The organism is Capnocytophaga sputigena, assembly GCF_002302495.1.
Lineage (GTDB): Bacteria > Bacteroidota > Bacteroidia > Flavobacteriales > Flavobacteriaceae > Capnocytophaga > Capnocytophaga sputigena.
The window spans coordinates 288,358-403,700 of record NZ_CP022379.1 but is presented as its reverse complement, the minus strand read 5'-3'; the positions used below and the strand labels follow the sequence as shown (position 1 = coordinate 403,700).

At 35.7% G+C, this 115,343-nt stretch carries 117 protein-coding genes and 5 tRNA genes (2 of these 122 only partly in view); 83 read left to right on the top strand and 39 right to left on the bottom strand.

Annotation, left to right across the window (positions count from 1 at the left end; translation table 11 throughout):
* From dapB to CGC57_RS01955, 4 genes are all read left to right on the top strand, one after another.
* Nucleotides 1-501, top strand: partial view of a 4-hydroxy-tetrahydrodipicolinate reductase gene (gene dapB, locus CGC57_RS01970; protein ID WP_095897748.1) — the 3' portion only. The gene continues 204 nt to the left of window position 1, outside the view; 501 of the gene's 705 nt are visible here — the last part of the coding sequence; its start codon lies off the left edge, out of view; its stop codon occupies nt 499-501.
* 176 nt (nt 502-677) lie between these two features.
* Nucleotides 678-1,502, top strand: a complete 825-nt coding sequence (locus CGC57_RS01965; protein WP_095899442.1) for an HAD family hydrolase — start codon at nt 678-680, stop codon at nt 1,500-1,502.
* Nucleotides 1,503-1,504: 2 nt separating this feature from the next.
* Entirely contained in the window at nt 1,505-3,058 is a 1,554-nt protein-coding gene (gene lepB, locus CGC57_RS01960; protein ID WP_095897747.1) for a signal peptidase I, read from the top strand.
* Nucleotides 3,059-3,682 (top strand): WbqC family protein, encoded by a 624-nt coding sequence (locus CGC57_RS01955; protein WP_095897746.1) that lies wholly within the window; start codon nt 3,059-3,061, stop codon nt 3,680-3,682. It abuts the gene before it with no gap.
* Between the two features lie 415 nt (nt 3,683-4,097).
* On the opposite strand, the gene bshC is transcribed toward CGC57_RS01955, so the two are convergent.
* Both bshC and CGC57_RS01945 read right to left on the bottom strand, forming a co-directional pair.
* On the bottom strand, nt 4,098-5,699 hold the full coding sequence (bshC, locus tag CGC57_RS01950) for a bacillithiol biosynthesis cysteine-adding enzyme BshC (RefSeq protein ID WP_095897745.1): 1,602 nt from the start codon (nt 5,697-5,699) through the stop codon (nt 4,098-4,100).
* 15 nt (nt 5,700-5,714) lie between these two features.
* Complete coding sequence (locus CGC57_RS01945) at nt 5,715-6,017, bottom strand: hypothetical protein (RefSeq protein WP_002681550.1); 303 nt, start codon at nt 6,015-6,017, stop codon at nt 5,715-5,717.
* Nucleotides 6,018-6,146: 129 nt separating this feature from the next.
* On the opposite strand from CGC57_RS01945, the gene CGC57_RS01940 reads away from it, so the two are divergent.
* On the top strand, nt 6,147-6,872 hold the full coding sequence (locus tag CGC57_RS01940; RefSeq protein WP_095897744.1) for a 16S rRNA (uracil(1498)-N(3))-methyltransferase: 726 nt from the start codon (nt 6,147-6,149) through the stop codon (nt 6,870-6,872).
* Nucleotides 6,873-6,874: 2 nt separating this feature from the next.
* Here the strand turns inward: CGC57_RS01940 and CGC57_RS01935 are convergent, their stop codons facing one another.
* The 4 genes from CGC57_RS01935 to CGC57_RS01920 form a co-directional block, all read right to left on the bottom strand.
* Nucleotides 6,875-7,633 carry a Mur ligase gene (locus tag CGC57_RS01935; RefSeq protein ID WP_095897743.1) on the bottom strand — a complete coding sequence of 253 codons (759 nt, stop codon included), beginning with the start codon at nt 7,631-7,633 and terminating at the stop codon, nt 6,875-6,877.
* 59 nt (nt 7,634-7,692) lie between these two features.
* Nucleotides 7,693-7,772 (bottom strand) — tRNA-Leu (locus CGC57_RS01930).
* A gap of 88 nt (nt 7,773-7,860) precedes the next feature.
* Nucleotides 7,861-8,775 (bottom strand): bifunctional metallophosphatase/5'-nucleotidase, encoded by a 915-nt coding sequence (locus tag CGC57_RS01925; RefSeq protein ID WP_095897742.1) that lies wholly within the window; start codon nt 8,773-8,775, stop codon nt 7,861-7,863.
* A gap of 6 nt (nt 8,776-8,781) precedes the next feature.
* The gene (locus tag CGC57_RS01920; protein WP_095897741.1) at nt 8,782-9,567 is read right to left on the bottom strand and encodes a 5'-nucleotidase C-terminal domain-containing protein; all 786 of its coding nucleotides are present in this window, start codon (nt 9,565-9,567) and stop codon (nt 8,782-8,784) included.
* Nucleotides 9,568-9,631: 64 nt separating this feature from the next.
* Here CGC57_RS01920 and CGC57_RS01915 point away from each other — a divergent pair, with 64 nt between their 5' ends.
* Together CGC57_RS01915 and dapA are read left to right on the top strand one after the other, a co-directional pair.
* Nucleotides 9,632-10,150 (top strand): DUF6913 domain-containing protein, encoded by a 519-nt coding sequence (locus tag CGC57_RS01915; protein ID WP_375712059.1) that lies wholly within the window; start codon nt 9,632-9,634, stop codon nt 10,148-10,150.
* A gap of 6 nt (nt 10,151-10,156) precedes the next feature.
* Complete coding sequence (gene dapA, locus CGC57_RS01910) at nt 10,157-11,029, top strand: 4-hydroxy-tetrahydrodipicolinate synthase (protein WP_095897739.1); 873 nt, start codon at nt 10,157-10,159, stop codon at nt 11,027-11,029.
* Here dapA and CGC57_RS01905 read toward each other — a convergent pair.
* The 9 genes from CGC57_RS01905 to CGC57_RS01865 form a co-directional block, all read right to left on the bottom strand.
* Nucleotides 11,026-12,717: a L,D-transpeptidase family protein gene (locus tag CGC57_RS01905; protein WP_095897738.1), complete on the bottom strand. Its 1,692-nt coding sequence runs from the start codon at nt 12,715-12,717 to the stop codon at nt 11,026-11,028. The two genes, dapA and CGC57_RS01905, sit on opposite strands and share 4 nt — an antisense overlap.
* 132 nt (nt 12,718-12,849) lie before the next feature.
* Complete coding sequence (bioA, locus tag CGC57_RS01900) at nt 12,850-14,127, bottom strand: adenosylmethionine--8-amino-7-oxononanoate transaminase (protein WP_095897737.1); 1,278 nt, start codon at nt 14,125-14,127, stop codon at nt 12,850-12,852.
* A complete protein-coding gene (locus CGC57_RS01895) occupies nt 14,124-14,753 on the bottom strand; it encodes an endonuclease III domain-containing protein (protein WP_095897736.1) in 630 nt (209 codons plus the stop codon). Before CGC57_RS01895 ends, bioA begins: the two co-directional genes overlap by 4 nt.
* 5 nt (nt 14,754-14,758) lie before the next feature.
* A complete protein-coding gene (locus CGC57_RS01890) occupies nt 14,759-15,760 on the bottom strand; it encodes a vWA domain-containing protein (RefSeq protein WP_095897735.1) in 1,002 nt (333 codons plus the stop codon).
* A 1-nt stretch (nt 15,761) separates the two neighbouring features.
* Complete coding sequence (locus tag CGC57_RS01885; RefSeq protein ID WP_095897734.1) at nt 15,762-17,402, bottom strand: hypothetical protein; 1,641 nt, start codon at nt 17,400-17,402, stop codon at nt 15,762-15,764.
* A gap of 26 nt (nt 17,403-17,428) precedes the next feature.
* Nucleotides 17,429-18,295 (bottom strand): DUF58 domain-containing protein, encoded by an 867-nt coding sequence (locus CGC57_RS01880; protein ID WP_095897733.1) that lies wholly within the window; start codon nt 18,293-18,295, stop codon nt 17,429-17,431.
* A gap of 28 nt (nt 18,296-18,323) precedes the next feature.
* The gene (locus CGC57_RS01875) at nt 18,324-18,959 is read right to left on the bottom strand and encodes a plasmid pRiA4b ORF-3 family protein (protein WP_232034016.1); all 636 of its coding nucleotides are present in this window, start codon (nt 18,957-18,959) and stop codon (nt 18,324-18,326) included.
* A gap of 83 nt (nt 18,960-19,042) precedes the next feature.
* On the bottom strand, nt 19,043-20,044 hold the full coding sequence (locus CGC57_RS01870) for an AAA family ATPase (protein WP_095897732.1): 1,002 nt from the start codon (nt 20,042-20,044) through the stop codon (nt 19,043-19,045).
* A 163-nt stretch (nt 20,045-20,207) separates the two neighbouring features.
* Nucleotides 20,208-22,547, bottom strand: coding sequence for a beta-N-acetylhexosaminidase (locus CGC57_RS01865; RefSeq protein WP_095897731.1), 2,340 nt, complete (start codon nt 22,545-22,547; stop codon nt 20,208-20,210).
* Nucleotides 22,548-22,675: 128 nt separating this feature from the next.
* Between CGC57_RS01865 and pdhA the strand changes: the two genes are divergently transcribed.
* Complete coding sequence (gene pdhA, locus CGC57_RS01860) at nt 22,676-23,674, top strand: pyruvate dehydrogenase (acetyl-transferring) E1 component subunit alpha (RefSeq protein ID WP_095897730.1); 999 nt, start codon at nt 22,676-22,678, stop codon at nt 23,672-23,674.
* Between the two features lie 35 nt (nt 23,675-23,709).
* Complete coding sequence (locus tag CGC57_RS01855) at nt 23,710-25,326, top strand: pyruvate dehydrogenase complex dihydrolipoamide acetyltransferase (protein WP_095897729.1); 1,617 nt, start codon at nt 23,710-23,712, stop codon at nt 25,324-25,326.
* Nucleotides 25,327-25,393: 67 nt separating this feature from the next.
* On the opposite strand, the gene lipA is transcribed toward CGC57_RS01855, so the two are convergent.
* The 3 genes from lipA to CGC57_RS01840 all read right to left on the bottom strand — a co-directional run bounded on the left by lipA (nt 25,394) and on the right by CGC57_RS01840 (nt 29,324).
* A complete protein-coding gene (gene lipA, locus CGC57_RS01850) occupies nt 25,394-26,284 on the bottom strand; it encodes a lipoyl synthase (RefSeq protein ID WP_095897728.1) in 891 nt (296 codons plus the stop codon).
* 125 nt (nt 26,285-26,409) lie between these two features.
* Nucleotides 26,410-27,126: a DNA repair protein RecO gene (gene recO, locus CGC57_RS01845; RefSeq protein ID WP_095897727.1), complete on the bottom strand. Its 717-nt coding sequence runs from the start codon at nt 27,124-27,126 to the stop codon at nt 26,410-26,412.
* A 5-nt stretch (nt 27,127-27,131) separates the two neighbouring features.
* Nucleotides 27,132-29,324 carry an FUSC family protein gene (locus CGC57_RS01840; protein WP_095899441.1) on the bottom strand — a complete coding sequence of 731 codons (2,193 nt, stop codon included), beginning with the start codon at nt 29,322-29,324 and terminating at the stop codon, nt 27,132-27,134.
* Nucleotides 29,325-29,360: 36 nt separating this feature from the next.
* On the opposite strand from CGC57_RS01840, the gene CGC57_RS01835 reads away from it, so the two are divergent.
* Nucleotides 29,361-29,918, top strand: a complete 558-nt coding sequence (locus CGC57_RS01835; RefSeq protein ID WP_095897726.1) for an L-threonylcarbamoyladenylate synthase — start codon at nt 29,361-29,363, stop codon at nt 29,916-29,918.
* A gap of 9 nt (nt 29,919-29,927) precedes the next feature.
* Here the strand turns inward: CGC57_RS01835 and CGC57_RS01830 are convergent, their stop codons facing one another.
* Nucleotides 29,928-30,980, bottom strand: coding sequence for an efflux RND transporter periplasmic adaptor subunit (locus CGC57_RS01830; RefSeq protein WP_095897725.1), 1,053 nt, complete (start codon nt 30,978-30,980; stop codon nt 29,928-29,930).
* A 93-nt stretch (nt 30,981-31,073) separates the two neighbouring features.
* A complete protein-coding gene (locus tag CGC57_RS01825) occupies nt 31,074-31,871 on the bottom strand; it encodes an SAM hydrolase/SAM-dependent halogenase family protein (RefSeq protein WP_095897724.1) in 798 nt (265 codons plus the stop codon).
* Between the two features lie 164 nt (nt 31,872-32,035).
* Here CGC57_RS01825 and CGC57_RS01820 point away from each other — a divergent pair, with 164 nt between their 5' ends.
* Nucleotides 32,036-33,691, top strand: coding sequence for a ribonucleoside-diphosphate reductase subunit alpha (locus CGC57_RS01820; protein WP_095897723.1), 1,656 nt, complete (start codon nt 32,036-32,038; stop codon nt 33,689-33,691).
* Between the two features lie 62 nt (nt 33,692-33,753).
* On the opposite strand, the gene CGC57_RS01815 is transcribed toward CGC57_RS01820, so the two are convergent.
* Entirely contained in the window at nt 33,754-36,174 is a 2,421-nt protein-coding gene (locus CGC57_RS01815; RefSeq protein ID WP_172595611.1) for a glycoside hydrolase family 95 protein, read from the bottom strand.
* Nucleotides 36,175-36,190: 16 nt separating this feature from the next.
* The gene (locus CGC57_RS01810; protein ID WP_095897722.1) at nt 36,191-37,171 is read right to left on the bottom strand and encodes a DUF8428 domain-containing protein; all 981 of its coding nucleotides are present in this window, start codon (nt 37,169-37,171) and stop codon (nt 36,191-36,193) included.
* A 130-nt stretch (nt 37,172-37,301) separates the two neighbouring features.
* On the opposite strand from CGC57_RS01810, the gene CGC57_RS01805 reads away from it, so the two are divergent.
* Complete coding sequence (locus CGC57_RS01805) at nt 37,302-37,646, top strand: CidA/LrgA family protein (RefSeq protein ID WP_095897721.1); 345 nt, start codon at nt 37,302-37,304, stop codon at nt 37,644-37,646.
* Nucleotide 37,647: 1 nt separating this feature from the next.
* Nucleotides 37,648-38,340 (top strand): LrgB family protein, encoded by a 693-nt coding sequence (locus CGC57_RS01800; RefSeq protein ID WP_095897720.1) that lies wholly within the window; start codon nt 37,648-37,650, stop codon nt 38,338-38,340.
* On the opposite strand, the gene CGC57_RS01795 is transcribed toward CGC57_RS01800, so the two are convergent.
* The 4 genes from CGC57_RS01795 to recG all read right to left on the bottom strand — a co-directional run bounded on the left by CGC57_RS01795 (nt 38,315) and on the right by recG (nt 41,838).
* Nucleotides 38,315-38,749, bottom strand: coding sequence for a hypothetical protein (locus CGC57_RS01795; RefSeq protein WP_095897719.1), 435 nt, complete (start codon nt 38,747-38,749; stop codon nt 38,315-38,317). The genes CGC57_RS01800 and CGC57_RS01795 overlap by 26 nt on opposite strands.
* Nucleotides 38,750-39,039: 290 nt before the next feature.
* Nucleotides 39,040-39,297 carry an Imm74 family immunity protein gene (locus CGC57_RS01785; RefSeq protein ID WP_232034015.1) on the bottom strand — a complete coding sequence of 86 codons (258 nt, stop codon included), beginning with the start codon at nt 39,295-39,297 and terminating at the stop codon, nt 39,040-39,042.
* On the bottom strand, nt 39,275-39,622 hold the full coding sequence (locus CGC57_RS01780) for an immunity 22 family protein (RefSeq protein WP_095897717.1): 348 nt from the start codon (nt 39,620-39,622) through the stop codon (nt 39,275-39,277). Before CGC57_RS01780 ends, CGC57_RS01785 begins: the two co-directional genes overlap by 23 nt.
* 101 nt (nt 39,623-39,723) lie before the next feature.
* Nucleotides 39,724-41,838, bottom strand: coding sequence for an ATP-dependent DNA helicase RecG (gene recG, locus CGC57_RS01775; RefSeq protein WP_095897716.1), 2,115 nt, complete (start codon nt 41,836-41,838; stop codon nt 39,724-39,726).
* A 110-nt stretch (nt 41,839-41,948) separates the two neighbouring features.
* Between recG and alaS the strand changes: the two genes are divergently transcribed.
* The 4 genes from alaS (at nt 41,949) to mscL (ending at nt 47,154) form a co-directional block, all read left to right on the top strand.
* Nucleotides 41,949-44,582: an alanine--tRNA ligase gene (gene alaS / locus CGC57_RS01770; RefSeq protein ID WP_095897715.1), complete on the top strand. Its 2,634-nt coding sequence runs from the start codon at nt 41,949-41,951 to the stop codon at nt 44,580-44,582.
* Entirely contained in the window at nt 44,582-45,148 is a 567-nt protein-coding gene (locus CGC57_RS01765; protein ID WP_095897714.1) for an acyl carrier protein phosphodiesterase, read from the top strand. The genes alaS and CGC57_RS01765 overlap by 1 nt, the downstream gene beginning before the upstream one ends.
* Before the next feature lie 105 nt (nt 45,149-45,253).
* Entirely contained in the window at nt 45,254-46,618 is a 1,365-nt protein-coding gene (hemN, locus tag CGC57_RS01760; protein WP_095897713.1) for an oxygen-independent coproporphyrinogen III oxidase, read from the top strand.
* 161 nt (nt 46,619-46,779) lie between these two features.
* Nucleotides 46,780-47,154 carry a large conductance mechanosensitive channel protein MscL gene (gene mscL / locus CGC57_RS01755; RefSeq protein WP_095897712.1) on the top strand — a complete coding sequence of 125 codons (375 nt, stop codon included), beginning with the start codon at nt 46,780-46,782 and terminating at the stop codon, nt 47,152-47,154.
* Nucleotides 47,155-47,218: 64 nt separating this feature from the next.
* On the opposite strand, the gene CGC57_RS01750 is transcribed toward mscL, so the two are convergent.
* The 4 genes from CGC57_RS01750 to murB form a co-directional block, all read right to left on the bottom strand.
* On the bottom strand, nt 47,219-48,247 hold the full coding sequence (locus CGC57_RS01750) for a quinone-dependent dihydroorotate dehydrogenase (RefSeq protein ID WP_002681188.1): 1,029 nt from the start codon (nt 48,245-48,247) through the stop codon (nt 47,219-47,221).
* A gap of 23 nt (nt 48,248-48,270) precedes the next feature.
* Nucleotides 48,271-49,743, bottom strand: a complete 1,473-nt coding sequence (gene cysS, locus CGC57_RS01745) for a cysteine--tRNA ligase (RefSeq protein ID WP_002681156.1) — start codon at nt 49,741-49,743, stop codon at nt 48,271-48,273.
* A 63-nt stretch (nt 49,744-49,806) separates the two neighbouring features.
* Nucleotides 49,807-50,757: a glycosyltransferase family 2 protein gene (locus tag CGC57_RS01740; protein ID WP_002681174.1), complete on the bottom strand. Its 951-nt coding sequence runs from the start codon at nt 50,755-50,757 to the stop codon at nt 49,807-49,809.
* On the bottom strand, nt 50,757-51,740 hold the full coding sequence (gene murB / locus CGC57_RS01735) for a UDP-N-acetylmuramate dehydrogenase (RefSeq protein ID WP_002681216.1): 984 nt from the start codon (nt 51,738-51,740) through the stop codon (nt 50,757-50,759). Before murB ends, CGC57_RS01740 begins: the two co-directional genes overlap by 1 nt.
* 311 nt (nt 51,741-52,051) lie before the next feature.
* Between murB and CGC57_RS01730 the strand changes: the two genes are divergently transcribed.
* The 9 genes from CGC57_RS01730 (at nt 52,052) to CGC57_RS01690 (ending at nt 60,400) form a co-directional block, all read left to right on the top strand.
* Nucleotides 52,052-53,128, top strand: a complete 1,077-nt coding sequence (locus tag CGC57_RS01730; protein ID WP_095897711.1) for an AI-2E family transporter — start codon at nt 52,052-52,054, stop codon at nt 53,126-53,128.
* A gap of 153 nt (nt 53,129-53,281) precedes the next feature.
* Nucleotides 53,282-54,793 (top strand): DKNYY domain-containing protein, encoded by a 1,512-nt coding sequence (locus CGC57_RS01725; RefSeq protein WP_306303983.1) that lies wholly within the window; start codon nt 53,282-53,284, stop codon nt 54,791-54,793.
* 99 nt (nt 54,794-54,892) lie between these two features.
* On the top strand, nt 54,893-56,290 hold the full coding sequence (gene lpdA, locus CGC57_RS01720; protein WP_095897709.1) for a dihydrolipoyl dehydrogenase: 1,398 nt from the start codon (nt 54,893-54,895) through the stop codon (nt 56,288-56,290).
* A 540-nt stretch (nt 56,291-56,830) separates the two neighbouring features.
* Nucleotides 56,831-56,914, top strand: a tRNA-Ser gene (locus CGC57_RS01715).
* A 30-nt stretch (nt 56,915-56,944) separates the two neighbouring features.
* A tRNA-Pro gene (locus CGC57_RS01710) sits at nt 56,945-57,019 on the top strand.
* Nucleotides 57,020-57,083: 64 nt separating this feature from the next.
* A tRNA-Arg gene (locus CGC57_RS01705) sits at nt 57,084-57,157 on the top strand.
* Nucleotides 57,158-57,323: 166 nt separating this feature from the next.
* Entirely contained in the window at nt 57,324-58,256 is a 933-nt protein-coding gene (locus tag CGC57_RS01700; RefSeq protein ID WP_172595637.1) for a phospholipase A, read from the top strand.
* Nucleotides 58,257-58,396: 140 nt separating this feature from the next.
* Entirely contained in the window at nt 58,397-59,014 is a 618-nt protein-coding gene (locus CGC57_RS01695) for a TetR/AcrR family transcriptional regulator (protein WP_095897707.1), read from the top strand.
* 39 nt (nt 59,015-59,053) lie between these two features.
* Nucleotides 59,054-60,400: a TolC family protein gene (locus CGC57_RS01690; protein WP_095897706.1), complete on the top strand. Its 1,347-nt coding sequence runs from the start codon at nt 59,054-59,056 to the stop codon at nt 60,398-60,400.
* A 75-nt stretch (nt 60,401-60,475) separates the two neighbouring features.
* Here the strand turns inward: CGC57_RS01690 and CGC57_RS01685 are convergent, their stop codons facing one another.
* Genes CGC57_RS01685 through CGC57_RS01675 form a run of 3 tightly spaced genes read right to left on the bottom strand, consistent with a single transcriptional unit; the run spans nt 60,476 to nt 62,604 of the window.
* Nucleotides 60,476-60,919: a retropepsin-like aspartic protease gene (locus tag CGC57_RS01685; RefSeq protein ID WP_095897705.1), complete on the bottom strand. Its 444-nt coding sequence runs from the start codon at nt 60,917-60,919 to the stop codon at nt 60,476-60,478.
* Nucleotides 60,904-61,977, bottom strand: a complete 1,074-nt coding sequence (locus CGC57_RS01680) for a mannose-1-phosphate guanylyltransferase (RefSeq protein WP_095897704.1) — start codon at nt 61,975-61,977, stop codon at nt 60,904-60,906. The genes CGC57_RS01685 and CGC57_RS01680 overlap by 16 nt, the downstream gene beginning before the upstream one ends.
* A 27-nt stretch (nt 61,978-62,004) precedes the next feature.
* The gene (locus CGC57_RS01675) at nt 62,005-62,604 is read right to left on the bottom strand and encodes a SprT-like domain-containing protein (RefSeq protein WP_095897703.1); all 600 of its coding nucleotides are present in this window, start codon (nt 62,602-62,604) and stop codon (nt 62,005-62,007) included.
* 257 nt (nt 62,605-62,861) lie between these two features.
* Here CGC57_RS01675 and CGC57_RS01670 point away from each other — a divergent pair, with 257 nt between their 5' ends.
* Nucleotides 62,862-63,227, top strand: a complete 366-nt coding sequence (locus CGC57_RS01670) for a hypothetical protein (RefSeq protein WP_232747263.1) — start codon at nt 62,862-62,864, stop codon at nt 63,225-63,227.
* Between the two features lie 40 nt (nt 63,228-63,267).
* Here the strand turns inward: CGC57_RS01670 and CGC57_RS01665 are convergent, their stop codons facing one another.
* Nucleotides 63,268-64,242, bottom strand: coding sequence for a deoxyhypusine synthase family protein (locus tag CGC57_RS01665; protein WP_002681113.1), 975 nt, complete (start codon nt 64,240-64,242; stop codon nt 63,268-63,270).
* A 222-nt stretch (nt 64,243-64,464) separates the two neighbouring features.
* Here CGC57_RS01665 and rho point away from each other — a divergent pair, with 222 nt between their 5' ends.
* The 6 genes from rho (at nt 64,465) to CGC57_RS01635 (ending at nt 71,687) form a co-directional block, all read left to right on the top strand.
* Nucleotides 64,465-66,114, top strand: a complete 1,650-nt coding sequence (gene rho / locus CGC57_RS01660) for a transcription termination factor Rho (RefSeq protein ID WP_095897701.1) — start codon at nt 64,465-64,467, stop codon at nt 66,112-66,114.
* 157 nt (nt 66,115-66,271) lie between these two features.
* Nucleotides 66,272-66,356: transfer RNA gene (locus CGC57_RS01655), tRNA-Ser, on the top strand.
* A gap of 490 nt (nt 66,357-66,846) precedes the next feature.
* Nucleotides 66,847-68,055, top strand: coding sequence for a DNA cytosine methyltransferase (locus CGC57_RS01650; protein WP_095897700.1), 1,209 nt, complete (start codon nt 66,847-66,849; stop codon nt 68,053-68,055).
* A complete protein-coding gene (locus tag CGC57_RS01645) occupies nt 68,052-70,334 on the top strand; it encodes an ATP-binding protein (RefSeq protein WP_095897699.1) in 2,283 nt (760 codons plus the stop codon). Before CGC57_RS01650 ends, CGC57_RS01645 begins: the two co-directional genes overlap by 4 nt.
* Before the next feature lie 2 nt (nt 70,335-70,336).
* Nucleotides 70,337-71,047: a hypothetical protein gene (locus CGC57_RS01640; protein WP_095897698.1), complete on the top strand. Its 711-nt coding sequence runs from the start codon at nt 70,337-70,339 to the stop codon at nt 71,045-71,047.
* Nucleotides 71,037-71,687, top strand: a complete 651-nt coding sequence (locus CGC57_RS01635; protein WP_095897697.1) for a hypothetical protein — start codon at nt 71,037-71,039, stop codon at nt 71,685-71,687. Before CGC57_RS01640 ends, CGC57_RS01635 begins: the two co-directional genes overlap by 11 nt.
* A 77-nt stretch (nt 71,688-71,764) precedes the next feature.
* Here CGC57_RS01635 and CGC57_RS01630 read toward each other — a convergent pair whose 3' ends face one another.
* Both CGC57_RS01630 and CGC57_RS01625 read right to left on the bottom strand, forming a co-directional pair.
* Entirely contained in the window at nt 71,765-72,529 is a 765-nt protein-coding gene (locus CGC57_RS01630) for a hypothetical protein (RefSeq protein WP_095897696.1), read from the bottom strand.
* The gene (locus CGC57_RS01625) at nt 72,526-72,951 is read right to left on the bottom strand and encodes a hypothetical protein (RefSeq protein WP_095897695.1); all 426 of its coding nucleotides are present in this window, start codon (nt 72,949-72,951) and stop codon (nt 72,526-72,528) included. The genes CGC57_RS01630 and CGC57_RS01625 overlap by 4 nt, the downstream gene beginning before the upstream one ends.
* A gap of 99 nt (nt 72,952-73,050) precedes the next feature.
* Here CGC57_RS01625 and bshA point away from each other — a divergent pair, with 99 nt between their 5' ends.
* The 21 genes from bshA to CGC57_RS01520 all read left to right on the top strand — a co-directional run bounded on the left by bshA (nt 73,051) and on the right by CGC57_RS01520 (nt 93,365).
* Nucleotides 73,051-74,175, top strand: coding sequence for an N-acetyl-alpha-D-glucosaminyl L-malate synthase BshA (bshA, locus tag CGC57_RS01620; RefSeq protein ID WP_095897694.1), 1,125 nt, complete (start codon nt 73,051-73,053; stop codon nt 74,173-74,175).
* Nucleotides 74,176-74,181: 6 nt separating this feature from the next.
* Nucleotides 74,182-75,096, top strand: a complete 915-nt coding sequence (locus tag CGC57_RS01615; protein ID WP_095897693.1) for an NTF2 fold immunity protein — start codon at nt 74,182-74,184, stop codon at nt 75,094-75,096.
* Between the two features lie 2 nt (nt 75,097-75,098).
* A complete protein-coding gene (locus CGC57_RS01610; protein ID WP_002679090.1) occupies nt 75,099-75,662 on the top strand; it encodes a DUF1697 domain-containing protein in 564 nt (187 codons plus the stop codon).
* Nucleotides 75,659-75,994, top strand: a complete 336-nt coding sequence (locus tag CGC57_RS01605) for a hypothetical protein (RefSeq protein ID WP_002679204.1) — start codon at nt 75,659-75,661, stop codon at nt 75,992-75,994. The genes CGC57_RS01610 and CGC57_RS01605 overlap by 4 nt, the downstream gene beginning before the upstream one ends.
* An 18-nt stretch (nt 75,995-76,012) precedes the next feature.
* Nucleotides 76,013-76,741 (top strand): class I SAM-dependent methyltransferase, encoded by a 729-nt coding sequence (locus CGC57_RS01600; RefSeq protein ID WP_095897692.1) that lies wholly within the window; start codon nt 76,013-76,015, stop codon nt 76,739-76,741.
* Complete coding sequence (locus CGC57_RS01595; RefSeq protein ID WP_002678940.1) at nt 76,738-77,181, top strand: hypothetical protein; 444 nt, start codon at nt 76,738-76,740, stop codon at nt 77,179-77,181. The genes CGC57_RS01600 and CGC57_RS01595 overlap by 4 nt, the downstream gene beginning before the upstream one ends.
* The gene (locus CGC57_RS01590; RefSeq protein WP_002679157.1) at nt 77,182-78,114 is read left to right on the top strand and encodes a leucine-rich repeat domain-containing protein; all 933 of its coding nucleotides are present in this window, start codon (nt 77,182-77,184) and stop codon (nt 78,112-78,114) included.
* Nucleotides 78,111-78,659 carry a hypothetical protein gene (locus CGC57_RS01585; RefSeq protein ID WP_002679053.1) on the top strand — a complete coding sequence of 183 codons (549 nt, stop codon included), beginning with the start codon at nt 78,111-78,113 and terminating at the stop codon, nt 78,657-78,659. Before CGC57_RS01590 ends, CGC57_RS01585 begins: the two co-directional genes overlap by 4 nt.
* Before the next feature lie 122 nt (nt 78,660-78,781).
* Nucleotides 78,782-79,123 (top strand): 30S ribosomal protein S6, encoded by a 342-nt coding sequence (gene rpsF / locus CGC57_RS01580; protein ID WP_002679068.1) that lies wholly within the window; start codon nt 78,782-78,784, stop codon nt 79,121-79,123.
* Between the two features lie 4 nt (nt 79,124-79,127).
* Entirely contained in the window at nt 79,128-79,406 is a 279-nt protein-coding gene (gene rpsR / locus CGC57_RS01575; RefSeq protein WP_002671374.1) for a 30S ribosomal protein S18, read from the top strand.
* Between the two features lie 18 nt (nt 79,407-79,424).
* Nucleotides 79,425-79,952 (top strand): 50S ribosomal protein L9, encoded by a 528-nt coding sequence (gene rplI, locus CGC57_RS01570; RefSeq protein ID WP_002679071.1) that lies wholly within the window; start codon nt 79,425-79,427, stop codon nt 79,950-79,952.
* A 155-nt stretch (nt 79,953-80,107) separates the two neighbouring features.
* Nucleotides 80,108-82,858 carry a hypothetical protein gene (locus CGC57_RS01565; RefSeq protein ID WP_095897691.1) on the top strand — a complete coding sequence of 917 codons (2,751 nt, stop codon included), beginning with the start codon at nt 80,108-80,110 and terminating at the stop codon, nt 82,856-82,858.
* 21 nt (nt 82,859-82,879) lie between these two features.
* Entirely contained in the window at nt 82,880-83,446 is a 567-nt protein-coding gene (locus CGC57_RS01560) for an NfeD family protein (protein ID WP_002679085.1), read from the top strand.
* A gap of 54 nt (nt 83,447-83,500) precedes the next feature.
* On the top strand, nt 83,501-86,176 hold the full coding sequence (locus CGC57_RS01555) for an AsmA family protein (RefSeq protein ID WP_095897690.1): 2,676 nt from the start codon (nt 83,501-83,503) through the stop codon (nt 86,174-86,176).
* Between the two features lie 23 nt (nt 86,177-86,199).
* Nucleotides 86,200-86,946, top strand: a complete 747-nt coding sequence (gene gpmA, locus CGC57_RS01550) for a 2,3-diphosphoglycerate-dependent phosphoglycerate mutase (RefSeq protein WP_002679206.1) — start codon at nt 86,200-86,202, stop codon at nt 86,944-86,946.
* Between the two features lie 449 nt (nt 86,947-87,395).
* The gene (locus CGC57_RS01545) at nt 87,396-88,787 is read left to right on the top strand and encodes a type III PLP-dependent enzyme domain-containing protein (RefSeq protein WP_009751043.1); all 1,392 of its coding nucleotides are present in this window, start codon (nt 87,396-87,398) and stop codon (nt 88,785-88,787) included.
* Between the two features lie 84 nt (nt 88,788-88,871).
* Nucleotides 88,872-89,819 carry a DUF4421 family protein gene (locus tag CGC57_RS01540; RefSeq protein WP_095897689.1) on the top strand — a complete coding sequence of 316 codons (948 nt, stop codon included), beginning with the start codon at nt 88,872-88,874 and terminating at the stop codon, nt 89,817-89,819.
* Nucleotides 89,820-89,991: 172 nt separating this feature from the next.
* Entirely contained in the window at nt 89,992-91,248 is a 1,257-nt protein-coding gene (locus CGC57_RS01535) for a tetratricopeptide repeat protein (protein ID WP_040361137.1), read from the top strand.
* A 94-nt stretch (nt 91,249-91,342) separates the two neighbouring features.
* The gene (gene truA, locus CGC57_RS01530; RefSeq protein ID WP_002678982.1) at nt 91,343-92,095 is read left to right on the top strand and encodes a tRNA pseudouridine(38-40) synthase TruA; all 753 of its coding nucleotides are present in this window, start codon (nt 91,343-91,345) and stop codon (nt 92,093-92,095) included.
* A gap of 61 nt (nt 92,096-92,156) precedes the next feature.
* A complete protein-coding gene (locus tag CGC57_RS01525) occupies nt 92,157-92,681 on the top strand; it encodes a tetratricopeptide repeat protein (RefSeq protein WP_002678966.1) in 525 nt (174 codons plus the stop codon).
* Between the two features lie 111 nt (nt 92,682-92,792).
* Nucleotides 92,793-93,365, top strand: coding sequence for a DUF3109 family protein (locus CGC57_RS01520; protein WP_095897688.1), 573 nt, complete (start codon nt 92,793-92,795; stop codon nt 93,363-93,365).
* Nucleotides 93,366-93,751: 386 nt separating this feature from the next.
* Here CGC57_RS01520 and CGC57_RS01515 read toward each other — a convergent pair whose 3' ends face one another.
* The 3 genes from CGC57_RS01515 to CGC57_RS01505 form a co-directional block, all read right to left on the bottom strand.
* Complete coding sequence (locus tag CGC57_RS01515) at nt 93,752-93,973, bottom strand: hypothetical protein (protein ID WP_157909302.1); 222 nt, start codon at nt 93,971-93,973, stop codon at nt 93,752-93,754.
* Between the two features lie 143 nt (nt 93,974-94,116).
* On the bottom strand, nt 94,117-94,593 hold the full coding sequence (locus CGC57_RS01510; RefSeq protein WP_095897686.1) for a hypothetical protein: 477 nt from the start codon (nt 94,591-94,593) through the stop codon (nt 94,117-94,119).
* Nucleotides 94,593-94,928 (bottom strand): helix-turn-helix domain-containing protein, encoded by a 336-nt coding sequence (locus tag CGC57_RS01505; RefSeq protein ID WP_095897685.1) that lies wholly within the window; start codon nt 94,926-94,928, stop codon nt 94,593-94,595. Before CGC57_RS01505 ends, CGC57_RS01510 begins: the two co-directional genes overlap by 1 nt.
* A 210-nt stretch (nt 94,929-95,138) precedes the next feature.
* On the opposite strand from CGC57_RS01505, the gene CGC57_RS01500 reads away from it, so the two are divergent.
* The 29 genes from CGC57_RS01500 to CGC57_RS01370 all read left to right on the top strand — a co-directional run.
* Nucleotides 95,139-95,369 carry a hypothetical protein gene (locus tag CGC57_RS01500; protein ID WP_095897684.1) on the top strand — a complete coding sequence of 77 codons (231 nt, stop codon included), beginning with the start codon at nt 95,139-95,141 and terminating at the stop codon, nt 95,367-95,369.
* Nucleotides 95,366-95,593: a hypothetical protein gene (locus CGC57_RS01495; RefSeq protein ID WP_095897683.1), complete on the top strand. Its 228-nt coding sequence runs from the start codon at nt 95,366-95,368 to the stop codon at nt 95,591-95,593. Before CGC57_RS01500 ends, CGC57_RS01495 begins: the two co-directional genes overlap by 4 nt.
* Before the next feature lie 57 nt (nt 95,594-95,650).
* Nucleotides 95,651-95,932 (top strand): hypothetical protein, encoded by a 282-nt coding sequence (locus tag CGC57_RS01490; RefSeq protein ID WP_157909301.1) that lies wholly within the window; start codon nt 95,651-95,653, stop codon nt 95,930-95,932.
* Between the two features lie 112 nt (nt 95,933-96,044).
* Nucleotides 96,045-98,900, top strand: a complete 2,856-nt coding sequence (locus CGC57_RS01485) for a primase-helicase family protein (RefSeq protein WP_095897681.1) — start codon at nt 96,045-96,047, stop codon at nt 98,898-98,900.
* A gap of 3 nt (nt 98,901-98,903) precedes the next feature.
* The gene (locus CGC57_RS01480; protein WP_095897680.1) at nt 98,904-99,893 is read left to right on the top strand and encodes a DNA cytosine methyltransferase; all 990 of its coding nucleotides are present in this window, start codon (nt 98,904-98,906) and stop codon (nt 99,891-99,893) included.
* A complete protein-coding gene (locus CGC57_RS01475) occupies nt 99,890-100,132 on the top strand; it encodes a hypothetical protein (RefSeq protein ID WP_095897679.1) in 243 nt (80 codons plus the stop codon). The genes CGC57_RS01480 and CGC57_RS01475 overlap by 4 nt, the downstream gene beginning before the upstream one ends.
* Nucleotides 100,129-100,377, top strand: a complete 249-nt coding sequence (locus tag CGC57_RS01470) for a hypothetical protein (protein WP_095897678.1) — start codon at nt 100,129-100,131, stop codon at nt 100,375-100,377. Before CGC57_RS01475 ends, CGC57_RS01470 begins: the two co-directional genes overlap by 4 nt.
* A 173-nt stretch (nt 100,378-100,550) precedes the next feature.
* Nucleotides 100,551-102,629, top strand: coding sequence for a hypothetical protein (locus CGC57_RS01465; RefSeq protein ID WP_095897677.1), 2,079 nt, complete (start codon nt 100,551-100,553; stop codon nt 102,627-102,629).
* A 12-nt stretch (nt 102,630-102,641) separates the two neighbouring features.
* Nucleotides 102,642-103,421: a hypothetical protein gene (locus tag CGC57_RS01460; protein ID WP_095897676.1), complete on the top strand. Its 780-nt coding sequence runs from the start codon at nt 102,642-102,644 to the stop codon at nt 103,419-103,421.
* Entirely contained in the window at nt 103,421-103,795 is a 375-nt protein-coding gene (locus tag CGC57_RS01455) for a hypothetical protein (protein ID WP_095897675.1), read from the top strand. Before CGC57_RS01460 ends, CGC57_RS01455 begins: the two co-directional genes overlap by 1 nt.
* A gap of 2 nt (nt 103,796-103,797) precedes the next feature.
* A complete protein-coding gene (locus CGC57_RS01450) occupies nt 103,798-104,337 on the top strand; it encodes a hypothetical protein (RefSeq protein WP_095897674.1) in 540 nt (179 codons plus the stop codon).
* Nucleotides 104,338-104,370: 33 nt separating this feature from the next.
* Nucleotides 104,371-104,829 carry a hypothetical protein gene (locus CGC57_RS01445; protein WP_095897673.1) on the top strand — a complete coding sequence of 153 codons (459 nt, stop codon included), beginning with the start codon at nt 104,371-104,373 and terminating at the stop codon, nt 104,827-104,829.
* A 31-nt stretch (nt 104,830-104,860) separates the two neighbouring features.
* The gene (locus CGC57_RS01440) at nt 104,861-105,448 is read left to right on the top strand and encodes a hypothetical protein (RefSeq protein ID WP_095897672.1); all 588 of its coding nucleotides are present in this window, start codon (nt 104,861-104,863) and stop codon (nt 105,446-105,448) included.
* A gap of 86 nt (nt 105,449-105,534) precedes the next feature.
* Nucleotides 105,535-105,906, top strand: a complete 372-nt coding sequence (locus tag CGC57_RS01435) for a hypothetical protein (protein ID WP_095897671.1) — start codon at nt 105,535-105,537, stop codon at nt 105,904-105,906.
* Nucleotides 105,907-105,911: 5 nt separating this feature from the next.
* Nucleotides 105,912-106,217 (top strand): hypothetical protein, encoded by a 306-nt coding sequence (locus CGC57_RS01430; protein ID WP_095899438.1) that lies wholly within the window; start codon nt 105,912-105,914, stop codon nt 106,215-106,217.
* A 7-nt stretch (nt 106,218-106,224) separates the two neighbouring features.
* Complete coding sequence (locus CGC57_RS01425) at nt 106,225-107,112, top strand: hypothetical protein (RefSeq protein WP_095897670.1); 888 nt, start codon at nt 106,225-106,227, stop codon at nt 107,110-107,112.
* The gene (locus tag CGC57_RS12850) at nt 107,090-107,239 is read left to right on the top strand and encodes a hypothetical protein (RefSeq protein ID WP_157909300.1); all 150 of its coding nucleotides are present in this window, start codon (nt 107,090-107,092) and stop codon (nt 107,237-107,239) included. The genes CGC57_RS01425 and CGC57_RS12850 overlap by 23 nt, the downstream gene beginning before the upstream one ends.
* A gap of 28 nt (nt 107,240-107,267) precedes the next feature.
* Nucleotides 107,268-107,765 (top strand): hypothetical protein, encoded by a 498-nt coding sequence (locus CGC57_RS01420; RefSeq protein WP_157909299.1) that lies wholly within the window; start codon nt 107,268-107,270, stop codon nt 107,763-107,765.
* Nucleotides 107,766-107,777: 12 nt separating this feature from the next.
* Nucleotides 107,778-108,290 (top strand): hypothetical protein, encoded by a 513-nt coding sequence (locus tag CGC57_RS01415; protein WP_095897668.1) that lies wholly within the window; start codon nt 107,778-107,780, stop codon nt 108,288-108,290.
* A gap of 4 nt (nt 108,291-108,294) precedes the next feature.
* On the top strand, nt 108,295-108,852 hold the full coding sequence (locus CGC57_RS01410) for a carboxypeptidase-like regulatory domain-containing protein (protein ID WP_095897667.1): 558 nt from the start codon (nt 108,295-108,297) through the stop codon (nt 108,850-108,852).
* Nucleotide 108,853: 1 nt separating this feature from the next.
* Nucleotides 108,854-109,228, top strand: a complete 375-nt coding sequence (locus CGC57_RS01405; protein WP_095897666.1) for a hypothetical protein — start codon at nt 108,854-108,856, stop codon at nt 109,226-109,228.
* A gap of 14 nt (nt 109,229-109,242) precedes the next feature.
* The gene (locus CGC57_RS01400) at nt 109,243-110,241 is read left to right on the top strand and encodes a hypothetical protein (protein ID WP_095897665.1); all 999 of its coding nucleotides are present in this window, start codon (nt 109,243-109,245) and stop codon (nt 110,239-110,241) included.
* A gap of 1 nt (nt 110,242) precedes the next feature.
* Complete coding sequence (locus CGC57_RS01395; protein ID WP_095897664.1) at nt 110,243-110,545, top strand: phage holin family protein; 303 nt, start codon at nt 110,243-110,245, stop codon at nt 110,543-110,545.
* A 12-nt stretch (nt 110,546-110,557) separates the two neighbouring features.
* A complete protein-coding gene (locus CGC57_RS01390) occupies nt 110,558-111,055 on the top strand; it encodes a hypothetical protein (RefSeq protein WP_157909298.1) in 498 nt (165 codons plus the stop codon).
* Nucleotides 111,056-111,061: 6 nt separating this feature from the next.
* Nucleotides 111,062-111,643: a hypothetical protein gene (locus CGC57_RS01385; protein ID WP_095897662.1), complete on the top strand. Its 582-nt coding sequence runs from the start codon at nt 111,062-111,064 to the stop codon at nt 111,641-111,643.
* A gap of 53 nt (nt 111,644-111,696) precedes the next feature.
* Nucleotides 111,697-112,164 carry a hypothetical protein gene (locus CGC57_RS01380; RefSeq protein WP_095897661.1) on the top strand — a complete coding sequence of 156 codons (468 nt, stop codon included), beginning with the start codon at nt 111,697-111,699 and terminating at the stop codon, nt 112,162-112,164.
* Between the two features lie 72 nt (nt 112,165-112,236).
* On the top strand, nt 112,237-112,377 hold the full coding sequence (locus CGC57_RS12845) for a hypothetical protein (protein ID WP_157909297.1): 141 nt from the start codon (nt 112,237-112,239) through the stop codon (nt 112,375-112,377).
* On the top strand, nt 112,367-112,579 hold the full coding sequence (locus tag CGC57_RS01375) for a hypothetical protein (RefSeq protein ID WP_095897660.1): 213 nt from the start codon (nt 112,367-112,369) through the stop codon (nt 112,577-112,579). Before CGC57_RS12845 ends, CGC57_RS01375 begins: the two co-directional genes overlap by 11 nt.
* Nucleotides 112,579-115,343: the 5' portion of a zincin-like metallopeptidase domain-containing protein gene (locus CGC57_RS01370; RefSeq protein ID WP_198537260.1), read on the top strand. Its footprint extends 2,302 nt past the window's final position; 2,765 of the gene's 5,067 nt are visible here — the first part of the coding sequence; it begins with the start codon at nt 112,579-112,581; the stop codon falls past the right edge of the window. Before CGC57_RS01375 ends, CGC57_RS01370 begins: the two co-directional genes overlap by 1 nt.

Sequence of the window (115,343 nt, the reverse complement as noted above, 5' to 3'; positions counted from 1 at the left end):
GTAGCAGGTACTACAGGGTGGTTATCCCAATATAATGAGGCAGTTACATTGTGTGAGGCACAACAAACTGCTTTTTTGTATGCGTCTAATTTCAGTATAGGGGTGAATGTGTTTTTTGCTCTCAATAAAACTTTAGCTAAACTAATGTCAGGACTTAAGGAGTATGAGGTAGCTATTGAGGAAATTCACCATACCCAAAAACTCGATGCTCCTAGTGGTACAGCAATTACTTTGGCTGAAGGTATCATCGCAGAGACAGATAAAACTGGCTGGCATTTAGATACCGCTGGGGAAAACGAAATTCCTATCGTAGCCAAACGCATTGATAATACTCCTGGTACTCACATCATCACTTATAGCAGTGAGGTGGATACTATAGAAATTAAACATACGGCTCACAATCGTAATGGTTTTGCTCTTGGTGCTGTGCTGGCAGCTGAATGGATCGTAGGAAAGCAAGGCGTCTTTGAAATGAGTGATGTACTTGGAATAAGTAATTGATAAAGATGATTATAGAGTATAATTACTCAATACTTTAATATTCTATAACTAAAAACCTTATAAAAATAAAATAACTTTAATAGAAGAACTCAATAATTTTTTAGAATAAACCAGTTTTCTTTGAGAAAATGGTATTATCTTTGCAACCTAAAAACTCAGAACTTTTAACTAAAAGAATGTATAAAATTATCTTTTCGGATATTGATGGCACTCTCTTAAGTGGTTTGCGAACATTATCTCAAGCTACTATTACAGAGGTGAAGCGACTCAATGAGAAACTCCCTTTTATTTTGGTGTCATCACGTATGCCCAAACAAATGTACCACTTACAAAAAGATTTAGGTATTATGGGGTTACCTCTTATTGCTTATAATGGTGGGTTGGTACTCAATGGAGAAAAAGTGTTGCACTCTGCAGCTATCTCTCTCCAGATATTAGAAGAACTTGTTACCCTAAATGAACAAGAGTTTTCATCACAAATACATATTAGTTTCTATTATAATGATGAGTGGTACGTACCTCAATACGACCAATGGGCAGAACGAGAAGAACGAAATACATTAGTAACTCCTATAGTGCGTTCTAATCGCGAAGTGCTTACTCAATGGGAACAAGCGGGACATGGAGCTCATAAACTAATGTTGATGGGAGAAGAATCTCTTATAGACCAAATGTTTCAGTTATTGAATGAAAAGTATGCTCACACAATGCAAATTTATCGTGCAAAAGAAACTTATATAGAAGTATCGGATATAAGTATTTCTAAACTCACAGGTGTGAAGGTAGTTTTAGATGAAATATATCATTTGCCACTAAGTGAAGCAATTGCTTTTGGCGATAACTACAACGATTTAGAAATGCTAAAAGGAGTAGGTTGTGGGGTCGCAGTGGATAATGCACGAGAAGAAGTAAAAGCAGTTGCCAAACATATAACACTACATCATACTAAAGATGGGGTAGCGGCTTTCTTAAAACAATTAATAATTAATAATAACAATTAAAGATGGTATATTTATACATTTTAATTATTGCACAGCTCATCAATGGGCTATTTTTTTGGAAAGGTTATGAAAAAGCAGGTTACAAAGCGTGGCAAGCCTTTGTACCTTTTTATAATACTGTCATTTTTTTGCGTATCATTTCACGTCCGTGGTGGTGGGTCTTCTTGTTGTACTTACCTGTAATAGGCAATATTATGGTAGTAGTGATGACCTACGAATGGTTACACGTGTTTAACTATCGCAAAAAACGCTATACCTTGCTTTCGATAGTTACTTTAGGCTTGTTTGCTGCCTACATAACTTATTTGCCCTCTACACAATATGTAGGTAAGGATGTAGAGGTAATCAAGAAAAATGTATCGTCGTGGGTAAGTGCTGTACTCTTTGCTGTGGTAGCAGCTTCAGGTATTCACACCTATTTCATACAACCTTATATGATTCCTACTTCTTCTTTAGAGAAAACACTTTTAGTAGGTGATTTTCTTTTTGTAAGTAAATTTCATTATGGAGTGCGTGTACCTATGACGCCTTTATCATTACCTATGGTACATGATTCTATTCCTGTAATAGGTACAAAATCATACATCAAAACACCACAATTACCTTATTTGCGTTTGCCTGCTTTGCAAAAAGTACAACGAAATGATATTACTGTATTCAACTGGCCTACTGATACAGTAAGATACTTCCGCGATAATTCGGGTATTCACGTTGATAAACCTATTGATAAGAAATCAAATTATGTGAAACGCACGGTAGCTATCCCAGGTGATGTACTTGAGATAAAAGATGGTGATGTATGGATCAATGGCAAAAAAGAAATTTACCCTGTACGTGCTAAACTACAAACATCGTATATAGTGGTGACACAGCCTAATTTGTTTAACTCTATAGAAGAAGTTTGGAGTGCTATGTACCAACAATTTGGTGTGACCGATCGTGCTTATCCTATCAATAACGACACCTATATTTTTTCTTCTCTTACTGACGATGTGGCAAAAGCATTAGCTGCTAATCCTAATATTGTATCTGTAACTCGCAATGTGAATAAGGCTGGAGTGTACAACAAGGCTATCTTCCCTCATAGTCCTGCATTCCCTTGGAATGAGGATAATTACGGTCCCATTACCATCCCTGCTAAAGGAAAAAGTGTAACACTTACTATTGAGAATTTACCTTTGTATAAACGCATTATCAGCGTGTATGAACACAACCAATTGGAAGTAAAAGGTAATGAGATTTATATCAACGGACAAAAAGCTGATAGCTATACCTTTAAACAAGACTATTATTGGATGATGGGTGACAATCGCCATAATTCCGAAGATAGCCGTTTTTGGGGCTTTGTACCTGAAGATCACGTATTAGGAAAACCAGTACTCGTTTGGATGAGTTTAGACCAAAACGCTTCAGGCTTTAAGAAAATACGTTGGAATCGTCTGTTCACCACTGTGAATGGTAATGGAGAACCCGTATCGTATCGTTATATTGTGTTTGCTTTGCTCGGTTTGTGGTTAGCTTATAGTTTGCTGAAAAAGAAAAAAGAAAAAGAATAAATGGTAACACAAGTATTATTGCACCCCACTTATTTTCCTTCAATAGCTCAATTTCATTTGATATTGAATAACCCTTGTGTGTTAGAAGTTTCAGATAACTATCAGAAGCAAACTTTGCGCAATAGGGCTTATATTTATGGTGCGAATGGTAAACAAGCTCTTAATTTACCTATCAAACACGTAGGAGGGGATACTGGCAGACAGCTGTTTAAAGATGTAAAGGTAGAAAATAATTTTCCTTGGCAACGATTGCATTGGAAGAGCTTAGAAACTGCCTATCGCACTTCTCCCTACTTTGAGTACTACGAAGATGATTTGGCACGTATTTTTGAAAAAAAATATACTTACCTACTTGATGTTAATCTTGATACAATAGAAACTATTTTAGCGTGCCTCTTCGTACATATCAATTTTGATAAGACAAAAGGGTATGAAGCCGAGCCTCAAGAAGTAAAAGACTATCGCTTTTTAAGTAGCGCTAAAAAAGAATACCCTATAACAATGCCTCCCTATCATCAAATATTCTCAGATAAATATGGTTTTATTCCTAACTTATCAATATTGGATTTATTGTTTCACGAAGGACCTAATACCCAAGAGTATTTGACAAAGGTGATTGTTTAGTGTAATAAAGTGTCTAACTACACGTTGATAAATGTATAATTATACATTTTTTAATTGTAAGTTTTGAAAGGTTATTATTGCTATTGCTAGTCATTATGTTGATAGTCAATTAGTTGTGAGGATATTTGAATAAAGTAAAGAGTTTGGCACGGAATTTTCTATTTACTAAGTAGGAAAATGCTAAATTAAACATTATCACATTAATATTGTGATCCTCATTAAAACAAATCTTATGTAAAAAACTTTATTACTGAATAGTAATAACATTTTTCTAAATTAGAAAAATTTTCTTCATTTTGGAGTTAGTAGTAGTATTTATATGCATTGTGAAAAAGGCTCTCTAAGAAATTAGGGAGCTTTTTTTATGCCTATTTATAACAAAAAAAGACGCTCTTTAGCGTCTTTTTTTGTATCGTTAGTATTGTATGACTACAAATCTAAAATCAAAGGGATTGAAGTCTTTTACTAATTCAGGGATGAATTCCTTACCTTTCAGCAAATAGAAATCGGTGAAGTTAGCAAAGCGTTCTTGTAAGATGTTATTAGGGAATAGTTCGCTTTGCAAAATAGTAGTGCGCTCTAATTCCTCACTAAACTTCCTTTTTTGGGCTTTTAAAAGTCGTTTTTCAAGTTTTTCTAAACCTTTTAACTGTCGGACTTCTTGGGCTTTTACGGCATTCTTAAAGGTAATGTCAGTACGTTCAGCTAATTGGTATAGATGAGTGAATTGCTTTTGGAGTAATTCCTTTTCAGGGGTAAAATCTATAGGAAATTCACTGAGTTGTCGTACTTTTTTATTCTTTAACTCTTCTGGTTTTAAGAATAAATCGTTTAGAGAAAGCTGTAGTTTTTCAATTTTTTCAGCTTGTCGTTGTGAAACGAGCATTGCCGAATTGCGCAACATCAGTATGGGGAAGGGTACTTTTTCCTTATTAAAAAATCCTTTTAATTCTAACCAATAAGCTATTTCTCCACCACCACCTATATAAGCCAAATTAGGCAATATCACCTCTTGATACAAAGGGCGCAAGATAACGTTAGGAGAAAATCGTTCAGGATAGGTATTGAGTTCTTCTAAAATAGCTTCTTTAGAGAAGCGAATATTTGTATCGTGTACTTCAAAACCTTCGGTGGTACGTATGATGCGGTGTCTGCTGTTAGGGGTGAGGTAGAACATATTTACCTCACGTGGGTTTACTTGCACAGGATAAGTACTATTCACCTTTTGTAAAGCCTCAATACTTTTAGTTACTTCACGATGAGCAACACTGTGTAACAAATCATTGCTTATATAGGGGATAAATTCCTTTTTTAAAGCTTTGTCGTTACCATCGATTACCACCACTCCATAATCTTCAAATAGGGCATTTACTAAATAGCGAGTAGCTTCAGCTAAATTATTGTTTTTTAGATAACTATCGCGGAAGAGAGCTCGCAATTCATCAGCATTTTTACCCAATCCTATTGCTCTATCAAACGTTTGAAATACCGCTTCGAGTGTATTGGTGGAAAAGTTGCCCGTTGCTCCTGTTTGGTCGCTATTCCAACAGATGGTGCGATTGCTGAGGTGAAAATGGTTGATTTCCTCAAAATCGTGGTCTTCTGTAGCCATCCAATACACAGGAACAAAATGTTTATTGGGGTACTTTTCAGTGAGCTGTCTAACAGTATTAATTACTGAAATTATCTTGAAAATAAAATAAAGATGCCCTGTAAAAAGACTCAACTGATGTCCTGTAGTAACTGTGAACGTATTACTTTGAGCTAAAAGTTCTATATTTTTGAGTACTTTAGGGGTCGTTTTTAGCTCGGCGTATTGTGCTTTTAAGCTACTTACTAAAACATTGCGTTTTTCTTGACTAAAATCAGCTTCTTTTTCAGTTATTTGCTTTTCAAATTCTGTTATTGAAGAAAAGTGATTGTAGAAAGGGCGTAGTTTTTCTTGCTCATCTATATAATCGGTGATGAGCGTAGAGAAAAACCGAATATTGGAGTAAGGAATATAAGCGGAAATCATACGCTTGGAGTATTTTTATTCGTCGTCTAATGAAGAATCGTCGGGGATGTCTAAACCGCCTACCCCTATTTCATCGTCATTATTGTTCATAAAGTCGTCGTCCTCGTCGAAGTTTTCCATTGTATCGGCTAAACGAGTACTTACTTTCACTAAATAGATAGTGTCCTCGGTGCGTACTTCTAAGGCATCAACGGTCTCATTTTTGGCGTTTTTAAAACGAATTACATCTGCATCAGTATACCCATCAGGGTATTTTTCTACTAACATAGAGAGAATCTCATTGGTTAGTTTGTTGTAGTCTACTATTACGCGTTTCATATTAATATTACTTTTCACGGGGCGAAAGTAAGTTAAATTTTATAATTACAAAATAAAAAACGTATTTTTTTTTAATTTGTAGTATCTTTGCCCTCGAAAAATGCTTATGATTTCTAAGAAAATTAAACTATGAGTATACAATTATTTTATCACCCAGCACTGCAATTAGATAGTACAAATTGCTTTTTTGATAAGGAAGAAAGTCAGCATATAGTAAAGGTATTGCGCAAAAAAGTAGGTGATGTGTTACATATTACTAATGGTAAGGGACAACTTTTTGAAGCACAATTAGATTTTGCGTCTCCTAAACAATGCGAAGTAAGAATACTGAAATGCACTACCCAATCACCGCGTTCTTATTATTTACACTTGGTAGTAGCTCCTACCAAAATGAATGAACGTTATGAATGGTTTTTAGAGAAAGCTACTGAAATAGGGGTAGATGAAATTACACCTATTATTTGTGAACATTCTGAGCGTACGACTATTAAAGTAGAGCGTTTTGAGAAGATACTTCTTTCGGCGATGAAACAATCGCTGCAATGTTATTTGCCTAAACTCAATGCTCCTATTGCATCAACTCAGTTTTTTAAAGTGATAAAGACAGATACTTCAGCTAAATATATAGCCCATTGTTACGAAAATGAGAAGCGGTTGTTCTCACGAACACTCACTCCGTTCCCTGAGCGTATCACAGTACTAATAGGTCCTGAAGGTGATTTCTCAACAACTGAACTCAACACCGCTTTACAACAGGCGTTTGTGCCTATATCATTGGGTGATACGCGTTTGCGTACCGAAACAGCAGCCGTAGTAGCTTGCCATACAGTAGCCGTGCTTAATGAACTCCAATAGGATTAGAAACTCACCATAGCTTCGTAGAAATCAGTTTCATCAATGCCCATATTTTGGCATACCCATTTAGCAGCCTCAATGTAGCTTATTTGGGTAGCCGAAGCATCGCCTAAGGGCAATTCTCCTTCGAGAGTAATAAGAAAAGTTTCGCCATTGTGCGTTTCAAATAGAGGGGTGCGGTATTCCATTTTACGTATCGCCCTCTCGTTGTTTTCTACAAGTGTTTTGAGAGCTTCATCTTCTTCGTTGTAAATAAGTATACCTCCTTTAGTAATCGATTCTATAAAGTTGTGATATTCTTCTACTTTTTCATTATTGATATCACTGATGAGGGCAATGGTAGGATGTAGCGCGGCACTGTTGTCTCCTCCTTCAAAAAGAACAAATTCGGTATCTACAAAATGTACTTGTTTGCCATTAATAGGAGTTTCTAAACAATAACTCAAAGGTTGGTTATAAAAATCCATAGTGTGTAGCACACGTGCCAAACACTCTTTCTTACCCTTATCACCACTGAGTACTACACGGGTTTTATTTTTGAAATATTCATATAGAAAAGCATTAGGTGATATAGGTGAAAGCCCTAAGTTTTGAGCCAATAACAAATCGGGGTGAGTAGGTGATAGGTGAGGATCAGCAATTACATAATGAATTTCAGAAGACAATTCTTCTGGTAAGGTAGTGATGTGATGCCGTTCATTTAGAGCCATCATCAAGGGGCGCAAGTGAGTGCTGGGGGCTACTATAAAATGGATATTCATTGTATTGAAAGTTAATTGTTATAAAAAAAGCTATCCTATTAGGATAGCTTTTTTTGTTGTACCTGAGGAGGGAATCGAACCCTCACTCCGAAGAACACGAGTTTGAGTCGTGCGCGTCTACCAATTCCGCCACTCAGGCTTGCTTTTTAAATCGGGTGCAAAGGTACATAAGTTTTTTGAATATGCAAAAAAAAGCCTAACTTTTTTGCTAAATATTTTTTAACTTATTAAACTTCAATGCTAACAGATTTATTTTTCACCAGCTTTTCATCTTCAAAAAAGAAATCAATACGCCCTAAATTGATACCATAGCATCCTACTTGGTTTACTAAAGTTGTTTTTTCACGGCGATTGGTTACCAAAGTAGGTTTTGGCAAGAAAGTGTGTGTATGTCCGCCAATAATCAAATCGATATACGATGTTTGTGCTGCCACTTTTAGGTCGCACACCTTATTAGGATTATCTTTGTATTCATAGCCTATGTGTGAAAGGCAGATAATGAGGTCACAATGTTCCTCGTTATGCAATTTGCGTTCCATATCTTGCGCAACTTCTATAGGGTTGAGATATACAGTTTCGCCGTACATCTGTTTATTAACTAAGCCTTCTAGTTCTACTCCTATACCAAAAACACCTATTTTAATACCATTAAGATGATAAATTTTATAAGGGAGTGTATGTCCATTTAAAATGGTATTGCTAAAATCATAATTAGAGATGATAAAATCGAATTTAGCGTGAGGTAATTGCGCATAGAGACCTTCGAGAGCATTGTCAAAATCGTGATTGCCAAGAGTTGCCGCGTCGTATTTGAGCATTGACATCAGTTTGAACTCTAATTCACCTCCGTAGAAGTTGAAATAAGGAGTACCTTGAAAAATATCACCCGCATCAAACAGGAGAGTATAAGGGTTTTCTTGGCGTATTTGGTCTATGAGGACAGCCCTGCGTGCTACCCCTCCTTTGTTAGGACTAAAGGGGTCGGTAGCAGGTAGTGGGTCGATATGACTGTGCACATCGTTAGTGTGCAAGATAGTAATTTGTTTGGTATTAGCGGATTTCATTGATAAGGAACCTAATCCTCCCATCCCTACCAATAGAGAGGAAGCGCCTATATGTTTTAAAAAAGTTCTTCTTTCCATAATATATTAAGGTTTATATTCAAAACGATGGTCTTCAGTAGCGTTTAAAACATCTATTTTCTTGAAGTAATCAATAAGTACGTTGCGGAGTTTATAGCCTATTTTATCAGCGTCTAAAGCACCTTTAAAAAAGTACATTTCATCGCCTCCATTGTATAGGTAATCGGAAGTGACAACTACATAAGTTTTGTTAGGGTCAAAAGGTTGTCCATTAATGGTGAAGTGCGTGATTTTACCATCCTTAGTGATTTGTAACGACACTTGTTTAGAAAGAGGGTGGGGGAGATGGTGTTGTATGAGGTAATCGGCGAGTTCTTTTACTTTAGTTCCTGGCATAGTGAGTACAATTACCTCATTTTCAAAAGGCATCAGGTTGAATGCTGATTCCATTGTGATGGTGCCTTTAGGCAAATCGGAGCGGATACCTCCCCAGTTGAGCATCACAAAATCAACCTCCTTGCCGGTGCGTTTTTTGTATGCCTCGGATACCATTTCAAAGGTAGCATCAGCCATAAAATTGCTAATTCCAGTGTTAAGCAAGGTGGTTTTTCTATCCTTTACTAAATCGCGAGCATTTTCGGCTAAAACTGTAGACATTTCCGCTTTGATACGCTCTCTATACGGGCTTATAAAGTTATCTATATCAGTTTTTTGAGATATAGATTCAGTAATAGGAATATTTTTGCCACGTTCTTTTGTAACAGTGTATTTAGCAGGGGTACAAGAAGCTAAAAAAACGAATGTTACAAATAATACAAAAAAATAATGCTTCATTATGTCAAACTTTCTCATAAATATGTTTTTAATTTAAAAATTATTTTTACCTTTGCAATCACACGCAAAATTACAATATATTTTGGACATTATAAAAAATTTTTATCTAAAAAATAAAATTCGCAAGAATTTTAAAGCCTTAGAAAAATATAACAAAAGGTTAGACAGCGACTTAGTGAAAGTAGGCTGTATTGTGGATATGGATGCAGTGAAGGAAGTAAACCCATTGTTAGAACTGATGAAACACTATTCCATACGTCCTGAAAACTATATTGTTTTAGGATACAAGCGCAATTCGGAAGAGACTCATACTAATGGAGTACCTTTTTTAGTAGATAAAGAAATTAATTGGCAAGGAAAGATAAGAAATTATCACGCTGATCGTTTGGCAGAACAAGAATACGATTTGCTCATTAATTACTTTAATGAGCCTAAATTGCCCTTACTCTTACTTTCCTCATCTATTAGAGCTAAACTGCGAATAGGCTTTCAAGGAATTGATATGCAATACAACGATATTACTATTGCTTGTAAGCTGACTGAAGAAAAGATTTTTACTGAAGAAGTAAAAAAAGTATTAGGAACCATTATTCATAAATAAAAAGTTATGACAAACCAACTAATAGGAACAGGTGTAGCTCTCATTACACCTTTCACAAAAGACAATCAGGTGGATACCGAAGCTCTTACCCGCATTGTGGACTATGTAACCGAAGGGGGAGTTGAATTTATTGTAGTGCTAGGTACTACTAGTGAAGCCCCAACACTTACTAAAGATGAAAAACGCATTGTACGCGAAACGATTATCAAAGCTAATAAAGGGCGTTTACCTTTGGTTTTAGGTATAGGCGGGAACAATACCCAAAATGTGATTGATGAAATCAAACAAACCGATTTATCACCTTTTGTAGCAATTTTATCGGTAACGCCTTATTACAACAAACCATCACAAAATGGCTTATACGCACACTTTGCAGCTATCGCTAAAGAAAGCCCTCTACCTATTATTTTATATAATGTACCAGGTCGTACAGGAGTATCAATGACAGCTGAAACTGTTGTGCGCTTAGCAAATGATTTCCAGAATATTGTAGCGATTAAAGAAGCTTCGGGTAATTTGTTACTTGATATGAATATCATCAAAGATATGCCTAAGGATTTCATCTTGCTCTCTGGTGATGATGCTACTACTTTGCCAGCAGTATATATGGGAGGTAGTGGGGCTATTTCGGTGATAGGAATTGCTTATCCTAAAGAATTTTCAGAAATGGTGCGTTTAGGACGACAAGGAAAAACAGTTGAGGCTAATAAACTTCAATATAAATTGCTCCCTAGAACAACATTAGCTTTTAAAGAAGGAAATCCAATAGGAATTAAAGCTATGTTAGCCGCTAAAGGTTTATGCCAACCTTATGTGCGTTTGCCTTTAGTAGAGGCATCAGAAGAATTGAAAAAAGCAATAAGCGATTTGAAAGATTAACTTTCAAATCGCTTTATTTCTTTTAGTTGTTCGTTATCGAGATCATAGATATCGTTTTTTAAGGTCAATTCGCCGTTTTCATCTATAAAAGCGGTGTAGTAAAGAATATTTATTTTGTACTTCGTTTTTAAAGCAATGCGATATTGAGAACGCTTTCCATTCATTGCTTCATTTACTTTTTCTAAAGTCCAAGGTGTTTCAGTAGCTTCATTTTTTAATAGATGATAAGCTAATTCATTAGGGTTTTGCACACGCACACAACCGTGACTTAAGGCGCGATCATCACGCTGAAAGAAATATTTAGAGGGAGTGTCGTGCAGGTAAATACTCATATCATTAGTGAGTATGAATTTTACTAATCCCAAGGAGTTATTAGCTGATGGAGCTTCTACAAAGTGAAAACCGCGTTTGTGAACAGAAGGGTCTGTCCAATCAATGGTTGTAGGATCTACTTTTTTACCCTTTTCATACATAGTATAGCCTCTTTTTTGGTATTTTTCAGGGTCAGCTTGTGATATGATTTGTGGCAACATCTCCTTTTTGATAATACTTTGTGGTACCGACCACGTAGGACGGAACTCTACGTAGCGAATGGTATCAGTAAAAATAGGGGTAGAGGTTTCTGTTCTACCTACAACTACACGTGTTTGGAATTGCAACGAGTCCTTGTGAAAGAGTGATAGCTTAAAATCGGGGATATTCACCAAAGCGTAGTGTTCACCTAAATCGTTGTTGAACACACGCATACGTTCCATATTGAGTTGTAACAAATCACGTTCGCGAGTTTTGTTCATATTTAGGAAATAAAGGGTTTGTTTTCCCAATAAACCATCAGCTGTGAGTCCGTTGCTTTTTTGGAAACGCTGTACTGTTCTGATAAGAGTACTATCTACCATTTGAGCCTCAATTTCAGGGGCTGCTTCGAATCCTTTTTGTTTAAGGCTGTTGCGCAATTGTACCACTATGGGAGCAGTGTAGCCATATACAAAATCCTTTGCAGGAAAATCAACAGTAATAAAAGTATCAACTACTTGTTGTTTGAGCTGCTTGTAGAGTGCTTTCATTTGCTCATATTGCTTGTTATGAGGAAATAGAGGAGTAATAACACTTGCTAAAGAAGTTTTATCACTTATATGTAATAATAGGTTGATATTTTTCTGAGCATCATATTTAGGTTTGCGCCAAGTGTGTTTGCCATAAGCAATTCTCGTAAATCTACCGCTGGTGAGATGTTTGGTAAACAATAAGAATGAGGCAGTGATTTCCTTGTCTAAAGAAGCTTTGTAATCATCGGATAACTGGTGAGCATAGCTACTATCTACTGCTTTTTTTAGCGCAGTACGTCTATAAGTTTCAGGTACTAAGCCATCATTAGCAACGCTGTCTAGAACAGAAAGATACTCTTTAAACAAGCGTGAAGGAATATCTTGGTAGAGCCAACGTGTTTTGCCTCCATTTTGTATATAATAGGTATAAGTTTCAGATTGGATACCTTTTTTGTAGTGAGTATCCAAGATAGGAAGATTTTCAAAAGTAGCAGCTGTAGTATCTACTGCTATAGTAAGAGCTTCAGTATAAATTTCTTCACCATTTTCTCTCAGTGATGAATCAGGGTGTGAAGCAGGATTTTTCTTACAGCTTTGGAGTATAGCAAGAGTAGCTATTAAAAAATAGAATTTAATTTTCATTGAATGAAAAAAAATGTTACAATTCGGCGGCAAAAATACTCTTTTTTTTTCACTTAAACAAATGATACACAAAAAGACTTTGCCAAAGGAGTTTCTTATATTAAATAATAATTCCTTTGGCAAAGTGTGCATCTATTGATTAGAGAATTTTTGTATTGCTTGCTCTAAAACATCATACACTCGGTCTAATTGCTTATCGGTGATGATGTAAGGAGGTAAAATGTAGATAATGTTACCCACTGGACGCAATATCACGCCTTCAGAGATAAAGAAATTGTATAATTTATCTCTAAACGAACCGTAGTAATCGGTATTTTGAGTAGTTTTGAGATCGAAAGCTAAAATAACGCCTAAAGTACGTGCATTTTCCACCGATGAATATTTAGATATACGAGCTAAAAACTCCTGATGACGAGATGCAATGCGCTGTAAATTAGCTTGCATTTCATCACTTTCTAAAATGCGAATAGCCTCTAAGGCAATGGCACATCCTGTAGGGTTTGCCGTAAAGGTATGTCCGTGGAAGAGAGCCTTATTTACGTCCTCACTATAAAAGCCATCAAATATCTCTTGCGTAGCTGTTGTTACCGCTAATGGGATAGTTCCTCCCGTAAGTGCTTTTGATAAGCACATAATATCGGGTTTGTGAGTGAGATAGTCCGAAGCAAAAGTGCGCCCTGTACGCCCAAAGCCTGTCATTACCTCATCAGCGATGGTAATTACGCCATTTTCTTGAGCGATGTGAATCAATTCGTCTAAGGCTTCTGGTTCGTAGATTTGCATTCCTGAGGCTCCTTGTACTAAGGCTTCAAATATAAAGGCGGCAGGGTGATGTTCAGCAATCACTTCTTTTAGCTTTTTAGCCGCTTCATCACTTCCTTTTTTAGGTAAAGGGATACGAACTACTTTGAGTAAGTGTTCTTTAAAGGCTTCGGTGAAAAAAGAAATACCCGAGGCAGCCATAGCGGCAAAGGTATCGCCGTGAAAAGCATCTTCAAAAGCAATTACAGTAAAGCGTTTTTCACCTTTGTTGAAGAAATACTGTAATGCCATTTTAATGCCTATTTCAACGGCAGTAGAACCATTGTCGGAAAAGAATACCTTTTGCTGGTTTTTAGGCAAAATACTGATAAGTTTTTCAGCAAGTTCTACAGCAGGCTGATGAGTGAAGCCTCCAAAAAGTACGTGCTCCAATTGAGTGAGCTGTTTGTAGGCAGCTTGAGCTAAACGCTCGTTGCTATGTCCATAAGGATTTACCCACCAACTGGCAATAGCATCTATGTATTCTTTGCCGTTTTCATCCCAAAGGAGGGCATCTTTTCCTTTCACAATTCCGAGGGGTTTGGCAGCCGTTTGATGTTGGGTATACGGGTGCCACAAATGTTTTTCGTCTCGCTGTTGTAAATTCATTTTTTTGATTGTATGATGGTTTTGGTTATGATATCCTCTTCTATATCCCAACCTCGTGCAGGGCTATACTCACGTCCGTACAAGATGATTTGTATGTGTAACTTGTTCCATTTCTCTTTAGGGAAGAGGCGTTTAGCATCTTTTTCAGTTTGTATAACCGAACTACCATCGGAGAGTTTCCAGCGGTGCATTAACCGGTGTATATGAGTATCTACGGGAAAAGTAGGGATGCCAAAAGCTTGAGCAAGTACAACACTAGCAGTTTTATGTCCTACAGAGGGAAGAGATTCTAAGGCTTCAAAGGTTTGAGGGACTTCGCCATTGTACTTATCAATGAGTATTTGTGAAAGTCCGTGAATACCTTTAGATTTCATAGGAGCAAGCCCTAATGGTTTGATAATTTCGTGTATTTCGTCTACCGAAAGCAGTACCATATCATAAGGATTATCAGCTTTACTAAATAGAATAGGTGTGATTTGGTTCACACGAGCATCGGTAGTTTGAGCCGATAGGAGTACGGCTATTAGTAAAGTATAAGGGTCTTTGTGCTGTAGAGGTATAGTGATTTCAGGATAGATACTTTCAAGTGTATCAATGATGAATTTTACTTTTTCTTTTTTTTTCATTTGTATTATATTTCATTCCTAAAAACAGTGTGTTTTAAAAGGAATTCAATTAACAATAGTACAGTAGCAATGATTACTAACAAGCGGAATTTTTCGTCTACTTCAGTGTATTTAAACTCTTCAATTTTAGAGGTTTCTAATTTGTTGATTTCGTCGTAAATTTGTTGGAGTTTTTGGTTGTTAGTAGCACGGAAATAACGTCCGTGAGTTATTTGTGCAATTTTTTTCATCAAGGATTCATCTATTTCTACTTGTAGCATCCGGTACATTATGCTGCCATCGGGGTTGAGAGCATAAGGCGAAAGTGCCATACCATTCGTGCCAATGCCTACTGTATACACTTTGATGCCATATTCAGCAGCTAATTCAGCAGCAATAAGCGGGTCGATAACTCCTGTGTTGTTTACCCCATCGGTAAGGAGGATAATCACTCTACTTTTAGCTTTGCTCTCTTTAAGACGGTTTACAGCAGTTGCTAACCCCATACCTATAGCAGTACCATCTTCTACTTGTCCATAAGTAAGTTCAGCTAAAGAACTAAGAATGATGCCTTTATCAGTAGTTACAGGTGTTTTGGTATAGCTTTCACCAGCGTATACCACCAAGCCGATACGATCGTTAGGACGATCTTTTACAAATTGGGAGGCTACTTTTTTCAAGGCTTCAAAACGATTAGGTTTTAAGTCTTGAGAAAGCATACTCGATGAAACATCTATTGCCATTACAATATCTATCCCATCAGTAATTTTAGTTTGTGCATTTTCAGAATGCGTTTGAGGGCGTGCTAAAGCTATAATAATTAAAGCAACAGCCAATAAGCGTAAAGCAAAAAGAGAATGGTATAAGTAATCCTTCCACGAACTTATCTTTTTAAAGGCGATTGTAGAGGATAAAGTGACATTTGGTTTAGATTTTTTATTCCAATACACATACCAAGCTACCATTAGGGGTAAAACTAACAGTAACCAAAAGAATTGAGGATTCGCAAATGTAATATTTTTAAGCATATTATTCTGTTTTAAAAACTATAGAATTGATAACTCTTTGAGCTATTTCTTCGGCGTTAGGTTCGTCTATATGAGTGATAAGTACTTGTTGCAAAGCTCCATTTTCAGTAAAACTATAGAGTTCATACAAAGCATTAAAATAATTGCCTTTTTCATCAGGAATACTCATTTTACCAAATACTTTCATACCTTTAGCACCACTGGGCGAGGTATATTCTTCTGCCAAGGTAGAAATATTCTTTGCCTTAGCTTTATCTAATTGTGAAAGCACAATTTCATTCACTTTTTTCGGGTCTAAAGTAAGTCCGCCGTCTTGTCCTTCTTGTTGAGGTGTTGTATTTTGAGTATCTTTTTTAAAAGTAATGATATTCGTCATTATGTAGAGAGGCGAATTAATACTACCATAATAGAACGTATATTGTTTATCTATGATAGATTTGTATTCGGTAATATCTACTATTTGCTTACGAATGAGTACTTCAGGAGTAGTAAGTTCAGTAATAGGATAGCCATAATCACTTGTTACCCACTCACTGCGATTGATATTTGCATAAGTATTGAAATATTTATTTTTCAATAGATTATATCCAATAAGGAGTACAGGAGTTGACAATATAAAGCAGAGGGAAGCTATCAAGGCTATGCGATTGCGTTTTTTCTTACGTTCTCTTATTTTTAGTACACTCATCACAAAAGCGTCTTGAGCAGGGGTTTCTCCTTCTGCAACTACTATAGGGATGGCCTCCTTAGTTTTGATAACTACATTTTCAATAGTTTCACGGTCGTATTCAGCGTTGCTATCAGAAGGTTTACTCTTAGCAAATTTCACCAAGTCGGCATTTTGTAATACGCGTTTGAGGTTACTGATAGTTTCTGCCGATAAATGTAATTTTCCATTTTGTTGTAAATCGTTGATTTTAGCTAAGAGTTCATCGGTAGTACTTTCTTTAGCTAAAATGTGTACCTCGTCTTCCAAATATTCTTTTACAATATCTGTAAGTCGTGTATAATATGCTTTGTGTTGAGATTCTATAAGGTATTTAGAATTTTGTAAATCTTTTAAATCCTGAATAGCACGTTCGAAAGGAAGTAGTTTTTTACGTTCTTCTTCAGCGGATAGTTTTTTCTTGCGAAATACAAAAAAGTATGAAGCGGCAGCAGTTAAAAGAAGAGCAACTATACCTAAAACAATCCATAGCCAAAGGAGAGAAGAGGAGGGAGAGGTTACATCGGCAATAGGTTTAGCGTCATATAAAGGCTGTTTGAGCGTATCTACGGCTACATTATGTACTTCTACGAGTAGTGAATCAGTATAAAAATCTTTATGGCTAATCTGTATTTTTTGTTGTGGGATGGTGTATTTACCCTCGTCGAATTGAGTGAGGTAATAGGCTTTTTCCAAACGGAATTTACCTGCCTCTTTCAAGGTATCGGTAGGATTAGTTTTTACCATTTCCAAAGCTCCAAAAGTTTGACCTTCAGGGAATACCACAGTGGCATCGGCAGGAGCTTGTACAGATATTTTATACTCTATTTGTTCTCCTATCTTTATGTTTTTTGTACTAGTTGCTACTTTCACTTCTTGTGCGTGAAGAGTAGGGAATACAAATAATATTAATATGAAATATAATATTTGTTTCATTTTTTAGTCCTTTATCTTTCTAAATCCTAACTCCTATTTTTGAAGTATCCTAATAGTTTTTGGGTGTAACTCTCATCGTCTCTACAGCTTACTACGCCAGCACCCGATTTTTGCCAAAGAGTCTCAAAGTAGTTTACTGTTTCGCGATATTGTTTGGTATACTCATTTCGCACAGCAGCTGAAGAGGTATTGACGCGCATCAATGCTCCTGTTTCTGCATCTTTTACCATTATGTAGCCTAAATTAGGTAATTCAGTTTCTTTTTTGTCATAGATGCGAATGCCGGTAATATCGTGTTTTTTAGCGGCTATTTGTATGGGTTTCTCATAACCTTTATCCATAAAATCGGAGAGCATAAACACAATCGCTTTTTTCTTGCTTACTCTGCTGAGAAATTGTAAGGCTTCAGAAATATTTGTCTTTAAACTTTTGGGTTGAAACTCTATAAGTTCTCTGATAATACGTAGTACGTGAGATTTACCTTTTTTAGGAGGTATATACAACTCTATTTGGTCGGAGAAGAGAATTAAACCAGTTTTGTCGTTGTTTTGTAGGGCTGAAAAAGCTAAAGTAGCTGCTATTTCAGTAATAAACTCACTTTTGAATTGTTGTTCGGTACCAAAGAGCTCACTACCACTTACATCTACCATCAACATTAGAGTAAGTTCACGCTCTTCTTCAAAAACTTTAACAAAAGGTTCGTTGTAGCGAGCTGTTACATTCCAATCGATATTACGGATATCATCGCCAAACTGGTAGGGGCGCACTTCACTGAAAGTCATACCACGACCTTTAAAAGTAGAGTGATACTCCCCTCCGAAGATATTATCGGAGAGTTTACGCGTTTTTATCTCTATCTTGCGTACTTTTTTTAATAATTCTTTAGTATCCAAAATTAATTAGCAATTATGTAGTTAGGGATTATTGAAAGTCCAACTGAAAATCTTCGTAATTATTTTGAGTATCTATAATGAGAGTTTCGTTGATAGCATTGATATCAAACTCATTTTCATCCCAAGGGAAGTTGTAACCACAGAAAGAGAGCCATTCCTTGTAGTTTTTTACTTCAGTTTTAGGTTTACCAGCTTTAAGTACTTCAAGCATTGCTTGGTAACCCCAAATACCGCCACAATCTTCAGGGGGAGTTTTACCTTTTCCTTTAATGCATATAGGGTAGATGAGAGTTTCATCATCAATAGCTTCTAATACAATTTTGTGTTCCCACGAATCACCAAAATCATACTCATAGATAATATAATCCTTTTCTTTTTTTAATATATCAGAAAGGAGGGTCTTGTTTACCAATTTGTAAATATCTCGGCGTGAGTGCAAGAAAACAGACATAGGATCATTAGGATCGAAGTTATCGTCCTCATCCTCATCACCTACAAAGCCCATTTCTCTACCAAACTCCATATCCTTTTCAGTTTTGATAAACAAACGAGGTTCATTTTTCGGAAATCTGTAAAATTGATACAAATCCGCATTGTCCCAGTTGAAAAGGGTTTGAATAATATAATGTAGTGTTTCAAAAGTGATATTGTTATTCACTTTCACACGTCACCATATTATAGGCTTCCTTGAGCCTTCAATACTGATTTTTAATATGTATGCCATTTATAATTCTTAATATTTAACTTTTAAGGCACTTCTATTGTATTTACTATTTTATGAATCATCTCCACTGAGGTAATATTCTCAGCCTCTGCTTCATAGGTGATACCAATACGATGACGCAATACATCAAACACTACAGCTCGTACATCCTCAGGAATTACATAACCACGACGTTTGATAAAAGCATAACATTTAGCAGCCATAGCTAAATTGATACTACCACGAGGTGATGCACCAAAACTGATAAGAGGTTTAAGTTCAGCTAAGTTATACTTTTCAGGATAACGAGTTGCAAAAATGATATCTAGGATGTATTTTTCAATCTTTTCGTCCATATACACCTCACGAACAGCTTCTTGAGCTTTTAGGATTTGCTCTAAACTCACCGTTTGGTTTACTACAGCATAGATATTGCTAAGGTTATCGCGCATAATCTGTTGTTCTTCGTCTAATTTGGGATAGTCGATAACTGTTTTGAGCATAAAACGGTCTACTTGTGCCTCGGGAAGTGGGTAAGTACCTTCTTGCTCTACCGGATTTTGAGTAGCCATTACCATAAAAGGAGCATCGAGTTTAAAGGTAGAGTCGCCTATAGTTACTTGTCTCTCTTGCATTGCTTCTAATAGAGCAGATTGTACTTTAGCAGGAGCACGATTAATTTCGTCGGCTAAGACAAAGTTTGCGAAGATAGGTCCTTTTTTAATAGAGAATTCATTTTGTTTGATATTATAGGTCATTGTACCTATGACATCGGCAGGTAACAAGTCAGGAGTGAACTGAATACGACTAAATGACCCATGAACTGATTTTGCAAGAGTGTTAATAGAAAGTGTTTTAGCTAACCCAGGTACCCCTTCTAAAAGAATATGTCCTTTGCCTAACAGACCGATAAGCAGGGCGTTTACCATATGCTTTTGCCCAACAATAACTTTATTCATTTCATTGGTAAGTGCATCAATGAATACGCTTTCACGCTCTATTTTTTCGTTTATCTGGCTGATATCTACAGATATTCTTTGTTCCATAATATGAATTATTTTTAGTGTTTATCTATTGTACAAATATTGTGCCGTTACAGAGGCAAAGATAGTGTTTTTTTATAGTTTTGAAAAAACTATATGTTTGAACATAAAAAGAAAGCTGTCTAAAAACTATTCAGACAGCTTCTTCTAGTGAGTTTAAAAAAAACTAGTTTACTTGTATTTCATCGATGAAAAGAAAACCAGGTTTGCCTGCAGCTCCTTCGTGGAAAGCAGGAATTTTGTTTACTTCATTGATTTTTACTTTTAGATAAGTAACTTCTTTTGCAGGAAAAGATAGCGTATAAGTTTTTATTTCTTTAAAATGTTCTTTAGGTAGAGCGTAACTTTCTTTACCAAGTAACTCATAGTTTTTCCCATCTTTAGACCCCCACACTTCAAAATTAGTAGGAGGATAAATCCAATCACCAGTTTCAATGAAAGCATTGAAACTCACTTCTTTTACTAAAGTATTATCTTTTAAGGTGATAAGTGCTTCACAAGGAGCTTCACTAAAACCTAACCATTCACTAGAACGAGAGTTTCTACCTCCTTTTCTTCCATCTATTAAGGTGATAGCACCATTATAGGCGTAATTTTGTGTAGGCTTGCTGAGGAATTCTATAGGGCGTACAGTTGCTTTATTAAAAAAGAACTCTTGGTTGAACTCACTTTCACCTTCTTTGCCAAATACTTTAGCTTTCAAATTTGTGTTTTGAGTAAGTTTTAAAGGTTCTTTGTATACATTAGAATTTTTAGTAGGTTCACTGCCATCAGTAGTATAATAAATAGGAGTGTCTTGCAAACAAGAGAAAGTAACATTGATTTCATCTACACCAGGTTTTACTTCAGCACGAAGATCAAAAATATGTTTAGCATAAGTATAACCTTCCACTTCATAGATAGGAAGCAAGCGCATTAAACGTTGTAAAAATTCTTGATAATTTTTAGGTTTACTAGGAGTTACCCATTGAACTTCAGCTAAAGCAGCCATACGTGGCAACGCCATATATTCAACGTGTTTAAAAGTTTGAATATATTCTGTCCAAATATTAGCTTGAACTCCCAAAATATGTTTTTGTTGTTCTTTATTTAGAGCTTCAGGATAAGGATTGAAAGAGTATACACGTTCTACAGGAAGATAATTACCTATAGCAAGAGGTTCTTTATCAGTTTTATCAGTTTGGTAAAAATCAAAATAGCAGAATGACATAGGGGTCATAATTGCATCGTGGTTAGATTTAGCAGCTTCAATAGCACCGCCAATACCTCTCCAAGACATTACAGTAGCATTAGGAGCTAAACCACCTTCGAGAATTTCATCCCAACCAATCATCTTGCGACCTTTTTTAGCTAACACTTCTTCAGCAAAGGTGATTATGTGGCTTTGCAAATATTCTTCAGCAGTATGTTTAGCATCACCCTTGATACCTAAAGCCTTTATTTTAGCTTGACATTTAGAACATTTTTTCCAACTGTTTTTAGGGCATTCATCTCCCCCGATATGAATATATTCAGAAGGAAATATTTCGGTTACTTCTTCTAATATGTTTTTGATAAAATCATAAGTTTCATCGTTGCCTGCACAAAGTACATCTTCAGCAACTCCCCAAGTTTCTCTCACTTTGTAGGGACCTCCAGTACAGCCTAATTTTGGATAAGTAGCCAAAACAGCTACCATGTGACCAGGAAGATCAATTTCAGGGATGATGGTAATATTGCGTTCTGCAGCATATTTTACAAGCTCTTTCATCTCTTGTTGAGTGTAGAAACCACTATGAGGTTTACCATCAAATTTTTCCCATTCTTTGGCTATCATTGTTTGACTGCGTTTACTTCCTACGACAGTGAGTTCAGGATATTTTTTAGATTCAAAACGCCAGCCTTGGTCATCGGTGAGGTGCCAATGGAATTTGTTAATGTTGTGAAGGGCAAGCATATCTATGTAGATGCGTACAGAGTCGGCAGAGAAGAAGTGGCGAGCACTATCTAAATGAGCTCCACGATAAGCAAAAAAGGGTTTATCAGTTATTATTTTAGCAGGGAAAGTTACTTTACTTACCTTTTGTACGGGGATTGATTTTCTTAAAAATTGTACTCCATAGAAAGTTCCAGCTTTAGAAGCTCCATTTATAGTAATGTTGTTGGCAGTAATGGTTACTTGGTAAGCCTCTTTATTGTCGTTAGAGTAGTTTTGTGATAGAGAAATAATATTCGCTTCATCGTTTTGGTTAGGGGCTACTTTCACTTCTATTCCTGTTTGTTTTTTGATGTACTCTTGCAAGAATCCAGCGTACTGTTGTAAAGCAGTATCACCTTCAGGATAAATGAGCTTGGTATCAGCTGTAAGAACAAAAGGTTTATCAGCTTCAGTTTGAGGGTTAGTAATCATTTCAGGAGCAGGAACTATTTCATAGTTTGCAGTACTCCCTTCTCCATTGGTAGTCGTTGATTTACAAGAAATCATCGTCATCAATAACAAAAGTGCGGAAGTTAATTTTATCTTCATTACGTTTATAAATTTGAATTAATGGGACAAAGGTATAAATTTTTTTAAATATTTTTTGGTTACGTTATTTTTTTTTTGCACCTTTGCAAATATTTTTAAAACGAATAGACTTTTATATACATTAACAAATGAAAAAATTTGATAAAGAAGTGTACCTAAAATGGTACGAGGATATGCTTTTTTGGAGAAAGTTTGAAGATAAACTTGCAGCAGTTTATATTCAGCAAAAAGTAAGAGGTTTCTTGCATCTTTATAACGGACAAGAGGCTGTAGCTGCAGGTTGTCTTCACGCAATGGATTTGACTAAGGACAAGATGATTACATCTTATCGTTGCCACGTACAACCTATAGGTTTGGGTGTTGATCCTAAACGTATTATGGCAGAATTATATGGCAAAGCTACAGGTACTTCTCTTGGTTTAGGAGGGTCTATGCACATTTTCTCTAAAGAACACCATTTTTATGGAGGTCACGGTATTGTAGGGGGACAAATTGCTCTTGGGGCAGGTTTGGCTTTCGCCGATAAGTACTTCAATCGTGATGCAGTAACTCTTACTTTTATGGGGGATGGTGCTGTGCGACAAGGTGCTTTTCATGAAACGCTTAACTTAGCGATGTTATGGAAATTGCCAGTAGTTTTCATTGTGGAAAACAACCATTACGCAATGGGGACTTCAGTAGAAAGAACAGCAAACCACGTAGATATTTGGAAACTTGGTTTAGGTTATGAAATGCCTTGCCAAGCAGTAGATGGTATGCACCCTGAAACAGTAGCAGAAGCAGTATACGAAGCTATAGAAAGAGCTCGCCGTGGCGATGGTCCTACTTTACTTGATATTCGTACTTATCGTTATCGTGGTCACTCTATGTCGGATGCACAACACTATCGTACAAAAGAAGAGGTAGAGGAGTATAAAAAACAAGACCCTATCACTAATGTACTTGCAGTTATCAAAAAGAAAAAATACGCTACCGATGCAGAGTTAGAAGCGATTGAAGAACGTATAAAAGAACGTGTGGCAGAGTGTGAGAGATTCGCTGAAGAATCACCTTACCCAGAAAAACATATTATGTACGACGTGGTTTACGATCAAGAAAATTATCCTTTCTTGCCAAGTAGACTCTAATAAAATAAAAACACTAATTAAATACAAGAACATAAATGGCAGAAATTATTACTATGCCACGTCTTAGCGACACTATGGAAGAAGGTGTTGTTGCAAAGTGGCTTAAAAAAGTAGGCGATAAAGTAAATGAAGGCGACATTTTAGCTGAAATCGAAACTGACAAAGCTACAATGGAGTTTGAATCATTTCACTCAGGTACCTTATTATATATAGGGTTACAAGAAGGTGAAGGAGCTAAAGTAGATACACTTTTGGCTATCATTGGTAAAGAAGGTGAAGATATCTCAGCACTTATTGGAGGTGGTGCTCCTGCAACAGCTCCTAAAGCTGAAGAAGCAAAACCTGTTGCTGAGGTAGCTACTGCTCCTGCTGCAGGTGCTGCTATACCTGCAGGTGTAGAAGTGGTAACAATGCCTCGACTTAGCGATACAATGACTGAAGGTACTGTAGCTTCTTGGCTTAAAAAAGTAGGAGATACTGTGAAGGAAGGAGACATTTTAGCTGAAATCGAAACTGATAAAGCTACAATGGAATTTGAATCTTTCCACTCAGGAACCTTATTATATGTAGGTTTAAAAGAGGGAGAAAGTGCATCAGTAGATTCATTGTTGGCAATCATAGGTCCTGCAGGTACTGATGTAAATGCAGTATTAGCTGCATTACAAGGAGGTAGTAGTGCTCCAGCAGCAGCTGCTGCTCCTAAAGCTGAAAGCAAACCTGCTGAAACAGCAGCTCCAGCTGCTACTCCAGTAGCTAATGCTAACGACCGTGTGTTTGCTTCACCTTTGGCTAAGAAAATTGCTCAAGATAAAGGTATTAACCTTACTGAAGTAAAAGGAAGTGGAGAAAATGGACGTATTGTGAAGAAAGACGTAGAGAACTTTACTCCAAGTGCAAAAGCGGCAGCGGCTCCTGCTACAACTTCAGCTTTAGCAAATTCAGCTATCCCAACAGTAATTCCTGTGGGTGTAGAAGTAACTGAGGAAGTGAAGAACTCACAAATGCGCAAAACAATTGCAAAACGTTTGTCAGAATCTAAATTTACGGCTCCTCACTACTATTTGGCAATTGAAATTGATATGGAAAATGCAATGGCATCACGTGCTCAAATCAACAACTTGCCTGATACAAAAATATCTTTCAATGATATGGTAGTGAAAGCTTGTGCAATGGCACTTAAAAAACATCCTCAAGTAAACACTTCTTGGAAAGGAGATACTACTGTGTACAACAAACACGTGAATGTAGGGGTAGCAGTAGCTATTGAAGATGGTTTAGTAGTTCCTGTTATCAAATTTACTGATTCATTAACACTTACTCAAATAGGTGCATTAGTAAAAGATTTGGCAGGCAAAGCACGTAATAAAAAATTGACTCCTGCTGAAATGGAAGGTAGCACATTCACTGTGTCTAACTTAGGTATGTTTGGTGTAGATGTATTTACTTCTATTATCAATCAGCCTAACTCAGCTATCCTCTCAGTAGGTGCAATTGTAGAGAAACCCGTAGTGAAAAATGGACAAATAGTAATAGGTCATACAATGCAAGTAACCCTTGCTTGCGACCACCGTACTATTGATGGTGCTACTGGTGCTCAATTCTTGCAAACTCTCAAAGCATACATTGAGAACCCTGTAACGATGCTCGCATAAGAGAATGTTATTATAAAGAAAAGGCTGCCTTTTCAAAGAGCAGCCTTTTTTGTTTATATCATACTTATTATAATAAGTGTTTGTGAGCACGATAGGACGAACGAACTAATGCTCCACTCTCTACGTGGCGGAAACCTAATTCTAAGCCTATTTCTTTGTATTTAGCAAATTGTTCAGGAGTTACAAATTGTTTTACAGGTAAGTGTTTTTTAGAAGGTTGCAAATATTGACCTATAGTTACAATATCTACTTTAGCTTCTTTTAAGTCGTGAAGGGTTTCTATCACTTCTTCTTCCTTTTCACCCAACCCTAACATAATTCCTGATTTAGTGCGGTTAGCACCATTTTCTTTTAAATAACGCAATACTCCTAAACTTCGGTCATACTTAGCTTGAATTCTTACTTCTCGTGTTAATCGGCGTACAGTTTCCATATTATGAGAGATAATTTCAGGAGCAGCATCCAAAATGCGGTTCAAGTTGCGTTCTACTCCCTGAAAATCAGGGATGAGAGTCTCCATAGTAGTGTTAGGGTTCATACGTCGTACAGCTCTTACCGTCTCTGCCCAGATAATACTTCCCATATCTTTCAAATCATCTCTGTCTACCGAAGTTAGTACAGCGTGTTTGATATTCATCAATTTGATAGAACGAGCTACTTTTTCGGGTTCTTCCCAGTCTAAACTTTCAGGGCGTCCTGTTTTTACACCACAAAATCCACAAGAACGAGTACAAATATTTCCTAAAATCATAAAGGTAGCAGTACCTTCTCCCCAGCATTCCCCCATATTAGGGCAGCTACCCGAAGTACAAATAGTATGAAGATTGTAGCGATCTACCACACTCCTCAGTTCAGTATATTTCTTTCCAGTAGGCAGTTTTACACGTATCCATTCAGGTTTTTTGGTAGGAGTTATATCTGTTTCTATATTATTGATAGCAATTGATTCTGCATTCATTGTTTTTTTCTTTAAACTAAATTTTTTTTCAAAAGTACTACTTTTTTATAAACTGACAATTTTTTGCTGATATAAACTTCTTATAGACTATTGTAAAATTCTATAAATCAATATAGATGACAGATTTAAAAAAGTACTTGTAAAACTTCTAAAGATTTTAATTTCTTAAAATTAGGGAAGTGCCATTCGTAGTACTTTAGTAGTTGATGTAATAGTGCATTGCGTTCGTTTTTATTAGTTTTAATATGATTTAGAGATGGATAATCTGTTATTAAAATATCTTTAAATAGAGAAAGTATAGTTCCCGAAATAATTGTTGAATTACTTTCGGTAGTTGTAAAATGACCTTCTTCCAAATTGAAAAAAGGGAGATGTGAGTCGTTATCATCGGGGTAAAAACCGAGATACTTACTAAGGTCAAGCAAGAACTTTAAATGAAAATTAGCAGAAAACTCATTGCGGTCTAAATAGATGAGTTTTTCTTCTAAGTAGTTGAAAAGTTCTATATCAGGAGCCTCAGAAGTACATATATTTGCACATATTTCAGAAAGAAAAAGGCTTACTGTACTTTTGTATATATCAGTATGGAGTGAGAGATAAGGGGTAGTTACTTTTGCTTCTTTGATACGACCTAAGGAACCATTACTCTTATGAGTAGCAACGAGCTCTAAGAGGGTAAAAGGCTGAAAAAGTGCTATGGTTTGGCTGTTCTTTTTAGCAGAAAGAATACCTTGCTGTAGATAACTACGTGTGCCAAGTGTTTTAGTAAAACACTTTACAATGAGACTATTATCACTATATTTTAAATTTGATATTACAATAGCTTCGACTTTTTCGTACATAATTATCAATTGTTTATTGTTTTTATACTTTGTTCTAAGTTCTTTGCTAATCCAAATAGATAATTAAACTGCTCTCCATAGAATTGTATCTCACGCCTTGAAATTTGTAAAGAATTATTTGTATTTTGAGAGGTATCCATAATTTCTTTAATCGCTTGATTGAATTTCTCAATAGGTGTTTTATAATCAGTTTGAATGGTAGTTGTAGGGTTAATAAGCAATGTTAAAGCGTGTTGTAAAGCGGCTATAAGGCTTTCAATAGCCTCATTGAATACTGCTTTAGGGAAGGTTACTTTCTTGCTGTTCAACCTAATACCAAACGACGCTACTGAAGCTAAGAAAGTTTGTTGTATCACAATAATTCCGTATACTGATGGGTTTTTATATTGCATAAACTTTGGCTCTTGTAACATTCGTTGGAAGGTGGTATTTAGGTTAGAAAGTGCTAACACAGCTTCTTTGCGTGATACTTTATAGGCAGTAGTAATTCCTTCTTCGGTATTAAAAATTTCTTTTACTTGTTGTAAATAAGCAATATTAGCTTTTATCGACTTGGTAACAGCTTCTCTATAAGTACTATGTTCCCAAGTAGGTAAAATGAGATAATTTCCTGCAAACGATAGCCCAACTCCTATAACAGTATCCAATAGGCGGTCATAAATAAGGCTGTAAACATTAGGTGTAATCAGTGCAAAAATAAATATCGCACTAATAGTGATAAATATAGACGCATACATATAATTCTCTTGGATTAATCCAAAAGCAATAGGCATACACAAAATAGCAACGTATAGGTATAAACTGGGGTAGGGGAGTAGATAGATTACAGCAAAAGAAGCAACCCCACCAATGATAGTACCATATACTCTACTAAGCGAACGTTCTTGGGTGATGCCAAAACCAGGGCGCATAATGATGAAGATGGTAAGTATAATCCAGTAGGCATTGTTGATAGGGAATATATCACCTATGAGGTAACCTAAAATTACTACAATAGATAGACGCATAGCGTGCCTAAAAAAGGTTGATTTTAAAGATATATGGTCTTTGAGACGTCGCCACGAATAGTTTTGGTAACTCACAAACTTGCGATAAGTACTCTCATCACGCACCCCTGCATCGTTGTTGTAATAATTCTCAAAAATATGTCGGATATTTTCAATAGAATGATACTGACTTTCTATATAGATATAAAAATTTCGCAATAGCAAGGCACGCTCTTTATCTTCTTCCGATACTTCTGAAAGTACTTTTAATTTTTCGTTTTTTTCTTTAGTTTGCGCTAATAAGTCTTTCAAACAGTTGTCTAATTGTATCTTCTTGCGTGAACCAATATATTCTGCCATTTGGTGCAACTGCCTTGATAATTCTTTGAGGAAATCTACATAAGTTTGTAAATATTCTTGATGTTTAGCAAAAGCCTTGTCTACTTTTTCGTATTGTACGGGGTTAGCTAAGGCTAATTCAAAGATATCTACTAACTCTATAAACATCAAAAATTGGCGTTGTAGGTAATCAGTTTTACCCGATTTGCTACGTGAATCAAGTACAGCTTCACGTAGCTTTTCATAATTTTCGTTGAGACTTGTTTGCAGATTGATGAGTTTTTTTAAACCTTCAGTTCTGTCTTTAGCAATAAGCAAATCAGCTCTTATTGAAAAAAACTCCGCTGTGAGAGCAAAGCATTTTCCTAATAACTGTTCGCTATATAAACGTGGACGTATTTTTAGAAATATATAAACTAACACACTGTACCATAAGCCTCCTAATAGCACACAACTGCTGTATAACACAATGCCCCATCCTGTTTGTAAGTGGGCTAAAGTAGAGGCTATCTCAAACAAACCTGCAAAAGCTACCATTGTAGCACGATGTCCGTATAACGAAATGTAAGCATTGCCAAAGGTGAGCAAAAAAATAGTAGGCAGTAACAAGTACTCATAAGGGGCAGTGAGGTTTACTAAAACACAACTGAGGGTTGCCAGCAATGTTGCTATGAAAAGCCCTCCATAGAGGTGTTTTTGATTTCCTGGGATATCACTGGGAGAAATGGCAATCACACTCAAAGCTATAGGGATACCAATATCCAATAAGTCAAGCCAAAGACCTAATCCTAAGGGAATAAGCACCGCAATAGTTTTCAGGCAGCCTTTGAAAAAAGAAAAACTTTTAAAGAAAGATATGATAGAGGTATACATTTTTTGCATATATTTGCGGGCAAAATTACAAAACTAATGGCAAATAACCATCTGATAACTGAAATATTAAAGGAAGGGAAGATAATTCTATACCCCACTGATACGGTTTGGGGGTTGGGGTGTGATGCTACAAATCCTGAAGCGGTAGCCAAAATTTTCCAAATAAAACAACGGAGTGAAAGCAAAAGTCTTATCATTTTAGTGAGTGATATACAGATGTTACAACAATATGTAACAGCTGTTCCTTCTAAGATACTCGCTTATCTTCAAACTTTGCAAGAACCTACCACTATCATCTATAGTCACCCTTTGCATTTGGCTAAAAATGTAATAGCTACTGATGATACTGTAGCCATTAGAGTTGTACAAGATGCTTTCTGCCAACAAATGATTGCTGATTTTGGCAAACCTATAGTCTCTACATCTGCTAATGTCAGTGGAGAATCAACGCCTTTGTATTATCAGTTGATTGACCCTAAAATTATTGCACAATGTGATTATGTAGTGCCCTATCGTCAAGATGATACCCAAATAAAAAATCCCTCACGACTGATACGTTTTGATGCAGACGGAGAGATTTTAATATTGAGATAAATAGTACAATTATTGTACTATTTTTATAGGAGTACCATTATCGATATTTATTTGACCGCTGGTAATCACTTCATCACCAGCTGTAAGTCCGCTGATGATTTCCACTTTATCGCCAAAGTTACGACCGCTTTTTACAGTTACCATTTCAGCTTTATTGTTTACAATTTTGAAGATTTTATTTTGGCTAACGCTACCTACAAAAGCAGAATGTGGCACTACAAGAGTAGAAACATCTTCGTTACCACTACCAAATTGGGCGGTGGCATACATACCAGCTTTAAGTTTTTTATCCTTATTAGCTACTAATATTTCTACTGGAAATTTGAGAGCACTATTAGATTTAGGAGCAATAAAAACAATTTTTCCTTCTACTAATTCAGAAGATGTACTAGGTTTAATTTTGACAACTTCTCCTACTTTTAGTCGACCTACTTGACTTTCATCTACTGTGATTTTTAGCTTTAAATTGTCGATATTCACTACATTGAATAGTGTTTGTCCTGCTGCTACAAGTGTTCCTTCTTCCACTTCTTTACTGGTCACAATTCCGTTGATTTTACTGCGAATTGCTGTATCTCCCGAGGCAATAGCAGCTGAATTGTAGTTAGCTTGTGCATTTTTGAGTTGCAAGCGCACTTGTTCTAATTGTTGAGCAGTAACTCCTCCTGTTTGGAAAGCACTTTCAAATCGTTTCAAATCTGATTTAGCTGTTTCGAGAGCTGCTTTAGCATTATCTAATTGAACATTAGTTCTGTCGGCTTTTGTTTGAGCTAATACTTGCCCTGCTCTTACAAAATCACCTTCTTTTACGTAGATTTTTATTACTTGTCCTCCCATTTCTGAAGAAACATTCAAATCTTGTTCAGCTACAAAAGTACCATTAGCTGTAAAAAGGTCAGCTACTTTTTCTTCTGCTACCTTAGCAGCTCGAACGGCTACTTGAGCTTCTTTTTGGGCAACGATAGCCACTTCTTCAGCATTCTTTTGCTTGTTAGAATATAGGCGGAAAGCCATTAATCCCATAAGGGCTACTATTACAACTATAGTAATTACTTTTTTCATTTTTCTTACAATAATATATTAAGTGTTCTAAATCGGGGGCAAAGGTACGATAAAAAAACTTAATAAACAAAAAAAGTTTCCAAAAATTATTTTTTATTTGAATTGAACAATTACTCTATCGAGGCAATTGATACCTAATAAAGAAGAAGCTCCTCCTACTGAACGGGTATCACTTTTGTAGATGCTACATTGCAGCAAGTTCAGTTCATTGAAGAGAATCATCATTTTACCATCATCGTTTATTTCACTATAGTTGTTATATACTTTTTTGAAAGAATACAAATTGAATATTACTTCAAAATTTCGCCCTTTTCTTGTTTCTTCAAAGAGAGAATGCGAAATGTTACTCACAGCATTGCCGTAATGGTCTATATAGATAATTATTCCGTGAATAAAATTTTCGTCTGTAGATACTTCTGGTTTGAAATATGATACTGAATTACATTTTTCGATAGGAATACCTATTTGATTAAGAGGAGTTCCTTTGTAAATTTGCTCAGCTATTGAAGTAAAACTATAAAGTGTGGGAAAAAGAGGTGTAGAAGGTTGGGTATCAAACTCATATAGAGCTGCATTAGTACAATTTTCAGAAAGTAGATGAAAAATACCATTATCAGCACCTATAAAATAATGACCATTGAGTGACATTAGCAGATGTTTTTTTGTAGCAGTGCGCTCAGTATCTACTCCTATAATATGAATACTCCCTTTTGGGAAGTGCATATAACTATTCTGGAGGATATAAAAAGTTTCTAAAATGTTGAAAGGAGAAATATAATGAGAAATATCTACAATAGTGGCATTAGGACACTTGTTGTAGAGAGCTCCCTTCACAGCGGCAACCGAATAGTCGCGCAAACCAAAATCGGTGGTAAGAGTGATGATTTTCATATTTGATGAGAATGAGACTGCAAAGGTATAGTATTCAATTGGAATACCCAACTCAAAATCACTGATTTTTATCAATTGTTGAAAACTTTGTTAATAACTTATTCGTGAGAGGGTGTGAAAATCGAATAGAAAGCCGTTACTTTGCAGCCCGAAAATAAAAAGTTATGAACGAAGAAAAAGATATTTGGTGGCTCAACGAAGAGTCTGAACAAATCCTCAATAGAGGCTATTTATTAAAAGGTGAGAGCGTGGAAGGAGCAATAGATCGCATTACACGCGCTGCTGCACAACGCTTATATAAGCCTGAGTTACAGCCAGCTTTTAAAGAAATGATCACTAAAGGCTGGATTAGTTTCTCGTCACCTATTTGGGCAAATATGGGTACTGAGCGCGGCTTACCTATTTCGTGTTTTAATGTGCACGTACCTGATAACATTGAGGGAATTACTCACAAACTCGGCGAGGTGATTATGCAAACCAAAATAGGGGGGGGAACTTCTGGTTATTTTGGTGAATTGCGTAGTCGCGGTTCGGCAGTTACTGATAATGGTAAATCAAGTGGGGCAGTGAGCTTTATGAAATTGTTCGATTCGGCTATGGATGTGGTGTCACAAGGAGGGGTAAGACGCGGTGCTTTTGCGGCTTATCTCGATATCGACCATCCTGATGCTGAAGAATTCTTACAGATTAAAGATGTAGAGTTCCCTATTCAAAACCTTTTCTTCGGGATTTGCGTACCTGATTATTGGATGCAAGAAATGATAGATGGTGATGTAGAAAAACGCCGTTTGTGGGCTCGGGTATTAGAATCTCGCCAACAAAAAGGTTTGCCTTATATTATCTTTACAGATAATGCAAATCGCAACCGTCCTCAAGTATACAAAGATAAAGATATGCTTATTCGCTCAAGTAACTTGTGCAGTGAGATTATGTTGCCATCAAGTGAAGATGAATCATTCATTTGCTGTCTTTCATCTATGAATTTAGAACTTTTTGATGAGTGGAAAGATACGAAGGCTGTAAAATTAGCAATATTCTTCTTAGACGCTGTACTTTCAGAATTTATAGAGAAAACAAAAGGTAACTATTATTTACAAGCAGCACGCAACTTTGCTATCCGCCATCGTGCTTTAGGTTTAGGAGTATTAGGCTATCACTCGTATTTACAACGCAATATGATACCTTTTGAAAGTTTTGAAGCTACTCAATTTAATGCGCGTGCTTTCAAACACATTCGTGAGGAAGCTGAGAAAGCTACTAAAGAATTAGCACATATCTATGGAGAACCTGAAGTGCTAAAAGGTTATGGCAGACGCAACACCACCACTATGGCAATTGCTCCTACTACTTCTAGTTCAGCTATTTTAGGGCAAGTATCTCCTGGTATTGAACCTTACTCAAGCAATTACTATAAAGTGGGACTCTCTAAAGGGAACTTTATGCGTAAAAACAAATATCTCACACAACTTTTAGAAGAAAAAGGGCTTAATAACGAGGATATATGGCGTTCTATCCGTTTGAATAATGGTTCTGTGCAACACTTGCAAGAGCTTACCCAACAAGAGAAGAATGTATTCAAAACTTTCAAAGAGATATCTCCTATGGAGATCATATCACAAGCTGCACAACGACAAGCGTATATAGACCAAACGCAGAGTTTAAACTTAAATATTCCATCAGTGATGCCTATCAAAGATGTGAACAAAGTGATGATAGAAGCATGGAAGTTAGGAGTGAAGAGTTTGTACTATCAACGTAGTCAATCAGTAGCTAAAGAGATGATAATGAACTTTGTGAACTGTAGTAGTTGCGAAGCATAACATAGATTAATTTGTTTGCAAAAAGGGCTGTATAGCGGATTGCTGTACAGCCTTTTTTTGTATTATTGAATACTATAAGTAGCACCTTTTTCAGTAGGGAAACTCACTATTTGTTCTTTCTTTTTAGAAGGTATTAATAAAGTTTTTTTGTAGTAAATGCTTTTACCTGCAGGGAGTAAAACGCTGCAATCAGTACCATTGAGAGAGGTGATAGTAGCTGTTTTTAGACGGTGTTTTTCCCAATCGAAACTTACTTCAAAACCATTGCGAGTTTTCATTCCTTGCATAGTACCTTTTTTCCAATCGGGGTGAGAGGGGAGTGCTGGTAAAAAGCGAATAGTATAGTTTTTTCCGTGACTTTGCAAAAACATCTCAGCAATACCTGCTGCTCCTCCTAAATTGCCATCTATTTGAAAAGGAGGGTGAGCACAAAATAGATTAGGATAAGTACCGCCATTTTGTCCGCTAGTACTATTGGGGTCTACAGGATGTAACAATTGTCGTAATAACACTAGAGCATGATTGCCATCTTGTAAGCGCGCCCAGAAATTTATCTTCCACGCACGTGACCAACCAGTACCTCCATCTCCTCGCATTTTGAGTGTTTTTTTAGCAGCTGTAGCTAAAGCTGGTGTATCCCAAGGGGTAATCTCGTCGTATGGATATAGTCCATAGAGATGTGATACGTGACGATGATTGGGTTCAGCATCTTTCCAATCATCTAACCATTCATTGAGGTCTCCTTTCTTTCCAATACGGTTAGGAACGGTATGTGTTATTATTTCTTGCCATTGAGAGTAAAGTTCACTATCTACACCTAATATTTTGGCAGCTTGTAGAGTGTTACTAAATAGCTCTCGCACTATTTGCATATCCATAGTAGGGGCAATACAAGTGTTGCCTATTTGTTTTTTACCATCTTTTAACTGAGGCATTATATAAGCATTTTCAGGTGAATTAGAGGGGGCTGTTACATAATACCCAGTTTTAGGATCTTTGATTAGTAAACTTTGAAAAAAATCAGCAGCTTCTTTTAGTACGGGATAATATTCTCTTAAAAAATCAGTGTTGAGGGTGTATAGGTAGTGTTGCCAAATATGTTCACATAACCACGCACCTCCTGTAAGTGTTGAACCCCATTCAGCTGATTCTCCCGGAGAGGTGTAAAACCAAGGGTTGCTAATCACATGTGCCACCCAACCATTAGCATTGTAATAGGCTTTTGCTGTTTTGCGCCCATTAGGAAGTAAGTTTTTAGTAAACTGATGTAAGGGTTTAGTGAGTTCAGAAAGGTTTGTGCTCTCAGCCAACCAATAGTTCATTTGTAGATTGATATTCAAATGGTAATCGCCATTCCAAGGGGTTTGGTATTCCTCTGCCCATAAGCCTTGCAGATTAGCGGGAAGAAGACCTTCACGAGAGGAAGAAATAAGTAGATATCTACCAAAATTGTAATATAATACAGGAAGCAGAGCGTCTTTTTTGCCTTTGTAAAATCGTTGTAGTCGTTCAAAGGTGCTAAGAGAGCTTGTATCAGTATTAGCTTCACTATACCAGCGATTACGATTAAAAAACACTTGATAAGCCTTTTGGCTTTCTATAATTGCGTTCTCAAAAGGGATAGTTGCTTTTTGTAGGCAATCATTAGATTTTTGCAGCACATCGTTTTGTGTAAGTCCCCCTTTAGTAAAATTATAATTAGTTGCAGCACTTATTTTAAGTACTATTTCTTTAGCTTTTTGTATAGAGGTAGCATTGGTTGTATTTTGAAGATTTCCATCTGTTTGAACGTCTATCACCGAAGCAAATTGCATTCCTTCAGTGTTTTCATTAGGAAGTACCCCTGATAGTGTAATTTTGTTTGATTTATAAGATGTTGTAGCATTTTCTTTGCGATGTAGAGAAATATCTATATCTAAGGGCTGAGAAGCTGTAATTCTAATCCAAATAAGGTCGTTTTTAAAATCAGCGAAAGCAATTTGTTGAATATGGTTATCCCCTCGTTTGAATGAAGTAAAAGCAGTAGCTTGGTCTAAACGGAGAATGCGTTGGTAGTTCTCTGTAGGGAGGGTGCTTTTCCAATCTAATAGTAACTCACCTAATATTTGATAACAGCCGTAACTACAATTTGCCCCATTGCCCTTACAAGACCCTTCACCTTTAGCGATAAAGTGTTTTTGCAAAAGAGCTTGAGCTTCTAAATTTTTACCTTCTAATAGTAATTGTTGTATCCTTTTTAGATGTATATGAGCATTAGGATCATCAGCATCTTGTGTTCCTCCTGACCAAAGTGAAATCTCATTGAGTATGATTCTATCAACATCAGTTTTACCAAAGAACATAGCGCCTAATCGTCCATTACCAATAGGTAGGCTTTCAGTAAAATGTTCAGCAGGTTTGTGAAATACTACTGAAACATCTTGAGGTTGCGCATAAAGAGATAATCCAATAAATAAGGATATAAAAAAACTAATAGTTTTCATAATTTAAAAGGCTGTATTATTTCAATAGTAGATCTGTAGTACCTACTTGGTTAAGTTTGTCATCATAAACAGTTATTTTATAGGCACCTTTTTCAAACTCTTTACCTACTTTAGCAATAAAGTCACAAATATCTACACTTTTATTGTCGTAAATAAAGTGAGTGGCTATACTATAATTCACTTTTTCTTCACCAGCAGAAAAACTTTCGTTACTGCCTAAAATATTTCCTGAAGGATTTGTTACTTGTATATAGAAATATCTAGATCCCGATTTAGCTATCTTATTGGCACCTACAGTAAAACATATTTTCAATTTATCGGCAGCTCTACCTCTATCAGTAGTTTTGTTTTTAGAACCTTTTACAGCTTCGGCAATGAGTTTACTAATTTGCAAAGCTGATCCTGTTTCAACTACCTTCTTCAGTTGATTAGTTTGACGAGCAAGAGAGTCTACTTTGGCACTAGCTAAATCTAATTTTACACTCATACTATCTAAATCTTTTTTGATAGCTGAATTGGCACGCATTAGTGAGTCATTCTTTCTAATCAAAAGGTCACGTTCTTTAGCTAAAGCAAATGCCTGACTTTTGAAGCGAGCTAAAGATGAAATACTCACTTTCATATTTTGTAAAGAGTCAATGTATTGGTCAATTTTATTGCGGGCTTGCAATAAATCTTCTTTTACATCTTTGTTTTCAATTACTACTTTGTCATAGCTGTCACGTAGTAATTCTAAATCGCTCATCACTTGTTTCTTTTGTGTAGTGAGTTCGTTTTCAGTAATTTGCCTATCCTTATTGAGAGAGTAAGTGTAATACCCTAAACCGCCAGTAGCAATAGCTAATATAGCGATAAGTATCTTTGATAAAACACCTCCTCCTCTGGGCTTGTCGTCTTCAGGGATTCCATAAGCAGGAAGAGAGTGATCACTTCCTCTTTCAGTTAAACTATTGTTAGCTTGTTCTAAAAAAAGGGGTTTGTCGTAGTTATTGCTCATAAGTCATTATTTTTAATAATCTTGCAAATGTAGTAATAAAAATGTATACAATGCAAATTTTTCACATTTTTTTATTCACTTTAGAAAAAGAAGTTGTAATTTTGCCGCCGTTTTTTAATGTAGAAGAGTTATGTTAATACGTTATTTTGCTATTATTTTTGGCTGTTTAGGTATAGGTGAATTGATTGTAACCCTTACACACATTCCTTTTCCTTCTAGTATCATTGGAATGCTTTTTCTCACCTTATTTTTGCAACTCGGATGGATAAAACTGCAATCAATTAAAGCCCTCTCCGATTTGCTAATTTCTAATTTAGGTCTCTTTTTTGTTCCTCCTAGCATAGGTATTATGGCTTATTTCAAGCAGATAGGTGAAAACTTTTTAGCTATTTTTATTTCTATTATTATTAGTACTATAGTGGTGATTGTAGTTACTGGTCACGTATATCAATTTTTCCGTAAACGTCTCAAATAAAATGAAAGTACTCGCAGAAAATCAAGTAGTATTATTAGGTATTACCTTCATTCTTTATTATGGGGTATTGCTACTACAAAAAAAATATAATTCAGTATTCTTAAACCCTGTACTCATTACAGTTTTGGTATTAGTTTCATATCTTATTATTTTTGGAATATCTCCAGAAAAATACGAAGAAGCAGGACAGTATATTGATTTTTGGCTCAAACCTTCTATTGTAGCCTTAGGAGTGCCTCTTTATCTCCAACTTTCTAAGATAAAAAAACAGCTGATTCCATTAGTAGTTTCTCAGTTTGCTGGTAGTTTAGTAGGGATTATAACAGTGTGTCTAACAGCCAAATGGTTAGGACTTTCCAATGATATAGCTATTTCTTTAGCACCAAAATCGGTAACAACTCCTATTGCATTAGAAGTATCGCGTGTGCTCCACGGCATAGAGCCTATCACCGTGATGGCAGTGATGACTACGGGCTTTTTGGGGAATATTTTTGGAATTACTTTTCTCAATTGGTTTCGTATCAAGAGTCCAATGGCAAAAGGTATTTCCTTAGGTACTGCATCTCACGCCTTGGGTATAATGGCAGCATTTAATCTCAGTGAAAAATATGCTGTATATGCGAGTTTAGGGATGATATTCAATGGTATTTTTACAGCTGTATTAGCTCCTACAGTGGTGCATCTGTTGTTCTAATTTCAGTGTTTGTTATACTTGCAGAATAAGGAAAATAGTACAAGCTATCTACTTTTCCATCTTCAAAATGAATAAGAACTTTATCTATAGTAATGTTGTTATCAGTAGAAGTTAGTTTAAAAAGTGTTTTAATATTGTTTAAACTCTTTTGAAAGATAGCCATATCGTCAATAAACTCACACTGAGTAGACTGTTTTTGCTCTTGAGGAGTTATTTCTTCAATCATTACATAATGAAGTGTGTTGTTTTTAGTAAAACTGAACTCTATCTTGTAATGAGTATGGTAGATAGCTAAAAGATTTTGGTTTTCAGACCATACATCGGCTATAGTTTGAACAAGAGTTTTATCATATAAGGCTTTATTTATGCCTTTACTTGTAAAGAAATCAGTTGTTTTTATGGTATACATATTTTATCAGATTTGCTAAAATTGATAGTAATGTCGTTATTGAAAACAAAGAGGTGATAAAAGCCAATGGTAGAGCATAAATAGTAATCTTTTCCAAGAAGTTATAAGAGAAAAAAACTATCTCAAAAATACTATTGCTCAAGATTACTCTTTTTGAGGGATGGTTACTTTCCTCATATTGTAGCAGATAAGGGAAGAGTGTTATATAACTGGTGAGCAATAATAAGAGGGCTACTATTAAATAGAAGCCAAAGTCTTTAAATGGTGTATATTTATCTACATTCATTACATTATTCAACTATTATTTTTTGTCCTTTCTCAGAAAAATAATCTATAATAGCTTGTAATATTTCTTCTTGTTCTATATAAGAGAGGGTATTATCTATTGAATTGCGATAAATAACATAACTGTAAATGTTTTTTGCTGATAACAACAATCCTTCTCCTAAAATTTTATAGTAATTACCTTTGTAAGATACTATAATATTTCCTCTTGTAATTTCTTCTATTTTAATAGGTTCCTTATTACAAATCATATTGTCCTTCATATACTAATTGATTAAAAATTTCACCTTCTACAATATCGCGAGTATCTCCTGAATAGAAAAAAACAGCATTCCCTTGATAAATACCCATTTCTTTACATTTTTCTACTAATAAAGTTCTATTTTTAGCTCCCAAAGGTGTTTCTTTTGCTAAGAATTCTACATCTAAAACACTATCAAATAAAGGAATGATACCTATAAAGTCGGGGTCATATTCTTCTTCGTTAATATCTTTACAAAAAAGGCAGTTATTATCTTCATCAAAATAAGATTGAAACTCCTCATTAGTACCTTCAAAAGTACCTATCCAAATTTTTATTTTGTTCATTTTCTTTTTAATAAGGTAAACTATTTCCAAATATCTTTAGTGCTTCAAATGAGTTATCAGTAGTTTCTTTTATGCTGAATGTTTTCATTTATTTTATAGGATTATGAAATATATGTCCATAAATTCTTGTGTCGTTGTAACTGATTAAGAGTATAAGCAATTTGTTGGTTTTGAGGTAATTCTAAATTAGGGTCAGCTTTGAGTAGGTCGATAGCTTGAAAGCGAGCAGCTTTTAGTATATCTTGGTCTTTCACGAGATCGGCTATTTTTAAGGCAAGCACTCCACTTTGTTGAGTTCCCATCAGGTCGCCAGGACCTCGCAGTTTAAGATCTACTTCAGCAATTTCGAAACCATCATTAGTGCGCACCATTGTTTCCATACGAATGCGAGTTTCGTTACTCATTTTGTTACCTGTGAGCAATATGCAATAACTCTGTTCACTACCACGACCTACACGTCCGCGCAATTGGTGTAGTTGTGAAAGACCAAAACGTTCGGCACTTTCAATTACCATTACTGAAGCATTAGGTACATTTACTCCTACTTCTATTACAGTGGTAGCTACCATTATTTGTGTTTCATTGCGCAGGAAACGCTCCATTTCAGCATCTTTTTCAGCAGGTTTAAGTTTGCCGTGAACAATCGATACTTTGTATTTGGGTAAAGGGAAACTTGCTGTGATATATTCATAACCTTCAGTAAGATTTTTAAAATCTAAAGCTTCTGATTCTTCTATGAGAGGATATACCACATAAGCCTGCCTACCTTTATCTATTTCTCTTTTGATAAATTCATAAGTCTCTGCACGTCGGTTTTCATATTGGTGTAAGGTTTTGATAGGTTTACGCCCTGGAGGAAGTTCATCAATTACTGATATATCTAAATCGCCATATACACTCATTGCTAAAGTACGCGGAATGGGAGTAGCTGTCATTACCAAAATATGAGGAGGTATAGTGTTTTTACGCCATAGTTTTGCTCTTTGTTCTACCCCGAAACGGTGTTGTTCATCAATAATAGCAAGTCCTAAATTCTGAAATTGTACCTTCTCTTCTAATAGAGCGTGAGTGCCTATGAGAATAGAAAGTTCTCCAGATTGTAATTGTTCATCTAATATTCTGCGTTCTTTTGTTTTAGAGGAGCCTGTGAGTAGAGCAACGGTTATCCCAGTGTTTTTTAGCAACTCACTAATGGTTTGATAATGCTGGTTAGCGAGAATTTCGGTAGGAGCCATTAAACAAGCTTGGCAATGATTATCTACTGCCAAAAGCATTGTCATTAGAGCAACAATTGTTTTTCCAGATCCAACATCGCCTTGTAACAAACGGTTCATTTGGGCATTGGAGCCTACATCAGCACGTATTTCTTTCAGTACTCGTTTTTGGGCATTGGTGAGAGGAAAAGGGAGGTGATGGTTGTAGAAGTTCATAAAAGCATCACCTACTTTTTTGAAAGGTTGTCCTTGAAATTTCTGTTTGTGTAACAGATTTTTGCGTACTAATTGTACTTGTATATAAAAGAGTTCTTCAAATTTCAATCGTATAGAGGCTTTGGTAAGCAAGGATTGGTTGGTAGGAAAATGAATATTACGCATCGCCTCTTGCTTAGAGATGAGATTCATAGCAGTGAGTATTGTATCGGGTAGATTCTCAGTAAAATTATAGCCTATTTCTTCAAAAACAGTTTGTACTAATTGTCGCATTACTCTATTGGTAATGTTGCGTTTAGCTAATTTTTCAGTAGAAGGATAAACGGGCTGAATGCTGTTATGTCCTGTTTTTTTGAACTCGCTGAGTAAATCCATTTCGGGGTGAGGCATAGAAAAAGTTCCTCCAAAGAAATTCAACTTGCCAAAAATAACATAAGGCTCGTTGATTTTTAGAGAATCACGCAACCATTTTAGCCCTTTGAACCACACGAGTTCCATAGTTCCTGTCTCGTCTACAAAGGTAGCGACAAGGCGGTTGCCTTTTTGATGAGCTGACTCTACAGTACGTAGATTTACTATTTTACCCACGAGTTGTACCTCAGCATTATTGTTTTGTAGCTCATTGATTTTGTAGAACTTAGTTCGGTCGATATACCTATTAGGGAAGAGGTTCAACAAATCTTGATACTCATAAATGCCGAGTTCCGTTTTCAGGAGTTCAGCTCGCTGAGCGCCCACCCCGCGTAGATGACTTATAGAAGTATGTAGGATATTTTCTGGAATCATAAGGGCAAAAGTAGTGAATAATTAGTAAATGAGCAAATTTGCTAATTGAAAAAAATATTGTTACTTTTGCGCCCTGAAAAAGTTAATTATCAACTGTTAATCGAAAATATATGACTTCACAAGAAATAAGAAATCTATTCCTAAAATTCTTCGAAAGCAAAGGACATACCATTGTTCCTTCAGCTCCTATGGTAATCAAAAATGACCCTACCTTGATGTTTACTAATGCAGGTATGAACCAGTTTAAAGAGTTTTTCTTAGGACACGCAAAACCTAAACACAAACGTGTAGCTGATACTCAAAAATGTTTGCGTGTATCAGGCAAACATAACGATTTGGAAGAAGTAGGTCGCGATACGTATCACCATACGATGTTTGAGATGCTCGGCAACTGGTCGTTTGGTGATTACTTCAAAAGAGAAGCTATTAGCTGGGCTTGGGAATTGCTAACTGAAATATATAAAATTCCTAAAGAAAATCTCTATGTAACCGTTTTTGAAGGCAGCGAAGAAGATGGTGTACCTTTTGACCAAGAAGCATTCGATATTTGGAAAGAACGCATTGCTGAAGATCATATCTTGCTTGGAAATAAGAAGGATAACTTTTGGGAAATGGGAGATCAAGGACCTTGTGGACCTTGCACTGAAATTCACGTAGATATCCGTTCAGATGAGGAAAAATCCAAAGTGGCAGGGCGTGATTTGGTGAATAACGACCACCCTCAAGTTATTGAGATTTGGAATAATGTGTTTATGGAGTTCAACCGCAAGGCTGACGGTAGTCTTGAAAAACTTCCTTCACGCAATGTAGATACAGGGATGGGTTTTGAGCGCCTCTGTATGGTACTTCAAAACAAACAATCAAACTACGATACCGATGTTTTTACTCCACTTATTCACAAAGTAGAAGAGATTACCAAAAGTCATTATAATAGTAATGGTCGTGTAACTACTGAGCAAGAACAGGTAAATATTGCAATTCGTGTAATTTCAGACCATATTAGAGCAGTAGCTTTTGCTATAGCCGATGGTCAGCTACCGTCTAACAACGGAGCGGGTTATGTAATTCGCCGTATCTTGCGTCGTGCTATTCGTTATGGTTTCACTTTTTTAAACCAAAAAGAACCATTTATTTATAAATTAGTAGAAACCCTTGCCGTTCAAATGGGGGCTACTTTCCCCGAATTAGAGAAACAACAATTCTTGATTATGAGTGTAATAAAAGAGGAAGAAGCTTCTTTCTTGCGTACTCTTGAACAAGGTTTGCTGATGCTTGATGTGATGATACAAAATAGTCCTAACAAGCAACTATCCGGTGGTAAAGCCTTTGAATTGTATGATACTTATGGTTTTCCTAAAGATTTAACTGCGCTCATTCTTTCTGAAAAAGGGCTCACTATGGATGAAGAAGGGTTTGAAGTACAATTACAAAAACAAAAAGAACGTTCGCGTGCTGCTGCTCAAGTAAAAACTGATGATTGGGTAGTGCTTCGTGACGACGATGAAGAAGAGTTTATAGGGTATGACACCTTAGAGGCTGTAGTGCGATTGGTAAAATATCGCCGAGTAGAAAGTCAGAAAGATGGAACACACTTCCAGTTAGTATTCAATACTACGCCTTTTTATCCTGAAGGGGGAGGGCAAGTAGGCGATAAAGGTACATTACAAGCTGCTAATGGTGAACTTATCTATATTTTAGACACTAAAAAAGAAAACAACCTTATCATTCACATAGCAGAACATCTTCCTACAGAACTCAACGACCCATTCAAAGCCGAAGTACATTTAGTAGCTCGTGAAATGGCAGAAGCCAACCACAGTGCAACACACTTGTTACACCAAGCTTTGCGTGAGGTATTAGGCACACACGTAGAGCAAAAAGGTTCACGTGTAGCCCCTGAAGCTTTGCGTTTCGACTTCTCTCACTTTGCTAAACTCACTTCTGATGAACTTAAAGAAGTAGAGCGTTTGGTAAACAAACGTATTTTTGAGAAAATTCCTTTGCAAGAACACCGAAATATTCCCATCCAACAAGCGGTAGAATCAGGGGCTATGGCGCTCTTTGGTGAAAAATATGGCGACCGTGTACGTATGATTCAGTTTGGAGATAGTAAAGAACTCTGTGGGGGTACTCACGTGAAAAATACAGGTGATATTTGGTTTTTCAAAATTATCTCAGAAGGAGCCGTAGCAGCAGGTATTCGTCGTATTGAGGCAATCACTCGTGGAGGAGCTATGCAGTATTTCATTGAACAAGAACAGCTGGTAGAGCGTATCAAAGAAACAGTTAAAAATACACAAGACCCTGTGAAAGCTATCACACATTTACAAGAAGAAAATGCAGCTTTGCACAGAGAATTGGAACAACTGAAAAAAGAACAAGCTAAACAACTCAAAGCTAATCTCAAAGCTGAATTTACAGAAATTAATGGTATTCAATGTCTTATCAAGCAAGTAGATGCTGAGGTAGCAACACTTAAAGACCTTGCTTTTGAATTAGGTAATGAGGTGAAAGATGCTTTTGTATTCTTTGCTTCAGCTCACGAAGAAGGTAAAGCACTCTTATTGTGTTATATCAATAAAGAATTAGCTCAAGCTAAAGGTTTAGACGCTGGCAAAATAGTACGCGAATTAGGTAAATACATTCACGGAGGTGGAGGTGGTCAACCATTCTTCGCCACTGCAGGAGGTAAAAAAACTGAAGGTATTGCCGAAGCATTATCTAAAGTAAAAGACTTTCTATAATGAATTTTTTAGCCCATATTTATCTCTCAGGAGAAGGTGATGAATTACTTACCATTGGTAACTTTATTGCCGATACCGTACGAGGTAAAGAATACTTACAATACCCCGAAGCAATGCAACGGGGTATTTTATTACATCGCAAAATTGATACATTCACTGATGCGCATCCTATTTTCCGACAAAGTAAACATCGCCTAGTGCCTACATATAATCATTATGCAGGAGTTTTAGTAGATATTTACTACGATTACTTTCTTGCTAAACATTGGAAAGAATATTCTACTATATCTTTAGAACAATATGCCCAACGTTTTTACAACTCTTTACAAAAACATCAACTCTTGTTAAGTGAAAAAGCACAGAATTTGAGCAAATATATCATAGCAGAACATTGGTTAGAAAAATATCAGACTATTGAAGGAATAGCATCAATACTCTACCAAATGGATAGGCGTACGGGATTTATTTCCAAAATGCAATATGCTGCCAATGATTTGTGCAAAGATGAAAGTTTATATGAAAAAGAGTTTGAAAACTTCTTTGGAGAAATACAAAAATTTATATGAAGTGTTGGTTTTCAGAAGATTATATTGTTGATGCTATTTATTTTTCATTTTTCATTTTTCACTTTTCACTTTTTTTTATACCTTTGCCTCGTTTTTTGTACAAAAATGCCAATATCTCTCATTCAAAAATACAATGTAGCAGGTCCTCGCTATACTAGCTACCCTACTGTTCCTTATTGGGATAGTAGTACTTTTTCCACTGAAAAATGGTTAGAGAGTTTATCCAAATCATATTCTGAGAGTAATAGTACTGAAGGTATTAGTCTTTACATTCATTTACCTTTTTGTGAGAGCCTTTGTACTTTTTGTGGTTGTCATAAGCGTATTACCAAACGTCACGAAATGGAAATACCTTATATAGAAGCAGTACTCAAAGAGTGGCAATTGTATACTGATTTTTTGAAAGAACGCCCTCGTATTAAAGAAATACATTTAGGAGGTGGTACTCCTACCTTTTTTCAACCTTCTCAATTACGCCGATTGATAGAAGGCATTTTTGAGCGAGCTGATAGAGTAGAAAACTATGAGTTTAGCTTTGAAGGGCATCCTAATAACACCACTGAAGCTCATTTACAAACACTTTACAATTTAGGTTTCAAACGTGTGAGTTATGGTGTGCAAGATTATTCACCTAAAGTGCAAAAAGCCATTCATCGTTTGCAACCTTTTGAGAATGTACAGCGTGTTACCGAACAAGCCAGAACTATCGGCTATACCTCAGTGAGCCATGATTTGGTCTTTGGATTGCCATTTCAAACCTTAGATGATGTACTCTTTACTATTGATAAAAGTAATACCCTTCGTCCAGATCGTATAGCTTTCTATAGTTATGCACATGTGCCTTGGATAAAAGGTAGTGGACAACGCGGTTTTAAAGATGAAGATGTACCTACAGGAGAAGTGAAGCGTCAATTGTATGAAGTAGGTAAACAACATCTACTTGAGGCAGGTTATATAGAAATAGGGATGGATCACTTTGCTTTACCTACTGATAGTATGTATCACGCATTCAAAAACAAACAATTACATCGTAATTTTATGGGGTACACTGCCTCTAAAACTCAAGTGATGATAGGTTTAGGAATGTCATCTATCAGTGATAGTTGGTATGGTTTTGCTCAGAATGAAAAAGACTTAGACGACTATTATGCATGTCTTGAAAAGAATGAAATTCCTGTTTGTAAAGGACATATTCTCAATAAAGAAGATTTGATTATCAGGCGTCATATTCTTAATCTAATGTGTCAGTTTGAGACCTCTTGGAGTGATGAGGCACTTCAATTTCCTGAAATAAATGAAGTAATAATGCACTTGCAGGAAATGCAAAATGATGGATTGTTGCATATAGCAAACAATCATATAGAAGTTCCTGATGCAGGTAAACCTTTTATTAGAAATATATGTATGGCTTTTGATTTACATTTGCAACGCAAAATGCCTAACACCAAAATATTTAGTATGACAGTTTAAAAAGTTATACTTAACCGTCATAGTGATTGAGTTTTTTAGTTAGTGATGAAAAGGGACAGTTGTGAAATTCGTCCCTTTTCTTTTTGTATTTCAGAAAAAAGTATTATTTTTGCCCCCGAAATAAAAACAAATTATTTTTTTAACTTAAAAATTGAATTATTATGGGATTTTTAAAAGAATTTAAAGAGTTTGCTGTTAAAGGCAATGTAGTAGATTTAGCCATTGGGGTTATCATAGGGGGTGCTTTTGGTGCTATCGTATCATCATTAGTAACTGATGTTATTACACCTTTGTTGTTAACACCTGCTTTGAAAGCTACAGGTGCTGCAAATTTAGAAGGTTTGGTATGGAATGGAGTAGCTTATGGTAAGTTTTTAGCTGCTGTAATTAACTTCTTGTGTATTGCTTTTGTATTGTTTATGCTTGTAAAAGGTATTAACAAATTGAAGAAAAAAGAAGAAGAAGCTCCAGCAGCTCCTGCAGGTCCTACTCAAGAAGAACTATTGGCTGAAATTAGAGATTTATTGAAAAAATAAATAGAAGAATTTGTGTAACCGCAACACTACACATTTCAACAATTGTTTAATTAAAACCACGCCTTTATAAGGCGTGGTTCTTTTTTATGAGTTTTTTATTAATGCGTTTTATGAGCCCTGCTCCTTCGTAAATAAATCCAGTGTAAAGCTGTACTAATGAAGCTCCTGCTTCTAATTTTTCAATAGCATCCTCTTCACTAAAAATACCTCCTACACCTATGATTGGAAAGGCTTTTCCGCTTTTCTCACTTAAAAAGCGAATTACTTCCGTAGCACGATTTTTAAGTGGTTTCCCACTAAGTCCGCCAGTTTCTTTCTTGTTATTGGATAGTAATCCATCTCTGTTAATAGTTGTGTTGGTTGCAATTACTCCAGCAATATTTGTTTCTTTTACAATTTCTATTATGTCTAATAGTTGTTCATCAGTGAGATCTGGAGCAATTTTTAAGAGAATAGGTTTGGAGTTTTCTTTGGCTAAATTCTTATCTTGGAGGGTGTTTAACAACTGCTTAAGAGGTTCTTTTTCTTGTAATGAACGTAAGTTAGGGGTATTCGGAGAGCTCACATTCACTACAAAATAATCCACATAATCAAAAAGCTGTTCAAAACAAATGAGATAATCATTTACAGCTTCCTCATTAGGAGTAATTTTATTCTTCCCTATGTTGCCTCCTATTAATACACCTTTGTTTTTTTTGAGTCTCTCTACAGCCGCTACTACTCCTTCATTATTAAACCCCATACGATTGATAATTCCTTGATCGTCTATAAGGCGAAAAAGTCGTTTTTGGGGGTTCCCTGGTTGTGGTTTAGGAGTGATGGTACCTATTTCTATAAAACCAAAGCCTAAGTTGGATAACTCTTGATATAAAGTAGCGTCCTTGTCGAGCCCAGCTGCTAATCCCACAGGGTTTTTGAAGTGTAATCCAAAAACTTCTCGGTGCAAAGAAGGATGTTCTACTTGATAGATAAACCGAATGAGAGAGGGTACAAAAGGTATTTTGTGTATCAACTTCAAATATTTGAAAGTAAAGTGATGTGCCTTCTCGGGGTCGAGACTAAAAAGTAACGGACGTATGAATAACTTGTACATAGCAGTTAGCTTAAAGATTCTTTTTAATTTACAATGTAACTTGTTCCTTCCTTACCATCTTTGAGTTGGATACCCATTGCAAGGAGTTCATCTCTAATCTTGTCAGAAAGCGCCCAATCTTTATTAGCACGAGCTTCCATTCGCATATTAATAAGCAATTGGAGCACTCCATCGAGTTTGTCGTTGTTATTAACAGTTTGTTGCTCACTTTGTAGACCTAAAACATCAAAAACAAAAGCATTCATTAGAGTTTTCAGTTCGTTGAGCTCATCTACCGAAATCTTCTCATCACTATTTATCCATTTTACCATTTCAAAAAGATGAGCTATGAGAATAGGTGAATTGAAATCGTCTAAAAGGGCATCATAGCATTTTTGTTTCCATTGATCAATTTCATACGAAAGGGGACCTGGGTGTTCTAAATCGGTAGACATTTCATTCAATGTTTTTACAGCTTCCATAAGCCTTGAGAAGCCTTTTTCAGCAGCAAGCATTGCCTCATTAGAAATGTCAAGCACACTGCGGTAGTGGGCTTGCATAAAGCAGAAGCGTATCACAGCAGGAGCAAAAGGTTTTTCAAAGAAACTATTCTCTCCACTGATGAGTTGCATTGGCAATATATAATTACCAGTAGATTTACTCATACGTTGTCCATTCATAGTGAGCATATTAGCGTGCATCCAATAACGAACGGGACTTTCTCCGTGTCCTGCTTTTCCTTGTGCAATTTCACATTCGTGGTGTGGGAATTTCAAATCCATACCTCCTCCGTGAATATCAAACTGATTGCCAAGATATTTAGTACTCATCACGGTACATTCTAAGTGCCAACCTGGAAAACCATCACCCCAAGGCGACGCCCAGCGCATAATATGAGCTGGAGAAGCCTTTTTCCAAAGCGCAAAGTCCTGAGGATTGTGTTTTTCTCCTTGCCCATCTAAATCTCGAGTATTAGCAAAGAGTTCTTCTATGTTACGACGAGAAAGTTCTCCATAGTTGAGCCCGCGTTTATTGTATTCAAGTACATCAAAGTATACAGAACCATTGCTTTCATAAGCAAAGCCATCTTTCAGTAGTTTTTCGGTAAGTTGTATTTGTTCTAGTATATGTCCTGTAGCAGTAGGTTCAATGGTAGGAGGCAGTAAGTTGAATATCTCTAAAACTTTATGAAAATCTACAGTGTACTTTTGTACAATCTCCATAGGTTCAAGTTTTTCAAGACGAGATTGTTTCACAAAGCGGTCGTTATTCACATCGCCATCATCGGTAAGATGTCCTGCATCAGTGATATTACGCACATAACGTACTTTATAGCCTAAAAACTTGAGTGTGCGATATATAAAATCAAATGACATAAAGGTGCGTACATTACCTAAATGCACATTGCTGTACACAGTAGGACCACATACATACATTCCTACATTGTTTTCGTGTAAGGGTACAAAAACTTCTTTTTCTCCTGTTAAAGAATTGAATATTTTTAATTGATGATTCATTCTGATGTTATTTAAGTTTATTTATATTTACTATTTTTTTTGTAACTCGTAATTCGTAATTTGTCACTTGTTATTTGTTTTTTCTCTAATTTTATACCTCTCTTCATTACTCTTAGTCTTTAAGATGATTTCTCCTAAAAAACCAGCAATGAATAACTGTGTACCAATAAGCATAGTAGTAAGTGCAAGATAAAACTGAGGTCTATCAGCAATAAGGCGACCATTAGGGTTGATAAATAATTTATCAATTCCAAGGTAAGCTGAAAATAAGAAACCTATAAAGAACATCAGTACCCCCAATGCTCCAAAAAAATGCATTGGTCGTTTGCCAAAATGCGACAAGAAACTAATAGTGATAAGGTCTAAAAATCCGTTGATAAACCTACTCATACCAAATTTGGTAACACCATATTTGCGAGCTTGATGTTGCACTACTTTCTCAGTAATACGATTGAACCCCGCATTCTTTGCTAATACGGGAATATAGCGATGCATCTCTCCTGATACTTCAACATTCTTTACAACCTCTTGTTTGTAGGCTTTAAGCCCACAATTAAAGTCGTGAAGTGTGAGACCTGAGGTTTTACGTGCTGCCCAATTGAAAAGTTTAGAAGGTAAGTTCTTTGCTAAAACTGAGTCGTAACGTTTTTTCTTCCAGCCTGATACGAGGTCATACCCTTCTTGGGTAATCATATTGTAAAGAGCAGGAATCTCATCAGGACTGTCCTGCAGGTCGGCATCCATAGTGATCACCACATCTCCTTGTGCTTGTTTAAAGCCGGCGTGAAGCGCTTGTGATTTACCGTAGTTGCGTAAAAAGCGAATACCCTTTATGTTACTATCTTTAGCCGATAATTCTTCAATCACCTGCCAAGAATTATCAGTACTACCGTCATCTACAAAAATAATTTCGTAGGAATAACTATGTTCAGTAAGTACTTTATGTAACCACTGATAAAGTTCGGGTAACGATTCTTGTTCATTGAGTAGTGGTATGACAATTGATATATTCATTAGAAAATATTTACTTCAAATTCTAAGGTGATGCCAAATTGCTTGAGTACAGTTGCTTGTACATAATGAGCTACAGCTAAAATTTCTTTGCCAGTAGCTTTTCCATAGTTCACAAGCACTAAGGCTTGCAAGTTGTGTACTCCTGCATCTCCCTTTCTATATCCTTTGAGCCCTGCGCGATCTATCAACCAACCTGCAGGCACTTTCACTTGTGTTTCATCAATAGGGTAAGAAGGAATATCTGGATATTGAATTTTTAATTCTTCGTAATTAGTTTTTGAAATGATAGGATTTTTGAAAAAACTACCACAGTTCCCTAATGTATCAGGATTAGGCAGTTTGCTTTGGCGTATGCTTATTATTACTTCCGAGAGTTGTTTAGGAGTAGGAGAGGAGAGCCCTCTTTCTGTGAGTAGCTGTTGGATAGCCCCATATTCGGTATGCAAAAGATGATTGCGTTTGGTGAGTTTGAAAGTAACTGCTGAGATAATGTAATTGCCTTTTTCTTTTCCTTTGAAGATAGATTCTCGATAGCCAAAACTACATTCAGCATTGGTGAAAGTGCGTTTTTGTAAAGTGTGAACATTGATAGCTTCACAACTTTCCATTATATCTTTGATTTCAACTCCATAAGCTCCAATGTTTTGTATAGGAGTAGTACCTACATTTCCATAGATGAGTGAGAGGTTTTCAAGTCCACCATAACCTTGAGTTAGGGTATATTGCACAAACTGATGCCAGTTTTCACCTGCTTGTGCTTTAATCCATACATTATCATTATTTTCTTTTACAATGCTAATACCTTTCAGGAGAATATGTAATACAGGTTGTGTGATATCTTGGGTGAGTAACATATTGCTCCCTCCACCTAAAACAAAAGGATTTTTGTGTTGTTGCAAAGCCTCAACTAAAGCCTCTTCGCTGTGTATAGGGAGGTAAATGTTTGCTTTGGTATTGATATTGAAAGTGTTAGGTATTTGCATAACGGCTTATCTAAAATCACCGCGCAAAGGTAAGAGATAATTAGCAAATTAGCAAATTTAACATTGATTCTTCGCTTGTTAGCTAAGATGGTAAAAGATAAAAAACTAACTAAAAATTTGGAACTATAAATCTAAAAGAAGTATATTTGCAGTTTGTTATAGTTTTATTTGTCTATTTATGTTTGATATACTCAAAATAAATTATTTGAATGAACATATTTTCTTCTTTTTTTGTAAAAAAGAAAAATTATAAGATTTTATCAATTTAGACAAATGAAAATAGTAAGTTTTTCATTTTTCACTAATTAATTATGAACTCAAAAGAAATAGCAAAAGGCATATTACGTGCCGTAGGAATCATTGTTTTAGTAGTATTAGGCTTGTATACCCTTCATTTACTAAAATCAATTATCATTTATCTTATCGTATCATTAGTGCTAACACTAATGGGCAAACCTCTTATTTATTTTTTTCGCAAAAAGCTGAAGATAAAGAGTCAAACTCTTTGTGTGGTACTTACTATGTTACTTTTTGTATTACTCAGTATCGGAGTGTTTAGTCTGTTTATTCCATTACTCATATCACAAGGTAAGAACCTATCAAATCTTAATATTGATTTGCTGAAGGAGAACCTTGATGCTCTTATACATCAAACTCTTAGTAAAGTTGGGATAGAAAGAGAGGATTACTCTTTTGGTGTGCAAGAGATGTTAAACTTTATTGATATTCCAAACTTTCTCAACTCGTTTATTTCTTTTATCAGCGATTTTGGAGCAGGTTTCTTTTCAGTACTCTTTATTACTTTCTTCTTTATGAAAGACGGAGATAGAATACTTATTAACCTACTTTCTATTTTTTCTCCTCATAGAAAACGAAAACTAAAAAGATCTATATTTCAAATAAATAATCTCCTATCCCGATATTTTGTAGGACTCATACTCCAACTCACCATACTTTTTGTGATTTACACTATCGTCTTACTTATTTTTGGCGTACAAAATGCTTTTATTATTGCATTGCTTTGTGCTTTGCTCAATCTTATTCCATATATAGGTCCAATTATAGGGTTTGTATTAATGGCATTATTAACAATGAGCAGTAACCTGCAAAACGATTTTATGACAGTAAGTCTACCTACTACTATCTATGTACTTATAGGCTTTATTATAGGGCAATTTATTGATAATGTTTTTTCACAGCCGCTTATTTTTTCAAATTCAGTAAAATCTACCGCCTTAGAAATATTCCTCATAATTCTTATCAGTGGTACTCTTTTTGGAATGGTGGGAATGGTTGTTGCTATACCAGCCTATACCGTCCTAAAAGTAGTTTTAAAAGAATTTTTACCCAACAATAAAATAGTAGCACTACTTACTGAAAATCTATAGCTATTAATCAGCTTATTTTACTGTCATTGTTTCTTTGTTTTCAGAAAAACCTTTTAGCACAATAATATACACTCTATCTGTTTGATGCGTATGCAGATAAACATTTAGTGGTAGAAAAAATGGAGAACTTCTTGTAAGTATCTTGAGGGATATATAATCAATAAGAATTATGTAATATACCAAACTTGTGATAGTAGAAGAATTTTTATCCCCGATATAGCAAGTTTTAAGGTTAAGGGAGAAAATATATTGGCTATAGACAAAAAGGGTGTTTATTATGAAGATAAACTTGTTACTTCTGATACTTTTGGGGTTAAGATTTTGAGTTGCCGGAAAGAAAAATTCCCTAAAAAAATAGATACTTATAATAATGAGGGCTACTTTTGGCGTACAAACCATAAAGTTTTCTTTGCTAACAAAGAAATTAAAGTTTCTGATCCAGTTACTTTTCACCAAGTAACATATCATTATTATAAAGATAAACAATATCTCTACTATTATGACAAAAAAATAAAAGAAGCAGACCCTAATAGTATTCAAGGTATATATTATTACGACCTTTTGTCGGATAAAAATACTACTTATTTCAGGGGGAAGCCTCTCATGTACAAGGGAGAAAAAGTACAACAACTCACAACATTAATTTTAAAAACTTCTAAATATGTACTGCGATATTGTGGTAATGATAAAAAAACTTTTGAAGAACTCCCTAACTATTTTGATATTTCTACCCTCAAGGCTTTAAGTGATTGCTACTTAATAGATAAAAACTATATCTACTATGAGAATCCTATCAATACTAAAGACTTTAGACTCCCTATTCCAAAAGAAAATTTTAATAAAGTAAAAGTTTTTAATCGCTATATTACTGATGAGGAAATTGTTTATAGAGGGAATTTGCCTATACAAGAATATGACCCAGTTACTTTTGGCGGATTTCCTAATAATCAATTTTATGTGTATGACAAAAATGGTATATATGATGGACTTCGGAAATATCCTATTGATTGTACAAAACAACCTGTGTATGGAGAAAATCTTTTCTATATCAATGAAAATGATGTAATCCTTTATGAGAATCAGTTGTTTTTTCCTTTTGAAGATTTGCTTGTTAAAAATCTTACTCAGGAACAAGTGCAACAAGTAAAAGAGGAGAATACAGTTATTATTAATACATTGCGTAATAGACGAATTAAAGAAGAAAAACTATTTTATGAGGATTTGTATAAGGCAAATAATACTATATACATAGGAACAACCCCTCAGAATGTAGATACTGCTACTTTTGAGAAGCTAACCAGTATCTTCTATAAAGATAAAAATAATGTTTACTATTATGATATTTGGGACGATAAAGAAAAACTTATTATTTTCAAAGGTTATGACGATATCTCTACCCTAAAAAGTATTGGTAATAATCTTCTAGCAGATAAAAACTATCTGTATTTTGGTAGGAGAAAACTTATCAAGAATCAAAATGTAGAAATATTGGCTATTTACACAGGGTATCGTCCATCTTGTAGTCACGATGATCCTTATACCAATTACTATTTGTTGAAAAATAGTGAGGGGTATTGGCTTGCTGAATTAGGAGGTGATGCTAAAATTCGCTTCTTAGGGAATAAACTCAATGAGCTATTTTTCAGAGATTTAAATGATAAATAATAATGAAAAATATCAAAAAAAAGAAAATAATAGGTGGCTATTCAAAAAAATATTTGTAACTTTGTAGCCTAATATCAAAATTGATAAATTTTAAAAGAAATGAGTAAATACGACGTTATTGTATTAGGAAGTGGTCCTGGTGGTTATGTTACTGCTATTCGCGCTTCTCAGTTAGGTTTTAAAACCGCTGTTATCGAAAAAGAAAATCTTGGTGGTATCTGCCTTAACTGGGGTTGTATCCCTACTAAAGCTTTGCTAAAATCAGCACAAGTATTTGAATACTTAAAACACGCTGAAAATTATGGTATTACAGTAAAAAAAGGGTCTTTCGATAAAGACTTTTCTGCAGTAATCAAACGTAGCCGCGATGTAGCATCTACAATGAGCAAAGGTGTACAGTTCTTAATGAAAAAGAACAAAATAGATGTTATTATGGGCTATGGTACACTTAAACCAGGTAAAAAAGTAGATGTAAAAGATAAAGATGGTAAAGTAACTGAATACAGTGCCGACCATATCATTATCGCTACTGGAGCTCGTTCACGTGAGTTACCTGCTCTTCCCCAAGACGGTAAAAAAATCATTGGTTATCGTCAAGCACTTACTCTTCCAGAGCAACCTAAAAAAATGATTGTAGTAGGTAGTGGTGCTATTGGTATTGAGTTCGCTTACTTCTACAATGCTATGGGTACCGAAGTAACTATTGTAGAGTTTATGCCTAATATAGTTCCTGTAGAAGATGAGGATATTTCAAAACAACTTGAAAAGAGCCTCAAAAAATCAGGTATCAATATTATGACTTCTGCAGAAGTAACCAAAGTTGATACTTCAGGTAAAGGTGTAAAAGCATTCGTGAAAACCGCTAAAGGAGAAGAAGTGCTCGAAGCTGATATTTTGCTCTCTGCTGTAGGTATCAAAACGAATATAGAAAATATTGGTTTAGAAGCAGTTGGTATCAAAACTGAACGTGATAAAATTCAAGTAAATGAATTCTATCAAACTAACGTTCCTGGTTATTATGCTATTGGTGACGTAGTACCAGGACAAGCCTTAGCACACGTAGCTTCTGCCGAAGGTATCATCTGTGTAGAAAAAATCAAAGGTATGCACGTAGAACCTCTTAACTATGGCAACATACCTGGTTGTACTTATTGTACTCCTGAAATAGCTTCAGTAGGTCTTACTGAAAAACAAGCTAAAGAAAAAGGCTATGAAATAAAAGTAGGTAAATTCCCATTCACTGCCTCTGGTAAAGCTAATGCCGCAGGAACTACCGAAGGTTTCATCAAAGTAATCTTCGATGTTAAATATGGTGAATGGTTAGGCTGCCATATGATTGGAGCTGGTGTTACTGATATGATTGCTGAAGCTGTAGTAGCTCGTAAATTAGAAACTACAGGTCACGAAATCATCAAAGCTGTACACCCTCACCCTACTATGAGCGAAGGCGTAAAAGAAGCTGTAGCCGCTGCTTATGGTGAAGCTATTGATATTTAATTAGTACTTACAAATTTAAACAAATATCTAAAAACTCCAAGTAACACAATTGCTTGGAGTTTTTTAATATTTTGCTGTTTGGTATCGTCTACATTCAATATAAAATAACGTCAGTTCGATATAACAGAACATTGATTTACAGCTTTGTAACATAATATATTCACAAAATAATTCACCGTCAGGTGAAAATTCGTGAGATAATAAAAAAATAAAGACTTTTATACACTCCCAAATTCGTGAAAATTTGTGAAATTCGTGGGAGATTTAAAACATTTTGCTGATTATTTAATAATTACTTACGTCGAACTCACGTTAAAATAAATGATGAAGTACAATTTTGGAAGAGAAAAGGTATAGAAAAATAAGTGATATATTTTTTTCAAAACAAAAATATGTAAACACTATATGTTTGATAAATAACTGTTTACTAAATACTTTATAAAAAATATCAAAAAAAGTTTACAAAAAACTTGCAAGAAATGAAAAATCGTTATACCTTTGCAACCGCAAAACAGAAATAATAAGTTCATATACATAAATGGAGAGGTGCCGGAGTGGTAACGGAGCAGATTGCTAATCTGTCGGCGGGTAACCGTCGCCTGGGTTCGAGTCCCAGTCTCTCCGCATCTAAATGTACTCATTAGATAAGTTTCTCGGGGCGTAGCGTAGTCCGGTCATCGCGCCTGGTTTGGGACCAGGAGGTCGCAGGTTCGAATCCTGCCGCCCCGACAATAAAATATTTCATTAATGTTCCTTTTAGTGGCATTTTTGAAATATTTTTTTTGAAATATAGGGTCACGTAGCTCAGCTGGATAGAGCATCTGCCTTCTAAGCAGACGGTCACAGGTTCGAATCCTGTCGTGATCACGAGAATTTGTTTCATTTTGTATTAAAATTTATGTTCGAAATAACGCAGAGTTTCCGCTCTGCGTTATTTTGTTTTAAAGAGTGAGTGCCCCTTTTTATTTTAGAAAACTTTTTTTGTTTATAAAGTTTTTATCAGTACCTTTGCACCTGCAAAACAAAGAACAGAATAATGAAACACTCCTTATTTATACTATTTTTAGCAACATCATCTTTTATTTTTTCCCAAGAAACAATAAAAGATTCTTTACAAGAACTCCCTAAAGTAGATCAGAAAGCTTATAGAAAAGCGCAATTAGAACGCACTTTGTCAAAAATGTGGGAACTCGACCGTGAAGACCAACGCGGTACTTTTAAACTCGTAGAATATCTCCCTATGTATGTAATGCCATTCCGCTTTACTGATAAACCTACAGAACAACCTGTAAGTCTTAACCCTAATCGTCCAATACCCGAATGGAGAGATTATCAACACATAGAAACAAAATTTCAAGTAAGCCTAAAAGCTAAAATTATGCAAGACGCTTTTGGTAAAGGCGATGTCTGGGTTGCTTTTACTCAACAATCCTATTGGCAGATGTATAATGGCGAACTCTCACGTCCATTTAGAGAATTGAATTATGAACCCGAACTCATCTTTACCTATCCACTCAACTTCTCAGCAGGGAACCTAAAAATGAAAATGATAGGCTTATCCGTAAATCACCAGTCAAATGGTAAAGAAGCGGCACATTCCCGCAGTTGGAACAGGATTATTTTATCAGGTATTTTCCTATGGAATGATTTAATGGTTAATAGCCGTTTCTGGTGGCGTTTCTCAGAAAAGGCAAGAGAAGATGACAATCCCGATATTGAGAATTATATAGGACGTTGTGAATTGAGCATTGCTTACCCCTTCCGTAAAAATGTTTTTAATTTGAGAGTGAGGAATAATTTAAATTTTAATAATAATCGTGGACACGTAGAGCTGAACTGGATATACCCGCTCAGTCGCGATCTTCGTATTCTCTTGCAGGTATCCCACGGTTATGGCGATTCCCTTATCGATTATAATTATAAACAAACAGTTGTAGGCGTAGGATTTACCTTCTTAAGCCTTTAAGTAAAACAATCTTACCCTTTACCTCTTACTTCTTATCTAAAATAAAGGAAACTTTTTTTGTTTATTAAGTTTTTTCATTGTATCTTTGCCCCCGAAAACAAGATGATTAATAAATCAGTAAATCAACAAATTAATATAGTATGAAAGAGGATATTGTAAAGCGCGCTTTAAATGACTTTATGCAGTACGGGTTTAAAACCTTTACTATGGATGATTTGGCTAACAAAATGGGGATGTCTAAAAAGACACTTTATGAGTATTTTCCCTCTAAAAACGACTTGGTAGAAGCTACATTAGATTACGCTTTAGAGATCAGTTGTAAAAATGCAGATACTTTTGTACAAGGAGAAGGTTCTGTGATAGAAAATGTATACCGCAACCAAAAAAAGGTTCAGGAAGTTTTTAACATCAATAGCGACCGCCCTATTTGGGAGCTACAAAAATACTATCCTAAAACATACGAACGTATGGAAGGCGAGTTTGCTAAAACTGATGCACTTTTTATAGATAAACTCTTAGAAAAGGGTTGGCAAGAAGGTCTTTTTAGAAAAGATATCAATGTGAACTTCTATAAAGTTTTCTATACTAGTGTACAACGTCTCCGTTCCATAACACGTACTTTCCCTGAAAGAGAATTTCCCTTCTGGGAAACTATCTATACCATTTTAGAGTACTTTTTCAGGATACTTGTCAATGAAAAAGGACTTAAAGAATTAGAGCGAGTATTAGAACAAGAAAGAAAACAAAAAATAAACTAATTTCAGTTGCTAACAACTAATGACTAAAAATAAATATCAATGAAAAAAATCATTACAAGTACTTTGTTGTGCCTCAGTTTTATGAGCTTTGCACAACAAAAAGAATTGACTTTAAAAGAGGCTATTCGTTATGCTTTAGAAAATAAAGCAGATGCTGAGAAAGCGCGATTAGAAGTGACCAAAGCCAATTATAAGATACAAGAAGTACGTGCTAATGCATTGCCTAATATTTCAGCTTCAGGCGGTATGGTATACAATCCTAAATTACAAGCCACTTATATTGATGGTAGTACCTTTGCTTTTCCAGGTATGCCAGCAAGTGATGAACCATTAAAAATGGAAATGGGACAAAAATGGTCTGCTAATGCTGAAGCTAAACTTACCCAAGTACTCTTCAATCAATCGGTATTTATGGGACTAAAAGCAGCGCGTACTACCCGTGAATTCTATATGCTCAATCAACAACTTACTGAAAATGATATTATAGAAAAGGTAGCCAAAGCTTACTATCAAGTATATCAAACCCGGCAAACATTGGAAAATATAGAAAGTAATTTGGCACTTACCGAGAAAACAGCTAATGTAGTAAAAGGATTAAACCAATCTGGTTTATCTAAAAAAATAGATCTCGATCGCACCACAGTGGCTGTAAACAATCTTAAATCGGCACGCCAGCAAGCGCTTAACGGATTACAACTTTCCGAAAATGCACTTAAATATATGATAGGAATGCCTATGAATGAGTCGATTACATTGCCTAAAGAAGGATTTGAAGCTAATTATGATTTGGCTTTCGATAAAGGAAATACCAATAACCGTATAGAGTTGCAAGTGCTTGAAAAACAAAAACAACTTTTAGATATTAATGTAAAGGTACAGCGTGCAGCACTCTATCCATCATTAGCTTTGCAAGCTACCTATGGATATTTGAGTATGGGACCTAAAACACCCATTTTTTATGGTAAAAAAGATAAAGTATATGGTTCTGATTATTCAGCTATCACTTTAGGATTGAACATACCTATTTTCTCAGGTTTTGGTACACGTGCTAAAATACGTCAAGCTCAGATAGAAAGTCAAGCACTTGAAGCTACACTTAAAGATACTCGTTTGGCAATGGATTTGGCTTATGAAAATGCTCGTAGCCAGCTCACCAATAACCTCCTTACTATCGATTCACAAAAAGAAAACGTAAAACTCGCTGAAGAGGTGTTACTCAATACTCAAAACAATTATCGACAAGGGTTAGCTTCTCTCACTGATTTATTAGAAGCTGAACGCTCACTATCTGATGCTAAAAATAACTATACTACTGCCTTGTTAGACTATAAGTTGGCAGAAATTGAACTGCTAAAATCACAAGGGAAGTTAGAGACGATGAAGTAAGAAAATCCCATATCAAATCATAGAAGAAAAAAGAGGCTACCTAAACAAAATTTTGGTAGCCTCTTTTTATAAGTTTTAACGAAGTAAATACAACTTCTTTTTGGAGTAATCTATCACAGCTTTTTTCTTCAGGAGTAAATCAGCTCCTATAACACCATGTACGGGAAGTAAATTAAATTGTTGTAAAGCTTCGTTTACGTGAGTCAAATTAAATAAAACTAAAGGAATCCTGCGAATACTTAATGAACCTATTTCTAAGTGATTTTTTATAGCGACTTGTGTTTCCATAGCACTTGCTCCTGCACCAGCAACTTTTATTTCTGAATCTTCAGCTTCTAAATTGAAATAGGTTATCCACTCTATTCCTACACACGTATTAGAAGCTCCTGAGTCTAAAATAAAACGTCCTTCAATACCATTGATTTTGGCTTGCACTATAAGATGTTGAGTAAGAGTAAGTTCAAGAGGGATGGCGATATATCCTTTCTCTAGGAGTAATTTGTTTAATGTAAGTCCCATTTGCTTTTTACTTCATTTACTATTTCCTTAATATTCTGTTCTTTTGCTTTTGGGTAGATGAGCAAAACATCATCTCTGTCTACTACAATGTAGTCTTTAAGTCCATCTATTACTACAAATTTAGCGCCTTCAGTACGGATAATATTGTTTTCAGCATCTTTGAGTAATACTCTTGCGTTGATAACGGCATTTTGAGCACTATCTTTTGGTGATTTTTCATGTAAAGACCCCCAAGAACCTAAGTCATTCCAATCAAAATTAGCAGGAAGTACGTAAATATTAGTAGAAGGTTCTAAAATAGCATAGTCTACTGATATATTTTCAGCTTCAGGGTAGGCTTTAGCTATAAAGTCTACTTCATTTTCAGTATTATAAGTATCTTCTCCTTTTTCAAAGAGTTTATACATAGTAGGTTGATAGACTTTATAAGCGTTGAGTACAGTTTGGGTACTCCATATAAAAATACCTGCATTCCACAAAAAGTTACCTTGTTTTAAAAACTCTTTAGCAGTAGTGTAATCGGGTTTTTCACGAAACTGATTTACTTTTTTGATATTGGTATTGTCGTCTTTATTGTATTGTATATAGCCGTAACCCGTGTTAGGGAAGGTAGGTACGATTCCTAAAGTGAAGATATTATCAGCCTTTTGAGCAGCATTAAAACACGTAATCACATTGTGCATAAAAGCCTTTTCGTCTTCAATCCATGCATCACTGGGGGCTACAATCATTACTCCATTAGGGTTGCGCTTGTTCACTTTCATTGCCGCATAAAGTATGCAAGGAGCTGTATTACGCATACAAGGTTCTAATACCAAGTTTTTAGGTAATATATTAGGAATTTGTTCTTCTACAATTTCCTTGTATCGTTCGTTTGTGAGAATGAGAATATTTTCTTGAGGGATAAACTTCTGCAAGCGCGAATAAGTGCGTTGCAAGAGCGTTTGTCCTGTACCGAGCATATCGTGGAATTGTTTAGGGTATTCAGTAGTACTTACAGGCCAAAAGCGCGAACCTACTCCGCCAGCCATAATCACTGCATAATAATTGTTCACCATATATTTGTAATATTTTAATTCAGTTTTTTAACTTTTAATAAGTTCAACCTCAGCGTGAGGTTGAAAAATGTATTTTTTGCCAGAACTTATTTCTACACAATCATAACATTTCACGCGGCGTTGCCCTTTGCGAAATACGCGTCCATCCTTGATACGAAATGTACTTCCTGTCGGAATTTCATAAATAAAACTTACATTTTCACTCGTGTCAAATTGCTTGAGAGCTATAGCCAATACGGGGTCAACATCACTGCTGGACATAGGGTTTAAAAAATGTCGTTGCAATACACCTAATAATTGTTGGGGAAATATTTCTGGAGTGATAAAAGGTATCATTAGTTGTTGGAAAGTGTATTTCCATTCGTTGCCGTGTGGTTTGATAAGTCTGCCAAACCGTTCAAAAGCTATCAAATGTGCTACTTCGTGAATAAAGGTTATCAAAAAGCGGTATTTATTAGCAGTAGCATTCATTGTAATGAGATGTTGCCCGTTAGGAAGTTGCCGATAATCTCCGTGTCTTGTTTTTCGCTCGTTTACAATACGCAAATAAATATTGTTTGCCTTAATGAGCTCAAAACAAGGAGTTACAGCGTTTTCGGGTAAATATTTAAATAAAATTTCTCTCATAGTTTGCAAATGTACAAATAATATTTTACATCTGCAAAAAAAATAATCAATTGTAAATTTATAAACTCGTGAATTTTCTTTATCTTTGCCGTGCTTGTAAATTATAGAAAAATATGTCGTTCATAAGTTATTTAAAATTTCTTATAAAATCAACAAATCAACACGGAGTGCATTCTCCTTTTATCTACAACTTTGTAACTCGTTGTTTGTACAATAAACAGTTAGTAAAACCAAAAGAATTTGCTAATTATCCATCAATGATATCTAGAAAACAATTTATTTCATTGCTGAAGATAATTCGTTATTTGGAAGTGAAAACTATTTTTACAGATGAAAAGGAACTCTCTGTAAACGAAAATTGTAGTCTTGTAACCCAATTACAAACTGCAACGACTTACGATCTTATTTTTATCAATTATCCGAAAGAAAATTTGGATTTTTATTTGAATTATATGCACAATGATAGTATTTTCATCATCAATAATATTCACCGAAAAGAAAATGAACCTTTATGGAGAAAACTTATAGAAAATGAAAAAGTTACTGCTTGTATAAATGTATATTATCAAGGGTATATTTTTATAAGAAGAGAACAGCCTAAAGAGGTTTTTTATATAAGATAAGAGGTAAGAAAAATAAAATCTTACCTCTTATTTCTATTTCTTATTTGCCAAGAAGATAGGCAAAAATAAGTGGAGCTACAATAGTAGCATCCGATTCTACAATAAATTTAGGGGTGTCAATATCTAATTTACCCCAAGTGATTTTCTCATTAGGTACAGCTCCTGAGTATGAGCCATAGCTAGTGGTTGAGTCAGAAATCTGACAGAAGTATGACCAAAATGGTACATCTTCCCATTCCAAGTCTTGATACATCATAGGTACTACACAAATAGGAAAATCTCCAGCTATACCACCTCCTATTTGGAAGAACCCTACGCCTTTACCTCCTGAATTTGCACGGTACCATTCGGTGAGGTAAATCATATATTCAATACCTGTTTTCACAGTAGAGGCTTTTAAATTCCCTTTGATTACATTGGCTGCAAAAATATTACCAGTGGTTGAATCTTCCCAACCAGGGCAAACGATAGGTAAATTCTTTTCGGCAGCTGCTAATATCCAAGAATTTTTAGGGTCAATTTCGTAATATTGCTCTAATACACCTGATTTTACTACTTGGTATAAAAATTCGTGAGGGAAATAGCGTTCACCTTTACTTTCGGCTGCATGCCATACATCTTCCAAGTGTTTTTGTAAACGACGAAAAGCTTCTTCCTCAGGAATACAAGTATCAGTTACACGATTGTAATGTCCATCAAGAAGCTCTCTTTCTTGCTCAGGAGTGAGGTCGCGATAGTGTGGTACACGTTTGTAATGAGAGTGTGCCACAAGGTTCATTACATCCTCTTCAAGGTTAGCCCCTGTACACGAGATGATATCTACTTTACCCGCACGAATCATCTCAGCAAGTGAAATTCCTAATTCTGCCGTACTCATTGCTCCAGCAAGTGCCACGAGCATTTTTCCGCCTTCAGTAATATGGGTTTCATACCCTTTAGCAGCATCTACTAAAGCTGCTGCATTGAAGTGTAAAAAGTTTTTCTCAATGAATTGAGAAATAGGTCCTTTACTCATCTTTGATTAGTTTAAAAATCTAAATTATTCGGCAAAGATATAAATAATCTATCAATTTAGCAAATTAATATTTTGTATATCAAAAATATTTCGTATCTTTGCCGCGTTTTCAGTACCTCTACAAAATTCTATTCAATAATATCTTAATTTAAAAAGAGGAAAAAAACACTATCTTATTCTACTGAAAAAAATCATTTACTTTATTAACAACTATTTTATAAAATGTCTAACATTACAGATTTAAAATCTAAAAAGCTACCTGAATTACAGGAAATAGCAAAGGGGCTAAATGTGCCTAAGTATCGTTACTTAAACAAGCCCGAACTTATCAATCAAATTATTGATTTTCAAGAAAAACAAACCAATCAAACTCCTCAAGAACTTCCTAAAAAAACTGCTGCTATAACAGCTAAAAACTCTAACTCACCATCTAAAAAAGAACGAAAGAAAAAAATAGATGCCCCTCAAAAAGTAGGAAGCTCTAAACAAGAGAATCTACCTAAAAATGCAATAAATAAAGAAACAACGGAAGACAATAAAGTAGAGATAAAAACAGACACTAAACCTAATTTTCAACGAAAAAATAATACTCCTACACCTCCTTCTACTAACAATAATCAATCTAAAACACCTCTCCCTTCAAATAATAACAATAATGGTAATATTGCAAACAATAGCAGTAACAACTATCTAAATTCCAATAATGAAAACTTTGATAAGGAGAAAAAAAATCGTTATAGAGCTCCTGATTTTGAGTTTGATAGTATTGTAGATTGTGAAGGTGTTTTGGATATTACCCCAGAAGGCTACGGCTTCTTGCGCTCTTCAGATTATAACTACTTAGCTTCTCCTGATGATATCTATGTATCAGCTTCTCAAATCCGTTTGTTTGGTTTGCAAACAGGAGATACAGTTCACGGAGAAGTCCGTCCACCTAAAGATGGTGAAAAATATTATCCACTTCTTAAAGTGATTAAAATTAATGGTTTAGATCCTCAAGTAGTGCGTGATCGCGTACTTTTTGAACACCTCACTCCACTTTTTCCTACCGAAAAATTTGAATTAGCAGGTAAAGGAGCAACGATTTCTACACGTCTTATCGACCTTTTTGCACCTATAGGAAAAGGACAGCGTGGAATGATTGTAGCACAACCTAAAACGGGGAAAACAATGTTGTTGAAGGATATTGCTAATGCTATCAGCAAAAATCACCCTGAAGTATATTTGATGGTGCTTCTCATTGACGAACGTCCTGAAGAGGTAACAGATATGCAACGTAGTGTACGTGGAGAAATTATTTCCTCTACCTTTGATAAAGAAGCTTCTGAACATGTGAAAATAGCCAATATAGTCCTTGAAAAAGCTAAACGATTAGTAGAATGTGGTCACGATGTGGTGATACTATTAGATTCTATTACACGATTGGCTCGAGCTTATAACACTGTACAGCCAGCTTCAGGGAAAGTGCTTACAGGTGGGGTAGATGCCAATGCACTTCATAAACCTAAACGTTTCTTTGGGGCTGCCCGCAATATAGAAAATGGTGGTTCTCTTTCTATTATAGCTACCGCACTTACTGAAACAGGTTCTAAAATGGATGAGGTAATATTTGAAGAGTTTAAAGGAACCGGTAATATGGAGTTGCAGTTAGACCGCCGTATTGCTAACCGCCGTGTCTTCCCTGCTATAGATCTAATGGCATCATCTACTCGTCGTGACGATTTGCTTTTAGAGGAAAATACGCTCAATCGCATCTGGGTATTGCGTAAATATTTAGCTGATATGAACCCTATAGAAGCAATGGAGTTTATGGAAAAACAAATCAAACAAACTCGAAATAACGAAGAGTTTTTAGCGACAATGAATAACTAATCATTTAAAAGTTGTTTTTTGTATTTCTTGTAAAACAATAAGTTATAAAATAAGTTAAAAAAACATCGCAATTTTTTGCTTCAAAAATTTGCAAGTAATAAAAATAGTTGTACCTTTGCACCCGCATAATTGAAATGACAATAGCAGTTGTGCAATTGGAGAGATGGCAGAGCGGTCGAATGCGGCGGTCTTGAAAACCGTTGAGGGTAACACCTCCGGGGGTTCGAATCCCTCTCTCTCCGCATTAAATTAAAGGGTGTAAATCAGGTAGTTTCAAGATTTACGCCCTTTTTTACATCTAAAAATATTGAATGATTTTTTTATTTCCTCTTCATATTTTTTCAGATTTTCTTAAAATTAAGATTCTCATAATCCGCAAATTGAATATTAGTTTATAAAAATGGAATGTACATTTTTTTGAGGATTTTTCATATAGATATGAAATATAAATGTAGTTAAAATATAGTGTCTTTATGCCTACTTACCTCTCAAAATAATTATGTTATATTGATAAATTTTGCATTATGTGATAATTTATTTGTTGTTGTACTAATGTTAATTTTTGAATAGATTAGCTTTATCAGCACTTAAAATTAGAAAAGTCTTTTCTAAATTAGTTGCTTGTGTTTTTTTGTAATTTATCTTTTATGTTTTTTCAATATTCAATTGCACATCACAATTTGTTAATGTTAATATTTTTTGTAAATTTGTTGGTTAAATCCGTTAAGAAGAATGTTTAACTATATAGATTTGTTCGCAGGGTGCGGTGGCCTATCTTTAGGACTTAATCGTTCAGGTTGGAAAGGAATGTTTGCTATAGAGAAGAGTCCTCACGCATTCCAAACTTTGGAATATAATTTATGCCAAAGAATAAGTCATTTTGATTGGCCAGAATGGCTCCCAAAGCAAAATCATGACATAAATGATGTTATAAATAATTATTTCGAGGAACTTAAAAATCTTCGAGGGAAAGTAAGCTTGGTTGCTGGAGGTCCGCCTTGTCAGGGGTTTTCAATTGCAGGACAACGAAACGAAAATGATACCAGAAATAAATTAATTGATTCTTATGTGAAGTTTATTTCATTGGTGAAGCCTGATTTGCTTTTTTTTGAGAATGTAAAAGGATTTACTATGGAGTTTAAAGACAATAAAGCAAAAGGTAACCGATATTCACAAATTGTAACAGAAAAATTAAAAAAAGAAGGCTATAATGTTTATGGAAAGCTGATTAATTTTGGTGATTATGGTATTCCTCAAAAGCGAACAAGGTTTATTTTGATAGGAATTAGAAAGGATTTAAAAAACTCCTCCGAAGAAAAAGCAAAAAGTTTTTTTGAACTCATAGAGAATAAAAAGTTTAGTTTTTTAGAAACTAAAAACATAAGTATCAGTCCTACAATTGAGGAGGCTATTTCTGATTTATTATCTGATAATAATAAGCAAATAGAAACGCCAGACAGAAAGGGTTTCAAGAGCAGTAACTACAAGAAAATTAATTCTAATTATCAGAAGTTAATGAGGCAAGACATTGGAAAAGAAGAAACGCCAAATAGTCATAGCTTTGCCAAACATTCTGATCAGATTATTGATAGGTTTTCATATATCCAATCTGTAAGTTCTAATTGCAAAAATATTTCTCAGAAATTAAAAAAAGAGTTAGGGATTTCTAAGCAGGTTTTAGTACCATTACAAGCAAAAGAACAAGCTCCTACTATTACATCACATCCTGATGATTTAATACATTATAAGGAGCCTCGTATTTTAACTGTAAGGGAATATGCTCGATTACAAAGTTTTCCAGATGACTTTATCTTTAAAGGGAAATATACCACTGGTGGAAAATTAAGAAAAATTGAAGTACCCAGGTATACTCAAATAGGCAATGCAATTCCTCCCCTTTTTGGAGAACAAGCAGGTTTAATCTTAAAAGAGTTGATATGAGTAGTACAGAAAATTTTAAAATAAGTGCAGCATTAAAAAATATTATTGGTAAGGAATTAATTACTAATGAATTTGTTGCTGTTTTTGAATTAGTAAAAAACTCATTTGATGCTAATGCTACAAAAGTTGAAATTATCTTTGAGAATAATTATAAGCCAGAATCATCTAAAATAATAATCAAAGATAATGGAAAGGGAATGAATTATAATGATTTGAAAGATAAATGGTTATTTGTTGCTTATTCTGCTAAACGAACAGGAAAAGAAAATGAAGATTATCGAGATAAAATCAAATCAAATAGAATTTTTGCAGGAGCAAAAGGAATTGGTCGTTTCTCTTGCGATAGGCTTGGTAAACATTTAAACCTTATAACATTGAAAAATGAAGATAAGGCAAAAATTGAGAATTTAAATGTTGATTGGGAAAAGTTTGAAAATGCAGATGAAGAGGAATTTATCAATATAAGTGTTACTCATAATACATTATCTGAAAATAAATACCAACTAAAGTATGGTACTATTTTAGAAATTTCAGGGTTAAGAGATGAATGGGACAGAGATAAAATTTTAAAGTTAAAAAAATCATTAGCTAAACTTATTAATCCTAATCAGGAAAATGATAGAGACGGATTTGAAATTGAAATTATCGCAGAGGAAGAAAAAAGACTTGATAATGAGAAAAAAGAAGAAAGAGAAAAAGTTAATGGACTTGTAAAAAATCCTATTTTTGAAACATTAGGAATAAAGACATCTAATATTATTGTTAAAATTAGTGAATATGGTGAGTATATAGAGACTATTTTACAAGATAGAGGAGATAGAATCTATTACCTTAAAGAAAAAAATCCATATCAAGAACTTCACAATATATCAGTTTATCTTTTTGTTTTAAATAAATCTGCTAAGATTAATTTTAAACGAATAATGGGAGTTAATTCTGTGGAATATGGTTCTGTTTTTATGTACAAAAATGGCTTCAGAATTTATCCGTATGGAGAAGAAGGAGAAGATAGATTGCTAATTGATAGAAGAAAACAGCAGGGGCATTTTCGTTATTTTGGAACAAGGGAATTAATCGGACGAATTGAAATAAATGGAGAACAACCCGAATTAAGAGAAATCACCAGTAGAGATGGCGGCTTAGTCAAAACAAAAACTTATGATAAGTTGGTAGATTTCTTTTATCATTATGCTCTTATACGACTAGAAAATTATGTGATTAATATAATTAAATGGGGCGAGGAAAAAATAGATAGAGAAACGGGAGAAATTGTAAATCCTGAGTTATGGCCTAAGGATGTAAAAGTTCAAATTTTGGAACTTATTTCGGGATTTATCAACTCAAATAATATCATAGATATTCAATATGATAAAGATTTTTTACAGGTTATTTCTGAAAAACAAGATAAGAGTGTTGATAAAATTGTAAAAAATATTAATAGAGTTGCCTCTCAGTCTGATAATCCTGAATTGGTAAAAGAGGCTAAAAAGATAGAACAAGCAGTAAAAGGCATTAGAGAAGAGGCAGAACAAGCTCATTTTATTGCTAAAAAAGCGGAAGAAAAAGTAAAGGATATTAGTGATAAACTCGAAATAGAAACACAAAAAAATCAATATCTTAATGCTACAAGGAAAACTCTTAGTGATGATGCTGAACAATTAGTGCATTCAATAGATTTATATATTGGGAATGCTTCAATTTATTTGAGTAATTTATTATCAAGTGATGAGCTAAGCAATTCTATCAAACAACAAATTTATTTGATTAAGAATAACATTGATAAAGCATTAAAGGTTTCTCAGCTTATTATTAAATCTCAATTTGATTATAAATTTACCAGTCAGAGGATTAATTTACCTCAATATATAAAAGAATATTTAAATGATATAGCAGTTTCCAGACCTAATATCAATATTAAAATCTCATCTTTACCTGAAAAGATGAAAATGATAAATCCTATTGATATTGATATTATTATTGATAATTTAATATCAAATTCTATAAAAGCAAAGGCAAAAAATATACTTGTAGAGTTCAATGATAATAAAGAATCTAATAAATTGGAACTTTATTATTATGATGATGGTAATGGCGTTTCTGAAAAATTAGTCAAAAACCCTAATGAAATTTTTGAATTGGGGGTAAGAGACTCTGATGAAAGAGGTTCAGGAATAGGAATGTATGATGTAAGAAAACGCTTGGAGGATATGAGAGCAACTATTGTTTTCAATGGTAATAATGTAAAACTAAAAGGAGCTTCATTTAAAATAGAATTTTAGTTATGGGACATCAGAGTAAAATAGATTTATATTACTTAGTTTTTGATGATGATAGCGACCAAGAAGCTATTCATAGACAAAATGTTACAACTAAAGAGTATAATTGTAATCTTCTTTTTATAAATCCAGAAAATTTTTATAATGTAGAAAGCAATAATTTTGATAAAGAAGCATTTAAAAAAGAAGTAATAAAGAAATCTCAAGGTAAGGAAATAAGCCTTATTGCCACAGATTGGAATCTTATCAATAAAAGTGATAAATTTAATGGAATATGTGGGTGGGATATTATTGAATTAGTAATTGAAGCTAAGCAGAAGCTGGAAAATAAGAGATTTTTAATCTATTCAGGAAATACTAAGTATGTCTCAAAGTTTATTGCTGAAAAAATTAGAGAAAATGATAATATAGAAAAACTGCCAATTGTTATTGAAAAATTATTGAAACTAAGAATAAAAATATGTTCAAGAAATTCCCAATTTGAGGAAATTTTATCCGCTCTGAAAGATGCTAATACAATATCAAGTATTGTCCTAAATACCATCCAATCATTTGGTAAACACAAAATCAATACAGGAAATAAGTTTTATGATGGAAGGGAAATAGTAGATATACTAAAATCTGAGGAAGCTGATATTTTTGGGTTGAAATTTATAAGGGAAATTATAGAATTGGCAATTGCTAAATATTCTGATTTACAAATAGATGATAAATAAAATACTAATTGTTCACGCATTAGATGAAAGTACTAAGTTTTTGTCTATTTTCAAAGAAGCCTTTGAGGAACATTATTTTGCAATAACTTCAAATGAACGAGAAGAAATCGATAAAGTTTACAGCAAAATTAAAGAACTGAACGATAATGATATTTTTATTTTTCTAGGTCATGGTACATCCTACGGGCTATTGGCTCCCAATAGTACAGATATAAAAATATTTGATAAAAATTCTGCTAATGAGATGTTTGAAAGCAAAAATATTCTATTGCTAAGTTGTAAGTCTTCTGATTTTATAGGTAAGTTATCTACATACAAACATATCATAGGTTTTGAAGATATTCCAAGCTCTATGAATGAAATAATTGCTGAAAGAGATATCATTGGAAATCAAAGAAATGTAAATGAAAGAGATATTAAGAGATATAATGAATGTTATACAAGTTCAATAATAAAGGCATTAAAACTCTTATTTCATAAGAAAATTACATTTTTTGAACTCGCAAAGTACATTGAGTTTTTTCTTAACAAAGAAATTATTTCAATATTAGAAGATAAAAGTAAAAAGAACCGAAAAGATTTAGCAGAACTTTTATTTGAGTTTAGAAATGGTATGGTTTTTAAGGATAAAATAAGTTGACTTTACAAATTCCATTTTTTGTATGATTAATTTTACATCTTTCTTCCTTTGTTTAAGCTTTTTTCTGTGATATCTATTTATTTATATAATTCAAATTCTAATATATTATACATATTCTCAAGTTGATATACAACCTTTTCGTTTAAAACTATATCTGATAATAATAATTTTTCTATAGCTTCATAAAAAATCTTTAATGTTTTACTGTTGTTAAGCCATTCTGTAATTTGTATATTCAGTTCTCTATGTTTGTCTTTAAAATAGGTATGATGATACTCTATTCCTCTAGCTTGTAAGCTATACATAAAAATTTCTTCAAAATAACGAATCGCATTTATTTTATAAGCATTAGCTATCCAGCAGTCTAATAAAGGCTGAATGGGCAATCCTGCTAATCCAAAACAAACCAACCAATCTTCAGCCGTGGTGATTTCGGAGTATTTTTCACTGAGAACTTCTTCAAAAAAAGCGAGAGAAAACCGCTTTAAAAAATCTATTTCGGGAGCTTTCCACAAGTCAAGACGTTCAAAATGACATTTAGAGAGTGAGAACCCCTCGTCTATATAAAATACTTTACCCTCACAAAGGAGTTCTAGCATACGTGGTAGAAAATAATGAACTTCTACAATAGCCTTATCTGTACTCACTAACATAGCTTCTATGTAGGTACTAATTTGTTGAAGTGAGAGTTCCCTAAGGCGAATACGGCATAAATCATCTATTTCAGTAGGAGTAATGCAATTACCACAATCACACACCGATAGATGTTTATCTATCGAATAAGTAGAAAAAAGCTGATAGGCTTCTTCTATATAAGGACTTAATTTGTTTGAATATTTCATCTTTTATAACTTAACCAAATAGCTGTACGTCCTCCTTTACGGTCATAAAGAGCCTCAATTTCTCCCCATTCAAAAGAGTGATTATCGCCAATATGGGCTGTGATCCATTGTTTGTAATATTTTTCAGTTTTCAATTCGTATTCCTCACTCCAATCTTCCCACGAAGTCTGTCGTTCGTTCATCGCAAAACATAAACATTCTAGTTGCTCTCCTTTAAAACAAAGAGAAACATCAAAGAGTTTTCCTTCAAAAGAACAATTGTAAAAATATAGCCAATAGTATCCTGTACCTACCTCCCATATTTCATTATTTGGGAAACGTTCTCTAAGATTAGAAAAAGTTGTATTAGTTGTGATGATTTCACTTTCTATGAGAAGGAAATCTCCATTATGAGTGTCTAAAAAAGAAGTTGTTTTTTTCATTTTATCTCTTGTTATCCAACCGCAAAGATATAATTTTTTGTTAATATTTTTTATACCCAACAGAAAAATAGTACTTTTGCCTATCTAATACATAAAAAAATGAATATAGCCATAGTGTGTTATCCTACCTTTGGAGGTAGCGGTGTCGTTGCTACCGAATTAGGACTCGCTTTAGCCCGTAAAGGTCATCAAGTACACTTTATTACTTATAGTTATCCTGTGCGTTTAGACTTCTTGGAAATGAACATTCACTTTCATGAGGTACACGTAGAGGAATACCCCTTGTTTCATTATCAGCCTTACGAATTAGCGTTATCAAGCAAAATGGCTTATGTGGTAAAGACTTACAACATCGATATTTTGCACGTACATTATGCTATTCCGCACGCTTATGCAGGCTATATGGCAAAGCAAATGCTCAAACGTGAAGGAATAGAACTCCCTATGATTACCACTTTGCACGGCACTGATATTACTCTTGTAGGTAATCACCCTACTTATAAAGAAGCGGTAACGTTTAGCATCAACGAATCGGATGTAGTAACTTCAGTTTCAGAGAGTTTGAAACGAGATACATTGCGTCTTTTTAATGTAGATAAAGATATAAAAGTTATTCCTAACTTTATTGGATTGCAAAAAACGGAGCGTGTTTCTCCTTGTAAACGAAGTGTAATGGCAAGTGCTGATGAACTTATCGTTACTCATATCAGCAACTTTAGGAAAGTGAAGCGTGTAGATGATGTAGTAAGGGTGTTCTATGGCATTCAGCAACAGCTTCCTGCTAAATTGATAATGGTAGGTGACGGACCTGAGCGCGAAATAGCCGACCAGCTATGTAAGGATTTAGGTATCAAGAAAAAGGTACTCTTCTTAGGAAATACATCTGATATAGACCGTATATTATGTTTTACAGATTTGTTTTTACTCCCCTCAGAATCCGAAAGTTTTGGACTTTCAGCCTTAGAGGCAATGGCTGCGGGAGTTCCTGTAGTGTCTAGTAACGCAGGAGGCTTATCGGAGGTAAATGAAGAAGGAGTATCAGGCTACTTATGCCCCATAGGAGATGTGCAAACAATGGCTGAAAAAGCTATTTATATTTTGAGTGACAAAGACCGCTTGGCACAATTTAAACAGAATGCTCGAAAAGTAGCAGCTCGTTTTGATGAAGAGAAAATTATACCGATGTATGAAGCTCTTTACTACAATGCTATAAAAGAAAAATAAAATATTATGGCAACATACAAACGCCCCATTACCTTAGATACCGCGCTCAAAGAAGTAACCGAGGAGCGTTTTTGCAAAGGACATCATTACAAGGATGTCACCCTAACCGATGAGATGGTTGAACAGATCGTGCAAGTAAAGTCGTTGGTCAATATGGGATTTATCAATACCGATATTACCGATGAAGCCCTCCAGTACTTGGCGACTTTACCCAAACTAAAACTCCTTTTCTTAGAGGACAACAAACAAGTTACAGGCGAAGGCTTTAAGTACTTTGCCGACAAACCTATTGACCATATCTCGCTGGACGGTTGTCCCGTAACTGATGAAACGCTAAAAATTGTCCTACAAGTACCACGCCTGAAGTCTCTTTCGCTAAAGAGAACAAGAGTTACTTTTGAAGGGCTAATGGCAGTAGCACATTATAACAAGGTAAGTTTCTACCTTGATAAACCTTTCACTGAGGAGCAGATAAAAGCCTTTGAACAAGCCCAACGCATAGCAGGCAAGAAGAAACCAGCGGCAATCCCTACTGATGATTTACCCATAGTAAAGCAACTGCTTTTGGACTTTTTTGCGGCAATGACCGAGTGGGAGGCTTTTGCTGCCAAGAATGATGATACAGAAGAGGGTGAGCTTTTGGTAGAGGAAAAATGCAAAGCCCTCTTCCAAAAGTATTGTACCGATAAGCGCAGGGCGGGCTATCGTCCTGAGGGAATTCATTTTTCACTAAACGAGGGAGGTACTTATAGAGCGCATCAAATCATTGATAGCGAGACCGTAACTAAAAATAAGATATACCTCTATACCCAAAATGATCGTGATGATCAGTTTCGCTTTCTTATCATTAGAAAAGATGGTGAGTGGAAGATAGATGACTGTCAAAGGCACGATGGGGGGTGGACTAAATACGGATTATAATAATGAAAACAAAAGACAAAAAACCTTATATAGCTTTATTGCGAGGAGTAATGCCTACGGGGAAAAACAGAATCCCCAAAATGGCAGAGCTACAAGAATTACTCTCCTCAGAATTTGAAGGGGTACGCACTTATATCCAAAGCGGAAATATAGTGTTCTTATCTGACAAAATACGTGATGAAATAGCCCCCAAAGTCTCCCAATTAATAAAAGAACATATAGGTCCTGACTTACCAACTGTTGTAGCAACTCGTAAGGAAGTACAGGAAATGCTTGATATGAATCCTTTTATAGGAGAAAATTATGATATAGCTCGGGTATTTTTTACGCTCACAAATAGTGTTTTAGCACCTGATTTAGTAGAAAAGTTGAAGAAAGAAACTTTTGATGGAGAAGAATTGGCTATAGTGGGTGATAAAATATATCTATATCTTCCTAAGGATGCTTCAAGGTCTAAATTGAATAACAATTATGTGGAAAAGAGACTTAAAATAGTAGCTACAACGCGTAATTTTAATACTTTGAGCAAACTTATTACAATGGTTGATGAACTTACTAAAGAATGAAAACAGCAAAACAACTCATAGAAGATGAACTTCACAAAACAATTCATCAGCTTAAAGAAGTTTCTCTTTTGCAAGAGGAGAAACAAGCACTTGTAAGCTATAAAAAGGAGTTAGAGCAATTATTGTTTCTCAAAAAACTTTCGGATACTTATCATTTAGAACCTAAAGAGATAGAGCATATTGTTGTATTGCCTCCGCCTCGTACAGATTTTGCTAATTTTCGTATTGTAGATGATGCTGAAACAGAAGAAAAACAATGGTGGGAGGAGTTAAAGATAGAAAATGAACCTCTTTGGCTTTGTGAAGGAGATATTTTGATTAAGAAAAGATAATTTAAAAATATAAATACAATGAAGGATATATCCCAAATATTAAAAGCTGATATAAAAATAGAAGATGGTATTTTTTGCTGTATGAATGACCATTTTGTCAGTGGAGATAATCAAAAATATATGAAAATGTATGATTGGATGTCTTTCTTTTATGATTTTGGAGAAAAATGGATAGGAAAACTCAAGTATGGAAATGACATTGACCGCCTGCGTACGGAATTGATGAGCCGCTTGGAATGGAAGAATGCTATTTCGGTACTTTATGTTTCCATAGGTACAGGGGCAGACTTGCGTTATCTACCGCAAGGGATTGATCTGAAAACAATAGACCTTGTAGGAGCTGATATTTCTATGGGAATGCTCAAAAGATGTAAGAAACAGTGGCAAAAGAAAACAAACCTTACCCTTGTGCAATGTCCCGCTGAAGAGTTACCTTTTGCTGATAATATGTTTGATATTGTTTTTCACAACGGTGGTATCAATTTTTTCAACGATAAAGCTCTTGCTATGAGCGAAATGCTCCGAGTTGCCAAACCAGGAAGCAAGTTGCTTATCGCCGATGAGACAGCCGACTTTGTGGAGACCCAATACAAGAAAAGCGTCTTTTCTAAATCCTATTTTGAAGGCAAAACGGTTGATTTGAACGCCATAGAACAATGTATCCCAACGTCAGTGGTTGAAAAGAAAACAGAATTATTCTGGAATAACAAGTTTTATGGAATCACTTTTAGAAAAATAACTAAATGAATGTCTTACAAAAACGATTAGCACAAATAGGAACTGAGCCTCACGAAAATGGCTTGTGTGACGGAATAGTATATGAAGATACAGAAGACCGATATTATTGGATTTATAACCACTATTCTTATTGCGAATGGCTCAAGCACTATATGATGCACTATGCAGGGCTTAGCAGGGAAGAAGCTACTGAGAAATTAGCTCAAAATAGTCTTTTTGCAACCCCACCTAAAGATATTGAGGCTTTGTTTTGTATTACACACGAGCTTACCTATCACAACGCAATGGAGATAGCCAAAGGAGATATGTATTGGAAGGATGGAACGCCCTCTGATACTAATGGTTTTCAGGAAGAACACGACGTTTGGTACAGACAAACCAAAGAAAAATATCACTTGAACGAAGAATACGAGATACTTAGTTTTGAAGAAATATTAAAATTAAACTAAATGAGTTACATTACCTTTAAAAGCAAGCTCATAGAGCAGAAAGTAAAGCAATATCTGAAAAAGAAACACGCTGACCTTCTTGTAAAAGAGGGGAGGAGGGTGTTAGTCAAAGAAGAAGGAGCGCCTTTGATTACCAAAATGCTTATTCATAACGATGATTTGCACTCGGAGGACTTAGCCGACTTGCAAATGTTTCCTAATATAAAGGAATTAGAGTTGCTATCGGAGAATATTACTGATTTAGAATCCTTACCACCCTTGGAGAAGCTACAAAAACTCTATTTGAATGTCAAGGCAACAGATTATACGCCTCTTGCCAAGTATAAAAAACTGAAAAAAGTAGAGGTTTATGACAGTGGAGTGAGCGATATAACTCCTTTTTGCGAACTATCCAAGCTAAAAGAATTAAAACTATCGTGCAATAAACTCATTTCTTTCGAGGGCATACAACGATTACAAAACCTTACCGAACTTTGGTTGGATAGAAACCAAATCACCGATATATCCCCTTTAACGTGGTTGTCCAATCTTGAATATTTGCAATTAGATAGGAACCAAATTAGCGATTTATCTCCATTGAAAGCCCTCAAGAAGCTCAACACTTTATATTTGTATCACAATGAAGTAAAAGACCTTTCTCCTTTGAAGCATTTATCTTTAGAGGAATTGAACTTAGAGCAAAACAAGATAGAAGACCTTAGCGATTTGGTAGGTATAGAAACACTTAGAAACCTAAAGATATGTTTTAATCCTATAAAAGATGCTTCTCCTTTGCTAAAAATGCCTTATTTAGAGTTTGTTTGTACAGATGCTGAGGATATATACTTACCTTTAGAACGTTACCTCGGTAAAATTGTAGTAAGAGAAGTATTTGGAGGGCAATACCCTAATTTTCAAGAAGCAGATACCTATATATTTAGTAAAAAAGAATGAAAAAAATATCCTTATTAGCCTCTTTGTTAGCCTTATTCTCTTGCAAAAAAATGCCAGAAGAGCGAAAAGCTACCGAAGCCTTTCCCTTGCAATCCTTATTTACTTATGAGTATTGTGGAGAAAAGGATGGTTTTCAGTATTTCTTATTGGGGAATAGTTGGGAGCGTAAAGTGTTCAAAATAAAAAGCTCAGAAATATACATTGATCCTCAATATGCTTTCCACGCTGATCCCTCTTTTGAGCCTAAAATACCTATTACCCCCGTTGAACAAGAAAAGGTTTTTGCCGAAATTCCTATGAATGGACAAAAGCTCTATTTGTATAAGGGAGATATCGTACTGCGTTATTTCCTTAGCTGTTCTGATGTGCACAAACAAAAGACGAATCGCTCTACCTACCTATATGATGAAATAAGCCAGCAGGAAGCTGAGGCACACCAAGAAGAACGTGCCTACTATATAGGTTATTACAAAGGTGAAAAACTAACTCGTTACCAAAAAATATATAGGGGAGAGATGTTAATAGAGAAAGAAATAGAATATTAATATATTTATTATCAGTTAATTAATTTGATTTATTGCAAAAAAAATGTATTTTATTTTGTTACTTCAAATAAATATACTACTTTTGCGCCCTGAATTAAAAATCATTTAATCATTTTATTTTTATGAATCAATACGAAACTGTTTTCATTTTGAATCCCGTTTTATCTGAAACTCAGATAAAGGAAGCAGTAGAAAAGTTTGAAAATTTTCTTACTTCAAGGGGTGCAGAATTTGTAGCAAAAGAGAATTGGGGCTTGAAAAAATTAGCTTACCCAATCCAAAACAAAAAAAGCGGATTTTATCACCTCTTTGAATTTAAAGTAGCTGGTGAAGTAATCGACGCTTTCGAATTGGAATTCCGTCGTGACGAACGTGTTATGCGTTACCTCACTGTGAAATTAGACAAGCACGCCATCGAGTGGGCTGAAAAAAGAAGAGCTAAGTTAAACACTAAAAAAGCGTAAGAAAATGGCAGTAGAACAAAAAAAAGGAGATATCAAATACCTCACTCCACTAAACATCGACACTTCTAAACAAAAGAAATATTGTCGCTTTAAAAAATCAGGTATTAAATACATTGATTACAAAGATGCTGACTTCCTCTTGAAGTTTGTGAACGAACAAGGTAAATTGCTACCTCGTCGCCTTACTGGTACTTCATTGAAGTTCCAACGCAAAGTGGCTACCGCCGTAAAAAGAGCTCGCCACTTGGCTTTAATGCCTTATGTAGCCGATTTATTAAAATAATAACAAGGAGTAGAAACTATGGAAATTATACTTAAACAAGACGTACATAATTTAGGTTTTAAAGACGATGTCGTTACTGTAAAGAATGGCTATGGTCGTAATTACCTCATTCCGCAAGGATTCGCAATTTTAGCTACTCCCTCAGCAAAAAAGGTATTAGCTGAAAACTTAAAACAAAAAGCTTATAAAGAGCAACACATCATTGAAGAAGCTAAGAAAACTGCTAAAGCTCTAGCTAACTTAGCAGTGAAAATTGTAGCCAAAGTAGGTGCTGGTGATAAACTCTTTGGTTCTGTTAATCACGCTGATGTTGCTCAAGAATTAGCTAAAGCTGGTCACAATATCGATAAAAAATTTATCTCTATCGCAGGTAACACTATCAAACGTACAGGTAAATACAACGCTGCTATCCGTTTACACCGTGAAGTAATCGTTGATTTCCCATTCGAAATTGTAGCAGAAGTAGCCAAAGTTGAAGCTAAACCTACTGAAAAAGTAGAAGAACCTAAAGTAGAAGTGTCTGCTGAGCAATCTACTGAAAACTAATAAATTATAAGTAGTAAATAGTTCATATCAATTATAATTTTTGATACCTATTAAAGAAGTGAAATCTTTAATAGGTATTTTTTTTACAAATATATTTTTTTTTCTCAAAAATAATATCTACTTTTGCCTCGTTTTTTAGCAAGTTTCTTATTACAATGGAATCAAAAATTAATACAGTCGGCCTAACTATATGGGGCTACAAGCAAGGTTGTAAAGTTTTAGCTTCTCAAGGAGTTAATTTTCAACTTAAAGAAATAAAGGACAGATTAAAGGACCTTAGTGCTTTTATTCGTATCCATATTCCTCGTGTAGATTTTTACACACTTCAATTTACGCAAAATTATAAAATATACACCCAATATCGCTCTTCTCGTGAGGTGAATGGTCAAACAGGAGTGTATATAGCTATTTCTTTGTATATTCCTCATTCTTTGCAATGGCGTGGAGTTCGGCAAGTACTCAACTTGTTGATGGATATGTACTTTGCAGAACATATAAACTACGAAAATGGGGCGCCATTGCTTAATGAAAAAGAAGATATCTTCCCTTATTTCAATCTCCTACGAGGTTATGAAAAACAACTTACTGAAGAGCTAGATGCAAAACCTTGCACTTTAGAAATGCCCTATGCACCTAAGGTTTTTTCTTACAGAGATATTTATGAAGTAGATAAATACTTCAATACACCATATCGTCCTGAGTTTAGCAACCTTCAGGATATCTTATTCTTGCGAAATGAATTCGTCGAAAATCCTTTTGCTTATAGTATAGAGCTTCTTTTCCCCGAATATAGAACTCTCTCAAATACAGCTGCAAGTACAGCAAGTAATAGCGGAACATCTCACTTTACTATCTCTGATAAAAGAATAAAAGTTTTAGCTTTTATGAGAAATGGTAGAGATGTAAGTTCTACTTATAGAAGTGAGATTTTTTCAGATGATGATACTATAGAATTACTCCTTGAAAAATCTAAGTATCACCAAATGTTCTCTTATAATGATACTATTAAAAAAGCAATTAAAAAAGGTTATATCAAACGTACTGATAATAGTTATAGTTTAGAGTATGTCCCTTTTGTAGAAAAAGAAACAAAACTCTATGTCGAAACTCCTCAGTATGATTTTCAAAAATATATTACTTTCTTAACTTTAGAAAGTGGTAGCTTCAAAATTAAACCTCATAGTGATAGCAAAGGCTTTTATTTCCTTTTTAAAGGTGAAGAGGCTCAAAAGATATTCAATATCAGTTATAATGGAATTGTTTTTAGAAGTAATTATGTAGTAGATGAAAAAGTCCCTCTATCTATTCCTTTTGAACAATATCATTTTACAGTTGTTTCCAATAAAATAGTATCTGTAGCTCTGAAAATCAATGGGATTTTATTTAGCAACTCCTTGCGTAGTGACTCTCCTATAGAGATAGTTCTTCCTGAACACTTGTATCACTTTGAGTTTGAGAATCAAGATACAAAGAGGGTGATAAGTATTTCTAAAAGTGGTGAGATAAACTATGAAATTGAGGGTAATGTACACAATCCTCAAATGCTTGCTTCTGAAAGCCCTCAAGCAAAAAATCAACTTGCTGTAGTGAATAATAATAGCTTGGCTATTATTGGAGATGACAAGAATAAGCCTGTACACAAATCTCGCTTCTTCTGGCTAAAAATAGCATCTATTGTAGTATTTGTTTTGGCATTAGTAGGTATAGGTTATTGGTTTATATTTCCTATGCTCAAAGATCCTACCAAGGCTTACATTGCTTTTAATTCTGAAAGCAAAATTGAAGATATTCATTTCTTAACAAATATAGATGAACGTACTTATGAGATTGACAGTGCTTGTATCCGCTTAAAAAAAGGATTACCTGAAACTGAAACTAAACTGGTAATTACTTTTGCTGAAGAAGGAAAAGATACTGTTGTTTTTAATAGAGAACAACTATCTAAATTGGCGACAATGGTACAACAAGGTAATAAAGATACTCTTAAAATTGATATAGTATCTCCTGCTCGTTTCTTTCTTGCTGAAGTGCAAAATTGGAAAAATACTCACGCCGATCCTAAAGGAGCTCTTTTCTTAGCTGAAGCAAAAAAACGAAACTATCTTACTGAGAAATTACGTCCTGAGTTTGAAAAAGCAGTATGGGAGAATTTCTTGAAAGATTTTGATTATTCAGCTTATAATAGAGAACAAGTAGATAGTCTTTTGCGTCCTTATTTAAGAGGAGGGGCTTCCGAATTAAAATCCTATCAAAAAGATTTGGAACAAATTATTTCTCAAACTAAAAGTCGCGAGAATCAGGAAGATAATATAGTAGAAGTAGCAACCCCTATGCCTGTTGATACTCCTGCACCTATAAGAGAATCTAAACCTGTTGCAACAACACCTAAAAGCAACCCTAAACCTAAGAAGAATATTCCTACTTCTCATCCTATTGAGACTACTACAGTTATAGTAGAGGGAGGAGATTCTAAAACAGTAGTGAGACGTACTAGAACAGGGGCAAGACCTCACGCTACTAATGTAAGCCTCACAGAGGAGTTTATTGCTGATTTAAAACGTTTCAACTCTCCTTCTTGCTCTGAAGAAGTGGTGGATAAAGTAAAAATTAATGCAAAACGTCTAAGTAATAGTGATTGGGAAGTTGTATCTTACGATTTTAATCAAAACAAAAATGAAATTGAGGAACGTGTGAGACAATATGTAGCATTCTTTACTGCCGTAAAAACAGGAGGTTCCATAGAAAATCTTAAACCGCCCTATTTTGGAGGACAATCAAATATAATCTATTTTCTTAAGAGAGGGGATAATTTTAAAATTGTAAAAGGAAAAACAAATCTCAAAACTTTTACTGATATTCGTCAGGCAATTATCAATACAGGTGTAGAACCTAAATCAATACGATAATAACCATAAAAACTATATACTATGTTAGAAGTTTTCAATAACTTTGATACTCTTTTAAAAGGATTTTGGATGGTAGCAATCCCTAGTTCTGTGATTTTTATTATCCAAATGATACTTACATTTATAGGAAGTGACGCCTCCGATGGTACTTCCGCCGATTTCGATGGTGATCTCAACGGAGGCGACACACCTTTCCAGCTTTTCTCTTTTCGTAATTTGATGAACTTCTTGTTAGGATTTAGCTGGACTGGTATTTCATTTTATAAAATTATTAACAATCAACTCCTACTCATAACTTTAGCTATTGTAGTAGGAGTTTTGTTTGTATACTTATTTTTCCTTATTATCAGAGCTCTAATGAGACTTTCAGAAGACAATACTTTCAAACTCTCAGAAACTATAGGAAAAACGGCTGAAGTTTATATTCCTATACCTGAATACAAGCAGGGGAGGGGTAAAGTAACCATTAGTGTACGCGGAACTATACACGAATTAGACGCTATGACCACTGGTGAGCGGCTTCCTTCTAACACCATCGTGAAAATAATTTCTATAGACGATGCCGTTTTATTTGTAGAACGATTGTAACAATTCAAAATTATTTCGTACCTTTGCCCTCTATAAAATATAATTGTAAACACAATGAAAATAGCTAAAAAAATATTTAAGTGGGGAGGTATTACACTTTTGCTCCTCATCATTGCAATGATTGCTATTCCTTTTTTCTTTAAAGATACTATTAAAGAAAAGGTGATTGAGATGGCAAATAAGAATTTAAAAGCAAATATTGCTTTGCAAGATGTAGATATCAGTCTATTTAAAAACTTTCCTAAAGCTCAAGTAACCCTAAATGATTTTGTATTAGTAAATAAAGAACCCTTTGTAGGTGATACTCTTTTTGCTGCTAAACATATTGATGTAACTTTGAGTATAAAAGATTTATTAGCGGGTAACTACAATTTGTTAGGTGCTAATGTGAAAGATGCTTCTGTATACATACACCTTAATAAAGAAGGAGTTGGTAACTTTGATATCGCCATCCCTTCCGATAAACCTGAAGAAGAATCTGCTCCTATCAAACTCGATATTCAACAATATAACGTTGAAAATTTAAAATTCACTTTTAAAATGGATGACGGTAACCTCTTTATGGAAGTAGCCGACATCTATCATAGCGGAAAAGGTAACTTTGCTGAAGAAGTGTTGGATTTAGATACACAAACTAAAGCCAACGTAACTTTTGCAATGGATAAAAGTACTTTTATGAAACAAGTACCTATTACACTTCAAGCTATTTTAGGTATTGACCTAAAAAATCAAAAGTACACTTTCAAACAAAATAAAGCTACTGTAAACCGCTTAGATTTGGTGTTTGATGGATTTATTCAGCTATTAGAAGAAGGACAACGTTACGATCTTACTTTTAGCACTCCTACTAATTCATTTCAAAACTTCTTAGCTCTTATTCCTGAAGAGTACTCCAAAAGTATTGAAAATGTAAAAACTACAGGTAATCTCACTCTCAAAGGTTTTGCAAAAGGAGATATGGTAGGTGATAAAATTCCTACTTTCGGACTTGAAATGTATGCAGACAATGCTTCTTTTAAATATCCGAACCTGCCTAAAACGGTGCGTGACATCACTATCGACCTAAAAATAAACAACACTACGGGTATTACCAACGATACCAAAGTAAATCTCAATAAATTTACAATGAGTATCGACCAAGATCACTTCTCAGCTCGTGCCAATGTGAGTAATATAGTAGTAAATCCATTTGTTGATTTAGCAGTAAAAGGTACTATTAATTTAGCTAATTTATCTCAAGCTTATCCAATTTCGTTAGATAAGAAGTTCTCAGGTATTCTTCGTGCTGATATCGCTACACAGCTGGATATGAAATCAGTAGAAACTAAAAACTATCAAAATATTAAAGCACAAGGTAATTTATCCCTTTCTCAATTTGTATATGCAGGCGAAGAGTTTGTGAAGCCTTTTCATATTGATAATTTGAATGTAGCATTTAGTCCTTCACACATTGGGCTATCTCAATTCGATGCCCGTACAGGTGAAACCGATTTGCATCTTACTGGAACAATTGATAATCTATACGGATTTGCTTTTAGAAAAGAAATTCTCAAAGGAAACTTCAATCTTTCTTCTAATAAATTGGTAGTAAACGATTTTATGCAACCTGCTGCCGAAACAACAACTCCTAAAAAAGAAACTAAAGAAGCTCCAAAAACTACTACTAAAGTTCCTGCTCAAGCAGCTATAAAAGTACCTGCTTTCTTGGATTGTACTCTTACAGCTAAAGCTAATACAGTGTTATACGACAATTTGAAGTTGAGTAATGTATCAGGAAAACTGATAATAAAAGATGAAAAAGTAGCTTTAGAAAACCTAAAATCAGATATTTTTGGAGGTAATATAGTCCTCTCAGGTGATGTCTCTACCAAAGAGAAAACACCTACTTTTGATGTAGATTTAAACCTCAATCGTGTCAATATTCCCGAAGCGTTCTCTCAAATTACGATGTTAGAAAAAATTGCGCCTATTGCTAAAGTAGTACAAGGTAAAGTAAATACTGTTATCAATGTGAAAGGTTCTTTGAAAAACGATTTAACTCCTGAAATCAATAGTGTCTCAGGTGATTTATTCGCAGCTCTCATCGACTCTAAGATTGATAGTCACGGTTCAGCCTTACTTTCAGCCTTAGATAGCCAATTTACAGGATTGAATTTAAATAATCTTAACCTCAAAGATGTGAAAGCAGCAGTTGATTTTGAGGATGGAAAAGTAAAAATAAAACCTTTTACTATTAAATATAAAGATGTAGCTATAGAGGTAGCGGGGTCTCACGGATTCGACCAACAGATGAATTACAAACTCACTTTCAATGTTCCCCCTCAAATGTTAGGTAAAGAAGCCGAAGGTTTGTTATCAAAACTCACTCCTGAAAATCAGAAAAAAATAACCAACTTACCTGTAGTTGCAACCGTTGGAGGAACTTTTAAAAAACCTCAAGTAAGCACTGATGCCAAAACCGTAGTAAAAGATTTAGCTACTCAAATAGCTAAAAACCAAATTAATAATCTTACTGCTAAAGGTACTGATGCACTACAACAAGCGTTAGGAAGTAAAACCAGTTCAGGTACAGCAGGCGAAATAACCAAAACTGTTGGTGGACTGATGAAAAATAGAGACAGCACAATGACTAAAGTGAAAGAAAAAGCTAAAGAGGAGGCTAAAAAAGAAGCTAAAAAACAATTAGGTAACTTCCTTAAAGGCTTAGGCGGAAAAAATGAAGGCGAATAAAAATAAAATTAATTGAATTATATATGTATAAAGTAGTACTTTTACGCCACGGACAAAGTGAATGGAACAAGCTCAACCTATTCACAGGGTGGCAAGATGTAGATTTAACTGAGCAAGGAGTACAAGAAGCTCGCGAAGCAGGACGTGTAATGAAAGAAGAAGGTTTCAAATTCGATGTTGCCTACACATCTGTACTTAAAAGAGCTATCAAAACTTTGAACAATGCTTTAGAAGCAATGGGTGACCTTTGGGTACCTACTCACAAAAGCTGGAGACTCAATGAAAAAAGTTATGGAGCACTACAAGGTTTAAACAAAGCTGAAACAGCTGCTAAATATGGTGAAGACCAAGTACTTTTATGGCGTCGCTCTTATGATGTACGTCCTCCATTTATTGAAGAATCCGATGAACGTCACCCGTCACACGACCGTCGCTATGCTGCCCTTACTAAAGAAGAAAAAACAGCTGGCGAAAGTTTGAAAGATTGCTATGATCGTATGTTGCCTATATGGTTCAATGAGATAGCTCCTGATATCAAAGCTGGTAAAAGTGTAATCATTGCAGCTCACGGTAATAGTTTGCGCTCATTAGTTCAATACCTCGACGGACTTTCTGAGGATGAAATCCTTAAACTCAACATCCCTACAGGGGTGCCTTTGGTGTATGAACTCGATGCTAACTTAAAACCTATCAAGCACTATTACTTAGGTGACCAAGAAGCAATTGCAGCTGCTATTAACAGCGTTGCAAATCAAGGAAAATCAAAATAGTATTTGTTTTTATAAAAAATACCTCCAAGAAATTTTATCCTTTCTGGAGGTATTTTTATCTTCTATTAAATGAGTATATTCCACAACTTGAACCTTAAAAATATTTAGATTAATGTTCTATACAATAAAATATTCCTCACTTTTTTCTATTCAATATGTTTGTAATTCAAAAATAATAATTATTTTTGCACTCAAATAGTAATATACTATTTCTGAAGTATAAGATAATTTAATTACTAAAACCTTTGGTCGTTGAAAATGAACATTTTATTTTTAAGTTATTTTCACTCTGCACGCACTCATTCTCTACAAATTAAATTTAAGGCTAAAAGTCTTTCACCACTTCGTATTTGAATCAGGTGTAGTTAGGTAATAATTAGGTGACAAATTAAGGTTACCTCAAATGTTTTTTACTAAAAATTACTCATTATTTAATTTACACTGTACAAATGAAAAATAAATATATCGACCTAATTGACCAAACCTACTATTTTCCACAAGATGAATTTACTTTAGATGGCGATGAACTTCGCTTTCACAATATTGATTTGATGGAACTTGTACGCAAGTATGGAGCTCCCCTCAAATTTATGTATCTACCCAGAATATCCGAGAATATTCAACGTGCCAAAAAATGGTTTGAAAAAGCTATTAAAAAACACAAATATAAAGGGGCTTATAACTATTGTTATTGCACCAAAAGTTCTCATTTCAAACACGTAATGGTAGAAGCTTTGAAAAATGATATCCACATGGAAACCTCTTCAGCTTTTGATATCAATATTATCAACAACCTTATCAGCGAAGGATTGATTACCAAAGAGAACTATATTTTGTGTAATGGTTTCAAACGTGATGCTTATATTGATGGCATTGCCGATCTTATCAATCGTGGCTATCAAAATTGTATTCCAATTATTGATAACTATGAGGAAATCAATTTGTTTGAAGAAAAAATAAAAGGCTCATACAATATTGGTATTCGCATTGCTTCTGAAGAAGACCCTCGTTCTGAGTTCTATACCAGTCGTTTAGGTATTGGCTACAAAAATATTGTACCTTTCTATAATCGAGAGATTAAGGATAATCCTAAAGTACGCCTCAAAATGTTGCACTTCTTTATCAATACAGGTATTAAAGATAATGCCTACTATTGGAATGAACTTTTGAAGTGTTTGCGTGTATATATCCAGCTCAAAAAAGTAGCTCCTGAACTTGATAGCCTTAATATAGGTGGTGGTTTTCCAATCAAAAGTTCATTAGCTTTTGAGTATGATTATGCCTATATGGTTGATGAGATTATCCGCCAGATAAAAATTACTTGCGATCAAGAAAAAGTACCCGTGCCTAATATCTTTACTGAATTTGGAAGTTTCACAGTGGGAGAAGCCGGGGGCGCTATCTACGAGATAATGTACCAAAAACAACAAAACGACCGTGAAAAATGGAATATGATTAATTCCTCTTTCATTACTACTTTGCCTGATTCTTGGGCTATTAATAAACGTTTTGTATTATTGCCTATCAACCGTTGGAATGATGAGTATGAACGCGTACTTCTTGGTGGGCTTACTTGTGATGGTGATGATTATTACAATAGCGAACAAAATATGAACGCTATCTATTTACCTAAATACAACAAAAATAAACCACTCTATATAGGTTTCTTCAATACAGGGGCATATCAGGATAGTATTGGTGGGGTAGGGGGATTGCAACACTGCCTCATTCCACAACCTAAAATAGTACTTATTGATAAAGATAAAAATGGTAACCTCACCTCTCGTCTCTTTATGGAACAGCAAAAAGCTGACGAAATGTTAAAAATCTTAGGTTACTAAAATTTAAGGTATAAACTTTGCTAAAGTCTCTTACGAGACTTTAGCAAAGTTCAACAAAACCTTTCCTTTTTAACTTCTAACAGGATGAAATATATAGTTCTTTTTTTCTTATCAATCACTACTTTATGGGCACAAGATACCACTACTACTAAAAGGTATCAATATAAAGTGTGGATAAAACCGTCATTGAGTATTAATTATCTCGCAGTTGATATAGAAGATTCTCCTATAAATATAAATCTAAAAAATAAAACAATATTGCCCAACTATCCTCTTACAATGGGGTTGGGTTTAGGAGTGCATAATACCTATGTAAACCTAGACTATGCCAGAGGTTTAATGCCTTTGCGCAATGAAAATAAATATGGAAAAACGAGCTATTTTGATTTTCAAATACATTCTTTTATTAGCAATAAGTTTTTGTTAGACCTTTATTACCAAAGTTATAAAGGTTTCTATTATGAAAATGGTCAAAATATACATCTTCTCAAAGATGCTCGTGTACAACAGATAGGAAGTGAATTTTTATACTTCACCAAATGGAGAGAAACCTCTTTAAAAAATATTTTTAATCCAGAAGGTAATCAATTAAAACCTTTATTTAGTTTTTATGTTGGAGGAGGCGTTTTCTATCATAAACTCAGTTTGCCTCTTATAGATCTAGATAGAACTGACGATTTCAAGCATATACAAACTGGGTTAAGTGGAGGGGTAGCCAATCTTTGGCAAATTGCCCCTAATCTCACCTTTAGTGGTTTAGTAGGATTAGGATTCTATTTTGGGGGAGAAACAGCTCCTATAAGTAAAATGAAAATTAATCAATATGTAAATTTTAGATACAATATTGCTCTTACTTACAAAATTAAAAACTCAACAATAGATTTTTCAATACTACATAATAATAAACGAGTATATTTTAATAATTCCGACCTTGTAAGTATTAAAAACTCTACTTTTAGAATTAGTTTTACACAACAACTCAATGTAACTACTCGCCATAACAACAAAGTGATGAGGTTCTTAGGAATGTAATCTATTCCTTTTGAGAAAACAATAATCTAATAATCAAAATAATACAATTGGTATAATATTTGTTTCTAAATAAAAAGTTAAAAATATTTGGTATTTTTAAAATAAAGCACTACATTTGCGAATTATAAATAAATACATAAAACAAAAAACTGTTTTAAAATTGCAAAACAATATGAGAAAACCATTATTAATGGCTGCTGCGCTACTTATTTCGGCAGTCGCATTCGGACAAAAAAAAGAGCTTAAAGAGATTGAAAAACAAATCCGTAAAGGTGATTTAACATCAGCTCAAAGTGGTTTAAATGCCATCAAAGGAAGTGTAGAAGGCACTGAATTTGCTCCTCAGTTTTATTTTTTAGAAGCTCAAGCTAATATCGAGCTAACTAAGAAAAACAAAAGTTTGGCTTCTTTGCAAAACGCTACCGCTGCTTTTGCTAAAGTAAAACAATTAGAAGGCGGTAAAGGAAAATATACTAATCAGTTACAATCATTAGCTGATGAAGCTATAAACTTTGCAGTAGGACAAGCTCAAGAAAAGTACAAAGCTAAGGATTACAAAAATGCTTCAGTAGCTTTTGAACAAGTATATCGCCTTAGCGCTCGCGATACTGTGTTCTTATACAATGCTGCTGTAGTAGCAGTAGAAGGCAAAGACTATGATAAAGCCGTGAAATTGTACTCAGAACTTAAAGACCTTGGTTATGATGGAGCTGAAACACTTTATATCGCAACCAATAAACAAACTAAACAAGATGAGACTTTCTCTGATAAAAACCAAGCTGAACTAATGGTAAAAGCAGGGACTCACGAAAAAGCAAGAGTTGAAAAAACACCTTCTAAACGCGCCGATATCATAAAAAACATAGCCTTTATCTATGTAGAACAAAAGAAAGTTGATGAGGCTATCAAAGCATTTGAAGATGCTAAAAAAGCATATCCTAAAGATGCAAACATCATCCTTGCTGAAGCTAATGTATACTTGCAGTTAGATAATAAAGAAAAATTCAAACAACTAATGCAAGAAGCTGCTCAATTAGATCCAAATAATGCTGACCTTCACTACAATATTGGAGTAATCAATATGCAACAAGGTAATATTTTGGAAGCACGCAAAGGTTTTGAACAAGCACTTAAAATTAAACCTAACTACGCTGATGCAGCTTTGAATATCTCTACTACCTACATCAATGAAGGTAATGGTTTGATTGAGCAAATGAACAAATTAGGAAATTCTAAAGCTGATATTGCTAAATTTGAAGCATTAAGAGACCAAAAAGATGGTTTATTCAAAAAAGGTGCTGAAGTATTAGAGAATTATACTAAAGCAAATGGTAATGTTGAAAACATCTTAGAACAATTGAAAAACATCTATGGAGCTTTAGGAGATAGTGCTAATTTCCAACGTGTAAAAAAACTTTTAGGACAATAATTGAATCCTATGAAAATGAAAAATAGGAATTAGAGAGAAAAGTCTAATTCCTATTTTTTTATTCCTATTCAATAAAATATTTTATTTTGTCGAAATGCGTTATTTTATAGAACTCTCTTTCTTTGGTAAAAATTATCACGGTTGGCAATCTCAACCAAAGGCTATTTCTGTGCAAGAAGTTTTAGAGCAAGGACTTTCAACAATACTTCGAACTCCTATAAGTGTAGTAGGAGCAGGGCGTACTGATAGTGGTGTACATGCTTCACAAATGTTTGCTCATTTTGATGTAACCGAACCTTTACCTACCAACTTTGTACATAGATTAAACGCTTTCTTACCAAAAGATATTGCTGTTCATAACATATATGAGATGAAACCAAATGCTCATACCCGATTTGATGCCCTCAAACGTACCTATCAGTATCATATTAGTACTCAAAAAGATGTGTTTGCTTATGATTATGCAATGTTTTTCACTCATACATTAAATATAGCAATAATGAATGAAGCTGCTCAAATTCTTCTTGATTATAGCGATTTTCAATGTTTTTCTAAAACTCATACCGATGTAAAGACTTTTATATGCAAAATTTATAAAGCACATTGGGAGAAAATAGACAAACAACTAGTCTTTACCATCATAGCCGATCGTTTCTTGCGCAATATGGTGCGTGCTATTGTAGGAACTCTTATAGATGTTGGATTACAAAAGCTATCACTCACAGACTTTGAAGATATTATTCTCAGTAAGAATAGAAGTAAAGCAGGAGCTTCAGTGCCAGCTTGTGGATTGTTTCTCACTCATATAGAATATCCTGAAGAGCTCTTTATTCAAAAAATCAATTAAATTATTAGTATTATTCAGTGAAATTCATTACTTTTGCAAACTTTTTTAAATAAAACTAGAAATGAAATATCTACAAAACAAATACTTAAAAATAGTTGTAGCTGTCCTTATTGTAGCTTGGGCAGTATACCAATTCACTCGAGGAAATATAGGAAATGGCATTGCTCTCATTTTTCTATCACTTATTCCTATTTTATTGTATTTTCGCAATGAGTTTATATTACTTACCTTTTTGCGTTTGCGAAAACAAGATTTCGCAGGAATGGAAAAATGGCTTGGCAAAATCGTAGACCCCGAAACAGCCTTATTACGTAAACAACAAGGCTATTACAACTATATGTACGGAATTATTTATTCACAAAAAAATCTTACACAAGCTGAAAAATACTTTCGTAAAGCCTTGCAATTAGGGCTTACAATGAGTTACGATGTAGCAATGGCAAAATTGAGTTTAGCAGGTATAATGATGCAAAAACGCAAAAAACGCGAAGCCCAAGAACTTCTTACAGAAGCTAAAAAATTAGACAAACAAAACCTTATGACCGAACAGATAAAAATGATGCAACAACAACTTAAGAAAATCTAAATTAAGAGTAGGTCAGTATATTGATTTTAAAAATTTTAAAACAGATAAAAGAGTTAAAAGTAACATTTTGCTCTTTTATTTTTTTATTGTTAACATAGTAACTTAATAAAAATGATACAAATAGCTAATACCATTATTTCAGAAGATATAGTAGAAAGAGATTTTGTTTGCAACCTCAGTGCTTGTAAAGGAGCTTGTTGTATAGAAGGAGATGCGGGAGCACCTATAGAAGAGCGAGAACTCAATATAATGAAACGTATTTATCCAGAAGTAGCACCATACCTTACAGAAGAAGGAAAGAGAGCCATAGAGGAACAAGGAATATATGTAAAAGGAGAAGATGGAGATTGGGAAACCCCATTGATAAATGGGGGAGAATGTGCTTATGTAGTACGAAATGAAAAAGGTTGGGCACTTTGTGCTATTGAACAAGCATATAATGATAAAAAAATAGAATGGAAAAAACCTATATCTTGTCATTTATATCCCATACGTTTGCAAGAGTATAGTTCATTTACAGCGGTAAATTATCATCGTTGGAGTCCTATATGTGATGAAGCTTGTACTTTAGGGAAAGAGTTAGAGATGCCAATCTATAAATTTGTAAAAGAAGCCCTTATTAGAAAATTTGGAGAAGAATGGTATAAAGAATTAGAACTTATAGCAGAACATTTGAAAAAGTGATAATGAACATAGAGAAAACTAAAAACTGACACAGCTATTTTAAGAAGTTAGGCGTAATTAGTTGATTATCAAACTAATTACGCCTATTTTGTAGCGAAGACGGGAGGGGGTTTCCGAAAAGCACAAAACGTAAAAGTCTCATTATAAAGCCTTTTTTTTATTAGTGAAAGGCAATAAACATTACATATAAGTCCCGTAATAGACCCAATACACGGGGCTATATATAATAATATATTTTATTTTATTTTTTATGTATATTAATAGTAATAATATTTATGTGTTTTATGTGCAATAGGTTAAGTTATTGATTTTCATATATACTTCTTGCACACAAAATGCACACAAATTCATTTCTGCACATAAATTATTTATGTGTAAGTTGCAAATTAGTCTTCAATAGGTTTGAAAATCTCATCAAAATACTCTTTGGTATCATCTAAGGTATGTTCTAAGTTGTAAGTTTTACTTTGCCTATCATCTAATGTTTCATCGCTAAACGGCAGAGTAAATCTAAACTTATCATCAACTTCCAGTTCTTTGTATTTCAGTATTCCAAGTTTATCCAATTTTGCATTTACCCCTACGAGCAATTCATATATTTGCTCCATAAGCTCCCTATCGGTTAGCTGCCGATGGTTTCTAATGCTATTAAAGTTGTCTAATTCCTCTTTCATATTATTTTATAATTACTTACTTATCTTTTCCTCCATTAGCTGTATTATTTTATCTTTCAGCCCAGAGTTCTCTTGTGTCAATCGTTGGTTTTCTTATTTTCTCTCCTCCAAGCTATTTTTATATGCTGAATTTCATCTTCATAATTTGAAGGAAAAATATTATAATATATTTTACTTCCGTTTAATACCTTTCCATCTGTTTTCACAAATAAAATATAGCTTTGCGCTCCTATTTGTGTTCTATCACTATTGAAAGTCATAATAGATATAATACTACCCCTTATAATTCCTCTACAGAAAAATTTCTTTATTTCTCCAAGAGGCTTAGTTATAATTATTGTTCCTCTTATTTCTTCTCCAACTTGTTTTAAATAAATAGTAGATTTATCAATACCATCATCTTCATACCAAGTTCCAGCTACTATATACCCACCATAACTAATCTTTTTAATTAAAGGAATTAATTTTTCAACCCATAATGATTTAAAAACCCATAATAAAAAAGCTGTAACAATACCTGAAACAATTCCTATAGATAAATTATAAAAAGTCATTACTTATTCAATATTTCCAAGTTATTATCTCCAAAAATCAGCTTCATAACCTGCTCCTTTTTGTCCTTTTTAAGTTCTATCTGCAATACAGCTTTTACCTCATCATCGCTATTGTTATATTCAGTATTAGGATAAGTAATAATATCTTTTACATCTACCCCAAGAAAAATAGCAATTTGCAATAATCGTTCTATGGATAATTCTCTTCTACCTTTCTCAATAAGGCTATAACTACCCTGTTCTATACCTAAATGTTCCGCTACATTTTGTTGTGTAAACCCTTTGTTTGTACGGATTTTTAGAATATTCTGTAATATTTGTTCTTGTGTTATCATAGTATGTAAAATTAAACAATTAATAATCAATAGAATATATTTTTTTTGAAATAAATTATTACAAAAAGCTATATTTTTTATTGCATATTGAAATATTGTTATTATATTTGCACCCGAAAAACAAACCTAAAAAGCGAACTATAAACAAGACACTAATTAGAGCAACAAAATTACAAATAACTTTTTTATTAGCAAAGTAAATAAAACACTATGATCACCGAGAAAAAAACAGAAAACCTAAATCTTATAACTAAACTTTCTATCTCATTGTATGAAGATGAAGAAATTGAAAGACTAATCTTAGAACGTGATAACAGTCCAATAGGGATAGCAAAACTAACACAAACCCTAATAACAAATGCCAATAGCGAAGTAGTGAAAAAAACTATCTCAACTATCGAATCTATTCTATATAATTTTAAAAAACACACCCAAATATGATACAAGCACAAACCATATCCGTAAAACTAAAAACCGAAATACAACAACGTATCGACGACACCGTCATTGCCATTCTACACCTCAAAACCAACACCCCACAGCGAACCATAAAAAAATGGCTACAAGAGGCAAGCAGCAAACTCACACATTATTCATTCCTCATAGCCCTTTCCGAAATATTTAGTACAAACATCGAAAACCTCATCGACATACACCGCCAGTAGGGGCGAATGGCAATTCGCCCAAAGCGATACATACCGAACACGTAAAACCATAAAACAATGAATCACATAAACCAAGTTACCCGCATTCTAAACACCTTGTACGACATCGAATACATCAATGTACTATGTACAACCGTCGAAAACGATATGCTAATCATCGACTTCTCCTACCGAAACGAGAATGCTATAAGCGATATATACAACCGCCTCGCTGGTGGACACCTTAGTCTCAACAGCAATATAGGCGTTGCGCAACTCTCTTTCTTACTTACTGAATTAGACCAAGAAGACCCACAAAATACAACAATAGTAGCTTTCGCCTACCCCGATGAAAATTAAATAATGTTAGTCAGTTCGTTAGTGAAGCCGTGCTACCTGCGCAATATCGGCACGGCTTTATTTTCCAATAAGCAACTGGCAATTATCCCCATACCCTAACACCTAAAAACTAATGAATAACGACTACAAATACACCCCAGAAAAACTATACGAAAATACCGACAACGGACTCGACATACTCCACCGTTACCTCCCCGATTGCGTAGGTTGCGAACGCACCCGCAAACCATTTCGCTATCGCAATGAGCGCACCCCTTCAGCCTACCTATATTTGCCACCACAAGGCAAATGCTGGATCGTAAAAGATTTCGGTGGCGACACACATACCCCTATACAAGTATACCAGCACCTCACCGGCGAAACCGATTACCACCGCACCCTACAAGCCCTATATGCCGAATTTAATATAGGCGAAAACTCACTAAACCTCACCCCAAACAAAACATTTGCACCCCGCGGAAACCACCCCGACGGCTATTTCCGCATATACCCAAAAACACAAATCGAAAACCTACAAGTAATACACCCCTTCCTAACCCCCGAAATATGCGCACGCTATAACGTACACGAACTACAAAAAGTAGAACGCGTAACCTCTAACGGCAAACTAATGACCATAGAAGCCACACCACAATACCCTATGTTCGCCTATTCCCCCGATTTAAACAATTGGGCTAAAACATACTACCCAGCCGAGAAAAAACGCAAAATAACCGACGAAAACGGAAATACCAAAACCGAAAATTTCAAACACGGATACCTCGGAAAAAAACCTCCCGTATACCTGCACGGACTCGCATACATCAAATCCATAATCACCGATGAACGATACCAAAAAATACAAGAACTACGCACACAAGTAGAAAACTGCGACTCCCCAGAATTCAAAAAACAAATACAAGAACTCCTAAACGAAGAACTCTTACCCTACGTAATTATATGCTCCGGTGGCTCCGACGGGCTCACCCTCGCTTCTCTATCCCCCGACTTCTACCCCGTTTGGGGAAACTCCGAAGGCGATATAATACAATATACAGACTACGAGTACCTAAAAACCATAAGTCAGCACCTCATAAACCTACCCGATGTCGATACATCAGGAATCGAATTTGCCTATAAATATTCCAGAAAATACTGGAAACTCCCCACCGTATTCCTACCAAAATACTATTTAGGCGAAAAAGGCAAAGACTTCCGCGACTACGTAAACTATTTCAAAGAAGCAACACCACAAACCGTCGCCAACGAATTTAAAAAACTACTAAAAATACCAGTATCCTGCGATTTCGTAACCTTAGAAGACAAAAAATACACCATAAACCACGAAAACCTATTCTACTTCCTACAAGTAAACCACTATTTCGTATTCCAGTCCGATATAGCACAAAATACCGACAACGAAAACAAAGGATATTTAGTAAAAGTAGACGACTATAAACTATCAATCCCACAAACCGCCACCATACGCGACTTTTGTGTCAATTACTACGTTCGCAAAGGAACCACACATCAAGTGCTCAAACTATTGCGCACCTGCAAAGCCCTATCAGCCCCCGAACTCAAAAACGCCACCTACAAAAAATTCGACCTTACCAAGCACGGCAAAGAATTTCAGCTATTTTTCTTTCAAAATACCGCCATAAAAGTAACCCCCGAAAAAATCATAACACTAAAACGCGACGACATCAACAACTACATATTCGATAACGCCGTACTACCCGCCAATATCCGCCTGCTCAACGAACCATTCTTTGAGCCCTATATCGATGAGCAAGGGCGCAACCGCGTACGCATAAGCACCGATAAATGCGAATACCTAAACTTCCTCATCAACGGAAGCCGAGTCTATTGGGCTAAAGAATACCCCCACGAAGCACACCGCTGGGGAACATTCTACACCCTCAACAGCCCACACCTCACTGAAGAAGAACAAATCACACAAGAACAACACTTCTTATCCAAATGCTACGCCATAGGATACCTATTACACCGATATAAAATGCCCCATTTCGAAAAATTTATATACATAGTAGACGACGAAATGAAAGGAACCCTATCACAAAGCAATGGCGGTACCGGTAAAGGTATATTCTCCAATGCAATAAAACTCTCAACAAGCGTATTCAATTGCGCCGGTAAAGACAGCAAACTATTCGATAACACACACATATTCGACGAACTCAACGAAAACCACGACGTAATATGCTTCGACGATATGGCAGAACACCGATTTGAAAAACTATACAACTACATCACCGACGGCATACGAGTAAACCCCAAATTCCGACCAAGTTTCTTTATCCCACCCGATAAAAGCCCAAAACTATTCGGGACCTTCAACCACGCACTAAAAAACGGAGCCGATAGCGATTTCCGCCGACTATTCTTTGTAACATTCTCATCATACTACCACTACTCACACCCCGAAATGAAACGCCAGTGGCAACCAACCGACGACTTCGGGCATAGCCTATTCGACGACTGGAACGCCTCTCAATGGGACTTATTCTACAACTTTATGCTACGTTGCACCCAATTCTATATGCAAAACAAAATGAACCCCTATTTTGCCCCAATGGATAGAATAAACCACAACAACCTAAAAGCCTCAATAGGCGACAACTTCCTTGAATGGGCTGAAGAATACTTTGCAGAACGACTAAATACCGAAGTACAACGCCGAGAAATGCAAGAAGACTACAAAGCCTCCTGCGGTAATTTCAAACTCACCGCACAAGGCTTCCGCACCAAGTTAGCACAATACTGCCAACTCAAAGGATACACCCTATCCGATATCATCAAAAAAACCGAATACACCCCCGACGGTCGCCGTGCCTCCGTCGATTACTTTATGATCACCGCAAAAACCGAAAAAACCGAAACCACCAACCCGTCCCACCCGTCCGCCCCGTCCAACGACGACAACGACGACAACGACCCCGATTTATTCACCGATTTACCCTATTAAACAATGAAAATCATAGACCTATTCAGTGGTATTGGAGGCTTTTCACTTGGCTTTCAGCGTGCAGGATACGAATTTACAGAGCATTATTTTTCAGAGATAGACAAACACGCAATCGCAAACTATAAAAACAACTTTCCACATGCAAAAAACCTCGGAGACATTACAACTATTCAGCCCGCAGACATTGCAGGAGCAGACATTATCACTTTCGGTTCGCCTTGCGTCGATTTCAGCATTGCTGGAAAGCGTTCCGGACTCGCAGGCGAAAAAAGTAACATTATCAAGTACGCAATTGCCCTCATTGCTTGCGTCCGACCAAGTGTATTTATCTGGGAGAACGTTAAAGGAGTATTCTCCTCAAATGCTGGCGCAGACTTTTGGGCAATTCTCAAAGCGTTTGCCAACATTGGGGGTTATAGACTTGAATGGCAATTGCTTAATACAAGCTGGCTTTTACCCCAAAATCGACAGCGAATTTACCTTGTCGGACATCTTGCAGGACGAAGTATCCCAGGAGTATTTCCTATCCAAGAAAATGATTTCATTTCTACAAAAAAAACGCAAAGTCAATCACAGATGCAAATTAGTGGAACAATCAAAGCCAATGGCAATATGAATGCTGATGACACCTACATCATTCCTAAAACTGCAAGTACCCTCACAGGAGGCGGACATTCTGGAGGCTTACATTCCGATATGACGGTAATACAACAACGTTCACGAGGCAAAAATAAAGGCGCAGACCTAACTATTTGCCCTACTATATCGAGCAACGCCTTTCAAGAGAATAATCTACTGTGTGGCGTACGCCGCCTTACCGAAATAGAATGCGAACGCTTGCAAGGTTTTCCAGATAACTGGACACAATACGGCAACTACAACGGCAGAAAAAGGCGCATATCAAAGACACAACGCTACAAACTCATAGGCAATGCCGTAACCGTGGATATAGTAAAATTAATAGCAAAACGATTAAAAATAATAAAACAATGAACCTCGACCTATTCCCCAAAGCATTCTCCTACTGCCTACAGCGAGGCATAACAGTAGAGTGTGAAGCAAAAGACTACTACGGCAACCGCATACAATTGCACGTAAAGCGCAAAGGCAAAATAGTAGACTCCTCCAAGCAATACTACAACAACAAAACCGTTGGCGACAAACAAAAAGAAATATACATCACCCTATATGAAAGAGAATTAAAGAAAAACAAAATACCGCAAACCCTATGAAAGTACTCACAACCGTAAAAACCAAAAAACAACTCACCGCCCTATACCTCTCACAGTATAGCGAAAAGAACGTACGCACCTACATCAACGATATAATCGCACAATATCGCCCCAACGCTATTAATAGCAAAAATATCAGTCTACAAGAATTTCTCACCTTTGTAGAACTCTATGGAACCCCCGAGGGATACACCCTATCTGATGAATTACAACACGAAATAAAAAACCGAAAACTAAAAGTATAAAGAAGCTACGCATAAACATATACTTCCTCCAAGCCCGCCAATAAAGTGGGCTTTTTTATTCTATAAACTACCCAATCTTACCCAATCCTGCCCTATTGTGCCTAATCGTTTCTATTCGGTTTTCTTCTCATACTATATTTGCCCCGAATATCAATAACCTTAAACCGCATAATATGAGTATAACAGCAGACGAGATTAATAGGGGGCTACACCGCGAAGTGCGCACTGGCGCGCTCTATGGTGCTTTTATGCCCCCTTCCGACTGCTCCTCTACCAAGCTTGGCAACGGTGACACCTCTTTTGCTATACAAAATATGGCAAAAACAGCCCGCAAGTACCAGCACCACACCCGCGATTTAACCCTAAAGTTTTTCAGCGGAATGCCCCTCGAAAAACTTTGTAATGATATTCACCAATTCTTGTATTGGCACTTTCAATATAGTATTGACGGTGACAAACAGCTACTGCGTTCCCCCGCTTGTAGCTGGCTCTCCCGTTTCGACGGTATCGACTGCAAAAGCTACAGCATATTTGCCTCAACAATACTCCTCAATGCAGGAATAAAGCACTATATGCGCCGTATCAAGCAAGCTATGAACCCCAACGGATTCACGCACGTATACGTAGTAGTACCGAAAAACCAAAAAACCGCAAATCTTGCACAGGGATATTACGTAATCGACGGTACTATCAACACAATGCAAGAACTGCCATACCTCGAAAAAGACGATGTATCGGTTTATTATCATAATGAAAAGTCTGGTTTATCATCGCCCCTACCTACAATGCTCACAAGCGACACCCGACATCAAAAACGGCAAGCGTGGCGAGCATTTGTAGAGGCGATAGATAATATCGGAAAACTCAACCCTAATAACCCCGAACTTGCCAACCTCAAAGCGCGTGTATACCAACTTGCTAAAGAGAATCGTACCGATGTACCTTTCAAGATTGACGGCTTTACAATCACCCTCGACGGACGTAAATACAACCTTTGGAAAAAAGAATACGAAGCCACTGCCCTCGGTGAAGCAGATGTAAATCAGCAGTTAGAAGATTTGTTAAACCAATCCTACGAAGCTGGTAAACAAAACGCCGAAGCCACTGGCGCATATCACAAGCAAAAAGCACAACAAACAGTCAATGCAGTAGGCAATGCAGCTTCAGCCACCGCCACCGCCACCATTGTAGCCATAGGAGGAAAAGCCGCTTTAGCTTCCAACGCAGTCCCTGGCGTAGGTACCATTGTAGGACTATGTATTGCCGCTGTAACCGCTATTGTAGCCCTCGCCATAATGCTATGGGGCAACCCTTGTGCGGGTGCTTTCTATACATCTGACTATATCAATCGCGGACTAAAAGAACAATTCTTTGAGCAGTTCAAAACCACAATGAACACCCTGCGAACCAAGTTAGAACAAGGATTAGAGCCCACTGCCACAAGTGAACTCAATAAACTTTTGAAAGAAATAGACCTCGGTAGCGCACACTATTACCACGAATGCCAAGTACACGACCAAAAGTGTAGCACCGAAACCCTAAAAAGTTACGATACATTCGTCAAAAACACCAAAAAAGCCGTCGATGATATGCTCGATATGCTCAAATTCAAGCTATCCGAGAACTTCAATGTAGCAGTTATCGAACGCCAAGGCAGTGTATCCGAACGAAGTTGGTACTTCATAGTGCCCAGTGGCAAAGATGTAATATCAGCCAAATACCGCTTTTTAAAGGTAGAAAGCCGCGACAAGAAAAAAGGCATATATCCTTACGGAAGCGAACAGAGTTTTGACGCGTGGTTAGAAGAGAATGTAACCACCTTGCGAGTAGAGTACGGCGCACAACAAGCCGAAGCCTACCGTCGTGAAATGTTACCTTTCAAAGAAAAAATTGCCGCAATACGCCGTAACATATACCTCCCAGTCGTTACCCAAGTAACAATGGAAGACGAATTGCGCCGTGAGCAATACAGTATCTATCTCAAGTACGATAAAAAGTACCAACAAGAACTGTTAGACCTAGCCAAAAGCAAAACCGAAGCCTACAACCTCGCCAACAAAACATTTTGGGAAGAACTCAAAAAAATACGAGCCCAACGCCTATACGAAGAGCAACACAGCGACGAAAATCGCCGTAAAATTGCACAATCAGAAGCAAATAGAATGGTAGGGCTCGAAAGCAAAAAACTCCTAAACCTCGCCCTTGTTGGCGCATTAGGAATAGGAGTACTAACACTCATCAGCAAAAACTAATACTTAAAAAATATGTTTGATACAATAGCACAAAACAGAATTGCACGCGCCTCCTTATCCTCACCCTGCCAAGGATTAGGAGGTTGCAACAATCACCGCGCACGCGCCGAACAACAAGAAGCCGTAGAACGCTCTTTGCCCGCTCAAATAGCTTCAGTGCTAACACAAGTAAGTACATTGAAAAACGGCGCACAACAAAAAGAATATGATTTGCTTAGAGAAAAGCAAACAAAATTAGAACAAGAAGTTATCAAGTTAAATGCACAACTCAAGCAAAACAAATTAGTAGTAGACGCTTGGGAAACCAACCCTCAACAACAAGCAGGAGTAGAGGGATTAGGCTGGTTTGGTAAACGTTTGTGGAACAAAGCATTTTCTTGTGAGCATTACGAAGAGAGATTAAATGAAAGCATTGAAAGAACACGCCCTTTGGAAGTTAAACTTGCAGAGGCAAACAAGGACTTAAAAAACATTCAAGCGCAATTATCCCCAGAGAATTTGCAGATACAGCGCAACGCAATAGCCAAATTGGAAGCTGAAATCGCTCAAAAACGCGACCTACTCAATAGCTATAATAAGCGTATCGCCGACTCCCGTACCAGCTACCAAGCCAACAAAGACGCTCAAAAACTCGCCCTCGAACGTGAAGCACAAGAAGCAGCCGCCAAAGAGCAAGCCAAAGCAACAGCTAAAGAGCAAAGCAAGCAAACACAAACTATAATATTAGTAGGTGCAGCACTCGTAGGAGGTTACCTATTATTCCACAGATCAGCCACAAAAGTAAACGCATAATGAATACTGGAGCCCTCTTAAACGGCATAAGCAATGGGCTAACATTAGCACAACAAGGAAAAGACTTGTACGATAGTTTTGGCAACAAAAACAATGGCAATAGCAACAGCGGTAATACCGTAGTAAACGAAAATCACTACCACGTTACCAAAAGTAAAGAAGAACTCGAAATAGAACGCCAACGCCTCGAATTAGAGCGACAGCAAGCCTCATTTGCCAATGCCACCGCCCGAAGCCAGCACGCCGAAAAACTTAGAAATGAACGTAAAATTGTCGATAGTATTACCGATAAAGGTAGCGATAACACCGCACTATATATGTTAGGAGGTATCCTCTTCTTAGGTTTTATTATCGTACTAATGAGAAAAAAATAAAAATGGAAGCAAAATTAGCAGTATATCAACTCGCCGCCCCCTGCACCACTTGTAACAGTGGCGGAATGTCTGGTTTCCTTGATTTTCTAAAGGCAAACCCCGAAAAGAAAGCACAACGCCAGCAAAACCGACAAATCAGACAAGAACAACGCCAGCAAAATCGTGTAATACGGCAAGAGTTACGAGAAAAGAAAGGCGGTAATATCTTTCAGCGAAACAATATTACAGCAGGCACCACACTCGAACGCCTTAACCAGTTAGTAGATTTAGCAGGAGGAGCCGCCAATGTTATCAATTCTTTCAAAAGCGGTCAGCCAGTACGCGTAAACGGCGAAGATTTAAGCCCAGAAGAACAAGAATATGTATACAAAACCGCAGTTGCACGCCAAAACGGCACCCTCAACGAAAGCAACAGCAATAGTATGTTCCAACAGCTAATGTTAGCTAAAATGTTAGATGACAATAAGAAAGACAATACCCCCCTATATATCGGGCTCGGTGCCGCAGCACTTATTGTTATTGTCCTAATGATGAAAAAATAACACCCTATAACAATTTAAAAACAATCAGAAAAAATGAGCAAAATTAATCAAAAAACACTCACCGAAAGCGCTACAACAGCAGCTGGTGTCGTAGCTGGCGCTATGGTTTCACGAGTTGCCGCCGATAAATTATCAGGCGTACTCAAAAAACCTCTCTTGCGCCACGGAGCCCTCGCCCTTGCAGGACTTGCCCTTGCCGCCTTTGTAAACCCGAAAGAAACAAGCGGTAAACTCCTACAAAGTGCTGGTGCAGGTATGGCAGCTACCCAACTCACCGAAGTACTCAAAAGCGTACTCACCAAGGAAAATGAACCGATGAAAGAGGGTATCCTCAAAACAGCCCTCGGAGCCCCAGCCGAAGAAACCACCGTATACGTAGATAGCAGTAGCGAATACTATCCGTATGAAGAGATTGTAGACAACCCCTTTGAAGAACAACCACAACAACAAAATTTGTTCCTCTCAGGAGCCGACCTATTCGCAGAAGCCTAATTATTAATAAACACTTAAAACACAAACACAAATGAATGAGTATTTTGTAAATGAAGAGCAATACCAACGTGTTGCTACATTCCTCTCCCGCCAAGCAGCCAAATTTAATCTTTCACCAGATGTAATGGCACGTATGAAACCTACCCCAAGTGAATTGTATGTAAAATCTAAATTCAACGCAGGTGGAAATGTACCACTTCTCAACGGAAACAGCACCCAAGAAGTAGGCGTAACAAACTTTGACGGTAACCGTCTCGACAACGGTCGCTTTTTCGTCATCGATTCAGTATCCCTATTGTATGGAGAAGCCGCCGATAGTAAAAAAGTATGGGAGGTGGATTATAACAAAGAAATCCCAGCTGAACTGAAAGCCTCTCACTTGGTACTTCGCCAAAATGGTGAAGTAATCATCAAATTGCCAGTAGAAAGTATCTACCAAGCAAGCAAAACCGATGATCGTTACCGTCGCCTCGGCGCTTTAGCAGTGATTGAGCCTACACAAACAGTAGACCTTACTATCGAAACCCCTGCAGGTAGTTCTATTACTACCGCTAATGGTAGCGACAAATCTTTCGTACAAGTCCTATTCAAAGGCTTTGAAACTTATATGAAACGATAAGAGTAAGTGCCATTTTGTCAGTTTGCCAATGTGTCTATCACATTGGCAAATCGACAAAATAAACTAATTAACAAATTGAAAACAAGATGACAAGTAGTATAATAACAAACCGCGTTAATATTAAGATTTCAAACGGGCAAAAAGCGCAAACCGAATACGTTACACTCGAAAAAGGTAAATGTGTAGGCGTGTACTTTATTCCTTTTAAAAACTACAACCCCGAATTTGCTATCGAAATGAGCGTGCGCGACCCGCAATCAAACACTATTATTGAGCCAGTAGATTATCGCGATTTTCAGCACAAAGGAGGTGGACATATACAAGGAATGAAGCAAGTTGGTTTTGATTGCAACAATAACAAATTCCAAGTTGCTGTTTTGGCAGAGCAAAACCTTACCGATGATTTCATTGGTGAGTTAGTTTTCACCATTCAACGCGACTGCAATTGTAGCGAATAATGATTATGAGAAAAGGACTTTTATATCGCCATCGAATCACCGATGATACTGTATTCGATTTCTACAGCGACACAAATAAACAGGGCGTTGTAGGACTCACCATTCGTAATGACGGCGAAACCTCATTTATCATCGATGACAGCGTAGGTGAAGAGTTTGCGCCTCGTGAGGTATTTATGGCGGAAAACGAAATTCCTATCATAAATACAGCATTTCGTGTCAAATTTAAAAAAGAAGCAGGAAAAACCAATAGTGCCATAATGACCTATATCGTCCCCATAGTAGATAGTAACAACTTAGAAAATCAATAAAAATAAAATGGAAAACCCAGCAGAACGTATCGAGCAGTTCCTATCCGAAAACCCAGCAAATATTATCACCGTAACGCAAGGCACCGCCCGTTTAGCCAAACAAGCAGCGCCAAAGTACGGCTTCTCCTTGCAGGATATATACACCCTATACGGCACTGTTAGTGATTTTCTTAAAATATTACCTACTAAAGGATTTACAACCGATGTAAAAATTGATTTAAAACGCCTATATGGTTCGGGGGCTAAACAAACAAGTTATAAAATTGATACCCTCACTCTCAATTTCAAAAAAGAAACACCTATGAACGAAGTCGTTACAACTCAACAGCCTACACCAAATGTTCCCACAGCACCTGCGCCAACTGTTCCCACAGCACAAGCACCAACTAATATGCCAACAGCTATGGGGTATCCAATGGGGCTAGGCTATACTCCAGTAGCAACTACCGACTGGATAACAAGTAAGGTAGTAGAGGAAAGATACAGAGATTTATTGCGCGACAACGACACTTTGCGTGAAGATAACAAAGATTTACGAAGCCAAGTACGCACGCTAAATGAGGAAAAAGCCTCTCTAAGATTGCAGTTAGATACAGCAGACAAGAAGCACGAGTTGGCATTAAAAGAGGAGTTGCTGAGTAAAAAAGGTTTCTGGGAAAGCCCTGCCTTTGAAAAAGTGAGTGAATCGTTAGGTGCAATAGCCCCGTTAGTTGTCGAAAAAATGATGTCAGCACCAGCACAAGCACCCGTAGCAGCTTTAGCAGGGGCTAATCTATCATTAGCAAAGAGCGAATTTATTAAGGTGATTAGTAACCCTCAAATTAGCGATGAAATCATAGGAGAATTGTACGAATTTTTAATGCAACGAAACAATGAACAAACAACAAGCCCTTGATAAATTAGCAACATTAGACGAAAAAGTATTAGTACGCCTCGCAAGCCTTTCAGAAAATAAAAAGGCTTTGAGTTATTTCTCTAACACCATTCTTTGGAATACACTAAAAGCATTCTTAAAGATATAGCAATTGCTAATCCTTAAAAGATATGAAAATGAGCAAAAAAAATAAATTATCAGGTGCTGCCAGCGAAGTTTTTGCTAAGGTAGCCGCCGAAGATAACCGAAAAGCTGTATCTACAACTATAAATATAGGATTTATTCTATTTGGTACAGCATTTTTAGCAACAGCAGGGTACGCATTCTATACATTGTATTGGAAAAATAGGTTCAAAAAAATGAAATACAACCCAAAAGCAGCACAAAGCAATGTATCACCAGCAGCAGCTTTAGCAAAAGCAAATACGTTGTATGCTGCTATGAAAGGTGCAGGTACTAATGAAAAAGAAATATATAAAGCCCTTGCAGGCGTTAATTACAATGGATTCGTAGCTATATACAATGCTTTTGGTAAACGCGAGGGAGCTTTAAATTTTTCTATAGGTAATAGAGGAGATGAAGATTTATTAAGTTTTTTGCAAGGTGATTTAGGCGAAAAAGAATTAGCAACCTTGAGAAATCTAATGGCATACGATGCAAGAAGTTTATTTTAAAACTATTAAGATATGAATGTAACAAAAAAACAAGCATATATCATTGGAGGTATAGCATTAGTAGGCTTAGGCGTTGGTGCTTATTTTCTATTCAAAAAAGACAGTGGAGAATACAACGAAAAAGCAGCTGAAAACCAAGCTAACGCACCCGAAGTAATTGTTGGTAAAACGGGTGTAAAAGTAAAGGCTACTCCAGAATACCGAGAAGAATTATTGAAGTTTGCAAAAAGTACTGAATTAAAAGAAACTACACGTGCTTTGCTTACCAATATGAATATGAGTTGGATAGGTAGAGATAAGGAGCAAATAAAATCATTGATATATGATAGAATCGCTACTGATGATCATATGAAAATTTTAAAGGCTTATTTTCATTGCCACAAATTCTCTCACGGAATATACAATAAGTGTTGGGACTTAACTTCTTGGCTTAAACACGCCTTGGGCAGTGAAGACTGGAACGCAATGACACTAAGATACCCATCTTTACAGATACCTACCGTATGTTATTGCAAAAAAAAATAATGATATGAGAAACATATTGCAAAACCCCCAAACCAATACAGTAGTACAAGTAGGTACTATTGATCAATTTTCAAAAAAATGCAAAATGAAAGTCAATACACAAACCTTGCAAATACGGGTAATAGATAAACTCACTAATAAACCATTAGTAGGGGCACACATAGCCAATATAAGTAACATTGGAAAGGGAACTGTTACCGACAAAAACGGATATTTCTTATATCGTAATCTCGGCTTGAAAACCAAGTTAGACAAGATAAGAATATCTTACGTAGGGTATACCCCTATTACTATTGATGCTACTTCATTGTTATCAATTAAAGCTATCTATCTGAATATACAAGTAGAAAATTTGCCAGAAGTAACCTTGTCGCCTAAAAAAGATCCTCAAAACGCACCAGTTCCAACATCTGCACCCGTACCAAAACCTAACAATCCTAACATCAATGTCCAACCATCTCTCAATAAAAAAGTGAAAGAAAGTGCCAGTTGGATATGGATAGCTATAGCAATTATAACAGCAGGAGGAGTATATTATTTTTCATCATCTAAAAATAAATAAAATGACAGGAAAATTCAGTAACACAATATCTAAAGTTAGTAATAACGGGAATAACAACAATAATAGCAATAGCGGGAATAACTCTATACTTAGAGGCATTCCAGTTATTGAAATTAGCACACCTCAATATGTATTAAAAAAGGAAGATATGGGGTCTATGCTATTCATTAGTGCTAATTGTGATTTGGATTTTTCAAATATCACTGATATATCTACTTTCATTGTATATATTGTATCTCAACCTCCTGCACTAAATGTAGCTAAATTCATAGCAAACAACAAAACAATTGAGGGAATAACAGAATATTCAGCCGAACAAACTCCTCTATTTGTTGTCGTTAGAGATGATAAAGTGTATACAAAACTTGTTTTTTAATTCTAAATAACAATATGACTGGAAAATTTACCCCACCCTCTCCAATAGATGAGGTTAGAGAATCATTAGAGAATCTCGAAAAAAAATACAAAGAAGCAGACGAGAAACTAAAAAAAGAAATTGAAAATAAGATTGAGAGTGCTTCTTCTCCTACTCAAGAAACACCTACGTTATCTCAAGTGTTAGCAAAAGGGAATGAAATGGATAAAGATATTGATATTGCCGACGGTAAGAATTTCAATAATTTTAATTCAGCTTCTAAAGAGGTGCATACAACTTCTTATGATACGGATTTCTCTAGATTATATTTCGCAGGCGCTAAAACCATATTAGAGTATTCAAATATTTATAACAACCTTTACTCGGATTATATTAAACAAAAAATAGAACTTGATAAAAATGGAATATCTCTAATCTCGAATTTCCGACATTTTGGAGAACATGGGAATCCTGATAGTGGCGGGGGTGAAACAACCTCACTATTTTATTTTAATTTTAATGGATTTTTATTATCTCAAGAAAATAATGGTCAGAAAACAGAAATTATCAAAGTAGATAGCGAGGGGATAAAAACCAAAAAAATAAGCCAAACCGAATATTCAGAGCCTACAGACGAAAAAGACTATGTTACTAAAAAATATGTAGACGAAGCTTTACAAAATGCAGGTGGAGGAAGTAGAACGGTACAATGGTGGGATATAGAAGAGCGTCCAAGTAGTGTTGAGCCCCTTCATAACAATAGTAATGGAACTATAGAATATCGTATTGACAAAATAGGAAGTTTTATAACAGTAGACCCTGCTTATTTTGAACAAAGTATTCTAGAATTTAGAGAAAAGAGAAATGAGTTTGAACAGAAAGATCAAGATTTTCAGCAAAAACTTCAAGAACTTGAACAGAAAAATCAAGAACTTGAACAGAAAAATCAAGAGTTTGAACAAAAAAAACAAGAATTTGAACAACGAATAGAACAATTAGAACAACGAGTATTACAACTTGAACAACGCCCATAATATGCAAACACTTTTAGACTTTTTTTATAAATACAGTGGCTTTTTACTCGCAGGAATAATAGGAGCCTCAATTAACAAACTACGCAAACGTATGACTTGGAAGCGTTTTTTTCGTTCGTGTATTATAGCTGTATTTACCTCGTTATGTGCAGGTGTATTATTCCTTCATCTTATGCAATTACCTATCCCAGTCGTAAACGCCCTATGCGGTATTGTAGGAGTATTCTCCGAATCAATACTCGACGAAGCGGAAGAATTTATAAATAATGCCTCAGAAATTCTGAAGAAAAAGTTTGAAAATTAATACCTTTTACCTATGAAAAACATATTTTTCCTTATAATTCTATTATGTAGTATGTTCATTATAGGCTGTCGTACCTATAAAGCAGAGAAACAGTCTACTGATACAGTACAAAAAACAACCGACACTATATGGATAGATCGCACACTCCCCGTCCACGACACCCTATACATACCCATAACACCACCACACACTGGCAACAACCAGTGCGACACCCTATGCCAGCAACAACTACAACAACTCCTCGCACGCCTCAACACCACCAAACACAGCGGACAAAACAACTACGGCATATACTACGACAAATACCGCCAACAACTCATACTATACCAAAACCTACAACAACAACTCAATACCTATAAATCACACAATCAACAAATACATACCTCACTCTACAAAATGCAACCCGTACCCTATGTACCCACGTGGATAAAAATACTCGCTGGCATAGGTATATTAGTAGTAATCTATATATGCTATAGAATCTCCCGATTTTTTACCCTAAAACCATAACACCCTATGAAAGTAAAGTACCTCATCATCGGTGGAACACTCATCGGCGCATTCGCCCTAATGAGTTTTGTCAAAGCCAAAACCGCACAAGCCAAAGATGTATTCGAGAAAATACTCTTTAAAGTAGGCTTCCCCAAAAACTTCGACATCAGCACCACACGCCTGCGCTTCTATATCGATTTCACCCTACAAAACCCCACCGCACAAGATTTCACCGCACGCACTGGCAACCTCATCACAGCAAAAGCCTACCGCGTATATCGAGGCAACCAAGTAGTAGCCTTTGGCGACCTCGGAAATATCAATGGCGTAACACTCCCCGCTGGAGGAAGCTACACATTCAAAGATATATACGTCGAAATCCCCACCACCGAGCTCGCCAAACATATACTCAACATATCAGGAGGATTCTCAAGTTGGGGCAACCTCTTAAAAGGCGCATTCTCAAAAGAAAAAACCAACAACAACACCCAAACCTTTGTAAACACCCTCAAAGCCAACAGCCAGCAATTCCTCAAAGAATTGCGCTACGAAGTAGATGTCGAAGGCTTTGGACAGCTATACACCTTTAACAAAAACATCATATAGCAGTTAGCAATTAGTCCCCCGTCCGCCCCGTCTAACCCCTTAAAACAAACACTATGGATTTCAGAAACAAATCAAACATCAGAGGGTTGCGAAACAACAACCCTGGCAACTTAGAAAAAAGTAAATCACCTTGGCAAGGAAAGGTGCCACACAACCAAAACACCGATGGGCGTTTTGAACAATTTGAAAGTATCGAAATGGGATTGCGTGCCCTAATGATAAACGCACGTACCCTAATAAATAGGGGAAAAAATACTATAGAAAAACTCATCTATACTTGGGCACCTCCCTCCGAAAACAACTCAAAAAACTACGCCGATTATGTAGCCAAACAAATGGGAATAGCTAAAGACAAAGTATTTGAAAAACTCGACAAAGACTTCTTTATCCGTTTAGCCAAAGCCATAACAGCAGTCGAAAACGGCGAAAACAGCCTTAAACAAATACCGAATAGTGCATTTGAAAAAGCCCACAGTCTAATGGGGATTACACAATACATATCCGAAAAAAAAAAGGAATAGTAACGATATTAGCTTTTGTTCTACTCATTAGTGGCGGTTATTACTGCTACAAACACATAAAAATAATTGATAATGGCAAAAAATCAAACACAAAAAAGTAATACTAAAAACAACGATAGCGGTTATTGGAAAGCCTCAATAGCCCTATCAGCCCTCAACGTACTCATAATGCTATACCAATTAACATTGCACAAAAAAACAAATGCAAATTAAACCTATCATACAAGGCTACCGTAACGCTCTCTTCCGCGACGACCTCCAAGTCGAAGCCGAAGCCTTGCGCCGTCTCGAAATCTGTAACAACTGCCCATTGCAAAAAATAATAATGGGAGTAAAATGTTGTGGCGTTTGCAGTTGTCCACTCGCAGGACTCACCCGCCAAAACACCAAACTATGTAAAAAATGGAAAAAATAATGAAAGAATTTATTGCCCTACACAACCGCACCGTATCACGTGACGAAATACAAACCGTTATAGCCCTTGCCAAAGAACAAAACAACACCGAAGTCATCTATCGCCTATCAAAGATTCTCAACGATCACCCCGATAGCAACCGCTTCAATATCAATATTATCAATTACCCGCAAGAAACTGACAACCAAGCAGGACTTGCGGGCACACGCCATTCAGGCGACTACCGCGAAGCCCTCGACGAATGCGGTCGCCTAAAAAAAGGCTGGCACTTTGTAGACGGCAAAGTCCTAAAAGTGCAAAAACGTAGCGGTTTATTATCACAATACACCGAAAAAGAGTTTGGACACCCATTTACCAAAACACTCAAAGCAAAGTTTAAAAAATTAAACTGGAAATACGACAGAAAAAACAAACGTTATTATACCCCCGTTCCCGAAAACGAAGCCGAAAAAGAACAACAAGCCCAAATGTTCGCTTTCATCGAACAAGAAAAAGCAACATTAGAGGTAAATAAACCCGAAAAATCCCCTAAAACCCCTACCGACAAGTCCGCCCCGTCCGACTCGTCCTCAAAAACCTATACCGCTGAAACATTCGCTAAAGACTTAGATTTTAACACCCTTAAACGCTCATATAGTTGGATTTCATTTGACCCTGACGCTCGCGCTGAAAGAGATAGAAAACAATGGGGTGAAATGTTCTATAGTCTATATAATTCACTATCTGAAGAAGCTAAAAAACAAGGTGTTTTAGAAAAGTATAATAGCGCGTTTAACAACGGGTATAACTCGCTATTGAAACTCGAAAGAGAAATAATAGCAACTCGTAGCAAAACATTTAGCACTGCTATTACTGGAGGAGCAGGTATTACCGAAAAACAAATCTCTACTAATGAAAAGAGAATGCGCCTGCAAAGTGAAAAAAGCGAATTATGGAGCCAAAAGTACGACAAACTACATAAGATATTAGAGAAAATAGCTAAAAACAAACCCGAAGACCTATACGAAGAGGGTGATATTATCAAGAGTACAGATAACAATGCTATGACAAAGCTACAGCAGAAGCTAAAAATGTTACAAGACAGAAAAATAATGTTAAAAAACGGCGTTGTAGCAGCTAAAGAATATCAAAAAAACAAAGATTTATCAGTATTCAAAAAATATAACATTGACGAAGAAACAACAGAAACTATTGTTAATCATATAGATAAGGGAGGCAAACAAACTGAAAAAGATATCTACAATTGGTTTACAATGCCATACCTCAATAGAGATATAAAGGAAGTAGAAAAACGTATCGCAATCCTCGAAAAGAATCAAGCCAAAGGCACAGATGAAATACTTATCGAGGGTGGCAAAATAGTACATAATGGCGAAGCACAACGCCTACAAATATTCTTTGACGGTATCCCCAGCAAAGAAGTGCGCGAAGCCCTTAAAGCCCACGCTTTCAAATGGGCTCCCACCGCCAAAGCGTGGCAACGTACCCTTACCGAAAACGCCAAATATGCAGTAAACCAATACCTAATAAAAACTGGTATACTCAAATTGCGTACAGCCTTATCCGCACCACATCAAGAAGACGAAATCGCCTTTCTCGCTGCCGCTGGTATCGACTACTTCCCCGAAGCCACCGATGACGAAACACAAGGGCTCGGAAAGCCCGTGCCTACTGCCGATATATACAAAATGGTAACCGATAAAATAATCGGTATGCTAAAATCAGCCAGCCCCACCGACTATCATCGCGCGTGGAAAGACGACGCATTCTTTATCCCCCTAAATTACGACAGCAAAAAACCATATCGAGGCGTAAACCGCCTATTGTTACAAGAACGCATAGGCTTTGCTGGAGCGTTTCGCAATCCCTATTTTCTCACCTTTAAGCAAATCAAAAAACACAAAGGAACCCTAAAAAAAGGCGCAAAAGGCTATGAAGTAATATATTACTCAATCCGCTATGTTGTCCCAGCCGACAAAAATAGCGGGCGTAAAGTCTTTTCTTCTACCAACGCACAAAAAGTACTTGATTTCTTACACAAATACAAGTTATCAGAAGACATTGTCGGGCGTATCCCAATGATACGCTATTACAACGTATACAACGGAGCAGATATAGAAAACATAGACTTCAAGTTAGACGAACTCCAAATCGGTCGCGCCGTCCCCGATAGCGCCACCGAAAACCGTGCTGCACAACTCATAGTCGAGAACTACCCCAACCCTCCCGCAATCAAGAACGAGGGCAACCAAGCCTATTACAACCCCGCCAGCGACTATATAAAGCTACCCAAACAAGAGCAATTCGATACCGTAAACGACTACTACCGCACCCTATTCCACGAACTCACCCACTCCACTGGGCACAACAAGCGACTAAATCGAGGAATACACCTAATGTTAGAAAAAGACGATTACGCCAAAGAAGAGTTAGTAGCCGAGTTTGGTGCTGTATTCCTATCCGCTTGGGCAGGTATAATGTGGTACAACAACAAAAACCACGCCGCCTACCTCAAAGGCTGGAACAGCGCAATCAAAGAAGCGCAATCCGACAACAAATTCCTAATGCGTGCCGCCTCACTTGCCCAGCAAGCCACCGACTATATCCTTGCACTGGATAAGGACGGCAACCCCGCTTTTCTCAAAAAGCTACAAGGCAAAAAAGCCTCCAAAAACACCCCCAAAACCCCCACCGACAAGTCCGCCCCGTCCGACTTGTCCTCAAAAAAAAACACCAAAAAAAAAGCCCCTCGTACCACCCAATA

Coding starts and splice junctions, on each gene's coding strand:
- CGC57_RS01505 (WP_095897685.1), bottom strand. CDS start 94,928: ATGATAACACAAGAACAAATATTACAGAATATTCTAAAAATCCGTACA.
- CGC57_RS01435 (WP_095897671.1), top strand. CDS start 105,535: ATGACAAGTAGTATAATAACAAACCGCGTTAATATTAAGATTTCAAAC.
- CGC57_RS01525 (WP_002678966.1), top strand. CDS start 92,157: ATGAAATATCTACAAAACAAATACTTAAAAATAGTTGTAGCTGTCCTT.
- CGC57_RS01475 (WP_095897679.1), top strand. CDS start 99,890: ATGAACCTCGACCTATTCCCCAAAGCATTCTCCTACTGCCTACAGCGA.
- dapA (WP_095897739.1), top strand. CDS start 10,157: ATGACAAACCAACTAATAGGAACAGGTGTAGCTCTCATTACACCTTTC.
- CGC57_RS01925 (WP_095897742.1), bottom strand. CDS start 8,775: ATGGAAAGAAGAACTTTTTTAAAACATATAGGCGCTTCCTCTCTATTG.
- CGC57_RS01765 (WP_095897714.1), top strand. CDS start 44,582: ATGAATTTTTTAGCCCATATTTATCTCTCAGGAGAAGGTGATGAATTA.
- CGC57_RS01670 (WP_232747263.1), top strand. CDS start 62,862: ATGATATCTAGAAAACAATTTATTTCATTGCTGAAGATAATTCGTTAT.
- CGC57_RS01665 (WP_002681113.1), bottom strand. CDS start 64,242: ATGAGTAAAGGACCTATTTCTCAATTCATTGAGAAAAACTTTTTACAC.
- CGC57_RS01640 (WP_095897698.1), top strand. CDS start 70,337: ATGGGACATCAGAGTAAAATAGATTTATATTACTTAGTTTTTGATGAT.
- CGC57_RS01905 (WP_095897738.1), bottom strand. CDS start 12,717: ATGAAAATTAAATTCTATTTTTTAATAGCTACTCTTGCTATACTCCAA.
- CGC57_RS01500 (WP_095897684.1), top strand. CDS start 95,139: ATGATCACCGAGAAAAAAACAGAAAACCTAAATCTTATAACTAAACTT.
- CGC57_RS01630 (WP_095897696.1), bottom strand. CDS start 72,529: ATGAAATATTCAAACAAATTAAGTCCTTATATAGAAGAAGCCTATCAG.
- CGC57_RS01565 (WP_095897691.1), top strand. CDS start 80,108: ATGGAATCAAAAATTAATACAGTCGGCCTAACTATATGGGGCTACAAG.
- CGC57_RS01610 (WP_002679090.1), top strand. CDS start 75,099: ATGAAAACAAAAGACAAAAAACCTTATATAGCTTTATTGCGAGGAGTA.
- CGC57_RS01600 (WP_095897692.1), top strand. CDS start 76,013: ATGAAGGATATATCCCAAATATTAAAAGCTGATATAAAAATAGAAGAT.
- CGC57_RS01740 (WP_002681174.1), bottom strand. CDS start 50,757: ATGAATATATCAATTGTCATACCACTACTCAATGAACAAGAATCGTTA.
- CGC57_RS01940 (WP_095897744.1), top strand. CDS start 6,147: ATGAGTATACAATTATTTTATCACCCAGCACTGCAATTAGATAGTACA.
- CGC57_RS01510 (WP_095897686.1), bottom strand. CDS start 94,593: ATGACTTTTTATAATTTATCTATAGGAATTGTTTCAGGTATTGTTACA.
- CGC57_RS01480 (WP_095897680.1), top strand. CDS start 98,904: ATGAAAATCATAGACCTATTCAGTGGTATTGGAGGCTTTTCACTTGGC.
- CGC57_RS01470 (WP_095897678.1), top strand. CDS start 100,129: ATGAAAGTACTCACAACCGTAAAAACCAAAAAACAACTCACCGCCCTA.
- CGC57_RS01385 (WP_095897662.1), top strand. CDS start 111,062: ATGAAAGTAAAGTACCTCATCATCGGTGGAACACTCATCGGCGCATTC.
- bshC (WP_095897745.1), bottom strand. CDS start 5,699: ATGATTTCCGCTTATATTCCTTACTCCAATATTCGGTTTTTCTCTACG.
- CGC57_RS01795 (WP_095897719.1), bottom strand. CDS start 38,749: ATGTATACCATAAAAACAACTGATTTCTTTACAAGTAAAGGCATAAAT.
- CGC57_RS01955 (WP_095897746.1), top strand. CDS start 3,059: ATGGTAACACAAGTATTATTGCACCCCACTTATTTTCCTTCAATAGCT.
- CGC57_RS01585 (WP_002679053.1), top strand. CDS start 78,111: ATGAAAAAAATATCCTTATTAGCCTCTTTGTTAGCCTTATTCTCTTGC.
- gpmA (WP_002679206.1), top strand. CDS start 86,200: ATGTATAAAGTAGTACTTTTACGCCACGGACAAAGTGAATGGAACAAG.
- CGC57_RS01395 (WP_095897664.1), top strand. CDS start 110,243: ATGCAAACACTTTTAGACTTTTTTTATAAATACAGTGGCTTTTTACTC.
- CGC57_RS01830 (WP_095897725.1), bottom strand. CDS start 30,980: ATGAAAAAAGTAATTACTATAGTTGTAATAGTAGCCCTTATGGGATTA.
- rpsR (WP_002671374.1), top strand. CDS start 79,128: ATGGCAGTAGAACAAAAAAAAGGAGATATCAAATACCTCACTCCACTA.
- CGC57_RS01805 (WP_095897721.1), top strand. CDS start 37,302: ATGTTAATACGTTATTTTGCTATTATTTTTGGCTGTTTAGGTATAGGT.
- alaS (WP_095897715.1), top strand. CDS start 41,949: ATGACTTCACAAGAAATAAGAAATCTATTCCTAAAATTCTTCGAAAGC.
- CGC57_RS01460 (WP_095897676.1), top strand. CDS start 102,642: ATGTTTGATACAATAGCACAAAACAGAATTGCACGCGCCTCCTTATCC.
- CGC57_RS01445 (WP_095897673.1), top strand. CDS start 104,371: ATGAGCAAAATTAATCAAAAAACACTCACCGAAAGCGCTACAACAGCA.
- CGC57_RS01945 (WP_002681550.1), bottom strand. CDS start 6,017: ATGAAACGCGTAATAGTAGACTACAACAAACTAACCAATGAGATTCTC.
- bioA (WP_095897737.1), bottom strand. CDS start 14,127: ATGAATTTACAACAGCGAGACGAAAAACATTTGTGGCACCCGTATACC.
- CGC57_RS01520 (WP_095897688.1), top strand. CDS start 92,793: ATGATACAAATAGCTAATACCATTATTTCAGAAGATATAGTAGAAAGA.
- CGC57_RS01495 (WP_095897683.1), top strand. CDS start 95,366: ATGATACAAGCACAAACCATATCCGTAAAACTAAAAACCGAAATACAA.
- lipA (WP_095897728.1), bottom strand. CDS start 26,284: ATGAATGCAGAATCAATTGCTATCAATAATATAGAAACAGATATAACT.
- CGC57_RS01780 (WP_095897717.1), bottom strand. CDS start 39,622: ATGAACAAAATAAAAATTTGGATAGGTACTTTTGAAGGTACTAATGAG.
- CGC57_RS01590 (WP_002679157.1), top strand. CDS start 77,182: ATGAGTTACATTACCTTTAAAAGCAAGCTCATAGAGCAGAAAGTAAAG.
- CGC57_RS01800 (WP_095897720.1), top strand. CDS start 37,648: ATGAAAGTACTCGCAGAAAATCAAGTAGTATTATTAGGTATTACCTTC.
- CGC57_RS12850 (WP_157909300.1), top strand. CDS start 107,090: ATGAACAAACAACAAGCCCTTGATAAATTAGCAACATTAGACGAAAAA.
- CGC57_RS01405 (WP_095897666.1), top strand. CDS start 108,854: ATGACAGGAAAATTCAGTAACACAATATCTAAAGTTAGTAATAACGGG.
- CGC57_RS01870 (WP_095897732.1), bottom strand. CDS start 20,044: ATGGAACAAAGAATATCTGTAGATATCAGCCAGATAAACGAAAAAATA.
- CGC57_RS01965 (WP_095899442.1), top strand. CDS start 678: ATGTATAAAATTATCTTTTCGGATATTGATGGCACTCTCTTAAGTGGT.
- CGC57_RS01625 (WP_095897695.1), bottom strand. CDS start 72,951: ATGAAAAAAACAACTTCTTTTTTAGACACTCATAATGGAGATTTCCTT.
- mscL (WP_095897712.1), top strand. CDS start 46,780: ATGGGATTTTTAAAAGAATTTAAAGAGTTTGCTGTTAAAGGCAATGTA.
- CGC57_RS01560 (WP_002679085.1), top strand. CDS start 82,880: ATGTTAGAAGTTTTCAATAACTTTGATACTCTTTTAAAAGGATTTTGG.
- CGC57_RS01420 (WP_157909299.1), top strand. CDS start 107,268: ATGAGCAAAAAAAATAAATTATCAGGTGCTGCCAGCGAAGTTTTTGCT.
- CGC57_RS01635 (WP_095897697.1), top strand. CDS start 71,037: ATGATAAATAAAATACTAATTGTTCACGCATTAGATGAAAGTACTAAG.
- recG (WP_095897716.1), bottom strand. CDS start 41,838: ATGATTCCAGAAAATATCCTACATACTTCTATAAGTCATCTACGCGGG.
- CGC57_RS01375 (WP_095897660.1), top strand. CDS start 112,367: ATGCAAATTAAACCTATCATACAAGGCTACCGTAACGCTCTCTTCCGC.
- CGC57_RS01855 (WP_095897729.1), top strand. CDS start 23,710: ATGGCAGAAATTATTACTATGCCACGTCTTAGCGACACTATGGAAGAA.
- CGC57_RS01540 (WP_095897689.1), top strand. CDS start 88,872: ATGAAATATATAGTTCTTTTTTTCTTATCAATCACTACTTTATGGGCA.
- CGC57_RS01645 (WP_095897699.1), top strand. CDS start 68,052: ATGAGTAGTACAGAAAATTTTAAAATAAGTGCAGCATTAAAAAATATT.
- CGC57_RS01535 (WP_040361137.1), top strand. CDS start 89,992: ATGAGAAAACCATTATTAATGGCTGCTGCGCTACTTATTTCGGCAGTC.
- rplI (WP_002679071.1), top strand. CDS start 79,425: ATGGAAATTATACTTAAACAAGACGTACATAATTTAGGTTTTAAAGAC.
- CGC57_RS01920 (WP_095897741.1), bottom strand. CDS start 9,567: ATGAGAAAGTTTGACATAATGAAGCATTATTTTTTTGTATTATTTGTA.
- CGC57_RS01935 (WP_095897743.1), bottom strand. CDS start 7,633: ATGAATATCCATTTTATAGTAGCCCCCAGCACTCACTTGCGCCCCTTG.
- CGC57_RS01450 (WP_095897674.1), top strand. CDS start 103,798: ATGGAAGCAAAATTAGCAGTATATCAACTCGCCGCCCCCTGCACCACT.
- CGC57_RS01400 (WP_095897665.1), top strand. CDS start 109,243: ATGACTGGAAAATTTACCCCACCCTCTCCAATAGATGAGGTTAGAGAA.
- CGC57_RS01490 (WP_157909301.1), top strand. CDS start 95,651: ATGAATCACATAAACCAAGTTACCCGCATTCTAAACACCTTGTACGAC.
- CGC57_RS01785 (WP_232034015.1), bottom strand. CDS start 39,297: ATGAAGGACAATATGATTTGTAATAAGGAACCTATTAAAATAGAAGAA.
- CGC57_RS01865 (WP_095897731.1), bottom strand. CDS start 22,547: ATGAAGATAAAATTAACTTCCGCACTTTTGTTATTGATGACGATGATT.
- CGC57_RS01685 (WP_095897705.1), bottom strand. CDS start 60,919: ATGGGACTTACATTAAACAAATTACTCCTAGAGAAAGGATATATCGCC.
- CGC57_RS01465 (WP_095897677.1), top strand. CDS start 100,551: ATGAGTATAACAGCAGACGAGATTAATAGGGGGCTACACCGCGAAGTG.
- CGC57_RS01410 (WP_095897667.1), top strand. CDS start 108,295: ATGAGAAACATATTGCAAAACCCCCAAACCAATACAGTAGTACAAGTA.
- CGC57_RS01690 (WP_095897706.1), top strand. CDS start 59,054: ATGAAAAAAATCATTACAAGTACTTTGTTGTGCCTCAGTTTTATGAGC.
- CGC57_RS01440 (WP_095897672.1), top strand. CDS start 104,861: ATGAATGAGTATTTTGTAAATGAAGAGCAATACCAACGTGTTGCTACA.
- CGC57_RS01810 (WP_095897722.1), bottom strand. CDS start 37,171: ATGAGCAATAACTACGACAAACCCCTTTTTTTAGAACAAGCTAACAAT.
- CGC57_RS01380 (WP_095897661.1), top strand. CDS start 111,697: ATGGATTTCAGAAACAAATCAAACATCAGAGGGTTGCGAAACAACAAC.
- CGC57_RS01695 (WP_095897707.1), top strand. CDS start 58,397: ATGAAAGAGGATATTGTAAAGCGCGCTTTAAATGACTTTATGCAGTAC.
- CGC57_RS01835 (WP_095897726.1), top strand. CDS start 29,361: ATGGCAAATAACCATCTGATAACTGAAATATTAAAGGAAGGGAAGATA.
- lpdA (WP_095897709.1), top strand. CDS start 54,893: ATGAGTAAATACGACGTTATTGTATTAGGAAGTGGTCCTGGTGGTTAT.
- CGC57_RS01515 (WP_157909302.1), bottom strand. CDS start 93,973: ATGGAGCAAATATATGAATTGCTCGTAGGGGTAAATGCAAAATTGGAT.
- CGC57_RS01825 (WP_095897724.1), bottom strand. CDS start 31,871: ATGAAAATCATCACTCTTACCACCGATTTTGGTTTGCGCGACTATTCG.
- CGC57_RS12845 (WP_157909297.1), top strand. CDS start 112,237: ATGGCAAAAAATCAAACACAAAAAAGTAATACTAAAAACAACGATAGC.
- CGC57_RS01415 (WP_095897668.1), top strand. CDS start 107,778: ATGAATGTAACAAAAAAACAAGCATATATCATTGGAGGTATAGCATTA.
- CGC57_RS01895 (WP_095897736.1), bottom strand. CDS start 14,753: ATGAAAAAAAAAGAAAAAGTAAAATTCATCATTGATACACTTGAAAGT.
- CGC57_RS01390 (WP_157909298.1), top strand. CDS start 110,558: ATGAAAAACATATTTTTCCTTATAATTCTATTATGTAGTATGTTCATT.
- CGC57_RS01615 (WP_095897693.1), top strand. CDS start 74,182: ATGGCAACATACAAACGCCCCATTACCTTAGATACCGCGCTCAAAGAA.
- murB (WP_002681216.1), bottom strand. CDS start 51,740: ATGCAAATACCTAACACTTTCAATATCAATACCAAAGCAAACATTTAC.
- CGC57_RS01595 (WP_002678940.1), top strand. CDS start 76,738: ATGAATGTCTTACAAAAACGATTAGCACAAATAGGAACTGAGCCTCAC.
- recO (WP_095897727.1), bottom strand. CDS start 27,126: ATGTACGAAAAAGTCGAAGCTATTGTAATATCAAATTTAAAATATAGT.
- cysS (WP_002681156.1), bottom strand. CDS start 49,743: ATGAATCATCAATTAAAAATATTCAATTCTTTAACAGGAGAAAAAGAA.
- CGC57_RS01890 (WP_095897735.1), bottom strand. CDS start 15,760: ATGCTTAAAAATATTACATTTGCGAATCCTCAATTCTTTTGGTTACTG.
- CGC57_RS01605 (WP_002679204.1), top strand. CDS start 75,659: ATGAAAACAGCAAAACAACTCATAGAAGATGAACTTCACAAAACAATT.
- CGC57_RS01730 (WP_095897711.1), top strand. CDS start 52,052: ATGAACTCAAAAGAAATAGCAAAAGGCATATTACGTGCCGTAGGAATC.
- CGC57_RS01885 (WP_095897734.1), bottom strand. CDS start 17,402: ATGAAACAAATATTATATTTCATATTAATATTATTTGTATTCCCTACT.
- bshA (WP_095897694.1), top strand. CDS start 73,051: ATGAATATAGCCATAGTGTGTTATCCTACCTTTGGAGGTAGCGGTGTC.
- CGC57_RS01815 (WP_172595611.1), bottom strand. CDS start 36,174: ATGAAAACTATTAGTTTTTTTATATCCTTATTTATTGGATTATCTCTT.
- CGC57_RS01650 (WP_095897700.1), top strand. CDS start 66,847: ATGTTTAACTATATAGATTTGTTCGCAGGGTGCGGTGGCCTATCTTTA.
- CGC57_RS01555 (WP_095897690.1), top strand. CDS start 83,501: ATGAAAATAGCTAAAAAAATATTTAAGTGGGGAGGTATTACACTTTTG.
- rpsF (WP_002679068.1), top strand. CDS start 78,782: ATGAATCAATACGAAACTGTTTTCATTTTGAATCCCGTTTTATCTGAA.
- lepB (WP_095897747.1), top strand. CDS start 1,505: ATGGTATATTTATACATTTTAATTATTGCACAGCTCATCAATGGGCTA.
- CGC57_RS01820 (WP_095897723.1), top strand. CDS start 32,036: ATGAACGAAGAAAAAGATATTTGGTGGCTCAACGAAGAGTCTGAACAA.
- CGC57_RS01425 (WP_095897670.1), top strand. CDS start 106,225: ATGGAAAACCCAGCAGAACGTATCGAGCAGTTCCTATCCGAAAACCCA.
- CGC57_RS01680 (WP_095897704.1), bottom strand. CDS start 61,977: ATGGTGAACAATTATTATGCAGTGATTATGGCTGGCGGAGTAGGTTCG.
- CGC57_RS01840 (WP_095899441.1), bottom strand. CDS start 29,324: ATGTATACCTCTATCATATCTTTCTTTAAAAGTTTTTCTTTTTTCAAA.
- truA (WP_002678982.1), top strand. CDS start 91,343: ATGCGTTATTTTATAGAACTCTCTTTCTTTGGTAAAAATTATCACGGT.
- hemN (WP_095897713.1), top strand. CDS start 45,254: ATGCCAATATCTCTCATTCAAAAATACAATGTAGCAGGTCCTCGCTAT.
- CGC57_RS01750 (WP_002681188.1), bottom strand. CDS start 48,247: ATGTACAAGTTATTCATACGTCCGTTACTTTTTAGTCTCGACCCCGAG.
- CGC57_RS01430 (WP_095899438.1), top strand. CDS start 105,912: ATGAGAAAAGGACTTTTATATCGCCATCGAATCACCGATGATACTGTA.
- CGC57_RS01675 (WP_095897703.1), bottom strand. CDS start 62,604: ATGAGAGAAATTTTATTTAAATATTTACCCGAAAACGCTGTAACTCCT.
- CGC57_RS01455 (WP_095897675.1), top strand. CDS start 103,421: ATGAATACTGGAGCCCTCTTAAACGGCATAAGCAATGGGCTAACATTA.
- CGC57_RS01545 (WP_009751043.1), top strand. CDS start 87,396: ATGAAAAATAAATATATCGACCTAATTGACCAAACCTACTATTTTCCA.
- CGC57_RS01485 (WP_095897681.1), top strand. CDS start 96,045: ATGAATAACGACTACAAATACACCCCAGAAAAACTATACGAAAATACC.
- pdhA (WP_095897730.1), top strand. CDS start 22,676: ATGAAAAAATTTGATAAAGAAGTGTACCTAAAATGGTACGAGGATATG.
- rho (WP_095897701.1), top strand. CDS start 64,465: ATGTCTAACATTACAGATTTAAAATCTAAAAAGCTACCTGAATTACAG.